This is a genomic window from Rhizobium sp. WSM1274 (assembly GCF_025200775.1).
GTDB lineage: Bacteria > Pseudomonadota > Alphaproteobacteria > Rhizobiales > Rhizobiaceae > Rhizobium > Rhizobium leguminosarum_I.
The window spans coordinates 2,893,392-3,005,614 of record NZ_CP104138.1 but is presented as its reverse complement, the minus strand read 5'-3'; the positions used below and the strand labels follow the sequence as shown (position 1 = coordinate 3,005,614).

General features: G+C 60.8%; 116 protein-coding genes, 1 tRNA gene, 1 other RNA gene and 2 pseudogenes (2 of these 120 cut by a window edge). 81 read left to right on the top strand and 39 right to left on the bottom strand.

Annotated elements, in window-relative coordinates; genetic code table 11:
* The 8 genes from N2600_RS15210 to N2600_RS15175 all read left to right on the top strand — a co-directional run.
* Positions 1-182, top strand: partial view of a DUF930 domain-containing protein gene (locus N2600_RS15210; protein WP_222386516.1) — the 3' end only. Its footprint begins 922 nt before the window's first position; 182 of the gene's 1,104 nt are visible here — the last part of the coding sequence; the start codon falls outside the window, past its left edge; it ends in the stop codon at positions 180-182.
* Positions 183-253: 71 nt separating this feature from the next.
* A complete protein-coding gene (locus N2600_RS15205) occupies positions 254-454 on the top strand; it encodes a hypothetical protein (RefSeq protein ID WP_260298899.1) in 201 nt (66 codons plus the stop codon).
* 106 nt (positions 455-560) lie between these two features.
* Entirely contained in the window at positions 561-1,358 is a 798-nt protein-coding gene (locus N2600_RS15200) for an APH(3') family aminoglycoside O-phosphotransferase (RefSeq protein ID WP_222386515.1), read from the top strand.
* Between the two features lie 78 nt (positions 1,359-1,436).
* Positions 1,437-2,243 (top strand): AraC family transcriptional regulator, encoded by an 807-nt coding sequence (locus tag N2600_RS15195; protein ID WP_260296677.1) that lies wholly within the window; start codon positions 1,437-1,439, stop codon positions 2,241-2,243.
* An 83-nt stretch (positions 2,244-2,326) separates the two neighbouring features.
* On the top strand, positions 2,327-3,223 hold the full coding sequence (locus N2600_RS15190; protein ID WP_260296676.1) for a DMT family transporter: 897 nt from the start codon (positions 2,327-2,329) through the stop codon (positions 3,221-3,223).
* Positions 3,224-3,226: 3 nt separating this feature from the next.
* A complete protein-coding gene (locus N2600_RS15185) occupies positions 3,227-3,919 on the top strand; it encodes a B3/B4 domain-containing protein (protein ID WP_260296675.1) in 693 nt (230 codons plus the stop codon).
* Positions 3,920-4,015: 96 nt separating this feature from the next.
* Entirely contained in the window at positions 4,016-4,414 is a 399-nt protein-coding gene (locus N2600_RS15180) for a DUF427 domain-containing protein (RefSeq protein WP_162119556.1), read from the top strand.
* 79 nt (positions 4,415-4,493) lie between these two features.
* On the top strand, positions 4,494-4,727 hold the full coding sequence (locus N2600_RS15175; protein WP_162119555.1) for a DUF6894 family protein: 234 nt from the start codon (positions 4,494-4,496) through the stop codon (positions 4,725-4,727).
* A 167-nt stretch (positions 4,728-4,894) separates the two neighbouring features.
* Here N2600_RS15175 and N2600_RS15170 read toward each other — a convergent pair whose 3' ends face one another.
* Positions 4,895-5,140, bottom strand: coding sequence for a DUF6894 family protein (locus N2600_RS15170; RefSeq protein WP_162119554.1), 246 nt, complete (start codon positions 5,138-5,140; stop codon positions 4,895-4,897).
* A gap of 132 nt (positions 5,141-5,272) precedes the next feature.
* Between N2600_RS15170 and N2600_RS15165 the strand changes: the two genes are divergently transcribed.
* A complete protein-coding gene (locus N2600_RS15165; protein ID WP_260296674.1) occupies positions 5,273-5,992 on the top strand; it encodes a Crp/Fnr family transcriptional regulator in 720 nt (239 codons plus the stop codon).
* A 78-nt stretch (positions 5,993-6,070) separates the two neighbouring features.
* Positions 6,071-7,003 carry a LysR family transcriptional regulator gene (locus tag N2600_RS15160; protein ID WP_162119552.1) on the top strand — a complete coding sequence of 311 codons (933 nt, stop codon included), beginning with the start codon at positions 6,071-6,073 and terminating at the stop codon, positions 7,001-7,003.
* A gap of 139 nt (positions 7,004-7,142) precedes the next feature.
* Here N2600_RS15160 and N2600_RS15155 read toward each other — a convergent pair whose 3' ends face one another.
* Positions 7,143-8,069, bottom strand: coding sequence for an NADP-dependent oxidoreductase (locus tag N2600_RS15155; RefSeq protein ID WP_260296673.1), 927 nt, complete (start codon positions 8,067-8,069; stop codon positions 7,143-7,145).
* The gene (locus N2600_RS15150) at positions 8,069-8,536 is read right to left on the bottom strand and encodes an ester cyclase (RefSeq protein WP_162119550.1); all 468 of its coding nucleotides are present in this window, start codon (positions 8,534-8,536) and stop codon (positions 8,069-8,071) included. The genes N2600_RS15155 and N2600_RS15150 overlap by 1 nt, the downstream gene beginning before the upstream one ends.
* Before the next feature lie 238 nt (positions 8,537-8,774).
* Here N2600_RS15150 and N2600_RS15145 point away from each other — a divergent pair, with 238 nt between their 5' ends.
* From N2600_RS15145 to N2600_RS15120, 6 genes and pseudogenes are all read left to right on the top strand, one after another.
* Positions 8,775-9,995, top strand: coding sequence for an MFS transporter (locus N2600_RS15145; protein ID WP_260296672.1), 1,221 nt, complete (start codon positions 8,775-8,777; stop codon positions 9,993-9,995).
* A gap of 74 nt (positions 9,996-10,069) precedes the next feature.
* Positions 10,070-10,669, top strand: a complete 600-nt coding sequence (locus N2600_RS15140) for a DUF922 domain-containing Zn-dependent protease (protein ID WP_170254912.1) — start codon at positions 10,070-10,072, stop codon at positions 10,667-10,669.
* Between the two features lie 115 nt (positions 10,670-10,784).
* On the top strand, positions 10,785-11,138 hold the full coding sequence (locus N2600_RS15135; RefSeq protein ID WP_170254915.1) for a DUF1428 domain-containing protein: 354 nt from the start codon (positions 10,785-10,787) through the stop codon (positions 11,136-11,138).
* A gap of 13 nt (positions 11,139-11,151) precedes the next feature.
* A pseudogene (locus N2600_RS15130) lies at positions 11,152-11,352 on the top strand (YjbQ family protein); the annotation flags it as partial.
* Positions 11,353-11,470: 118 nt separating this feature from the next.
* Positions 11,471-11,776, top strand: coding sequence for a hypothetical protein (locus N2600_RS15125; protein WP_162119546.1), 306 nt, complete (start codon positions 11,471-11,473; stop codon positions 11,774-11,776).
* Between the two features lie 177 nt (positions 11,777-11,953).
* Positions 11,954-12,313: a hypothetical protein gene (locus tag N2600_RS15120; protein WP_017965188.1), complete on the top strand. Its 360-nt coding sequence runs from the start codon at positions 11,954-11,956 to the stop codon at positions 12,311-12,313.
* Between the two features lie 488 nt (positions 12,314-12,801).
* On the opposite strand, the gene N2600_RS15115 is transcribed toward N2600_RS15120, so the two are convergent.
* Positions 12,802-13,542: an SIMPL domain-containing protein gene (locus N2600_RS15115; RefSeq protein WP_260296670.1), complete on the bottom strand. Its 741-nt coding sequence runs from the start codon at positions 13,540-13,542 to the stop codon at positions 12,802-12,804.
* A gap of 188 nt (positions 13,543-13,730) precedes the next feature.
* Here N2600_RS15115 and N2600_RS15110 point away from each other — a divergent pair.
* Positions 13,731-14,175, top strand: a pseudogene (locus tag N2600_RS15110) (GNAT family N-acetyltransferase).
* 97 nt (positions 14,176-14,272) lie between these two features.
* On the opposite strand, the gene N2600_RS15105 reads toward N2600_RS15110, so the two are convergent.
* Positions 14,273-14,419, bottom strand: a complete 147-nt coding sequence (locus tag N2600_RS15105; protein ID WP_003541569.1) for a hypothetical protein — start codon at positions 14,417-14,419, stop codon at positions 14,273-14,275.
* 255 nt (positions 14,420-14,674) lie between these two features.
* Between N2600_RS15105 and N2600_RS15100 the strand changes: the two genes are divergently transcribed.
* Positions 14,675-14,866 (top strand): hypothetical protein, encoded by a 192-nt coding sequence (locus tag N2600_RS15100; RefSeq protein WP_017965185.1) that lies wholly within the window; start codon positions 14,675-14,677, stop codon positions 14,864-14,866.
* Between the two features lie 73 nt (positions 14,867-14,939).
* Here the strand turns inward: N2600_RS15100 and N2600_RS15095 are convergent, their stop codons facing one another.
* A complete protein-coding gene (locus tag N2600_RS15095; RefSeq protein WP_260296667.1) occupies positions 14,940-15,134 on the bottom strand; it encodes a hypothetical protein in 195 nt (64 codons plus the stop codon).
* Positions 15,135-15,468: 334 nt separating this feature from the next.
* Between N2600_RS15095 and N2600_RS15090 the strand changes: the two genes are divergently transcribed.
* A complete protein-coding gene (locus N2600_RS15090) occupies positions 15,469-16,173 on the top strand; it encodes an FkbM family methyltransferase (RefSeq protein ID WP_260296666.1) in 705 nt (234 codons plus the stop codon).
* Positions 16,174-16,537: 364 nt separating this feature from the next.
* On the opposite strand, the gene N2600_RS34470 is transcribed toward N2600_RS15090, so the two are convergent.
* Positions 16,538-16,723 carry a hypothetical protein gene (locus N2600_RS34470; protein ID WP_222386332.1) on the bottom strand — a complete coding sequence of 62 codons (186 nt, stop codon included), beginning with the start codon at positions 16,721-16,723 and terminating at the stop codon, positions 16,538-16,540.
* Between the two features lie 523 nt (positions 16,724-17,246).
* Between N2600_RS34470 and N2600_RS15080 the strand changes: the two genes are divergently transcribed.
* Entirely contained in the window at positions 17,247-18,041 is a 795-nt protein-coding gene (locus N2600_RS15080; protein WP_222386331.1) for a hypothetical protein, read from the top strand.
* Positions 18,042-18,179: 138 nt separating this feature from the next.
* Here N2600_RS15080 and N2600_RS15075 read toward each other — a convergent pair.
* Positions 18,180-18,255 (bottom strand) — tRNA-Ile (locus N2600_RS15075).
* Positions 18,256-18,454: 199 nt separating this feature from the next.
* On the opposite strand from N2600_RS15075, the gene N2600_RS15070 reads away from it, so the two are divergent.
* On the top strand, positions 18,455-18,823 hold the full coding sequence (locus tag N2600_RS15070; RefSeq protein WP_222386330.1) for a response regulator: 369 nt from the start codon (positions 18,455-18,457) through the stop codon (positions 18,821-18,823).
* 99 nt (positions 18,824-18,922) lie between these two features.
* On the opposite strand, the gene N2600_RS15065 is transcribed toward N2600_RS15070, so the two are convergent.
* The 3 genes from N2600_RS15065 to N2600_RS15055 all read right to left on the bottom strand — a co-directional run bounded on the left by N2600_RS15065 (position 18,923) and on the right by N2600_RS15055 (position 20,609).
* Complete coding sequence (locus N2600_RS15065; protein WP_017965177.1) at positions 18,923-19,126, bottom strand: hypothetical protein; 204 nt, start codon at positions 19,124-19,126, stop codon at positions 18,923-18,925.
* Positions 19,123-19,788: an acyl-homoserine-lactone synthase gene (locus tag N2600_RS15060; RefSeq protein WP_222291688.1), complete on the bottom strand. Its 666-nt coding sequence runs from the start codon at positions 19,786-19,788 to the stop codon at positions 19,123-19,125. The genes N2600_RS15065 and N2600_RS15060 overlap by 4 nt, the downstream gene beginning before the upstream one ends.
* 95 nt (positions 19,789-19,883) lie before the next feature.
* Positions 19,884-20,609 carry a LuxR family transcriptional regulator gene (locus tag N2600_RS15055; RefSeq protein ID WP_017961376.1) on the bottom strand — a complete coding sequence of 242 codons (726 nt, stop codon included), beginning with the start codon at positions 20,607-20,609 and terminating at the stop codon, positions 19,884-19,886.
* 123 nt (positions 20,610-20,732) lie between these two features.
* On the opposite strand from N2600_RS15055, the gene N2600_RS15050 reads away from it, so the two are divergent.
* On the top strand, positions 20,733-20,927 hold the full coding sequence (locus N2600_RS15050; RefSeq protein WP_017965174.1) for a hypothetical protein: 195 nt from the start codon (positions 20,733-20,735) through the stop codon (positions 20,925-20,927).
* 171 nt (positions 20,928-21,098) lie between these two features.
* Here the strand turns inward: N2600_RS15050 and N2600_RS15045 are convergent, their stop codons facing one another.
* From N2600_RS15045 to N2600_RS15035, 3 genes are all read right to left on the bottom strand, one after another.
* Positions 21,099-21,314, bottom strand: coding sequence for a hypothetical protein (locus N2600_RS15045; protein ID WP_222386329.1), 216 nt, complete (start codon positions 21,312-21,314; stop codon positions 21,099-21,101).
* A 158-nt stretch (positions 21,315-21,472) separates the two neighbouring features.
* Positions 21,473-21,712: a DUF2934 domain-containing protein gene (locus tag N2600_RS15040; RefSeq protein WP_017965172.1), complete on the bottom strand. Its 240-nt coding sequence runs from the start codon at positions 21,710-21,712 to the stop codon at positions 21,473-21,475.
* 25 nt (positions 21,713-21,737) lie between these two features.
* Positions 21,738-21,944 carry a hypothetical protein gene (locus N2600_RS15035; protein WP_017965171.1) on the bottom strand — a complete coding sequence of 69 codons (207 nt, stop codon included), beginning with the start codon at positions 21,942-21,944 and terminating at the stop codon, positions 21,738-21,740.
* 359 nt (positions 21,945-22,303) lie between these two features.
* Between N2600_RS15035 and N2600_RS15030 the strand changes: the two genes are divergently transcribed.
* Together N2600_RS15030 and N2600_RS15025 are read left to right on the top strand one after the other, a co-directional pair.
* Positions 22,304-22,687 (top strand): hypothetical protein, encoded by a 384-nt coding sequence (locus N2600_RS15030; RefSeq protein ID WP_222386328.1) that lies wholly within the window; start codon positions 22,304-22,306, stop codon positions 22,685-22,687.
* A 220-nt stretch (positions 22,688-22,907) separates the two neighbouring features.
* Positions 22,908-23,321, top strand: coding sequence for a DUF4174 domain-containing protein (locus N2600_RS15025; RefSeq protein WP_017965169.1), 414 nt, complete (start codon positions 22,908-22,910; stop codon positions 23,319-23,321).
* A gap of 62 nt (positions 23,322-23,383) precedes the next feature.
* Here the strand turns inward: N2600_RS15025 and N2600_RS15020 are convergent, their stop codons facing one another.
* Positions 23,384-24,094, bottom strand: coding sequence for a GntR family transcriptional regulator (locus N2600_RS15020; protein ID WP_162115916.1), 711 nt, complete (start codon positions 24,092-24,094; stop codon positions 23,384-23,386).
* A 266-nt stretch (positions 24,095-24,360) separates the two neighbouring features.
* Here N2600_RS15020 and N2600_RS15015 point away from each other — a divergent pair, with 266 nt between their 5' ends.
* The 8 genes from N2600_RS15015 to N2600_RS14980 all read left to right on the top strand — a co-directional run bounded on the left by N2600_RS15015 (position 24,361) and on the right by N2600_RS14980 (position 31,547).
* Complete coding sequence (locus N2600_RS15015) at positions 24,361-25,449, top strand: ABC transporter ATP-binding protein (RefSeq protein ID WP_170255222.1); 1,089 nt, start codon at positions 24,361-24,363, stop codon at positions 25,447-25,449.
* Between the two features lie 53 nt (positions 25,450-25,502).
* Positions 25,503-26,801 (top strand): ABC transporter substrate-binding protein, encoded by a 1,299-nt coding sequence (locus tag N2600_RS15010; RefSeq protein ID WP_222386327.1) that lies wholly within the window; start codon positions 25,503-25,505, stop codon positions 26,799-26,801.
* Between the two features lie 262 nt (positions 26,802-27,063).
* Positions 27,064-27,978 (top strand): ABC transporter permease, encoded by a 915-nt coding sequence (locus tag N2600_RS15005; protein ID WP_017965165.1) that lies wholly within the window; start codon positions 27,064-27,066, stop codon positions 27,976-27,978.
* Position 27,979: 1 nt separating this feature from the next.
* Complete coding sequence (locus N2600_RS15000) at positions 27,980-28,801, top strand: ABC transporter permease (protein ID WP_017965164.1); 822 nt, start codon at positions 27,980-27,982, stop codon at positions 28,799-28,801.
* 1 nt (position 28,802) lies between these two features.
* A complete protein-coding gene (locus N2600_RS14995; RefSeq protein WP_260296660.1) occupies positions 28,803-29,546 on the top strand; it encodes an aspartate/glutamate racemase family protein in 744 nt (247 codons plus the stop codon).
* Positions 29,547-29,550: 4 nt separating this feature from the next.
* Positions 29,551-30,162 (top strand): flavin reductase family protein, encoded by a 612-nt coding sequence (locus N2600_RS14990; RefSeq protein ID WP_260296659.1) that lies wholly within the window; start codon positions 29,551-29,553, stop codon positions 30,160-30,162.
* A gap of 130 nt (positions 30,163-30,292) precedes the next feature.
* A complete protein-coding gene (locus tag N2600_RS14985; protein ID WP_017965161.1) occupies positions 30,293-30,790 on the top strand; it encodes a heme-degrading domain-containing protein in 498 nt (165 codons plus the stop codon).
* Positions 30,791-30,923: 133 nt separating this feature from the next.
* Positions 30,924-31,547 carry a DUF2799 domain-containing protein gene (locus N2600_RS14980; RefSeq protein WP_260296658.1) on the top strand — a complete coding sequence of 208 codons (624 nt, stop codon included), beginning with the start codon at positions 30,924-30,926 and terminating at the stop codon, positions 31,545-31,547.
* Between the two features lie 9 nt (positions 31,548-31,556).
* Here the strand turns inward: N2600_RS14980 and N2600_RS14975 are convergent, their stop codons facing one another.
* On the bottom strand, positions 31,557-32,816 hold the full coding sequence (locus N2600_RS14975; protein WP_260296657.1) for an AGE family epimerase/isomerase: 1,260 nt from the start codon (positions 32,814-32,816) through the stop codon (positions 31,557-31,559).
* Positions 32,817-33,089: 273 nt separating this feature from the next.
* Between N2600_RS14975 and metH the strand changes: the two genes are divergently transcribed.
* The 3 genes from metH to N2600_RS14960 all read left to right on the top strand — a co-directional run bounded on the left by metH (position 33,090) and on the right by N2600_RS14960 (position 37,803).
* Positions 33,090-36,863: a methionine synthase gene (gene metH / locus N2600_RS14970; RefSeq protein ID WP_260296655.1), complete on the top strand. Its 3,774-nt coding sequence runs from the start codon at positions 33,090-33,092 to the stop codon at positions 36,861-36,863.
* 308 nt (positions 36,864-37,171) lie between these two features.
* Positions 37,172-37,405, top strand: a complete 234-nt coding sequence (locus N2600_RS14965) for a type II toxin-antitoxin system Phd/YefM family antitoxin (RefSeq protein WP_260296649.1) — start codon at positions 37,172-37,174, stop codon at positions 37,403-37,405.
* Complete coding sequence (locus N2600_RS14960) at positions 37,402-37,803, top strand: type II toxin-antitoxin system VapC family toxin (protein WP_260296648.1); 402 nt, start codon at positions 37,402-37,404, stop codon at positions 37,801-37,803. Before N2600_RS14965 ends, N2600_RS14960 begins: the two co-directional genes overlap by 4 nt.
* Before the next feature lie 3 nt (positions 37,804-37,806).
* Here N2600_RS14960 and N2600_RS14955 read toward each other — a convergent pair whose 3' ends face one another.
* Together N2600_RS14955 and N2600_RS14950 are read right to left on the bottom strand one after the other, a co-directional pair.
* A complete protein-coding gene (locus N2600_RS14955) occupies positions 37,807-38,571 on the bottom strand; it encodes a GntR family transcriptional regulator (RefSeq protein WP_260296647.1) in 765 nt (254 codons plus the stop codon).
* Entirely contained in the window at positions 38,568-39,452 is an 885-nt protein-coding gene (locus N2600_RS14950) for an N-acetylglucosamine kinase (protein WP_222386320.1), read from the bottom strand. The genes N2600_RS14955 and N2600_RS14950 overlap by 4 nt, the downstream gene beginning before the upstream one ends.
* 526 nt (positions 39,453-39,978) lie before the next feature.
* Here N2600_RS14950 and N2600_RS14945 point away from each other — a divergent pair.
* The 5 genes from N2600_RS14945 to N2600_RS14925 all read left to right on the top strand — a co-directional run bounded on the left by N2600_RS14945 (position 39,979) and on the right by N2600_RS14925 (position 45,329).
* A complete protein-coding gene (locus tag N2600_RS14945) occupies positions 39,979-41,238 on the top strand; it encodes an ABC transporter substrate-binding protein (protein ID WP_260296646.1) in 1,260 nt (419 codons plus the stop codon).
* 218 nt (positions 41,239-41,456) lie between these two features.
* On the top strand, positions 41,457-42,404 hold the full coding sequence (locus tag N2600_RS14940) for a carbohydrate ABC transporter permease (RefSeq protein WP_017965152.1): 948 nt from the start codon (positions 41,457-41,459) through the stop codon (positions 42,402-42,404).
* 9 nt (positions 42,405-42,413) lie between these two features.
* A complete protein-coding gene (locus N2600_RS14935) occupies positions 42,414-43,253 on the top strand; it encodes a carbohydrate ABC transporter permease (RefSeq protein ID WP_017965151.1) in 840 nt (279 codons plus the stop codon).
* Between the two features lie 47 nt (positions 43,254-43,300).
* Complete coding sequence (locus tag N2600_RS14930; RefSeq protein ID WP_245268406.1) at positions 43,301-44,317, top strand: Gfo/Idh/MocA family protein; 1,017 nt, start codon at positions 43,301-43,303, stop codon at positions 44,315-44,317.
* Positions 44,318-44,327: 10 nt separating this feature from the next.
* Complete coding sequence (locus N2600_RS14925) at positions 44,328-45,329, top strand: ABC transporter ATP-binding protein (RefSeq protein ID WP_170276384.1); 1,002 nt, start codon at positions 44,328-44,330, stop codon at positions 45,327-45,329.
* 69 nt (positions 45,330-45,398) lie between these two features.
* Here the strand turns inward: N2600_RS14925 and N2600_RS14920 are convergent, their stop codons facing one another.
* The 5 genes from N2600_RS14920 to N2600_RS14900 form a co-directional block, all read right to left on the bottom strand.
* Complete coding sequence (locus N2600_RS14920) at positions 45,399-46,460, bottom strand: ABC transporter ATP-binding protein (RefSeq protein WP_017965148.1); 1,062 nt, start codon at positions 46,458-46,460, stop codon at positions 45,399-45,401.
* Positions 46,461-46,472: 12 nt separating this feature from the next.
* Complete coding sequence (locus N2600_RS14915) at positions 46,473-47,261, bottom strand: ABC transporter permease (protein ID WP_170262233.1); 789 nt, start codon at positions 47,259-47,261, stop codon at positions 46,473-46,475.
* Entirely contained in the window at positions 47,258-48,151 is an 894-nt protein-coding gene (locus N2600_RS14910) for an ABC transporter permease (RefSeq protein ID WP_260109084.1), read from the bottom strand. Before N2600_RS14910 ends, N2600_RS14915 begins: the two co-directional genes overlap by 4 nt.
* A gap of 70 nt (positions 48,152-48,221) precedes the next feature.
* Positions 48,222-49,325, bottom strand: coding sequence for an ABC transporter substrate-binding protein (locus tag N2600_RS14905; protein ID WP_162115931.1), 1,104 nt, complete (start codon positions 49,323-49,325; stop codon positions 48,222-48,224).
* Between the two features lie 190 nt (positions 49,326-49,515).
* Positions 49,516-50,388: a MurR/RpiR family transcriptional regulator gene (locus N2600_RS14900; RefSeq protein WP_017965144.1), complete on the bottom strand. Its 873-nt coding sequence runs from the start codon at positions 50,386-50,388 to the stop codon at positions 49,516-49,518.
* A 179-nt stretch (positions 50,389-50,567) separates the two neighbouring features.
* Between N2600_RS14900 and N2600_RS14895 the strand changes: the two genes are divergently transcribed.
* The 6 genes from N2600_RS14895 (at position 50,568) to N2600_RS14870 (ending at position 58,206) form a co-directional block, all read left to right on the top strand.
* Positions 50,568-51,338: an N-formylglutamate amidohydrolase gene (locus tag N2600_RS14895; protein ID WP_170276632.1), complete on the top strand. Its 771-nt coding sequence runs from the start codon at positions 50,568-50,570 to the stop codon at positions 51,336-51,338.
* Between the two features lie 120 nt (positions 51,339-51,458).
* Positions 51,459-53,009, top strand: coding sequence for an amino acid permease (locus N2600_RS14890; RefSeq protein ID WP_017965142.1), 1,551 nt, complete (start codon positions 51,459-51,461; stop codon positions 53,007-53,009).
* A gap of 153 nt (positions 53,010-53,162) precedes the next feature.
* Complete coding sequence (locus tag N2600_RS14885; protein ID WP_130669022.1) at positions 53,163-54,527, top strand: glutamine synthetase family protein; 1,365 nt, start codon at positions 53,163-53,165, stop codon at positions 54,525-54,527.
* Between the two features lie 203 nt (positions 54,528-54,730).
* A complete protein-coding gene (locus N2600_RS14880; RefSeq protein ID WP_260296644.1) occupies positions 54,731-56,116 on the top strand; it encodes an aldehyde dehydrogenase family protein in 1,386 nt (461 codons plus the stop codon).
* Positions 56,113-57,264, top strand: a complete 1,152-nt coding sequence (locus N2600_RS14875) for an iron-containing alcohol dehydrogenase (protein WP_260296643.1) — start codon at positions 56,113-56,115, stop codon at positions 57,262-57,264. The genes N2600_RS14880 and N2600_RS14875 overlap by 4 nt, the downstream gene beginning before the upstream one ends.
* Before the next feature lie 228 nt (positions 57,265-57,492).
* Positions 57,493-58,206 (top strand): ParA family protein, encoded by a 714-nt coding sequence (locus N2600_RS14870; protein WP_162115935.1) that lies wholly within the window; start codon positions 57,493-57,495, stop codon positions 58,204-58,206.
* Between the two features lie 73 nt (positions 58,207-58,279).
* Here the strand turns inward: N2600_RS14870 and N2600_RS14865 are convergent, their stop codons facing one another.
* Positions 58,280-59,680 carry a L,D-transpeptidase gene (locus N2600_RS14865; protein WP_017965137.1) on the bottom strand — a complete coding sequence of 467 codons (1,401 nt, stop codon included), beginning with the start codon at positions 59,678-59,680 and terminating at the stop codon, positions 58,280-58,282.
* A gap of 355 nt (positions 59,681-60,035) precedes the next feature.
* Between N2600_RS14865 and N2600_RS14860 the strand changes: the two genes are divergently transcribed.
* The 3 genes from N2600_RS14860 (at position 60,036) to N2600_RS14850 (ending at position 61,701) form a co-directional block, all read left to right on the top strand.
* Entirely contained in the window at positions 60,036-60,875 is an 840-nt protein-coding gene (locus N2600_RS14860) for an aldose 1-epimerase family protein (RefSeq protein ID WP_260296642.1), read from the top strand.
* Positions 60,876-60,946: 71 nt separating this feature from the next.
* Positions 60,947-61,285 carry a TIGR01244 family sulfur transferase gene (locus N2600_RS14855; RefSeq protein ID WP_017961334.1) on the top strand — a complete coding sequence of 113 codons (339 nt, stop codon included), beginning with the start codon at positions 60,947-60,949 and terminating at the stop codon, positions 61,283-61,285.
* Positions 61,286-61,356: 71 nt separating this feature from the next.
* Positions 61,357-61,701 (top strand): RidA family protein, encoded by a 345-nt coding sequence (locus N2600_RS14850; RefSeq protein WP_018446572.1) that lies wholly within the window; start codon positions 61,357-61,359, stop codon positions 61,699-61,701.
* Positions 61,702-61,846: 145 nt separating this feature from the next.
* Here N2600_RS14850 and N2600_RS14845 read toward each other — a convergent pair whose 3' ends face one another.
* The 4 genes from N2600_RS14845 to N2600_RS14830 form a co-directional block, all read right to left on the bottom strand.
* Positions 61,847-63,505, bottom strand: coding sequence for a thiamine pyrophosphate-binding protein (locus tag N2600_RS14845; RefSeq protein WP_260296640.1), 1,659 nt, complete (start codon positions 63,503-63,505; stop codon positions 61,847-61,849).
* A 13-nt stretch (positions 63,506-63,518) separates the two neighbouring features.
* A complete protein-coding gene (locus N2600_RS14840) occupies positions 63,519-64,721 on the bottom strand; it encodes a CaiB/BaiF CoA transferase family protein (RefSeq protein WP_260296638.1) in 1,203 nt (400 codons plus the stop codon).
* Positions 64,722-64,795: 74 nt separating this feature from the next.
* Entirely contained in the window at positions 64,796-65,752 is a 957-nt protein-coding gene (locus tag N2600_RS14835) for a DMT family transporter (protein ID WP_017965131.1), read from the bottom strand.
* 33 nt (positions 65,753-65,785) lie between these two features.
* Positions 65,786-66,715, bottom strand: a complete 930-nt coding sequence (locus tag N2600_RS14830; RefSeq protein ID WP_260296637.1) for an alpha/beta fold hydrolase — start codon at positions 66,713-66,715, stop codon at positions 65,786-65,788.
* Between the two features lie 158 nt (positions 66,716-66,873).
* Here N2600_RS14830 and N2600_RS14825 point away from each other — a divergent pair, with 158 nt between their 5' ends.
* The 4 genes from N2600_RS14825 (at position 66,874) to metF (ending at position 71,506) form a co-directional block, all read left to right on the top strand.
* Complete coding sequence (locus N2600_RS14825) at positions 66,874-67,614, top strand: ribonuclease T2 family protein (RefSeq protein ID WP_260296635.1); 741 nt, start codon at positions 66,874-66,876, stop codon at positions 67,612-67,614.
* A gap of 98 nt (positions 67,615-67,712) precedes the next feature.
* Entirely contained in the window at positions 67,713-69,362 is a 1,650-nt protein-coding gene (gene ettA / locus N2600_RS14820; protein WP_162115944.1) for an energy-dependent translational throttle protein EttA, read from the top strand.
* Between the two features lie 211 nt (positions 69,363-69,573).
* Entirely contained in the window at positions 69,574-70,599 is a 1,026-nt protein-coding gene (locus tag N2600_RS14815; protein ID WP_018494816.1) for an ArsR/SmtB family transcription factor, read from the top strand.
* Position 70,600: 1 nt separating this feature from the next.
* Entirely contained in the window at positions 70,601-71,506 is a 906-nt protein-coding gene (gene metF / locus N2600_RS14810) for a methylenetetrahydrofolate reductase [NAD(P)H] (protein WP_017965126.1), read from the top strand.
* 480 nt (positions 71,507-71,986) lie between these two features.
* On the opposite strand, the gene N2600_RS14805 is transcribed toward metF, so the two are convergent.
* From N2600_RS14805 to N2600_RS14785, 5 genes are all read right to left on the bottom strand, one after another.
* Positions 71,987-72,892, bottom strand: a complete 906-nt coding sequence (locus N2600_RS14805) for a DMT family transporter (RefSeq protein WP_162115945.1) — start codon at positions 72,890-72,892, stop codon at positions 71,987-71,989.
* 133 nt (positions 72,893-73,025) lie between these two features.
* Positions 73,026-74,243 (bottom strand): lytic murein transglycosylase, encoded by a 1,218-nt coding sequence (locus N2600_RS14800; protein ID WP_222291620.1) that lies wholly within the window; start codon positions 74,241-74,243, stop codon positions 73,026-73,028.
* Positions 74,244-74,324: 81 nt separating this feature from the next.
* Positions 74,325-75,122 carry a glycoside hydrolase family 25 protein gene (locus N2600_RS14795; protein ID WP_162115947.1) on the bottom strand — a complete coding sequence of 266 codons (798 nt, stop codon included), beginning with the start codon at positions 75,120-75,122 and terminating at the stop codon, positions 74,325-74,327.
* 127 nt (positions 75,123-75,249) lie between these two features.
* Complete coding sequence (locus tag N2600_RS14790) at positions 75,250-75,924, bottom strand: class I SAM-dependent methyltransferase (RefSeq protein WP_260296627.1); 675 nt, start codon at positions 75,922-75,924, stop codon at positions 75,250-75,252.
* Positions 75,921-77,165: a DUF3419 family protein gene (locus N2600_RS14785; RefSeq protein ID WP_017965121.1), complete on the bottom strand. Its 1,245-nt coding sequence runs from the start codon at positions 77,163-77,165 to the stop codon at positions 75,921-75,923. Before N2600_RS14785 ends, N2600_RS14790 begins: the two co-directional genes overlap by 4 nt.
* A gap of 240 nt (positions 77,166-77,405) precedes the next feature.
* Here N2600_RS14785 and N2600_RS14780 point away from each other — a divergent pair, with 240 nt between their 5' ends.
* Positions 77,406-78,836 carry a serine hydrolase domain-containing protein gene (locus N2600_RS14780; RefSeq protein WP_260296626.1) on the top strand — a complete coding sequence of 477 codons (1,431 nt, stop codon included), beginning with the start codon at positions 77,406-77,408 and terminating at the stop codon, positions 78,834-78,836.
* A gap of 29 nt (positions 78,837-78,865) precedes the next feature.
* Here N2600_RS14780 and N2600_RS14775 read toward each other — a convergent pair whose 3' ends face one another.
* The 3 genes from N2600_RS14775 to N2600_RS14765 form a co-directional block, all read right to left on the bottom strand.
* Positions 78,866-79,789, bottom strand: coding sequence for a lytic transglycosylase domain-containing protein (locus tag N2600_RS14775; RefSeq protein WP_170254966.1), 924 nt, complete (start codon positions 79,787-79,789; stop codon positions 78,866-78,868).
* Positions 79,790-79,904: 115 nt separating this feature from the next.
* Complete coding sequence (locus N2600_RS14770) at positions 79,905-80,540, bottom strand: LysE family translocator (protein ID WP_017965118.1); 636 nt, start codon at positions 80,538-80,540, stop codon at positions 79,905-79,907.
* 57 nt (positions 80,541-80,597) lie between these two features.
* Positions 80,598-81,809, bottom strand: coding sequence for a pyrophosphate--fructose-6-phosphate 1-phosphotransferase (locus N2600_RS14765; protein WP_017965117.1), 1,212 nt, complete (start codon positions 81,807-81,809; stop codon positions 80,598-80,600).
* A gap of 410 nt (positions 81,810-82,219) precedes the next feature.
* On the opposite strand from N2600_RS14765, the gene N2600_RS14760 reads away from it, so the two are divergent.
* The 18 genes from N2600_RS14760 (at position 82,220) to murB (ending at position 101,997) form a co-directional block, all read left to right on the top strand.
* Complete coding sequence (locus N2600_RS14760) at positions 82,220-82,927, top strand: J domain-containing protein (protein ID WP_222279949.1); 708 nt, start codon at positions 82,220-82,222, stop codon at positions 82,925-82,927.
* Positions 82,924-83,685 carry an N-acetylmuramoyl-L-alanine amidase gene (locus N2600_RS14755; RefSeq protein WP_260296625.1) on the top strand — a complete coding sequence of 254 codons (762 nt, stop codon included), beginning with the start codon at positions 82,924-82,926 and terminating at the stop codon, positions 83,683-83,685. The genes N2600_RS14760 and N2600_RS14755 overlap by 4 nt, the downstream gene beginning before the upstream one ends.
* A gap of 261 nt (positions 83,686-83,946) precedes the next feature.
* The gene (locus N2600_RS14750; protein WP_222279951.1) at positions 83,947-84,570 is read left to right on the top strand and encodes a lytic transglycosylase domain-containing protein; all 624 of its coding nucleotides are present in this window, start codon (positions 83,947-83,949) and stop codon (positions 84,568-84,570) included.
* 99 nt (positions 84,571-84,669) lie between these two features.
* Positions 84,670-85,911 carry an NAD(P)/FAD-dependent oxidoreductase gene (locus tag N2600_RS14745; protein ID WP_260296624.1) on the top strand — a complete coding sequence of 414 codons (1,242 nt, stop codon included), beginning with the start codon at positions 84,670-84,672 and terminating at the stop codon, positions 85,909-85,911.
* Between the two features lie 11 nt (positions 85,912-85,922).
* On the top strand, positions 85,923-87,098 hold the full coding sequence (locus tag N2600_RS14740; protein WP_260296623.1) for an NAD(P)/FAD-dependent oxidoreductase: 1,176 nt from the start codon (positions 85,923-85,925) through the stop codon (positions 87,096-87,098).
* A gap of 156 nt (positions 87,099-87,254) precedes the next feature.
* Positions 87,255-87,652, top strand: an RNA gene (gene rnpB, locus N2600_RS14735) — RNase P RNA component class A.
* A gap of 411 nt (positions 87,653-88,063) precedes the next feature.
* Entirely contained in the window at positions 88,064-88,501 is a 438-nt protein-coding gene (gene mraZ / locus N2600_RS14730; protein ID WP_024320776.1) for a division/cell wall cluster transcriptional repressor MraZ, read from the top strand.
* A 17-nt stretch (positions 88,502-88,518) separates the two neighbouring features.
* Entirely contained in the window at positions 88,519-89,544 is a 1,026-nt protein-coding gene (rsmH, locus tag N2600_RS14725) for a 16S rRNA (cytosine(1402)-N(4))-methyltransferase RsmH (protein WP_260296621.1), read from the top strand.
* Position 89,545: 1 nt separating this feature from the next.
* The gene (gene ftsL / locus N2600_RS14720; protein WP_026154234.1) at positions 89,546-90,067 is read left to right on the top strand and encodes a cell division protein FtsL; all 522 of its coding nucleotides are present in this window, start codon (positions 89,546-89,548) and stop codon (positions 90,065-90,067) included.
* A complete protein-coding gene (locus N2600_RS14715; protein ID WP_260296619.1) occupies positions 90,067-91,827 on the top strand; it encodes a peptidoglycan D,D-transpeptidase FtsI family protein in 1,761 nt (586 codons plus the stop codon). Before ftsL ends, N2600_RS14715 begins: the two co-directional genes overlap by 1 nt.
* A 6-nt stretch (positions 91,828-91,833) precedes the next feature.
* Positions 91,834-93,354: a UDP-N-acetylmuramoyl-L-alanyl-D-glutamate--2,6-diaminopimelate ligase gene (locus N2600_RS14710; protein ID WP_260296618.1), complete on the top strand. Its 1,521-nt coding sequence runs from the start codon at positions 91,834-91,836 to the stop codon at positions 93,352-93,354.
* A complete protein-coding gene (locus tag N2600_RS14705; RefSeq protein WP_260296617.1) occupies positions 93,351-94,784 on the top strand; it encodes a UDP-N-acetylmuramoylalanyl-D-glutamyl-2,6-diaminopimelate--D-alanyl-D-alanine ligase in 1,434 nt (477 codons plus the stop codon). Before N2600_RS14710 ends, N2600_RS14705 begins: the two co-directional genes overlap by 4 nt.
* A 22-nt stretch (positions 94,785-94,806) precedes the next feature.
* Positions 94,807-95,907 carry a phospho-N-acetylmuramoyl-pentapeptide-transferase gene (gene mraY / locus N2600_RS14700; RefSeq protein WP_017965105.1) on the top strand — a complete coding sequence of 367 codons (1,101 nt, stop codon included), beginning with the start codon at positions 94,807-94,809 and terminating at the stop codon, positions 95,905-95,907.
* Between the two features lie 7 nt (positions 95,908-95,914).
* Entirely contained in the window at positions 95,915-97,327 is a 1,413-nt protein-coding gene (murD, locus tag N2600_RS14695; protein WP_260296615.1) for a UDP-N-acetylmuramoyl-L-alanine--D-glutamate ligase, read from the top strand.
* A 1-nt stretch (position 97,328) separates the two neighbouring features.
* On the top strand, positions 97,329-98,483 hold the full coding sequence (gene ftsW / locus N2600_RS14690) for a putative lipid II flippase FtsW (RefSeq protein WP_017965103.1): 1,155 nt from the start codon (positions 97,329-97,331) through the stop codon (positions 98,481-98,483).
* A gap of 6 nt (positions 98,484-98,489) precedes the next feature.
* A complete protein-coding gene (murG, locus tag N2600_RS14685; RefSeq protein ID WP_260296613.1) occupies positions 98,490-99,614 on the top strand; it encodes an undecaprenyldiphospho-muramoylpentapeptide beta-N-acetylglucosaminyltransferase in 1,125 nt (374 codons plus the stop codon).
* On the top strand, positions 99,611-101,026 hold the full coding sequence (gene murC / locus N2600_RS14680; RefSeq protein WP_017965101.1) for a UDP-N-acetylmuramate--L-alanine ligase: 1,416 nt from the start codon (positions 99,611-99,613) through the stop codon (positions 101,024-101,026). The genes murG and murC overlap by 4 nt, the downstream gene beginning before the upstream one ends.
* On the top strand, positions 101,023-101,997 hold the full coding sequence (murB, locus tag N2600_RS14675; protein ID WP_260296612.1) for a UDP-N-acetylmuramate dehydrogenase: 975 nt from the start codon (positions 101,023-101,025) through the stop codon (positions 101,995-101,997). Before murC ends, murB begins: the two co-directional genes overlap by 4 nt.
* Positions 101,998-102,000: 3 nt before the next feature.
* Here murB and N2600_RS14670 read toward each other — a convergent pair whose 3' ends face one another.
* Both N2600_RS14670 and N2600_RS14665 read right to left on the bottom strand, forming a co-directional pair.
* A complete protein-coding gene (locus N2600_RS14670) occupies positions 102,001-102,930 on the bottom strand; it encodes a UDP-glucose 4-epimerase family protein (protein WP_260296611.1) in 930 nt (309 codons plus the stop codon).
* Positions 102,931-103,116: 186 nt separating this feature from the next.
* On the bottom strand, positions 103,117-103,872 hold the full coding sequence (locus N2600_RS14665; protein WP_260296610.1) for an SDR family NAD(P)-dependent oxidoreductase: 756 nt from the start codon (positions 103,870-103,872) through the stop codon (positions 103,117-103,119).
* Positions 103,873-104,102: 230 nt separating this feature from the next.
* Between N2600_RS14665 and N2600_RS14660 the strand changes: the two genes are divergently transcribed.
* The 6 genes from N2600_RS14660 to N2600_RS14635 all read left to right on the top strand — a co-directional run bounded on the left by N2600_RS14660 (position 104,103) and on the right by N2600_RS14635 (position 108,064).
* Entirely contained in the window at positions 104,103-104,690 is a 588-nt protein-coding gene (locus N2600_RS14660) for a L,D-transpeptidase (RefSeq protein WP_026237152.1), read from the top strand.
* A 165-nt stretch (positions 104,691-104,855) separates the two neighbouring features.
* Positions 104,856-104,975 (top strand): hypothetical protein, encoded by a 120-nt coding sequence (locus N2600_RS14655; RefSeq protein WP_026171022.1) that lies wholly within the window; start codon positions 104,856-104,858, stop codon positions 104,973-104,975.
* A 156-nt stretch (positions 104,976-105,131) separates the two neighbouring features.
* Positions 105,132-105,716 carry a hypothetical protein gene (locus N2600_RS14650; RefSeq protein WP_064246030.1) on the top strand — a complete coding sequence of 195 codons (585 nt, stop codon included), beginning with the start codon at positions 105,132-105,134 and terminating at the stop codon, positions 105,714-105,716.
* Between the two features lie 50 nt (positions 105,717-105,766).
* The gene (locus tag N2600_RS14645; protein ID WP_260296608.1) at positions 105,767-106,360 is read left to right on the top strand and encodes a protein-S-isoprenylcysteine O-methyltransferase; all 594 of its coding nucleotides are present in this window, start codon (positions 105,767-105,769) and stop codon (positions 106,358-106,360) included.
* Positions 106,361-106,370: 10 nt separating this feature from the next.
* Complete coding sequence (locus tag N2600_RS14640) at positions 106,371-107,156, top strand: hypothetical protein (RefSeq protein ID WP_260296607.1); 786 nt, start codon at positions 106,371-106,373, stop codon at positions 107,154-107,156.
* Positions 107,153-108,064, top strand: coding sequence for an SDR family NAD(P)-dependent oxidoreductase (locus tag N2600_RS14635; protein ID WP_260296606.1), 912 nt, complete (start codon positions 107,153-107,155; stop codon positions 108,062-108,064). Before N2600_RS14640 ends, N2600_RS14635 begins: the two co-directional genes overlap by 4 nt.
* Before the next feature lie 131 nt (positions 108,065-108,195).
* On the opposite strand, the gene N2600_RS14630 is transcribed toward N2600_RS14635, so the two are convergent.
* Entirely contained in the window at positions 108,196-109,509 is a 1,314-nt protein-coding gene (locus tag N2600_RS14630) for an MFS transporter (RefSeq protein ID WP_260109073.1), read from the bottom strand.
* 220 nt (positions 109,510-109,729) lie between these two features.
* Here N2600_RS14630 and aqpZ point away from each other — a divergent pair, with 220 nt between their 5' ends.
* The 3 genes from aqpZ to N2600_RS14615 form a co-directional block, all read left to right on the top strand.
* Positions 109,730-110,416, top strand: coding sequence for an aquaporin Z (gene aqpZ, locus N2600_RS14625; RefSeq protein ID WP_260296605.1), 687 nt, complete (start codon positions 109,730-109,732; stop codon positions 110,414-110,416).
* Positions 110,417-110,689: 273 nt separating this feature from the next.
* Positions 110,690-111,616, top strand: coding sequence for a D-alanine--D-alanine ligase (locus tag N2600_RS14620; RefSeq protein WP_260296604.1), 927 nt, complete (start codon positions 110,690-110,692; stop codon positions 111,614-111,616).
* On the top strand, positions 111,604-112,223 hold the 5' portion of the coding sequence (locus N2600_RS14615; protein WP_260296603.1) for a cell division protein FtsQ/DivIB. Its footprint extends 313 nt past the window's final position; 620 of the gene's 933 nt are visible here — the first part of the coding sequence; its start codon is at positions 111,604-111,606; its stop codon lies off the right edge, out of view. Before N2600_RS14620 ends, N2600_RS14615 begins: the two co-directional genes overlap by 13 nt.

Genomic DNA, 112,223 nt, shown 5'->3' with positions numbered 1-112,223 from the left:
GATTGCGAACCGGTACCATCCTTGATGTGAGAGATGCCGCCTTTGGCACGGTCAAGGGCTGGTACCAGGTTCGTTTCCGTTGCGAGGTTGATGAGGAAGCCACGAAGGTCGTGTCGTTTGCCCACGAAGTTGGTGGATTGATCCCCCGCAGTCAGTATGCGAAATATGAAATTCGTGACTAGTCCTAGCGATCCTGGATTGCGTCTCATTCGGGAACAAGCCACGCGCAAGGAACCGCACCTAGCCTTTTCTCATGGCCGTGATGATTCCGGTGAAGAAAAGGACAGATGATATGTCGAACGAGATTGAGCGTTTTTTTGAGCGACAGGACGAAGCCGTCATTGCGCTGTTCCTGGAAAACAAAGGCGACGAGTTGACCGATATTCTGGTGGCTGCTCTGGAAGAGGCTTTCGAAATTCTTCTCGAAGCCGCGCCCGTCGAAACCGTTCATTGAGGTCGGAGAAGGCTCGCTCAGTCTGCCAATGTGTGCTGATCGATCGCGCCGCTTGCGGTGCCCCGCCTTGTCGGGATAATGCGCCAGCATCAATGGCCCAGATATCATGTCGATTTTCCAAGAGGATCAACCACCGTCAGCGGGCGCGCTTGATGCCCGTCTGGCCGGCTACCGGTTCGAACGCGATGCGCTCGGCCGTTCCGCCGCGCGCGTCTTCCGGCTGGAAGCGCTTGGATTGCCGACGCTTTATCTGAAAGTCGAAGAGGCCGGTCCCTTCGGCGAACTCGCTGACGAAGCAGCCAGGCTTCATTGGCTCAAGGCTTCCGGTCTGCCATGTCCCGATATCATCGCGGAGGACAGCGATGGTGTGCACAATCGGCTGCTGATCAGCGCGCTCCCAGGGGGTGATCTCGCGCGCGCATCGGTGCTGACGCCGCTTGCGCGGGTCGAGCTGTTGGCTGCGGCGCTCCTCGAACTGCATCGCCTGCCGATCGCATCCTGCCCGTTCGACCATCGGCGGGAGAGGCGAATCGCGGCCGCAAAGGCGCGGATGCAGGCCGGCATCGTCGACGAGACCGATTTCGATGAGACGCGGCTTGGAAAGAGTGCCGAAGCTCTGTTTGCCGAACTCCAAAGCGGGAGGCCGGACAGCGAGGATCTCGTCGTTACCCATGGTGATGCCTGCCTGCCGAATTTCATCGCTTCGGAAGACGGGTTCTCCGGCTATATCGACTGCAGTCGTCTCGGCGTCGCTGACCGCTATCAGGATATCGCACTCGCCTGCCGCAGCGTCGCCTATAATTTCGGCGAGGCGCTGGTGCAGCCCTTCCTTGATCGCTACGGCATGCCGGCCACGGATCTGGCGAGACTTGATTATTATCAGCTGCTCGACGAATTCTTCTAGGCAAGCATCTTAGCCGCAATGATTGCGTCATCTCACGGCGGCTGGCAGAGTGGCCGGGATCGGACCTGCGGGCAGAGAATGGCGAAAAACCAGTTCAGGATGTTGCGCTCGGCGCTATCAGGCATCGAAGCGGTGGAGGCGGAAACGCATCACAGCTTCTCCCGGCATACGCATGAGCAGTTCGGTATCGGCCTGATTTCCGCCGGGGCGCAGTCGTCGCTTAGCGGCCGCGGCATGGTGGAGGCTGAGGCCGGCGACATCATCACGGTCAATCCGAACGAGGTGCATGATGGCGCCCCGATCGGCGAGGTGCGGTCGTGGCGCATCCTCTATTTCGATCGCGGCATCGTCGGCTGCCTGTCGCAAGAGATCAGCGAAGGCGGGGGGAGGCGATCGGAAATCCCGCATCCGGTCATCCGCAATGCGGCGATCGCCGCCCGTTTCGAGACGCTGTTTGACGCGGTGACCCGCGGCCGAGCGGCGGATCGGCTGTTTCGCGAGGAACTGATTCTGCAACTCGTCGCCGATGTCATGCGGGAGCGCTGTGATGCCGAAGAGCGACCACCGGTGCCGGCGTCGATCCGTGCGGCCCGAGATCTGATCGATGACGATCCGCTTGCCGCCGTCTCGCTTGCCGATCTCTCCAGGGAAAGCGGGCTCAGCCGTTTCCAGGTGCTGCGCGGTTTTGCCAAGGCGACCGGATTGACGCCGCACGCCTATCTCGTCCAGGCCCGCATCCATATCGCTCGCCGGCTGATCGCTCAGGGCATGCCGCTCGCGGAAGCGGCCTTTGCCAGCGGTTTTGCCGATCAGAGCCACATGACGCGGGTCTTCGTGCGCAAATACGGTCTGTCGCCGCGCCTCTATGCCGGCGCCTTTCTCTGAGCGCCTACTTTGCACCTGCAATTTCGTTCAAGACCCTGATCCAATCCTGCTGTTTTCTCGGCGCATCCAACAGGAGACGCTGAATGTCGAGGCAGGTTCAAGGTTATGTCTATCTGGCGCTGGCGATGCTGACTGTCGGAAGCACTGTGATCGCAAGCAAGCTGATCGCGTCGGGTCTGCCGCCGTTCAGCGCCACCGCATTGCGCTTTGCCATCGCCTTTCCGGTCTTACTCCTGCTGATGCGGGCTACTGGCGCGCGGCTGCCGAGGTTTTCTCGACATGACCGGCTCATCGTCATCATCCAGGCCGGGGCCGGCAGCGTCGGTTATACGACACTGCTGATCTCCGGCCTCAGCCTGACCTCGGCGGCCGATGCCGGCGTCATCATCGGCACGCTGCCAGTGGTTTCGGCCGCAATCTCCATCCTGCTGCTTCGCGAACGCCCGCAGCGCGCCCTGCTTCTCGCGGTGTCGCTTGCGACATCAGGCGTGCTGTCGATCGCCTTCACGCCGGATGCGGCAGGCGGATCATTGGCCGGCAATGCGTTGATCTTCTGCGCCGTCGTCTGCGAGGGGTTGTTCATCCTGCTCAACAAAAGATTGAAAACGGAGATTGCGCCGCTTGCGCAGTCGACGCTGATGGCCGGCATCGGTTTTATCGTCGCCGCCATCCCCGCCATGTTCGAAGTGCCTTTCGCACATGGTATTTCCGCAAGCGCTGTCGCCGCCGTCGTATATTATGCGCTGGTGCCGACCGTCGGCGGATTTCTGCTGTGGTATGCGGGGGCAGAAAGGGTGAGCGGCACGGAGGCGGCGCTCTTTACCGCGTTGGCTCCGGTTTCCGCCGTCATGCTTGCGTTCGTCATCCTTGGCGAGCCGGTCGGGCTTAACCAGATCGCCGGCATTGCCTGCGTGCTTGCGGCCGTGCTCGGGCTTGCCTTTGCCGGGAGCCGTACAGTGAAACTTGCCGGGGGGAGATAGATCATGCAGTTCAGCCATTCCGATGCCATATGGCAGGCTTTTCCCGAGCTTCGCGCCGGTGCGCTGCATGCGGGAGGGATCCATGCGGATGCCGATGTCGAGGCGGCGATCGCAGACTTCAACGCAATCGCCGAGGCCCGGCTGGCCAAAGCGCAGGAAGGCGAATTTCCCGAGATCCAGGCTTGGCGGCGCGGCTTTTCCCGCATGGGGCTGAAGCCGACGCAATATCGCTGCGCTTCCGAGGCGCTGCTGCGTCGCTTCCGCCAGGAACATGCACTGCCGCGCCTGCATCCGCTCATCGATCTCTGCAATGCGATTTCGCTCGCCTTTGCCATTCCGATCGCGGTCTTCGACACTGAAAAGATCGCTGGCGATCTCGAAGTCCGGCGCGCCAGAGGTGACGAGACCTATCTGACCTTCGCCGGCGAGAGCGAACATCCGGAGGCGAACGAAGTGATCTTTGCAGACGGTGATGACAGGGCGCATGCGCGGCGCTGGACGAACCGGCAGAGCGGGCTTTCGGCGGTGCGGGAGACCACGCGCTCGGTGCTGATCGTCGCCGAGGCTCTGCACGCCTCCGCCGGCGACGACATCGCCAGGCTGATCGAAACAGTTGCAGATGCGCTTGCACGGCACTGGCCGGCGGCGCCGAAAATGGCGATGCTAAGTCCGGTATCGCCGCGTTTCGAGTTCTAGTGGCGCAGCATTTCAGGGAAAGCTGCATTCGAGCCCTTGGGCCGGCCGCATGCCGCCCTATCTCTATGCGATCGATAGCTTCTGGAGACGAACCCGATGTCAGATAAGTCGATCAAGATTCCGGGGCCGGATCATCCGATCACCGTCGAGCACAATCCCTCCCGTGTCGTCGTCACGCTCGGCGGCAAGACGATTGCCGATACCCGCAATGCGCTGACGCTGCGCGAGGCCTCCTATCCGCCGGTGCAGTATATTCCGCGCAGGGATGTGGACATGTCGCTGCTTCAACGCACCGACCACAGCAGCCATTGCCCCTATAAGGGCGACGCCTCCTATTACAGCATCATTCCGGGCGGCGAGCGCTCGAAGAATGCCGTCTGGACCTATGAGGCGCCGAATGCCGCGGTCAGCAGCATCAAGGACCATCTCGCCTTCTATCCCGACCGTGTCGATGGCATCGAGGAGATGGCCTCTCCGGAAGCCGGCGCCTTCTGACGATACGCATGACACGGAGACCCGTTTCGGCGGAACTTGTGTGCTGCCAGCCCGTTAGGCTCATTTAGCGGGGTGCGTCGTGCCGAAATTCTACTTTCAACTTTTCGATCGTGATGGCGCCGGGACGACCGAGACGGCCTATGATTTTGAATCCATCGAAGCCGCGAAAGCGGAGGCACGGCGCGTGTTGGCTGAGATGGCCGCCGAAGGCCTGCCTGCTGCACCTCTGAACATGATGTCGGTGGAACTCTTCGATGAAAGCCGTACGCCGCTTGCGGAAATACGACTGATTCTCGAAGAAATTCCGAAGTAGCCGTGATCGGTTTGCTGGGCTGTGATCCCCCTCGATCCAGACCAAAGCATTCGGAAACTATGTCAAATTTAATTGCCCGCGGTGAAGGCGGGACTTAGCGTCGCGCTAATCGACCGAGTCGGATTGGTGCGTATGTGTAATCGGCGGCAACCTTTGAACGGCCGCCGCTATCGTAAGACGTCGAGCCATTCATTGCTGAAGACGAGACTGGCAACCGTGACCGGCTCGCCGCTTTCGTCGCGAACGGTGACGGCGATGGTCATGCGATCACCTGCGGGCAGTTCGTCACGGGCCACATCCAGCAGGATGCGGGTCACTTCTTTCGGAATGTCTTCGCGAGATTTGAGCTCGGTGCCGTGCTCGTCGCGCGTGGGACCTTCGCCGTTGTGTAGATCGAAATAGTAGCGAGCCATGTTTCTTCCTGCGCGTCACAGGGAGAAATCACAGAGAAGACAATTGTTCCGAGGTTAGGCATTGATTCTTAAAGAAAATACAGGTCGCATCGAAATGATCGGGAGACTTTTCCTATATCGGCAGACAAGCCCGTGATCGAGCCGCTGCTGCTGAACCTTGGAAGTCGCGATGTGTTGTCGGCCGAGGAGGAAAATCATCTCAGAGCGATCATCGTCAAGGAGAGGCACTTCCTTGCCGGAGAGGATCTCGTCTCCGAAGGAAGCCGTCCGACCTACAGCACGCTGCTGCTCGATGGTTTTGCGGCCCGCTACAGGGTGATGGCCGATGGCAGTCGTCAGATCACCGCGCTGCACGTCGCTGGCGATTTTGTCGATCTGCACGCTTTCCCAATCAAGAAGATGGATCATGGCGTCGTTGCGATGTCGTCCTGTCGCGTCGCTTTCGCCGATCACGCCGACCTCAGGGCGATCACCGAAAGCATGCCGCATCTGACCCGGCTGCTCTGGCTCGACACGCTGGTCGATGGCGCCATCCACCGCGAGTGGATCGTCGCCATGGGCCGGCGCTCCAAGCGCGCCCATATCGCCCATCTCGTCTGCGAGCTCTTCGTGCGGCTGCAGGTGGTGAAGCGGACGCGCGGCCCAAGCTTCCAGTTTCCTTTGACGCAGATCGAGATGGCCGACGTGCTCGGCGTCTCCGTCGTCCACCTGAACAAGACATTGCAGGCCCTAAGGCGCGAGGGCGTGTTCACCTGGGAGTACCGAACGATTACCATCGTCGACTGGGAACGCCTGCAGGAGATCGCCGAATTCGATCCCGGCTATCTCAGCATCTCCAGGGAGCCGCGCTAAACGTCAACGGCTCTTGCACATAAAGAGGGTTTTCAACATGCTGCCAGTCTATAGTAGTTGACGGGCATCATCCACATCATGAATAGTCTTCAAGCGGTCGATCTCAACCTCCTCGTCGCCTTCGACGCGATCATGGCGGAGCGCAGCGTCACCCGGGCTGGCGCCCGCATCGGCCGCACCCAGCCGGCAATGAGTGCAGCACTTGCCAGGTTACGGCAGCTTTTTCAGGATGAGCTCTTCGTGCGCAGCCCGAGCGGATTGGAGCCGACACCGCGGGCGCTCGATCTGGCCGAGCCGATCGGAAAATCTCTGCGGCATGCGCAAGAGGCGCTGGCTTTCAGTGGCGTCTTCGATCCGCGGTCGTCATCGGCTTCGTTCCGGCTCGGTCTTTCCGAACATCCAGCCTTCGTGCTTCTGCCGAAACTGCTGGCGGCGATCAGGCAGGCCGCGCCAAAAATCAGCGTCGACGTCAAGGGTTTCGTTGCCCGGGAAAGGGCGGTGGAGATGCTCGACGCCGGCGAGGTGGATGCGGCGGTCGGCGTGCCGGTCTCCTCGTCGCCACGCATCCTTTCCCGGCTGCTTTTCGAGGAGAGCTTCGTTTCGATCGTCCGCGCCGATCATCCCGCGGCAAGAGGTCTTGATCTCGAAACCTTCGTCGCTCTCGACCACCTGCTCGTATCACCGGAAGGCGATCGTTATGGCCATGTCGACCGGAAGCTTTCGGAATTCGGTCTGCGCCGCAGGCTCGGCCTGACGTTGCCGCAAATGTATGCGGCGCCGGCGATCGTCGCCGAGACCGATCTCGTCGCCACGCTGATGCGCGGCGTCGTCGAGGTCTCGGACAGCCGCGCCCGGCTGTCGATCCACAAGCCGCCGATCGAACTGCTGCCGGTCTCCTTTGCGCTGTCATGGCATCGCCGCAACGATTCCCATGTCGGGCAGCAGTGGTTCCGCGAACTGATCCGCTCCGTCGCGGCCGCGAAGCAGGATCAATCCGAGGAATTGCGCTGATCCCGCTTTTGGCATCAGCCGCCTCGTTTAGAGCATGATGCCGAAAAGTGTGAGCGGTTTTCGGACGACATCATGCTCTAACTCTTTCATTGAGAACAGATTCAGACTTTAGGCCGAACAGGCCTAAAATCATCCTGTTCTAGGGTCTCACCACGGTCTTGCCGCGGGCGCCGCCCTTCGAAAGGGACCGCAAAGCCTCGACCGTGTCCGCAAGGGCGAACTCCTGGCCGATGACGCTTTGGAGACGACGATCTGCGGCGAGTGCTGCCACTGCGGCCAGGCGGCCGGCATCGCTCTCATGAAAGAGAAACTGCGCATCGATGCCGCGCGCCTTCGGCCCTTCGGTGTCGAACGGTGCGGAAAGGCCGATGAGCTTGCCGCCGGGGCGGATGACGCCGAGCGAGCGCTCCAGCGTTTCGCCGCCGACCGTGTCGATCACCAGGTCGACGGCCCCAGCGACGGCAGTAAAATCCTGGTTGCGATAGTCGATCACCCGGTCGGCACCGAGCGAGCGGACGAGATCGAGATTGGCCGCAGAGGCTGTCGCCGTCACATGCGCGCCGGCACGCTTTGCGAGCTGAACGGCGAAGCTGCCGACGCCACCAGCGCCGGCATGGATGAGCACCGATTGGCCGGGCTGGATGGCTCCGGCCTCGAACAGCGCCTGCCAGGCGCTGGCCGCAGCCGTCGGCAGGCCGGCAAAGTTTAAGAACGGCAGATCGCGCGGAATTGGAACAACCAGTCGGGCGGGCACGGCCGCCAGTTCGGCGAAGGCGCCGCCGCTCGTTGGGTCTGTGCGCGCGATCACTCTTACACCTGGCCTGACGGTGGCGACGAGCGGACCTGTTGCCACCACCGTTCCAGCGAGATCGGTTCCGAGCGTATAGGGGAAGGCGAGGGGGAAGAAGTCCTTCAGATATCCGGCAAGCAGCTTGTTATCCATTGGATTGAGGGCGGCTGCCTCGACGCGGATGAGCACCTCGTCGAGGCCGGGTACCGGCTCCGGCACATCCTCGATCCGGATATCGTCGATTACACCGTGGGCATAGATACGGGCGGCCTTCATCACGCGCTCTCCGGATGCAGGGACACCGCCTTCGGCGGCCAAGCGCCGAGTTGGTGCAGCATGCCGAACCAGTCCTCGAGGTGCCAGGTATGGGAGATCCTGTCGCCTTCGAAGCGGTGGAATTCATGGAGCGCGATCTCGATCCGGCGGTTCGTGGCCGGAATGCCGAAGAGCGCGCCGCGCTGGGTGCCGACAATACGGGCGCGAACGCCGGCGCGATCGTTGAAACCGATCACTTCGTCGACAACGATCTCCACATCCGGCAGGGATTCGATGAAGCCGAGGATGATCGGCTTCAGCCCAGCTGGGCCGGGACCCTGGCCGGGGGCGAGCGGAATATCCTGCCAGCCCGATGTGACGGCTTCGTCGAGAAGATCGGGGTTCTTGCGGGTGAATGCGCCGTAGAAGGTTTCAAGCGTTGCATGCTGACCTGCAGTCAGTGCGCTTGCGGTTGTATCAAAGGTCATCGAGAGCCTCTTTGTTTATGACAAGAGGAGATTAGGGCATGCGGCTGTCATATCGGAAATCGATATCCGATATAAGCGATCATTGATAATTGATATGCTGACGAGGTGAGACCAGTACAAACCGGCGGCGGCTGCGCCTTGCGATTGACAAATCGCCCATTCGGGCAGAACACCGCTCCGACCTCTTAAAAACTCCTTATAAAGGCTGGCGCGACCGTAGCCGGCCGGTGACATCGCAATGGATATATCCCAAGGACCGGGGAGCGTTCTTCGCCACCCCGGCTATCTGAATTTCGCTGCCTCCCGCGTTTTTTCCTCGCTCTCCTTCCAGTCCATTGGCATCGCCATGGGATGGATGATCTACGACCAGACGCACAGCGCCTTTGCGCTCGGCCTCGTCGGCCTCTGCCAGTTCCTGCCGATGGTGGTGCTGACCTTCGTCGTCGGCCATGTCGCCGACCGGTTGGACCGGCGGCGCATCGGGCTTGTCTGCCAATTGATCGAGGCGGTGACGGCGCTGGTGCTGGCGATCGCTACCTGGCAGCAATGGCTGACGCCGGCCGGCATCCTCGCCGCCGTCATGGTGCTCGGCGCCGTCGTTGCCTTCGAGCGCCCGACCATGGCGGCGCTGTTGCCGAACATCGTGCCGGCCTCAATGCTGCAGAAGGCGGTTGCAACCTCGACCTCGATGATGCAGACGGCGCTGATCATCGGCCCCTCGCTCGGCGGCCTGCTTTACGGCCTCCATCCCGTCGCGCCCTTTGCAATTGCCGCGCTGCTTTTTGCCGTTGCGAGTTTCAACGTCATCTCCATCCGGATGCAATGGAGCCCTGCTAGGCGCGAGCCGGTGACGCTCGCTTCGGTCTTTGCCGGCGTCTCCTTCATCCGCAGCCGGCCGGTGATGCTCGGCACGATTTCGCTCGATCTCTTCGCGGTGCTGCTGGGCGGCGCGACCGCGCTGCTGCCAATGTTTGCCCGCGATATCCTGCAAGCCGGCCCCTGGGGGCTCGGCCTTTTGCGCGCCGCGCCGGCGATCGGCGCGCTCGTGATGTCGATCGTGCTTGCGCGCCGGCCGCTCGAAAGCAATGTCGGGCGCAAGATGCTTGCCGCCGTCGCCGTGTTCGGCGTCGCCACCATCGTCTTCTCGCTTTCGACCAATATTGCACTTTCCGTCGTAGCGCTGTTCGTCGTCGGCGCGTCCGACACGGTAAGCGTCGTCGTGCGCAGCTCGCTGGTGCAGCTGCTGACGCCGGACGAGATGCGCGGCCGAGTCAGTGCCGTCAACTCGCTGTTCATCGGTACCTCCAACCAGCTCGGCGAATTCGAATCCGGCATGATGGCGGCAGCCCTCGGGCCGGTCGCCACCGGCGTTGTCGGCGGGCTCGGTACGATTGTCGTCGTGCTCCTGTGGATGCGGCTCTTCCCGGATCTCACCAAGGTCAAGACGTTGCAGGGCTAGCGGATGCATGACGCGTTGAAAGCGGCGAGTGCTCCCGTTAGGTTCTCCCCAAACAACATTCGGCGGAGCCGTCCGTGACGACAAATTTTCTATCCTATGTGCTTGCGGCGTTTTTCATCTCCGTGCCGGCCGTGGCGCTGGCCGAGTGGCAGGCGGTCGAAGAGGTGCGGCCCTATTCGATATCAGGCACGTCGGGGGCCGGGCTCTATGCATCGATCGGCGAGCGTGGGCCGGAGGCGGGCGGCTTCGGCCGGGCAATCGCGCATACGACGTTCAAGCTGACCTGGACCAGGAAATACGAAGCGCAGGGAAATGCCTGCGTTATCGTGACCAACCGGCCGAAGCTCATCATCACCTATACGCTGCCGAAACCATCTGCTGCGCTGCCAGCCGCCGTGAAGAGCAGCTGGGAGGCCTTCATATCAGGCGTGCAGGCGCATGAGCGGGTGCATGGCGAGACCATCAAGGAGATGGTCAATGAGATCGAGACGATGAGCGTCGGCCTCACCATTGCCGACGATCCCGATTGCAAGAAGATCAGGATCGAGCTCACCCGACGGCTCGGCGAGATCTCCCAAAGACAACGCCAGCGCGGCCGCGACTTCGACAAGATCGAAATGGGTGATGGCGGCAATATCCAGCAGCTCATCCTCAAACTGGTCAACGGGCCCTGAACCCCAGGAAGCTGATAAGGGCGCGGTTAACCGCTCGGCAGCGGACTGGACCCGCTTGGCAAGTCTCCTATCTCTTCCGTGATAACCGGGCGCAGACACGCGAAGGAGGAGCGAGATGTCCTATGTCGATGGTTTCGTCGTGGCGGTTCCGAAGGGAAATATCGAGGCCTACAAGGAATTCTCGACCTTCGCCGGCTCGATCTGGAAGGAGTATGGCGCGCTTGAATATGTCGAATGTATCGGCGACGACGTGCCCTATGGCGAGCTGACCTCCTTTCCCCGGGCCGTGCAGGCGAAGGAGGATGAGGTGGTGGTGTTTTCCTGGATCGTCTACGGCTCGCGCCGGGAGCGCGACGATATCAATGCCAAGGTGATGGCCGATCCGAGGCTCAAGGGCGACCAGTGGCAGATGCCGTTCGACGGCAAGCGGATGATCTATGGCGGCTTCGAGACGCTGCTCAAGCTCTGATGCCCCAGGCAGCCCTGCCTTGGGCTGGGTCGTGCATAGGGCCGAGGGGCCAGACGACATGCCGGCGCATATCAAGGCGGCGCTGACCCAGGTCTCGACGGGCATTCCCGTTGCGGAAGGGCGGCTGATGCTCGGCACATGGCAGGGCCTTTATCTTTTCGAACATCGCGACCGCCCGCACCGGCGCGAAATTGTCCTGCATCTCAGCCCGTGAGAGAGTTAATCCTTGTGAATGAAAACTGAATGGGTGGTTCGAACACCGTTCAGTTTGCAGCGTTTACTGTCGAGACAATCCCTGAAGGGAGAGCCTATCAAACCGACGGAGACACTCCATGACGCATTTCCTCGCCAAGGCCTCGCTGGCCGCATTGCTCGCCCTCTGCTCCATGCCGGCCACGGTTTCGACAGCGGCGGCCGCCGGGCCCCAGACGAACTTCGTCGTCGAGGCGCAATATCATCGTCCGATCCGCGGCTGCTCGCCGATCCATGCGGTGAACAAGGCGCGTGATTTCGGTCTGCGCAGAGCCCATATCACCCGCATGTCGCCCCGGGTCGTTGTCGTAGCCGGGCGCGACCGGCGCGGCTGGGACAGGATCATCTTCGCGAATGTCCGCGGCTGCCCGCTGATCCGGCGCTGAGGACAACGGCCGGAGGCGCCGCTGCGGCGCTTCCGGTCCGTTTCTGCCTTGACGCTGACACTTTCAGCCGTCTCTTCTCTCATCTGTATGACTGATTCCCAAATGACGCTTCGGCGTAATGCGGACCAATGGGGAGGGCGGCTTGACCGGCCCGACTTTCAAACGAAAGGTTTTTTGATGATGCAGTTTCTGGCAAAGGCGGGTCTTGCCGTTATGCTGACAGCCGGCACCCTGGCCGGCACGGTGGCCCCGGCCGCCGCCCAGTTGAATATCATTATCGGCGAGCCGGACCGTGGTCCGCCGCAGGATTACCGCCGTCCGCCGCCGGGTTTTGATCGTCCACCTCCGGGCTACGGCCGCCCGTCGCGCGGCTGCAATCCGCAGCTCGCCGAAAACCTCGCCCGGGATTACGGCTTCCGCCGCGCACGCGTCGTCGACATCACGCCACGCCGGGTGATCGTCCAAGGCTGGACGCGTCGCGGCCCCGATGAGATGAGCTTCGCCAATGTCCGTGGCTGCCCCGCTCTGCGCCGCTGATATCAAAGTAGAATGCCGCCTCGTCTCCCCGATGCAGCGGCCACAACCGCCTTTGCCAGTCTCCCCGGATCGGCAAGGGCGGTTTTCTTTTTGTGAAAGTCCTTTTTACAGCGCCGCGCGTCTGGAAAGACGCGCGGCGTTCAGTTTTATGACAACCTCGCTCTTTCCCCGGCGTCATCCTCGGCCCTGTCCACGCCCGTCTGGTTCGCGCCAAGGGCTGCCCCTCACCCTAACCCTCTCCCCGTAAAACGGGGAGAGGGGACGTGCCCTGCGAGAGGTTGGTGGGGAACGGAGAGGTCGCGGCATATCCCCTTCTCCCCGCGCGCGGGGAGAAGGTGGCGGCAGCCGGATGGGCTGGTCTCGCCGATTTCCAGAGCCAAGATCTCGCGACACTGAACTCTGTTTGTGTCTCAATCCGCAGGAAGTCGGTAGACACTGTCAGCAGTTCGAGCGCCGCGGATCTGAAAAGACACGCGGCGTTGTAATGCTTATTGCTCGATCGCGAAGGTCACGGTGACGCTGACATTGTAATTGTTCTCGCCGCCCTGGACGGGAACGGCGGCGTCGGAGGCTTCCTTCATCATCGTGGCGCGATAGACCGGCTGCGGCATCGTGCGCGGCGCATTCTCGTTGATCTCGAGAATGCGGCCGAGCTTGACGCCGGCCGCTTCACTCAGCGTCTTCGCCTTCTTGACGGCACTGGCGACAGCATCCTTGCGTGCCTCGTCGATCACGGCGTCCGGCTTGTCGTTGGTAAACTGGATATCGCCGCCCTGATTGATGCCGAGGCTGACGGACTGGTCGATCACTGCGCCGAGCTTGGCGAGGTCGCGCAGGCGGATGGTGATCGAATTGATGGTCTGGTAGCCGATCAGCTGCGGCTGCTGCTGTTGGCCGTCGACCGGCTGCGGATAGTTGTATTGCGGCTGGATGGAAAAGCCCGAGGTCTGCAGGTCGCGCTCGGCGATGCCGCCGCTCTTCAGCGCGGCAAGCACGTCGTTCATCGCCTTGTTGTTCTCATCGAGCGCTTCGCGGGCGGTTTTCGCCTGTTTGACGACGGCGAGATTGACGACGGCCATATCGGGAGCGATGGACGATTCGCCGTCGCCGGTCACCGAAATTACCGGCTCGCGCGCTTTTGCCTCCTCCGCGAATGCGGGCGCTGCGGCGGCGGGCGGCAGCGCCAGAAGGGCGGTCATCAGGACAGTTCTGGTATAGTTCGGCGCCATGTTTTCATTCCTTGGTTGTCATTTCCCTGAACAGCTTTCTGTCGGTTGATTGTGAAGCTATTGCGGCGGAAAAGACAGGCGCAGGCGTAGCGAGAGAAAAATGTGTGAGATGCCCGCGTTGGAGCCTAATCCCCAAGGACGTCCGCCGAGCCGAAACGGCTGGACCGGAACCGTCGGCTCGCTATCATATGGCGACCATCGACGACGAGGAAGCGGTGTTCGAAACGTTCGATCCCGTCCCGGCCGAGGTCGCGACCGCGATTTCCGACGGCATAAGTGCCTTCAACGAGAGCGCTGAGATCAGACGCGGGGCCTTCGCCATCGTCTGGCGGGAGAGTGGAGAGCTTGCCGGCGGGAGAACGCGGCTGTTTCCATCTCGGTTCTTTTCATCGGCAATCTGTGGGTCGCAAAATCGCTGCGCCTGAGCGGCATCGGCAGGAAGCTGATGGCGGCGGCGGAAGAAGAGGGCCGCCGCCGCGCCGCCGTCATGGCTTGCGTCTACACGCTCTCGACCCAGGCCCCGGACTTTATCCGAAGCTCGGATATGTCGAATTCGGCAGGGTCAGCGGGCATGCGGGAGGCCGGCCCGTTGACCGGATTTGGTTTCGGAAGGAATATTCCGCCGCGGACTGATCAGGAGCCGCAGACGGCTTCAACATCTGATGTCATTTGGGGTGACATGTGAGATCGCTATCGCGGGACGCGGGTCAGCTGATCGCCAATCGTCCGACTAGGCGCCGAAATCGTCCATGAAAGATGGATGGATGGCGGGCTTGCGCTCTTCGCGGGCGTTCCGAATACGCTGGGGAACAGCACCGAGACCGGCGACGAAACGGGTGAGGAGATTGCGGTTGAAAAGTTTCTGTATGGCACTCATGGCAGTTTACTCATTCTTTTTTTTGTTAGCCGGCAGCATGTATTTTGCCCAAGCTGCCATAACAATGGGCAATTTTGCATGACAGTTATGTGACGGTGCATGGCTCGGGCGGGGCTGGCCTAAAAGGTGATCACATTGGCGTTAGAAGGGGCAGCCGAGAGCGTCGGGGGCTATAAATCCTCGTCTGTATTCGCCCTGGCGTGGTAGATTGCCTGCTTGGGGTAAAACTATGCCCCTTCCGAAGGAGAAGCCCAGATGAACCGATTTTTCGCATTTATCGCGACCGGAACGCTGATCAGTCTTGCCACGATCATTTCGGCTTGCACTTCGTCCGGAAGCCTCGACCAGACGTCGTCGATCGGCGGCGGTTACTATGAGAGCCAGCCGCTTAATCCGGCCTGTGGGGGTGGGTTCAGGCCGAGCGATGGACGTTCTTGTAGCTATTAGAAATCTGCGCCGATCGGGCATGATGCCGCCGGACGAAGCCGTGTGATTCAATCAGACTTCTAATTTCCCAGCGCTAGTAGCTGCATGGGCGATCATTGCCGAATCCATCGCGGCAGGCGGGCCGAAGGGCAAAGTCAGCGCTATGAGCGGTATAGCCGATCGAGCCCGTTTGCATCGAGTTGTTTGGGCTCGTGCTGCAGGCCGATGCCGACATGGCAATGACGAAGACGGCGGTCATGGCCTCCAATAGTTTGCGAGTTTGAAGCATCTCCTCACCCCTCACTATCCAAAGTGTCCGTATAATCTGGCAAATAGGGCCATGGGACGTCCTGATCACTGTCGTTGTCGATCAAGATTTTGTTATGGCGGAAAACCCCTTCACCAGCGCTCGCTGCCACGATCATGGTTGCATGGCAACGCCTACAGAAGGGATCCACGGCTAAGTCGACTTCACCTAAAGAACTAGGCGTGGCGAAATGGCCGCGCAAGGCATCAACTATCGATGATCTAGCCACTGATTGCCAATTCACCGAAGATGGAAAAATAGGGTCACGCCGCTCGACGAGCGGATAGCGCATGCGTTCGAGTTACCGGGAGCCTACATGCTTCATATCGCTAATATTGCTCCACCTCGGTTCAGGCTATGGACGCGCGCTTCACGAGAATGGCGCCATGGTGAGCCCGAGCTTCGGATCCTCGATAGATTATGCCGTCGGGGCCAGACTGCAATCGATATAGGTGCGAACTACGGTGTCTATTCTTGGTTCCTGTCCAAGTATGCGCGCGATGTCGTCGCCTTCGAACCTCAGCCTAATATGGTCGCTTTTCTGAAGGCTGCGCTTGGTTCATCGGTTCGGGTCGAGCAGGTCGCGCTGTCCGACAGCGCTGGCGTTGCAACGATGCGGATCCCCCGTGATCAGCTCATGGATGGCTGCGCCACGATTGAGGAGCAGAATACGCTTTCGACGCAAAATGTTGAAGAAATTTCCGTTCCAACCCGGCGCCTGGATAGCTATCAGTTCGGCCCTGTAGGCTTCATCAAGATCGACGTTGAAGGGCACGAACTAAAAGTACTCAAAGGCGCGCAGGCTATACTGAACCGGGATCACCCAAACCTGCTCATCGAAGCGGAAGACCGGCATCGACCCAACGCCGTCGCCAGTGTGATCGACTATCTAAAGCCGTTCGGATATTCTGCCTATTGCGTGAGAAATGGAAAATTTCGTTCCCTGTCGATCGACGAGATCCAGAAGGGCTCTTCCGGAACGCCTTATAACTACGTTTTTTCTATCCGCGAGGATCTATAAAGCGCCTTTCATGTACCCCCGTGCCCACCACCCATTCATCAGATGCTGTTATGGCGGCAGCCGATGTTTCGCCCCACATCGCCCCTATGGCTCAATCCATGACTGGCCTTCCATAGACCGAGCGAGCGGAGATTGCAGTTGGCGATTACGGCCGACTGCTCACAGCCAGCTCTCCCTTCTGACAAGCATCGCAGTGCCCGAAAGATGCGGATAAGGCTGCCTCGGCTACGCTTACAGACGTCGTTTGTTTGGACAACGACGATGGGGAGCCGCAGCATGTCGAAGGGGTCGCATTCATCCCGGTCGATTGCCGAGCTGGAGCAGTAGGAGGCTCATGGGTGCGGCTGTGAATCCAGAGCGAAGATCAAGCCCGGTCGGCGACGAATTCGCTGAGGTGGTAGCCTTTCGCAAAGGAGAGAAAGGCGGCCGAATAGTCGAGGACATCCGCCATCAGCGCCAGCAGCTTGCATTGGCAGAAGGCGCATTGAGGCGCGGATTGCCATATCCGGCGCGCACCGGGTGAGGTCGCATTGAACCTCTTGGGTTCCATGGCAAAAGAACAGCAAGCGGCAACGAAAAGGGCTTTGGAAAACAAGGCAGAAGTCCTGTCGCAAGTCCTTCCAACCAGTAGAGAACCTAAGTTTATAGGGAGAACAACCTGCGACAGGGAAATTCTGCAGATATCAGCGGATGCTAAATTACGCCCGTCGAATTGACCTATTACACTTCCAGCGGAGTTGGTACAACGCGAAAGAGTTGATCTTTGAGGGTAATTACGCGTTAGCGGGATATCGGGGTTTTGGCCGTCGCGTTATCAGTATGGAGCAGTGAGGCAGCGGCCGATTGGACCTTACGGACAGGAACTTGCTGGCGGCCTCGCGCAGATCATCGCTCATGCTGACCCCTGCGCTTACGGTATCGACCAGAATGCTTTGGAAAAGTACGTTGACAAATAAACTATTGAATCCGGAGGCACTGCAGTTCATTCGTACTAGTGTGACGTTGATGGCGAAATTGAACGCGCCGCTGTGCACGATCACAAAGGCTGCAGCTAAGTCGCTCGGGTTGCTTCAATGACAAAGGTTACAGCCGCACGGCTCGTCGAAAAGGACGATGAGATAGCACGCCTGCAGGCAGCACTCCTAAAGCACGCAGAACGTTTAGCGCGTGGTGAAGAAAGTGAGCAGCCTCAGCCGCCAATCTGGTCGATTGAAGAGCAAAGGGCTTGGTCTGAAGCACTTCAAGCCAAAGTAAGAAACGCAATGATCGTGGCCTGGGGAGGAGAGGCAGCCTACGATGCAGTCGTCTCTCAAGGCGAAGCGATGAGACAGGCTCGCCGCGAGGCGGACCGCTCGATTGCTATTTTTCACGTAACCGTCGTCGAGGAGTTCTTGCGTTCGGCAATTGAACGCTATTTCCCTGGGCGGCATTCTGATCCAGAGATTATTGATCGTCTATTCGACCCGATGCGGTATGGGCCGCTCAACACTTTCACTGCAAGAGTGGATATCGCTTTTGCGTTGGGGATAGTCGGATCAGGCGCCCGCAAAGCCTTGAAGCTAATAGCTGAGATCCGGAACAAATTTGCCCATAAGCTCGAGATACATTCATTTGACCATCCCGATGTGACGAAGTTGATCGACAAACTTAAATATATTGACTTCGCGATTACCGGACCGGACGCCGAAGGCCTAATGCATCTGTGGAATCGGTCACCGAACTCGGAGGTGACGTCTGGAAGCGGATGGCGTGCATCCGACAATCCTTTCGACCATCGGGGAAAGTTTGAGAAGACCTGTGGGTTTCTGCAGCATTCCTTGCGAACGAGCGTGCCGGGATCGACGCACCCAGATCTTCACGAGAAATGAGTACGCCCGGCGAAGGGCGGTTTGTGCGGCTCAGGACAAGACATTCGAATGCTTTTTTGAAACGGAAAATTCCGAAACCTGGTATCAAAATTCCGGGATTTGCGCCCGGCTACACCGGCTGGATTGATACAAGAGGAATGGTGGGCCCGGAGGGACTCGAACCCCCAACCAAGCGGTTATGAGCCGCCGGCTCTAACCATTGAGCTACAGGCCCTTGGCGCCGTGTCCGGCGCTTGGGTGCCGGGGCAATGGTTCCCGCAGCACGGTTTCCGCTCTAACGCAAATCCGGGGGAGCCACAAGCGGGGAGCGCAAGCATCTGTGGACGATGCATATTTCGTGGGCAGCCACTGGAACCTTCTCGCGTGGGCGACACTTATCCAAGTCACATTCCGCATGAAGAGGGCGATCACAGATGGCGGCTTTGAACAGCGCAGTTGTGCTCATCGTGGAGGACGAGCCGCTGATCCGGTTCAATATCCTCGATGTGCTGGAGGAGGTCGGCCATGTGGCGCTGGAGGCGGCGAATGCCGACGAGGCTCTGGTGGTGCTGAAGGGCAGGCAGGATGTCGATATCCTCTTCACCGACGTCAATATGGCCGGTTCGATGGACGGTCTCCAGCTTGCCAATCGGGTGAGGGCGATGCGTCCGAATATCGGCATTATCATCACCTCGGGCATGGTGCGGCTCGATCCGATGGCGCTGCCCGCGAATACCGCCTTCCTGCCGAAGCCCTACATGCACGACACGCTGATTTCAACGATCGATGCCCTGATGGCGTAAGCACGCCGCGCAGCCGCAAAACGGGGACTGTTTTTGCGGCTGCGCGCGAGGCGCCGGGAGACATGCTCGTCTTCAGGCAGGGCGGAGGGGACCACACCCTCAGCTGAAGCTGCTCCTCAGCGCCTCGTTCTCATGATGGGCCTTCTTCTCGTAGATCGTGAACAGCGCCATGGAGAGGAGATAGGAGAGGAAGGGATCCCCTATCTGCGTGGCGATCTCGCGGGATGCAAGAACATGGCGCTCCAGCGCGCCGATATCCTTCTGCATTGCGGTCTGTGTGGCGGTTTCAGCGAGGCGGTTCATGCTGCCATCTCCAGGAATTGGGTCACGACCGAGCGGGCCGGCACGTGCCTGACATAAAGGGGTAGGGTGAGGCCGAGGGCGGCGCGCATCTTGCGCAGCACCCGGTCCGATACTTCGAAGGCGCCACAGCAGACGGGATATTTGCCGTAGCCGTCTGCACGGCCGAGTTCTTCCACTTCGGCGCCGGCGCGCTTGTAGACGCGCTTGAGGTAGGGTTCGTAGTTGGAAATCATCGTATGGATGCCGTGATCGAGCGCGCATTCGCAAAGCGCAAGCAGCATCATGGAAAAGGCGCGGCCGGCGTCGACATTGGAGAAATCCTTGGCGATCGCCTCCTCGTCGATGCACATGCGCGTGCCTTCCCAGATGCCGGGGGCGATAAGATTGGCGGCATCGGGAAACGTCTCGCGGAAGACGTCGTAGAGAAGGGTCGGGCCTGTCGTCGGCATCAGACGCATGCCGCCATAGAGCCGGGTGCGGCTGTCGTTGCACCAGACGAGATAGGCGGGGGCGAGCGAATCGTAGCTGTCGCGTTCGTAGGGGCCGATGACGGGAACGTCCCAGCCGAGCGTATCGGCGAAGACCTTCTTGCGCAGGCGAAACATCTGGTCGAGTACGGCAGCGTATTTCTGATACTCATGTGCCTGAACGATAACGAACATTTTGCCCTCCAGCGTTTTCAAGTTCGTGGAAAGCAGAATGGTTCAGGCTGGCCGGATCGGAAATTCCCTCAGATGGGCCCCCTCAGATGAGGGGATCAGGGATTGATGATGCGTAGCTGCACGGCCCGCGAGGCGGCGGCCGAGATCGTGGCGCAGCCGAGCTTGAAGCGGGCGGTCTTCAGATAATCGCGGGTGGTGTGCTCGGATATGCCGAGGATGACCGAAATATCCTTGTAATCCTTGCCCAGCGCCGTCCAGTGCAGACATTCGATCTCACGCGGCGACAATGCCGGCACCGGATCGTTTTCGCCATGCAGCTCGTAGACGGCCTTGCGGTGGATCAGGTGGGCGATCTCGATCCATTCATTGCGGCAGCGGCGGACGAGCTCGGCCCATTCCTCGGCCGGTATGCGGGCATTCAGCGACAAGAGCGCACGACGTTGCGCTTTGTCGGCGACGGGAATGGAGTAGCCGTTGCCGCCGATGCCGTGCTTCTGGGCGTCGACCAGCATGGCATAGGCCTCGGGCGTCGGCTCGACCTCACTCCAATCGAAGGGCAGCTGGCGTTCGAAGCCCTGTTTGACGATGGGATCGACCTTCACATAGCTGTTTAGGAGGTAGCGGGAGACCCAGGCATCCGGATAGGTGGTGCGTACGAAGGGCGAATCGATCTTGGCCGCGATCGTCTGGGCGAGATGGTAGGTTACGAAATCGAGGCCATATTCCGCCTGGAGAATGCGGATGGCGGCATCCACATTGGCCGCGGCCTTGATCTGTTCGAAAGCGGACTCGAACTTTTCGCTGTAGGTATTCTCAATCATTTCCACTGCCCCAATTCCCTCAATCCTACCGTGAGGACCGTCATAAATACAAGGCATCCCCACATATGCGGGGAATGACAGTTTGGCCCCCATCTGCTAGCGCCTGTCATGAGGAGACCTCATATGGACAGCAAGAGACCATTCGCGATTGCCGAATGCCAACAGGCCGCCAAGGGCCTGAAATCCAGCTGGCAGGACATGGCAGGCTCCGAAGCGCTGATCCGCGCCCTCGTTGCCGAACGCAACGGCGACACGCCGCTGGCGCTGTTCTGGACCGAGGTCCACCGGGCGCTCTGCCAGGAAAGCAACGCTTTCTGACGATCGCCTTCCCGAGGGCCCAGGCTTTTCTCCGCAATTTAGACAGGGCGATGATGCCAGTCGCCAGGAAAATCCCACCGCCATCTACCAGATTGCCGATGAAGACGTCGTCATTCATGTCGTGATTCGATTTCGCGGCGAAAGGAGGGACGTAGCGTTCTGGATCTACGGTTAAGAAATCCGCATTATTTCATCGATTTGTTCCAAAATGGTTGACGGAGCGTTTGCGGCAGGAGCAATGGTGCTTGTGGAAACGGTTACATTCCGCCGCGCCTTTGTAGCGCTGGCAGAATTTCGGATATCATCACCGATGTGTGGAATGGAATGACTGAAAAGCGTGTGAATCTGGTCTTCAAGACACATCTCGATATCGGCTTTGCCGATCATGCCGAGAAAGTCTGCGGCAATATCACGAGCGCTTCATTCCGTAGGCGATCGAGACGGGCAACCCCAATAAGTGGGGAGCGAGTTTCCCGATGTGGTGGCAGGGAGATTTTCAGGCGCGCCTCCGGCTCAGCCTGGGCTGAGCCGGAGACAGGGAAGGCCTAGCCGACCTTTGTCGAAGGATTGACCCAGTCCTGACGCGGCACTTCTGGCCGCTGCGGTTTCGGACGAAACTTCACCAGCACCTCGCGACCATCGACAGAGGCTTGCGTGCGTTCCAGCGCATCGCGTTCGGAAACGGCCTGGCGCCAATGCTCGTCGTCGCGGCCATCGGGCCGGCCCTGTTCTTCCCAGATCGCGTAAGCTCTCTTGCTGATCCATTCGTGGCGTCTGTCGCTCATCGATCCATTCCATTCATCAAAAGCGTTATTCGGCAATTCTGTCCTGCAGGACCGGTGGCCGGCGCTTGGCTGCCATCAGCAGGTCGAGCTCGATCGAGGAGGGCCCGAAACGGGTGAACAGGCTCTCAGCCTGGTCGTTTCGGAGGCCGTATTTGGAGGCGAATTCATCAAGGCTGTAGGGACGGCCGCGCAGGATTCTGCTCCGGCGCTCCGGTTCACGTATTTGCGTCATTGGTGGTAACCCCAGTCGGTTTGGCGGATGCGGGAACAAAACAGATTACAATGCCAAAAGTTCCGTGATTTCCAGCGATCTCTGCCCTTTGTCCCATTCCGGACCGATCTCAGGCGGGAGGCAAAAATATTTGACGAATGGCGCACGCCAAGAAAATTTCCACTAAAACATGCAAGAATATCATGGCGTTATGGAATTTGCTTCCATGCGCTGGGATAAATGGGCTTTACCCCAGGGCGTTACCCTATAGAATCAATCGTGTTATTCGGTTCGCAGGGGCAGCAAAACGTTCCGTTCCCCGCGTTTGGCGCGACCGATACCGGAGGACTTTGGCTTCAATCCATCAAGAGGAGATAGACATGATCAATGCACTGCCGCCACTTCATGACGGCCATGCGCCGTTCGACCTCCAGCAGCTGTTTCGCGAAGCGCTCTATGCCTTCGAGGAATGGGACAGTGAATTGACCGAACCGATCGTGACCTACGAAGGACGGGTCATGCCCATCAGCTTCGTTTTCGAAGCCATGCGCGAATGCACCGACATCGTGCCGATGAACATCGTCGGCGCCGTCACCGAACGGCTGACCAAGCCGTGGGAAGGCGAAGGCCCGCTCGACCAGATGACATTCTCGACGGCGGCGCGTGTCATGGGCGTTTTGGTGCGCAAGCGCCTTCACGTCACCGGGGCTGCGGATATCGTCGCCGTTTCGGCCCACGCGTCGGAAGACCAGGGCCGCGACTGATAGGGTGAGGACCGCGGCCATGGCTGCGATCCTTTTTCGCTTTTTGGCGGAACCTCGCTTATTCCCAGCCGTTTAATTCGGCAGGCATAGCCCGCCACTACAGCGCCCTTTCCGAGAGTCGCAAAGGGCGCTGTAGCACGTGGAACTGCTGCATAATCCATCCCTAGATCGATGCCGATTTAAGAATTATGCAGTGGTGACGGGCGAGGAATGAAGCACCATGCTAAAATCTATTGTTCATGAAATCATCGGTACACCCAGGCGTGAGCCTGAGCTTCCGCAATCGCTCGAGCAGTTTCGCGACAGGAAACGGGTGCTGATCATCTTTGCCGATGCGCAAGATGACCGCGCGCTTATCCAGGACGAATGGCTGCGCAAGGCGCATATGCGCCTGATCGAGGAAGACGTCGAGGTGTTCAGCATCGCCGGCGGCGGCGCGTTTGCGCTGTTTGACGATGACTGGGAACTCGATGCCGACGATATTCGCGAGCGGCTGCAGGGGCCGCCGTCCGGCGAGTTCGGGCTGATCCTGATCGGACGCGACGGAACCGTTAAGCTGCGCTCGAGCGAGCCGATGAGCGCCGAGGATATCTTCGCTGCCTTTGAGATGTTGCCGAAGAAGACGCCTTGGTAGCGTTTCGAAAGCCATTTGAAGCGGGCGCGGTGAAGCATCCGCGTCCCGCGTCTTTTGCATGTTCAGAGTTCGAAGGCTTCCTTGAGGCCCAGGCTCTTGCGTTCGCGCAGGTCGAGATCGGCCTCGATATGGGCGATGTGATGCAGCATCAGCTGGCAGGCGCGGTCGAGTTCGTCGGCTTCGATCGCCGAGATGATGTCACCGTGTTCGGAATGGCCGCAGCTCGATGCGGTCGACTGCCCGTAGAGCGCAATCACCAGAGACGAGCGGGCGACAAGCTCTTCCATGAAGCGCTGCATGATTGAGTTTCCCGATAAGGCCGCCAGCATCAGATGAAAATCGCCCGATGCCTTGATTTCGGCGCGGCGCGCCGTCTGGCCACGCTCGCTCATCAGGCGGCCTTCTTCCAGCAGAAGCTGTCGCAGATGGGTAATGTCATCAGGCGTGATCCGCGCCGCTGCCTCGCGCAAAATGCCGGGTTCGACCAGCCGGCGGGCGGAAAAGATCTGACGAGCCTCTTCCGGCGAGGGATAGGCGACGAAGGCGCCGCGGTTCTTCTCGACGCTGACAAGACCTTCATAGGACAGCGCCTGCAGGGCGGCGCGGGCAAGCGTGCGGCTAACATTGAAGAGATTGCCGACGTCGCCTTCCGAAAGCTTGGTGCCGGGCGAGAGCCTGCGCTCGACGATCGCTTCGCGAATGGCATCGCGGATCTGTTGCGCGCCTGTTTCGGCGGAGTCTTCGGCCTGCTGAGCCTTGGCGGCGGATTTCATGAAATTTATTTCCCGATGGTCGGCAAAGCATAGCCATGTTCGCAGCAAAAGTTAAACAGATTTTGTCCCGGAATTGGTGGTCAGATTGTATACGATATTTTGCACAAATTGCGCACGATAGCCTAAATCATGTGCAGATAGCGCTGCGCCTATAATTTGCTCTCTCAATGGCGCTTTTGATAAAGTCATTGTGTTGCAATAGCTTACCTCAAGACACGGAGTCTGGCACGGCAGATGCATCGTCTTTTCCGAACAGGGGAACGCAGATGTCGAAAGCGGCAGAGATCGATATAGTATCCGTTTCGAAGGCCTACGGCGCGACGACGGCGGTCCATGCGATCAGCCTGAAGATTCCGGCCGGCTCCTATTGCTGCTTCCTCGGTCCGTCGGGCTGCGGCAAGACCTCGACGCTGCGCATGATCGCCGGCCATGAGAGCATCTCGTCGGGCGACATCAGGCTCGGCAATGTCGTCGTCACCGATTTTCCGCCGGCCAGGCGCGGCACGGCGATGATGTTCCAGTCCTACGCGCTCTTCCCGCATCTCGATTTGATCGACAACGTCGCCTTCAGCCTCAAGATGAAGGGCGTCGACAAGCAAGAGCGCCGGGCCAAGGCGCTCGAGATGCTGAAGCTGATGCAGATGGAGGGTTATGCCAACCGGCGTCCGGCCCAGCTTTCCGGCGGCCAGCAGCAGCGCGTGGCGCTGGCGCGCGCGCTGATCACCGATCCGGAAGCGCTGCTGCTCGACGAGCCACTGTCGGCGCTCGATCCGTTCCTGAAGATCCGCATGCGTGCCGAACTCAAGAAACTGCAGAAGACGCTCGGCATCACCTTCGTGCACGTCACCCACAGCCAGGAAGAGGCGATGGCGCTCGCCGACGTCATCGTCATCATGAATGACGGCCGGATCGAGCAAGCGGCGGCACCGCGCGAGGTCTTCGAGCGGCCGGCGACGGCCTTCGTCGCGCGGTTTATGGGCGATCACAACGTGCTGTCCGGCCGGGTGACCTCGAGCGAGAACGGCGTGCTCGTCATGACCGTACCGGAAGGTCAGAGCTTTTCCGTGCGCGGGACGGGCAGGGAGGTCGGCGAGCCGGTCGATATCGGCATCCGCACCGACCGCGTGCGGCTGCAGGTGGCGAGCGAATGGACACTCGGCTTCGATGGCATCGTCTCCAACATCGAATATCGCGGCTCTTCCGTGAAGATCACCGTTCTCGGCGCCGGCAGCGACGACTTCACCGTCATCGCTGACGACGCTGAATATTTCGCCCGGCCGGTTGCCGTCGGCGACACCGTTTCGCTCAGCTGGGCGCCCGAAGATGCCGTGCTTCTCGGCCGACCTTCTGCATAAACCATCACCATCAAGAACCATGAACCTTCCATATCAAGAAAAGGGGAACTGACATGACGACTGAAACGACATCGACCAAGGCGGAGAAGGGTCTTTCCCGCCGCACGCTGCTGAAGACGGGTGCTGCCGCCGTCGGCGCCATCGCCGGCTCCGGCGCGATTACCGGCTTTCCCACCATCTGGGCGAAGACGAACATCACGCTTCGCCAGTTCGGCACCGGCGTTTCCAACATCAATGCCATCGCCGAGAAGTGCAAGGCCGATCTCGGCATCACGCTGGAAATGACGGCAACCGATTCCGACGCCGCCGCCCAGCGTGCCGTCACCCAGCCCGACAGTTACGATATTGCCGACATCGAATACTGGATCGCCAAGAAAGTGTTCCCGACCGGCGTCATGCAGCCGATGGATGTCAAGAAGCTGAAATATTACGACAAGATCGTACCGCTGTTCATCAATGGCAAGCTGAAGGCAGACAGCGTCATTGCCCAGGGCACGGCGCCGCACACGGTCGGCTTCGTCGAGGCGCAGGGTTCCAAGAAGTTCGCCAAGGAGCCGACACAGTGGATGACGATGGTTCCGACCATCTACAATGCCGACACGCTCGGCATCCGCCCCGACCTCACCGGCCGTCCGATCACCAGCTGGGCCGATATTCTCGATCCGGCCTTCAAGGGCAAGACCGCGATCCTCAACATCCCGTCGATCGGCATCATGGATGCGGCGATGATCATGGAAGCCTCGGGCAAGATCAAATATGCCGACAAGGGCAACATGACGAAGGAAGAGATCGACAAGACGATCGAGTTCCTGATCAAGACCAAGGGCGACGGCCAGTTCCGCGCCTTCTGGAAGTCGTTCGACGAAAGCGTCAACCTGATGGCCTCGGGCGAAGTCGTCATCCAGTCGATGTGGTCGCCGGCTGTCGCCGCCGTCCGCTCCAAGGGCATCGCCTGCACTTTCCAGCCGCTCAAGGAAGGTTACCGCGCCTGGGGCGGCGGTCTCGGCCTTGCCTCGCATCTCAAGGGCGCCGAGCTCGATGCCGCCTATGAATACATCAACTGGTACACATCGGGCTGGGTCGGCGGCTACCTCAACCGCCAGGGCTATTACTCCGCCTGCATGGATACCGCCAAGCAATTCATGTCGGCCGACGAATGGGGCTACTGGATCGAAGGCAAGCCGGCGCAGGGCGATATCCTGTCGCCTGAAGGCAAGGTGATGGAGAAGGCCGGCGCCGTTCGCGACGGCGGCTCCTTCGAGGCTCGCATGGGCGCCGTGGCCTGCTGGAACTCCGTCATGGACGAGGACCGCTACATGGTCCGCCGCTGGAACGAGTTCATCGCGGCCTAAGGCAGGTCGAGAGGGCGGAGAGCTACTGTCTTTCGCGATGCTCAAGACGTCGCTTCGCGCCGCCCCTCGTCCGGCCCTTCGGGCCACCTTCTCCTCGCTGGGGAGAAGAGGGAGTCCGTGGCCACGTCGTGAGACAAAATCAAGGTTCGCGGTGGCCTAGGCGCTGCCGCGAATCTCTTCTCCCCAGCGGGGAGAAGGTGCCGGCAGGCGGATGAGGGGGCGGCACGCACCTTCGTTCCAAATCAGAACGGAGAACCGGATCATGGCGACCATCGCAGCGGAAACGGAGGAGGATGGGCAGGGCGCGCGCGGCGGGCGTGGGCTGAGGCTTTCTCCATCGGCGATATCCTATCTCCAGGCGACGCCGCTGTTCGTCATTCTCGGCTTCTTCTTCCTGCTGCCGATCGCCATGATCGCCGTCGTCAGCTTCTGGGACTACGACTTTGCCGGCCTCTATCCCGATTTCCTGACGATGAACTACACCGAGACGCTCGGTTCGTGGGTGACGTGGAAGACCTATCTCAACACGCTGAAATTCACGGCGATCGTCTGGTCGCTGACGCTCGTCATCGGCTTCTGGGTCGCCTATTTCCTGGCCTTCCACATCCGCAAGACCTCGACGCAGATGATCCTCTTCCTCGTCTGCACCGTGCCGTTCATGACGTCGAATATCATCCGCATGATCTCGTGGATCCCGGTGCTCGGGCGCAACGGCCTCGTCAATTCGACGCTGATCGAGATGGGCATCATCCCCAAGCCGATTGAATGGCTGCTCTATTCCGATTTCGCCGTCGTGCTCGCCATGGTGCATCTCTATACGCTGTTCATGGTGACGCCGATCTTCAACACGCTGATGCGCATCGACCGGTCGCTATTCGAGGCGGCGCGCGATGCCGGCGCCTCCGGCTGGCAGGTGTTATGGAATGTCGTCATCCCGCTCGCCAAGCCCGGCATGGCGATCGGCACGATCTTCGTCGTCACGCTCGTCATGGCTGATTTTTCGACGGTGCAGGTGATGTCCGGCGGCCAAAGCGCCTCGGTAGCGCTGATGATGAAAAACCAGATGTCGCTGCTGCAATATCCGGCCGCTGCCGCCAACGCCGTGGTGCTGCTCGCCGTCGTGCTGTTGATGGTCGCGGCCATCCTGCGTGTTGTCGACATCCGCAAGGAGCTTTGAGATGAGCCACGAAAAACGCGGCCTGGAATTCTACCTGCTGGCGCTCTTCTTCGTCATCTTCGTGCTGTTCCTCTACGGCCCGCTTTCGGCGATCCTGATCCTCTCCTTCCAGGGGCCGGATGGCGGCCTGACCTTCCCGATGAACGGCGTTTCCACCCATTGGTTCTTCAACCTATTCGAGAAGCAGGCGGTCGGCGATTTCGGCGCCTCCTTCCGCCGCTCCTTCACCCTCGGGCTGATGGTGATGGCGGTGACGGTCGTCGTCTCGCTGCTCGCCGGCCTTGCCTTCCGGCGCCGTTTCCCCGGTTCGACGGCGCTGTTTTATGCCACGGTCGCAAGCCTCGTCGTGCCGTCGATCATCATCTCGCTCGGCATCGGCGTCGTCTTCCAGGAGGGTGGCCTCAAGCCTGCCTGGTATTCGTCGGCCTTCGGCGCCCATCTGACCTGGACGCTGCCTTTCGGCGTGCTGATCATGTTTGCCGTCTTCAACCGCTTCTCGCCGGCTTATGAAGAGGCGGCGCGTGACCTTGGCGCCAGCTCCTGGCAGACGTTCTGCCATGTCGTGCTGCCTATGATCGCCCCCAGCCTGATCGGCGTCGGCCTGTTCGGCTTCACGCTCTCCTATGACGAATTCGCCCGCACGCTGATGACATCAGGCACCTACAACACGCTGCCGCTCGAAATCTATGGCATGACGACCAACGTCACGACGCCGGTGCTCTATGCGCTCGGCACGGTGACGACGCTGTTTTCCTTCACAATCATTCTCCTTGCGCTCGGCATCATGACGATGCTCAGCCGGCGGCAGGCAAAGATAAACTGACATGCGCATCCTCATCGTCAATCCGAACACCACGGCCTCCATGACCGACAAGGCAGCGACCGCCGCGCGTGCGGTGGCGGCATCCGGTACGGAGATCATCGCCGCCACCTCGCGCATGGGGCCGGTTTCCATCGAGGGACATTACGACGGAGCCTTAGCGATCCCCGGTCTGCTCTCCGAACTCAAGGAGCGACAGGCGGCGGGTTATGACGCGGCCGTTATCGCTTGCTTCGACGATACCGGGCTCGAAGCGGCGCGAACCTTCGCCGATGTGCCGATCCTCGGGCTCTGCGAATCTGCGGTGGTGACGGCGGGCTTTCTGGCGCAGCGCTTCACCGTGGTGACGACGCTGGAGCGGTCGCGGGTGCTGATCGACAATCTGGTGCGCCGCTACGGCATGGGCGACCGCGCCAAGGTGCGCGCCTCCGACATCCCGGTGCTGGAGCTGGAAGATCCGGCCTCGGGTGCGATCGGCAAACTCAGGGCCGAGATCGAGCGGGCGCTTTTGGAAGACGGCGCCGAGGCGATCGTGCTCGGCTGCGCCGGCATGACCGATCTGGCGCGAGAGCTGCAGGGAATCTACGGCGTGCCTGTCGTCGATGGCGTTGCCGCCGCCGTCAAGCAGGCCGAGGCGCTGGTATCGCTCGGACTTTCCACCAGCAAGCGCGGCTCCTATGCCTCGCCGCTGCCGAAACCTTTTGCCGGGGCGATGAGCGGTTTCTCGCCGGTCCTCAAGGTCGGCTGAACCGATGTCCGTCTCTTTCGATTTCGAGCAGCTCACCGAGCGCCAACGCTACAAGCTGATGATCGGCACGATCATCCCGCGGCCTATCGCGCTGGTGACGACGGTCGACGAGAATGGCCGGATCAACGCCGCACCCTTCAGTTTCTTCAACTGCCTTTCGGCCGATCCGCCGATCCTTGCGATCGGGGTCGAGAACAATGCCGACATGTCGTTCAAGGACACCGGCCATAATATCCGCATGACCGAGGTGTTCACGGTCAATATCGTCTCCTTGGCCATCGCCGAGGCGATGCATGTCTGCGGCGCCAAATATCCGCGCGGCGTCGACGAGCTGAAGGAAGCCGGCCTGACGGCGATGCCGGGCGAGAAGGTCGCCTCGCCCTTCATCGCCGAGGCGCCCGCCGCTTTCGAATGCCGGCGGCATGTGACGCTGGAGCTCGGCCGCTCACGGCAGATCGTCATGGGCGAGATCGTCTATGCGCATTACCGCGACGGGGTCGTCGATCCGGAAAGGCTGCATGTCGATCCGGCTGCGGTCGATGCGATTGCGCGGCTCGGCGGCGATACCTGTGCCACCATCCGCGACCGTTTCGAGATGCTGACGCCGAAGCTTTGAGACAGAGCATTTCCGTTTGCGCAGTTTTGCTGGAATTGCTCCAGGGATAGGTCCAAGTTTTTGCTTTACTTTTTTGCTCCTCGCGAGAATGGTCGGCTACGGATCATCGCGGCAGAGGAGCGCTTTACCCATGATAATCGAGGACGATCTCAGCCGGATCGCGGAGCAGGAAAAAGTGCTGAGCTTCGATGCCTTCGACCTGACGACGGCATGGCAGCTCGGCAAACTCCTGCAGGAACTCGCCACCGAGCGCGGCCTCGGCATCGCGATCGACGTGACCCTGCATTCGATGCCGGTCTTCTATGCGGCACTGCCGGGTGTAACGCCTGATAACGTCAACTGGGTCCGGCGCAAGCGCAACATGGTACTGCGTTATTTCCGCAGCAGCTATGCCTGCGGCCTGAAGCTGCAGAAGGATGGCAAGACGGTCGAGGATAACGGGCTTTCCGGCGCCGACTATGCGCCGCATGGCGGCAGTTTCCCGATTAACGTCAAGGGTACCGGCTGCATCGGCGCGGTCACCGTCTCAGGACTGCCGCAGCGTGACGACCACAATCTCGCGGTCGAGGCGCTGGCGCTGATGCTCGCCAAGGATCTGGATACGCTGCGGCTCGCCCCGACGCTTTGATGCGGCCTGTCCCGCCGTAATTTTGACAGAAAAAAGCCATGAAAACTGCAGATTCGCGTCGCCGCTCCGGTGACTCGGGCTTGTCCTGCGGCTAGGATGCGGCATCGCCCTCCTTCATCCTACCCGGGACGCCGTGATCCGTTTGTTTCTTGCGCTTGCCGCCACCATCGGCCTCGGCCTTTTCCTTGTCTCCTGCAATACGCTGTCCAAGGAGGAATGCGTCGCCGCCGACTGGCGGGTGATCGGCGAGAGCGACGGGGCGGCAGGCTACGAGCCGCAACAGCGCTTCGCCGCACATGCGAAATCCTGCGAGCGGATCAAGATCGTGCCCGATCAGACGATCTGGTTTCAGGGATATCAGACGGGGCTGGTGCGCTACTGCACGCCACTCAGCGGGCTTGCGCGCGGCCAGGCGGGCAGCGGCTACGCCAATGTCTGCCCTAAGGAGACCGCGCCCGGTTTCCTGCGCGGCTTCGGCCTCGGCAGCAAGCAGCACGAGCTGCAATCACGCCTTAGCTCGATGCAGAACGATTATAGTTCGAAGGAGACTGATATCGACGATCTTTCCGACAAGCTGCGGGATGCCAAGGATGGCGACCGCACGGAACTTCGCCGGCGGATCGAGGATCTGGAAGACGACATGCACGACATCCGCCGCGATCAGCGCGACGTGCAGGACGAACTCGACCGTATCAGCAGTGACGTCGGATGGTTCCAGCGGAACCCGAACGCCGAACTGCCGGCGCCGGGTTACTGATCCCCGACCTCAGAGCTTCCCGCCGGCCTCGGCGATGCCCTTTGTCAGGCTGCCGGTTGCCGGGAAAAGCGGAATGAGGCAGGCCTGCAGGGCGTGATAGATATCGCCTTTGCCGGGGAACAGCGAGTGGGAGGGAACGAGATGTTCCGTCAGCTCCTCGTGCCAGCCGCCGTTCTTGTGATCGATGAAGGCGCGTTCGATCACGTTCCAGATCTTGCGGTAGCTCTCCTCATGGAAATCGCTCGGCAGGTGCTCGTTGAGAAAATGTGCGGCAGCCACACCTTCGCAAGCCGGCCACCAGAGCTTGTTGCGCTTGGCGGGCTTGTCGTCCCAATCGAGCGTATAGAAGAAGCCGCCCTTGTCGTTGTCCCAGCCGAGCGCCATGGATTGGGCGAAAAGCGCCTTGGCCGCATCCGGCATCCACTCGATCCGTTTGCCGCCGAGCGCCCAGAGCTGCAGGATGAGGCGGGCCCATTCCAGCCAGTGGCCGGGCGTCGTGCCGGCCGGGCGGAACATTTCGTTCGGATGATAGTAAGTCTTGTCGAGGTTCCATTCGGCGTCGAAATGCTCGGCAACGCGCCAGTCCACCGAGCCGGCGGCGCGGCGGATGACGAGATCGGCGATGCTTTCGGCCTTGGTCAGGTATTCCCTGTCGCCGGTGGCTTCGAAGGCGGCCATCAGTGCTTCGGTCAGGTGCATGTTGGAGTTCTGGCCGCGATAGGCGCCGCCGTCGAGCGGCTGCCAGTCGGCGGTGAATTCCTCGGCGATGGCGCCGTGCTTCGCTTCCCAGAACTTCGTGTTGAGGATCTTGGTGATATCGGCCAGCATGCCGTCGGCAAGCGGATGGCCGATGGTCTTTGCCGCTGAGGCGGCGAGCAGCACGAAAGCATGGCCATAGCCCTGCTTGTCGGAATCGACGGGACCGTCATTGTTGAGCGACCAGAAATAGCCGCCGTTTTTCCGGTCTCGATGATGGTTCCAGATATAGTCCATGCCGTGGTCGACGACGTCGGAGGCTCCGGGGCGGCCGAGCAGCGCGCCGATCGAGAAGCAATGCACCGCGCGCGCCGCGATATGGATGCCGCGAACCTGGCCCTCGGCGTCGAGAGGCCTACCTTCGTCGTCGAGATCGTAAAAGCCGCCCTTGGGATTGACCGAATTGTGCTGGAAGAAATCGAAGAGACCGTTCGCTTGGGTCAGCAGCCAGCTGCGGTGATAGGCGCGGCTCGCCCAGTTTCCAAGGACGGCGTTGCCGATTGCGGGTGCCATGATACTCCTCCGATTTCGTGCACAAAGCGTTGTAAACGCCTATATAGGGGTCGGACGAGTCTGTCATCCGGCTATCGCATTGGCCCGCAAAGCGGGATCGTTCTTCGGAGGCACGATGCGTCGATTCAAAACTATTACAACGTCCTTTGCGCGTCTGAAAAGACGCGCGGCGCTGTAGGCTTACAAAGCACGAAATTGACAGGCATATATTGACATAAAGATATCTTTATGTGATTTGGACTGTCTGGTCTTACGACGTCAAGGAGCCTTCCCGTGTTTGATAATCTCTTTGGTCCGGAAACGGGCAAACGTGACGGCAGTGAAGTTTTCGCAGCTTTGAGACAAGCCGCGAGCGAGCGCATCCTTGTTCTCGACGGCGCCATGGGCACGCAGATCCAGGGTCTCGGCTATGACGAAGACCAGTTTCGCGGGACGCGCTTCATCGGCTGCGCCTGTCACCAGAAGGGCAATAACGACCTTCTGATCCTGACCCAGCCGGACGCGATCGAAGAGATCCATTACAGATACGCCAAGGCCGGCGCCGATATTCTCGAGACCAATACCTTCTCTTCGACCCGCATCGCGCAGGCCGATTACGAGATGGAAGGTGCCGTCTACGACCTCAACAAGGAAGGTGCGGAGATCGTGCGCCGGGCGGCACAGCGCGCCGAGCGCGAGGATGGCCGCCGCCGTTTCGTTGCCGGCGCCATCGGGCCGACCAACCGCACCGCCTCGATCTCGCCCGATGTCAACAACCCCGGTTTCCGCGCCGTCACCTTCGACGATCTGCGTTCCGCCTATGGCGAGCAGATCGACGGTCTGATCGACGGCGGCGCCGACATCATCCTGATCGAGACGATCTTCGACACGCTGAACGCCAAGGCTGCGATCTTCGCCTGTGAGGAGCGCTTCGAGGCCAAGGGCGTGCGCCTGCCGGTGATGATCTCGGGCACGATCACCGATCTTTCCGGCCGCACGCTGTCCGGCCAGACGCCGTCGGCCTTCTGGAACTCGGTGCGTCACGCCAATCCCTTCACGATCGGCCTCAACTGCGCGCTCGGCGCCAATGCGATGCGCCCGCATTTGCAAGAGCTTTCGGGTGTTGCCGACACCTTCATCTGCGCCTATCCGAATGCCGGCCTGCCAAACGAATTCGGCCAGTATGACGAAACGCCGGAGCTGATGGCGGCGCAGATCGACGGCTTCGCCCGCGAGGGCCTCGTCAACATCGTCGGCGGCTGCTGCGGCTCGACGCCGGAGCACATCAAGGCGATCGCCGAGACCGTTGCGAAATACAAGCCGCGGCCGATTCCGGAGCATCGCCCCTTCATGTCGCTGTCGGGCCTCGAACCTTTCGAACTGACCAAAGATATCCCCTTCGTCAATGTCGGCGAGCGCACCAACGTCACCGGCTCGGCCCGCTTCCGCAAGCTGATCACCAACGGCGATTTCACCGCAGCGCTCGACGTCGCCCGCGATCAGGTCGAGAACGGCGCCCAGGTGATCGATATCAATATGGACGAGGGACTGATCGATTCCGAAAAGGCGATGGTCGAGTTCCTCAATCTGATCGCTGCCGAGCCTGACATCGCCCGTGTGCCCGTCATGATCGACTCGTCGAAATTCTCGATCATCGAATCCGGCCTGAAGCGCGTCCAGGGCAAGCCGATCGTCAATTCGATCTCGCTGAAGGAAGGCGAGGAGAATTTCCTCGCCCAGGCGCGGCTGCTGCACAATTACGGCGCTGCCGTTGTCGTCATGGCCTTCGATGAGACGGGGCAGGCGGACAGCTACCAGCGCAAGGTGGATATCTGCACGCGCGCTTACAAGCTGCTGACCGAAAAGATCGGCTACCCGCCCGAGGACATCATATTCGACCCGAACATCTTCGCTGTCGCGACCGGCATCGAGGAGCATAATAACTACGGCGTCGACTTCATCGAGGCGACGCGGACGATCCGCGAGCGCATGCCGCTGGTGCATATTTCGGGCGGTGTTTCGAACCTATCCTTCTCGTTCCGCGGCAATGAGCCGGTGCGCGAGGCGATGCACGCCGTGTTCCTCTACCATGCCATCCAGGCGGGTATGGACATGGGCATCGTCAATGCCGGCCAGCTTGCCGTCTACGACAACATCGATCCCGAGCTGCGCGAGGCCTGCGAGGACGTGGTGCTGAACCGCCGTCCCGACGGAACCGAGCGGCTGCTCGAAGTGGCGGAGAAATTCCGTGGCGGCGCGGCACGCGAAGGCCGCGTCCAGGATCTTTCCTGGCGCGAATGGAGCGTCGAGAAGCGCCTCGAGCATGCGCTGGTCAATGGCATCACCGAATATATCGAGGCCGATACCGAGGAGGCGCGCCAGCAGGCCGCTCGGCCGCTGCACGTCATCGAAGGGCCGCTGATGGCCGGCATGAACGTCGTCGGTGACCTGTTCGGTTCGGGCAAGATGTTCCTGCCGCAGGTGGTCAAGTCGGCGCGCGTGATGAAGCAGGCGGTGGCCGTGCTGCTGCCCTACATGGAAGAGGAAAAGCGTCTCAATGGCGGCGAGGAACGCCGGTCGGCCGGCAAGATCCTGATGGCGACGGTCAAGGGCGACGTGCACGATATCGGCAAGAACATCGTCGGCGTCGTGCTTGCCTGCAACAATTACGAGATCGTCGACCTCGGCGTCATGGTGCCGGCGACGAAGATCCTCGAAACGGCCATTGCAGAGAAGGTCGATGTCATCGGCCTCTCCGGCTTGATCACGCCGTCACTCGACGAAATGGTGCATGTCGCCGCCGAGATGGAGCGCCAGGGCTTCGAGATCCCGCTTTTGATCGGTGGTGCGACGACCAGCCGCGTGCATACGGCCGTGAAGATCCATCCCGGCTACAATAAGGGGCAGACGGTCTACGTCACCGATGCGAGCCGCGCCGTCGGCGTCGTCTCCGCACTGCTGTCGCCGGAAACGCGACAGAGCTATGTCGACGATATCCGCACTGAATATGCCAAGGTGGCGGCCGCCCATGCGCGCAGCGAGGCCGAGAAGGTGCGCCTGCCGTTGCCCCGGGCTCGAGAGAATGCCCACAAGATCGACTGGTCTGCCTACCAGCCGGTGAAGCCGCAATTCTTCGGCACGCGGGTGTTCGAGGATTACGATCTGGCCGAGCTTGCCAAATACATCGACTGGACGCCGTTCTTCCAGACCTGGGAGCTGCGCGGCCGGTACCCCGCCATTCTCGACGACGAGAAGCAGGGCGAGGCGGCGCGTGCGCTCTGGGCCGATGCGCAGGCGATGCTGAAGAAGATCATCGATGAGAAGTGGTTCCGCCCGCGCGCCGTCATCGGCTTCTGGCCGGCCGGCGCGGTCGGCGACGATATCCGGCTGTTCACGGACGAGAGCCGCAAACACGAGCTTGAGACCTTCTATACGCTGCGCCAGCAGCTTTCGAAGCGGGACGGGCGGCCGAACGTGGCGCTCTCCGACTTCGTGGCGCCTGTCACAAGCGGTGTTCAGGATTATGTCGGCGGCTTCGTGGTGACGGCGGGGATCGAGGAAATCGCCATCGCCGAGCGTTTCGAGCGGGCGAACGACGATTATTCGTCGATCCTCGTCAAGGCGCTGGCCGACCGCTTCGCCGAAGCTTTTGCCGAGCGCATGCACGAGCAGGTGCGACGCGAATACTGGGGCTATGCCAAGGACGAGACGCTCAGCAAGGAGGATCTCATCACCGAAGCCTATGCCGGCATTCGCCCGGCGCCCGGTTATCCTGCTCAGCCCGACCACACCGAAAAGGCAACGCTGTTCAAACTGCTAGACGCCGAAAAAGCAGCCGGCGTGAAGCTGACGGAAAGCTATGCGATGTGGCCCGGCTCCTCGGTCTCCGGCCTCTATATCGGCCATCCCGACTCCTATTATTTCGGCGTCGCCAAGGTGGAGCGCGATCAGGTGGAAGACTATGCGGCCCGCAAGGGCATGCAGGTTTCGGAAGTCGAGCGCTGGCTCGGACCGGTGCTGAACTATGTGCCGCGCAAGGCGGACGAGCAGATCGAGGACGCGGCCTGATTGCCGAGTCTTCGCGGTCGCTTAGAGCATGATGCCGAAAAGTGTGAGCGGTTTTCGGACGACATCATGCTCTAACTATATAATGTAGAACAGGATTCAGATTTTAGGCCGACCCGGCCTAAAATCATCCTATTCTATGGCGGCGTCCTCAGAGATTGGTTCAATAAATGAAAAGCCGGAAGGGGGTCGCCTTCCGGCTTTTATGATTTTGATGCGGCTGATAATTACCCGCATTCAGGCTATTTGAATTTGATAGCGCAATTGACGATGCGGTGGCATGCTTAGCCAAGTTAGCTAATGAGGCGACGATGCAAGTTACCATCCATGCCGCAAAGACCAATCTGTCGAAATTGATCGACGCTGCCCTTTCCGGTAAGGAAGTGGTGATCGCCAAGGGACGCAAGCCTGTCGTGAAGATCATTCCGATTGTGCAGTCTTCCTTCAAGATCGGGCTGCTCAAGGGACAAGTTGTTGGAAATGGCCCCGACTTTTTTGAGCGCATGGATCAGGACGAGCTTGCGCCTTGGGAAGGGGGCGAGTGAACTCGCTGCTGCTCGACACCCATGCTTGGGCATGGTCGCTGATCGGCGATGAGCGGCTCTCGGCCAAGGCAATTGCTCTGATCGAAAAAGCGGAGACGATTTTCGTCAGCCCAATATCGCTATTTGAAATCGGGCAGAAGGTTCGTCTCGGCAAATGGCCGGAGATGGAGCCTTTCATTGGCCGGTTGCCGGAACTGCTGCATGAACAGGGTGGCATTGCCGCGGCATTGACACCGGAAATCTGTCTGACCGCAGACATGATGGACTGGACACATCGCGATCCGTTCGACCGGCTTCTTGCCGCGACCGCCATGCAGAATGGGATACCGCTTATCTCCGCCGATGCGATCTTCGATGATCTTGTCGGAAATCAGCTCTGGATCGCCCGCTTCTGGTAAGGCTTACGTCACTGCAATCGTCAGTTCCGCGACAAAATCATAGGCATCGCCGCGATAGAGCGAGCGGGTGAATTCGACGGCGCGGCCGGAACCCAGGTAGGAGATACGCTCGATCGACAGGCCGGCCGCGCCGACGGAGACGCCGAGAAGCTGGGCGTCGGCCTCCTTCATATTGGTTGCCGAGATACGCTGCACGGCGCGCACCGGGCGGACCTGGAGGCGTTCGAGCTCGGCATAGAGCGAATTGGTGACGGCTGCGGGATCGGGAAGGAACTCGCCGGAGACGCTGGCATTCTCGATCGCCAGCGGCTGGTCATCGGCGATGCGCAGACGGGAGAGGCGCGAAACCTTGACGTCGGTACTGAGGCCAAGGATCATCATCTCGTCGGGCGAGGGGGTGTGGATGCCCTTATGCAGCCATTCGGAGCGCGAGGACATGCCGCGGCGCGCCATATCCTCGGTAAAGGAGGTAAGCTGCGACAGGCGCTGCTCGACCTTGGAGACCGGCTTGGCGACGAAGGTGCCCGAACCGTGACGGCGCACCAAGAGGCCGTCGGCGACGAGTTCGTCTATCGCCTTGCGCACAGTGACGCGACTGACGGCGGCGAATTCGGCGATGTCGCGTTCCGGCGGCAGCGCATCGCCGTGACCAAGCGTGCCGGTGCGCACGGCTGCTTCGAGCGTGCGGCGCAGCTTGACGTAGAGCGGCCCCGTGCCGGCTGCCTGCAGGCGCTCCAGAGAAAGGAGGGTGGCGAGGTCATCGGTCATGCCGCACCCCTCTGGCCGTCGTTCATGAGCTTGACCGCAAGCTCCACTGCGCCCTGCAGGGCATCGCCCTTCGGTCTGGCAAGCAAAGGCTTGTAACGTTCAGAAAGCCACGGCTCATAAGCTTCGGCAAGACCGCCGAGCAGGCAGATCGACGGGCATTCGGGCCAGAGCAGTGCTTCGAGACTTTCGCCGATCGCCGTTGCCGCCTCCGTGACGATGGCGACTGCCACGGCATCGCCCTTAGCCGCATGTTCGAAGACGGTGGGGGCGTAACGGGCAAAATCCTTCGGTCTTGCCGAATGGGCGAATTCGGCGATGCGCTCGGGATCGTTGCCGTATTCGGCCAAAGTCGCGTCGGTGATCGGCGATGCCGGGCGCACCCCGTCATGGGCGAGCAGCGATCGTTCCAGGAGATCGCGGCCCAGACGGGCACCGCTTGCCTGGTCGCCGACAACGAAACCCCAGCCGCCGATGCCGTTCAGCCGGCCGTCCCTACGGGCATTATAAACCGAGCCGGTGCCGAAGGCGCCGACGATGCCGTCGGCATCGCCGAGCGCGCCCTGCAGGGCGATCAGCGCATCGGTGACAACGCGGCCTTCGGCAAACGGCAGGGCCTTTTCGATTCGCCTGCCGTAATCGCCGACATTGGCGCCGGCGACGCCGACGACGGCTGCGACGGCGGAAAGGGTTTCATCGGCAAGCCCGGCATCGCCGAGCGCCTGCCGGGCGGATTCGACGATATTGAGAAGGGAGTTTTCCAAATCCGACAGGATGTTGGCAGGGCCGGATCTGCCGCGGCCGATGACATTGCCGTTCCTGTCCGCGACTGCGGCCCGGCAGCTCGTTCCGCCGCCGTCTATGCCGATTGCAAGCTCCGTCATCGGGCCTCCGAATATGCCGTTCCCCACGGTCTTCAATACAATACCAAAAAAATACCATTTACCAAGTGGCAATGATGGAGAAAATTCATCTTTTTATCGTGTTGATTTTGCTTCATAAAATTTTTAGATCGATTTTATCTGGCCAAAAGGTTAAATTCGGCTGGACAATTGGTATTTTTTTGGCCTTAATTCGGTAACAAGGGAACAGCACTTCGAGGCCCACGAAAATCGGCAGTTAAGCCGAGCCGGAACCGCTTCGAGGATGGATCAAGAGAACGACCTGCCGGCCCGTCAAGCTGGTGGCGAAGCTCAGGCATCCATTGGCTTTCCCCATCATTTCGCCGCTCCCGGTGTAGCCGGGAAGGCGCGCAGTTCGGCCGCAGGCGTCCGCCTTCGTGTCCGTCGAGCTTTCGGGACCGGCATTGCTGACGGTCCTCCAAGGGGCGTTGGGTGTTGGCTCAGACACACCAATTGCTTGTTTCAGATCGAAAACAGCGCCTAGCGGCGCTTAAAACAGGAGAGGGAAATGAAAAACACTGCTCTGAAAAGCCTGCTGCTTGCCTCCAGTCTGCTGACTTCAGCGGGTCTCGTCCACGCCGCCGACGTCACGCTGACGGTCGAAAGCTGGCGTAACGACGACCTGCAGATCTGGCAGGAGAAGATAATCCCGGCCTTCGAAGCGAAGAACCCGGGCATCAAGGTCGTCTTCTCGCCGACCGCGCCGACCGAATACAACGCCTCGCTGAACGCCAAGCTCGATGCCGGCTCCGCAGGCGATATCATCACCTGCCGTCCGTTCGATGCCTCGCTCGAACTCTTCAACAAGAAGCAGCTCGTTGACATCACCAGCCTGCCTGGCATGGAGAACTTCTCGCCGGTCGCCAAGGCCGCTTGGAGCACCGACGACGGCAAGTCGACCTTCTGCGTGCCGATGGCTTCGGTCATCCACGGCTTCATCTACAACAAGGATGCCTTCGACAAGCTCGGCATCTCGGTGCCGAAGACCCAGGACGAATTCTACGCAGCGCTTGACAAGATCAAGGCCGACGGCACCTACATCCCGCTCGCCATGGGTACGAAGGATCTCTGGGAAGCCGCCACCATGGGCTACCAGAACATCGGCCCCAACTACTGGAAGGGCGAGGAGGGGCGCAAGGCTCTGATCGAAGGAAAGCAGAAGCTGACGGATCCCGAATGGGTCAAGCCCTTTGAAGAGCTTGCCAAGTGGAAGCCCTATCTCGGCGACGGCTTCGAAGCCCAGACCTACTCCGATAGCCAGAACCTGTTCACGCTCGGCCGGGCCGCGATCTATCCGGCTGGTTCATGGGAAATCGCGCTGTTCAACAGCCAGGCTCAGTTCAAGATGGGTGCTTTCCCGCCACCGGTTCCGAAGGCAGGTGACACGGGCTACATCTCCGACCACCCGGATATCGGTGTCGCCCTGAATGCCAAGAGCACCCATGCCGAAGAAGCCAAGAAGTTCCTCAGCTGGGTCGCTTCGCCGGAGTTCGCCGATATCTACGCCAACTCGCTGCCGGGCTTCTTCAGCCTGAACTCCACCGCGGTCAAGATGTCCGATCCGCTCGCTCAGGAATTCGTTTCCTGGCGCGGCCCGTACAAGTCGACGGTGCGCTCGACCTACCAGATCTTGTCACGCGGCACCCCGAACCTTGAAAATGAGACCTGGGTCGAATCGGCCAACGTGATCAACGGCACGGATACGCCTGCGATTGCTGCCGAAAAGCTCCAGAAGGGCCTCGACAGCTGGTACAAGCCGGCCAAGTGATGTGATCAGGGGCGGCGTTTGCAGCCCCTCATCCGGCCTGCCGGCCACCTTCTCCCCGCTGGCGGGGAGAAAGAGACCTCGCAGCGACCTCCCAGCCCGATATCGTTTCTCAGCAGGGGCGTTTCCTCTCTTTCCAGGTGGCAGAGAGTTAGGGTGAGGCGCAACCGTTTCCACCTGTGCTGCGCCTTGCGGCCAGTCGACAAGAACAGGCAAAAGCCATGAGCGAAACCGACAACGCGGTCGATATCGTCCCGATCAGGCGCCCGGTGCGCTGGCACATCTTCGTCTTCATGTTGCCGGCCTTGATCGTCTATTCCGCCGTCATGGTGCTGCCGCTCATCGAAACGCTCAGGCTTTCGCTCTACAATACGGTCGATGGGCAGCCGGCCTTCGTCGGACTGGCGAATTTCAAGGTGCTGTTCGGCGACGCGCGCTGGGCGCGCGATTTCTGGAATGCGCTGGTCAACAACCTGATCTTCTTTGCCATCCACATGTGCGTGCAGAACCCGATCGGCGTGGCGCTTGCCGCCCTGCTTTCTGTGCCGAAGCTGCGCGGCGTCGCCTTCTACCGCACGGCAATGTTCCTGCCGACGCTCTTGTCGTTCGTCATCGTCGGCTTCATCTGGAAGCTCATCCTTTCGCCGATCTGGGGTGTAGCTCCCTGGCTGATGAGCCTTGTCGGCATGAAGTGGGCCTTCGCACCCTGGCTCGGGCAATCCGGTCCTGCGCTGATTGCCGTGTCGCTGATCTCGAACTGGCAATATATCGGCATTCCGATGATGCTGATCTATGCCGCATTGCTCAGCATCCCCGAAGAGGTGATCGAGGCGGCCGAATGCGACGGCATTACCGGTTGGGCCCAGTTCTGGAAAATCAAGCTGCCGCTCATCCTGCCGGCGATCGGCATCATCTCGATCCTGACCTTCGTCGGCAATTTCAATGCCTTCGACCTGATCTATACCGTGCAGGGGGCGCTTGCCGGGCCTGATATGTCGACCGACATTCTCGGCACGCTGCTTTACCGTACCTTTTTCGGTTTCCAGCTTCAGCTCGGCGACCGCTCGATGGGTGCGACGATCGCCACGGTGATGTTCCTGATCATTCTCGCCGGCGTCTCGCTTTATCTCTTCGTCATCCAGCGGCGCATGCGTCGCTATCAGTTCTGAGGAGCGGGCATGTCCAAGGCACGCACATCTCCCATCCGCACCGGCCTCGTGCATCTGGCGCTCAGCGCCTATACGCTGGTCGCGCTGTTTCCGGTCTTCCTGACCATCGTCAACTCGTTCAAGGATCGTGCCTCGATCTTCCGCGAGCCGCTGATGATCCCGACGCCGTCGACCTTCAGCCTCGTCGGCTATCAGACGGTGCTCGGGCAGGGCGATTTCGCCATCTATTTCCAGAACAGCTTCATCGTCACGATCGTTTCGATCCTGCTGGTGCTGCTGTTCGGCGCCATGGCGGCCTTTGCGCTCTCTGAGTATCGCTTCCGCGGCAACATGCTGCTCGGGCTCTACATGGCGATCGGCATCATGATCCCGATCCGTCTCGGCACGGTGGCGATCCTGCAGGGCATGGTGGCGGCCGGCCTCGTCAATACGCTGACGGCGCTGATCCTCGTCTATACCGCGCAGGGCATACCGCTGGCGATCTTCATCCTGTCGGAATTCATGCGCACGGTTTCGGACGACCTGAAGAATGCCGGGCGTATCGACGGGCTTTCCGAATATGCGATCTTCTTCCGCCTGGTGCTGCCGCTCGTGCGCCCGGCCATGGCGACGGTCGCCGTCTTCACCATGATCCCGATCTGGAACGATCTCTGGTTCCCGCTGATCCTCGCACCCTCCGAGGCTACCAAGACGGTGACGCTAGGCTCGCAGATCTTCATCGGCCAGTTCGTCACCAACTGGAACGCGGTGCTGGCGGCGCTGTCGCTGGCGATCCTGCCGATCCTCGTCCTCTACGTCATCTTCTCGCGGCAACTGATCCGCGGCATCACGTCAGGAGCCGTCAAGTGAGCCAATCCGAAAAGCCGATCCGCGTCCTCGTTGCCGGCCTCGGCAACATGGGCCGCAGCCACGCGCTCGCCTATCACAACAATCCGGGCTTTGAGATCGTCGGTCTCGTCAACCGCTCGACGCCGTCGCAGCTTGCGCCGGAGCTCGAGCAGTACCCGATCCATCCCGATTTCATGACGGCGCTCGCCGAGCTGAAACCGGAGCTCTGCTCGATCAATACCTATTCCGACAGCCATGCTGATTACGCGGTCGCCGCCTTCGAGGCCGGCTGCGACGTCTTCGTGGAAAAGCCGCTGGCAACCACGGTCGCCGATGCCGAGCGCGTCGTGGCGGCTGCCAGGACAGCCAGGCGCAAGTTGGTGGTCGGTTATATCCTTCGCCATCATCCTTCCTGGATGAAGCTGATCGAGGAGGCGCGCAAGCTCGGCCCGCCTTACGTCTTCCGCATGAATCTCAACCAGCAGTCCAACGGCCCGACATGGGAGACGCACAAGTCGCTGATGCGCACGACCTCGCCGATCGTCGATTGCGGTGTGCATTATGTCGACGTCATGAGCCAGATCACCGACGCGAGGGCTGTCGAGGTGCGCGGCATGGGGCTGCGCATGTCGGAAGAGATCGCCGCCAACATGTATAATTACGGTCACTTGCAGGTGCTGTTCGAGGATGGTTCCGTCGGCTGGTACGAGGCCGGCTGGGGCCCGATGATCTCGGAAACCGCCTTCTTCGTGAAAGATGTGATGTCGCCAAAAGGCGCCGTGTCGATCGTCATGGATCCGAACGCCAAGTCCGACGATATCGACACGCACACCAAGACTTCGGTGATCCGTCTGCACACGGCCGAGACCGGCCCGGACGGCAAGTTCATCCGGCCCGACCAGGACATGACGATGGAAGGCGAGCCCGGCCATCAGGAACTCTGTAACCTGGAGCAGGCTTTCATGCTGAGGGCGATCCGCGAGGATATGGACCTCGACCGCCATATGGCCGACGCGGTGGCATCGCTGCGCATCTGCCTTGCCGCCGACGAGAGCGTGCGTACCGGCCAGCCGGTCAGATTGTAAGGGAAAGATAGTGGGATCGCTTCAACTCAAATCCATCCGCAAGACCTATGGCACGCATGAGGTGCTGAAAGGCATCGACCTTGAGGTCGAGGACGGCGAATTCGTCATCTTCGTCGGGCCCTCGGGCTGCGGGAAATCGACGCTGTTGCGCAGCATTGCTGGCCTCGAAGACGTCACGTCGGGCGCCGTCGTCATCAATGGCCGCGACGAGACGCTGACGCCGCCGGCCAAGCGTGGAATCGCCATGGTGTTCCAGTCCTATGCGCTCTATCCGCATCTGACGGTCAAGGACAATATGGGGCTTGGCCTCAAGCAGGCCGGCACCGGCAAGGACGAGATCGACAAGCGTGTCAGCAAGGCGTCCGGCATGCTTTCGCTGGAACCCTATCTGGCGCGCCGGCCGGCCGAGCTCTCCGGCGGCCAGCGCCAGCGTGTGGCGATCGGCCGTGCCATCGTGCGCGAACCGGAACTCTTCCTGTTCGATGAGCCGCTGTCGAACCTCGATGCGGCGTTGCGCGTCCAGACCCGCCTCGAGATCGCCCGACTGCACCGCAGCCTGAAGGCGACGATGATCTATGTCACCCACGACCAGGTCGAGGCGATGACGCTTGCCGACAAGATCGTCGTTTTGAATGCCGGGGCGATCGAGCAGATCGGTTCGCCGATGGAACTCTACAAACGACCGGCCAATGTCTTCGTCGCCGGCTTCATCGGCTCGCCGCAGATGAATTTCATCGCGGCCGAGAAAGTCGGCGATCACAGTGCCAAGACGATCGGCGTTCGTCCCGAACATATGACGCTGTCGCGCGAGCAGGGGACTTGGGCTGCGAAGGTCGTGCATGTCGAGCATCTCGGCGCCGACACGATCATCTATCTGGAATCCGACCAGTGCGGCCTGTTGACGGCACGCCTGTTTGGCGAGCACCAGTACGAGCCGGACGAGATCGTCTATGCGACACCGGACCAGGCGCATGTCCATCGCTTTGACGTCGACGACCAGGCGATCCGCTGAACGATCCAAATTTCCGACAACAAAAGGCGCCGTTTTGCGGCGCCTTTTGCATGAGTGGGATTGGCGAAATCAGTCGCGGATGATGAGCAGGTCGGCTGCCATGAAGCGCAGCGTTACCGTTTCGCCGGCCTGCGGCGGGGTAGTGCCCGGGCTGTTGAACATGTCGAAGGAGATGACGTTGCCGCCGACATTCATGCGGGTGCGGATGACCGACCCCAAGAAGTGGGCCGAAACGACCTGGCCGGTCAGCGCCGTGTCGCTCTTGACGCTGTCGGAGAGCGAGCCCGCTTCCGGGCGTAGCGCCAGCGAGATGGTTTCTCCGGCCTTGTGGGCAGCGACCGATTGCTTCAGCGTTATACCCTGATCGCCGATCTGGATGCGGTTGGTATCGGGATCGACGACCTTGGCCTCGATGAGGTTCAGCGTGCCGACGAAGGAGGCGACGAAACGCGTTGCCGGCGTATTGTAGATCTCGAAAGGCGAACCGATCTGGTCGGCCTTGCCGGCATTCATGACGACGATGCGGTCGGAAATCGACAGGGCTTCTTCCTGATCATGGGTGACGAAGACCGTGGTGATGCCGAGCTGCTGCTGGATCTGGCGGATTTCCTCGCGCAGCGACACGCGGATCTTGGCGTCGAGTGCGGAGAGCGGCTCGTCGAGCAGCAGCACCTGCGGCTTGACGGCAAGCGCACGGGCAAGGGCTACTCGCTGCTGCTGGCCGCCCGACAGTTGATAGGGGAAGCGGTCGGCCAGGTGATCGAGCTTGATCAGGCCGAGCATTTCCTTGACGCGGGCGTCGATTTCAGGTTTTGGGGCGCCGGCGACCTTGAGACCGAAGGCGACATTGTCGTGTACCGTCATGTTGGGGAAGAGCGCGTAGGCCTGGAACACCATGCCGATATTGCGCTGGTTCGGCTTCAGCGCGCTTTGGTCCTTGCCGTTGATGGTCAGCGTGCCGCCGGTTGGCGTTTCGAAGCCGGCGATCATGCGCAGAACGGTCGTCTTGCCGCAGCCCGACGGTCCGAGGAAGGAGACGAACTCACCCTTCTCGATCGTCATGTTGAAGTTCTTGACGACCTGAACCGGGCCGAAGGATTTCTGAATGTTGGTCAGCGTGAGAAAAGACATGAGCCAGATACCTTAAGCCTTTGCCGGGCGGGCTTTGCCGACGCGGGAAACGATGTTGAGCAGGCCCATGCTGAGCCAGGTGATCGAGAAGGCGATGACGGCAAGCGCCGAAGGCTCATAGGCCTTGTTGGCGCCGACGAGCTGCAGGTAGGGACCGAAGGCCGGACGGTTCAGAAGTGCGGCAAAGGTGAATTCGCCCATGACGATCGCGAGCGTGATGAAAGCGCCTGAGAGCACGCCGCTCATGACGTTCGGGAAAATGCATTTGAACATGATGGTCGTCCATCGGGCGCCGAGGCTTTCGGCCGCTTCCGTCAGCGTGCGGACGTCGATGGCGCGCATGGCGGTATCGACGGCGCGGTACATATAAGGCAGAGACAGGGTGATATAGGAGAAGACCAGCAGGACATTGGTGCCGGTCGTCGAACCCGTCAGCGGCAGGTAGGACGACGAATTATACATCCTGAGGTATCCGAAGACAATGACGATCGCTGGAATGACAAGCGGCAGCAGGGTGATGAATTCGACGACCGGACGCATCTGCGGCAGCCGCAGCCGCACCCAATAGGCTGTCGGCACGACGAGCAGCATGCCGAAGACGATGGTGAGCAACGCCATCAGCATGGAATAGCCGAAGGTCTCCCGGAACTGAATGTCGGAGAATACCGACTTGTAGGCATCGAGGCTGTATTCGCCGCGACGCATGCGCAATGAAAACTCGATTGTGCCGATCAACGGAATGACGAAATAGGATGCACCTAGAATGACGGCGATCCAGGCTCCGAAACGCTGAGCTTTCATTTCTGCCACCGTTCTGCGCGCATGCGCAGCATGAGATAAAGGACGTTGGAGACGCCGGTGATGACGATCATGCCGAGCGCGATGGCGTAACCGAGATTGGCATTGTGCAGAACATCGCCGCGGATCTGCGCATAGAGCAGGATCGGCACGATGTTCAGCGAGCTGCCGGTCAGCGCGAAAGCGGTGGCAATGGCGCCGAAAGCGTTGGCGAAGAGCAGCAGCGTCGTGCCCAGCAGGCTCGGCCAGAGGATCGGCAGCGCGACCATCGTCCAGTACTGGCGGTTGGTGGCGCCAAGGATCTGTGAGGCTTCGCGCCATTCCTTCTTCATGCCGTCGAGGGCGGGCGTCAGAATCAGCACCATCAGCGGGATCTGGAAATACATGTAGGTGATGGTGAGGCCGAAGAAGGACAGCAGATTGAAGCCGGTGCCGTAGAGATTGAAGCCGAACCATTCGCGCAGGAAAATCGTCACAAGCCCGGTGCGGCCGAGCGTTGCGAGAAAGGCGAAGGCGAGCGGCACGCCGGCAAAATTCGAGGCGACGCCGGAGAAGGTCAGGAGCGTCGAGCGGACGGAGGCGGGCAGGCCGCCGAGCACGACGGCCCAGGCGAGGAAGAAGCCGATCAGCGCACCGCCCAGAGCCGACGCCACCGACACACGGATGCTGATCGAGTAGGCGCTCATGATGGATGGGGTAAAGAGATCACCGATATTCTTCAGCGTCAAATCGCCCTCGGGCGCCAGGAATGCGCCCGCCACAAGATAAAGCGTGGGGATGATCAGGAACAGCAGCGAGAAAATGATGAAGGGTGCAATGCCGAGCCAGTCGATCACGCGATCTCTGTTGATCAAGGGGGCGCTGCGCACCATAGGCGTTGAAACGGTGCTCATGGAAAAGCTCATCCTGGGGCGTCGGAGTGAGAAACCTCCCCGCCTTGCGGCGGGGAGGCAGGATCAGAGGTTACTTGACGGCGGCGCCGACGACGGAATCCCAATTCTTGGTGATCGCTTCCTTGCCGGCAGACTGTTGTTCGAGCGTCGGGAAGACAGCCTTTTCATAGGATGCAGCCGGCGGCAGCTTGTCGAGCAGTTCCTTCGGGATCTTGTTGTTCTTGGCAAGATCGTTGAAGCGGATCGGGTGGCAATAGCCCTTCAGCCAGCCGAGCTGACCTTCGTCGGAATAGAGGTATTCCATCCAGAGCTTCGCAGCGTTCGGGTGCGGAGCGAAGGCGGAGATAGCCTGGACGTAGACGCCGGCAACGACGCCGGTCTTCGGAACGACGACCTCGAAGGGAGGATTGCCCTTCAGGCTTTCGCCCCAGGAGAGGGCGTTGTAATCCCAGGCAATGATGATCGGCGTCGAGCCCTGGGCGAACGGAGCCGCCTTGCCGACGACCGGCACGAAATTACCGCTCTTGTTCAATTCGGCGAAGAACTTCAGGCCCTCTTCGCCTGCCTTGGCCGCGTCACCGCCGGATGCGGAAAGACCAGCGGCATAAACGCCCTGGACAGCCTGGTTGGCGGCGCGCGGATCGCCTGCGAGGGCGACGCTGTTTGCGTAGTCGCTCTTCTTCAGATCGGCCCAATCGGCCGGCGATTCCTTGACGAGATCCTTGTTCACGAGGAACGAGAGGACGCCATAATAATCGCCGTACCAGTAGCCGTCGGCATCCTTGGCGGTATCCGGGATGGAGTCCCAGGTGGAGACCTTGTAAGGCTGGATCAGGCCGTCTTTCTTGGCGGACGGGCCGAAAGAGAGGCCGACGTCGATGACGTCAGGAGCCTGCGGGCCGGTGTTGCCCTTGTTGGCCTTGATGGCTTCGACTTCGTCGCCCGAACCCGCATCCGGGTTGAGCTCGTTGACCTCGAGGCCATACTTGGCCTTGAAGCCGGCAATGACCTCGCCGTAGCCGCACCAGTCGTGCGGAAGAGCGATCGTCGTCAGGGTGCCTTCCTTCTTGGCGGCGGCGATAAGTTCAGCGCTCGGCTCGGCAGCGGCAATCGCGGTCGAAGCCACGATCATCGCAGTAGAAAGCGACAGTAGTCGAGAAATGTTAGAGATCACTGTTGTTCTCCTTCGGGTTTTCAGTGTCTGGCGATGCTGTTAATGAGATTACATGAAGCTTGTGTGACAGTTGGATGACGTTAATTCTGCTGCGAATAGCGGAGGTTGCAGCAAATGTTTTATTTGCGACAACGCCGTCTGCCTTCGCCAAAATCCGTCATTGTTTTTCTTCTGTTTTAGTCTTGTCCTCCTAACCCGGTTTGCGGAAAAGCCTGGTCTGCTCGAACAGGCCTTCCAGTGTCTTCATGCGTTCCTTCGTCTCGTCCCAGGTCGAATTCTGAACGGCCTCGATCAGCGCTTCGACGATGAAAAGGGTGACGACGGAGGAATCCCAGGCCGACGGCGCCTCGATCCGGACGCGGAAGGCATGCCTGGCGAGCTTGGCGGCCGGCGAGCCCCACTGGTCGGTGAAGACGACGATTTCGGCGCCGCGCTTGCGGGCGGCGGTGGCGAGGCTCACCATCTCCTGCTCGTAGCGGCGGATGTCGAAGATAATCAGGATGTCGCCCGCATTCATGTTGAGGGCATATTGCGGCCAGCTGCTGGAATTCGAAGATAGCAGCGTCGTTGCCGGCCGGATCACCTGCATGTGGGTGAAGAAATACTCTGCAAGCGCGCCGGTGATGCGGCCACCGACGAAATAGAGGCCACGCTTGCGGTCGGAAAGCAGCGCGGCGACGCTGTCGAAAGTCGCGGTGTCGAGATCGGTCAGCGTCTGGCGCAGATTGCCCATGATAGCATCGGCGAAACGGTTGAGAATATGGGTGCCCGGGGCATTCTGCGCCCAGCGGTCGTGCTTGGCGATCGGGTTCGAGATCGTCGCCTCGACTTCCTGATGCAGATGCGCCTGAAAGTCCGGATAGCCCTTGAAGCCGAGTTTCTGCACCATACGCACGACGGTTGGCGTCGAGACGCCGGCGTTCTCGGCGATCGTGGTAATGCTGCCGAGGCCGGAGACCGGATAATTGTCGAGCAGGCTTTCGGCCAGCTGCTTCTCGGCACGCGTCAACACCCCCAAATGCGAGTGTATGACGTCCGAAACCGTCTTCGACGCAACTGTCACGTAACTATGCTCCCCGGGATGGTCTGGCGCCACTTTCCCACTCAAAGTTAACAACGCTGTCACAATCCATGTCAACTACTGTCATGAAAAGAAATTTTCAGCAGATGCTTGACACCGGCCGAAACCTGAAGAATTCTTTTCTTCATCAAGAATTTGTTAAGGGAAAAGGAGTGGCGCCTTTGGTGCTGGCCCGGCCGAAAATCCTCAGTGAAGCGGACGGTGACTGCGTCGGGATCGAACGCATCCACGGCCGGAGCCCGGTGCTTCTGATTTGCGAGCACGCCTCGAATGCCCTTCCAGCCCTTTTCGGCGATCTCGGCCTGCCCAGCGAAGCGCTCTCCAGTCACATCGCCTGGGACCCGGGCGCGCTTGCCGTCGCCCGCAACATATCGCAAGCGCTCGACGTGACGCTCGTTTACCAGCGGTTCTCCCGGCTTATCTACGACTGTAACCGGCCGCCCAGTTCACCCGGCGCCATGCCAGATACCAGCGAGATCTACGCCATTCCCGGCAATAAGAATTTGAACCCCGAAGAACGGCTTGCGCGCACCGACGCGCTCTATGTGCCTTTCCACGACGCCATTCGCGGGCTGATCCGCGATCGTCGGGCGAGGGGGCAAGACAGCATCATCGTGACAATGCACAGCTTCACGCCGGTCTATCACGGCCACGAACGCGCCGTCGAACTCGGCATATTGCACGATGAGGACAGCCGGCTGGCCGACCGCATGCTGGAGGCTGCGGCCGAGGCGCCGCTTTACAGAACGGAACGCAACGAGCCTTACGGGCCTGAGGACGGCGTCACTCACACGCTGATCCTGCACGGGCTTTCGAACGGCTTGCGCAATGTGATGATCGAGGTCCGCAACGACCTCATCGCAGACGATATCGGTCAAGGGGTCATGGCCGACTATCTGACAGGTCTGCTCCAGCAAAGCCTGGAAGCCTGAGATAAAAAGAAGACCCGAGGGAGCAGTTTAACTGCGGACGTCCGGATGGCGCAAATGCCGCGGACAATTGGCACTGAACCGGCCGCAATTCCGCGGCCCGGTCGTGAACAGGGGGAAGTCATGTCGGACTATACCGAACTGGACAAGAAGCAGGATGTACACATCCTGCATTCCATGGGTTATGCCCAGGAACTCGAACGACGCATGAGTTCGTTCTCGAATTTCGCAATCTCGTTTTCGATCATTTGCATCCTTTCCGGCGGCATCAATTCGCTCGGGCAGGCGACTTCGGGCGCCGGTGGTGCTGCGATCGGTATCGGCTGGCCTCTCGGCTGCTTAATATCCTTCATCTTCGCCCTCGGCCTCGCACAGATCGGCTCCGCTTATCCGACGGCCGGCGGGCTTTATCACTGGGGTTCGATCCTCGGGAATCGCTTCACCGGCTGGCTGTCGGCCTGGCTCAACCTGCTCGGTCTCGTCACCGTGCTTGGCGCCATCAATGTCGGCACTTTCTACTTCTTTTTCGGCGCTTTCGGTCCGCAGTTCGGCATCGAGGACACGCTTCTTCACCGAGTCGTCTTCGTGGCGATCATCACGGCTCTGCAGGCCGGCATCAACCATTTTGGCATTGGTCTCACCGCCAAGCTCACCGATTTTTCGGGGTATCTGATCTTCGCGACGGCGCTGCTGCTGACGATCGTCTGCCTGGCGGCTGCTCCTAGCTGGGATATTTCGCGCCTGTTCACCTTCGCTAATTATACCGGCACCGAAGGCGCATCGCTGGTTTGGCCGGGCACCGTCTCGACCGGCATGGCATTCCTGCTCGGCCTGCTGCTGCCGATCTACACCATCACCGGCTACGATGCCTCGGCGCATACCTCGGAAGAGACCGTCAAGGCCGCCGTCTCCGTACCGCGTGGCATGGTTTCGGCGGTACTCTGGTCGGCGCTATTCGGTTACATCATGTTGTGCGCCTTCGTGCTGATGATCCCGAACATGGACGATGCGGCAAAGCAGGGCTGGAACGTGTTCTTCTGGGCGATGGACGCTCAGACGAACCCAACGATCAAGAGCATTCTCTACTTCCTGATCTTCGTCTCGCAGTTCCTCTGCGGGCTTGCGACCGTCACCTCGGTTTCGCGCATGATCTTCGCCTTCTCGCGCGACAAGGGCCTTCCGGCATCGTCGGCCCTCGCCAAGGTCAGCCCAAATTTCCGCACGCCGGTCGCCGCCATCTGGACGGGCTCGATCCTTTCGGTCCTCTTCGTTTGGTTCACCTCGGCAATCACCATTGCCGGCACGCCGGCCTATTCGATCGTCGTGTCGTGCACGGTCATCTTCCTGTTCCTGTCCTTCGCAGTGCCGATCGCGCTCGGCCTTGTTTCGATTGGAACGGCGAAATGGCCGACGATGGGGCCGTGGGATATGGGGATCGGGCTGTATAAGGTGATCGCGGTTCTTGCTATTATTTCGATGATCCTGATCTTTTATATCGGCATCCAGCCGCCGAACGACTGGGCGCTGGAGATTACCGTCGGCTTCCTCGTGCTGACAGGCATCGTCTGGTTCGCATTTGAAAACCGCCGCTTCAAGGGCCCGCCGATCGGCGACGATATCGCGAAGCGTCAGGCTGAAATCGCCGCGGCTGAAGCGGCGGTCGGCGAAGCCTGAGAAACAAGCTTCCCTCTCAAATGGCGGGGCCGCACTCTGCGGCCCCATCACCGGTCCAACGAAAAGGCATCCGGCCGGCCAATTCCGGCGATGGCATGCCGTTTCGTTGCCCCGATTTTCGATTTTCCCATTTCTCTTTCAGGCGGGTCAATAATGAGCAGCTACACGATAGACGATCTCAGGAAAGATGTTGCCGAAGGGCGCATCGACACGGTTCTGGCCTGCCAGGTGGATATGCAGGGCCGGCTGATGGGCAAGCGTTTTCAGGCGGAATATTTCGTCGAGAGCGCCTGGAAAGAAACACACAGCTGCAACTACCTGATCGCCACCGACATGGAGATGGAGACCGTGTCCGGCTACAAGGCGACGAGTTGGGAGAAGGGCTACGGCGACTACACGATGAAGCCAGATCTTGCGACGCTGCGTCGTATTCCCTGGCTCGAAGGCACCGCGTTGGTGCTCTGCGATATGCTTGACCACCATACGCACGAGGAGGTCGCCCACTCGCCGCGCGCGATCCTGAAGAAGCAGGTGAAACGGCTCGAGGATATGGGCATGAAGGCCTACATGGCCTCCGAGCTCGAATTCTTCCTGTTCGACCAGAGCTACGAAGCGGCGCAGGCTTCCGGCTACCGCAACCTCAAGCTCGTCAGCGCCTACAACGAGGACTACCACATCTTCCAGACCACCAAGGAAGAAGAGGTGATGCGGGCGATCCGCACCGGGCTGCAGGGCGCCGGCATTCCGGTTGAGAACTCCAAGGGTGAGGCATCGGCCGGCCAGGAGGAGATCAACGTGCGCTACGCCGATGCGCTCGCCATGGCAGACCGGCACGCGATCATCAAGAACGGCTGCAAGGAGATCGCCTGGTCGAAGGGCAAGGCCATCACATTCCTGGCCAAGTGGAATTACAATGCCGCCGGCAGTTCCTCCCATATCCACCAGTCGCTTTGGAGCCTGGAGGAAAAGCCGCTATTCTTCGACCATACCGGCAAATACGGCATGTCGCCGCTGATGCACAATTACGTTGCCGGCCTTCTCGCCCATGCGAGCGAGATCACCTATTTCCTGGCGCCCTACATCAACTCCTACAAACGCTTCATGGCCGGCACATTTGCGCCGACCAAGGCGATCTGGAGCAAGGACAACCGTACCGCTGGGTACCGGCTCTGCGGCGAGGAGACCAAGGGTATCCGCATCGAGTGCCGCGTCGGCGGCTCCGATCTCAATCCTTATCTCGCCTTCGCCGCGCTGCTTGCCGCCGGCATTGACGGGATCGAAAACAAGCTCGAACTCGAAGCCCCTTTCGTCGGCGACGCCTATGGCGGCAAGGGCGTTCGCGAAATCCCACGCACCCTGCGCGCGGCCACGACTGAAATGACGGAATCGGCTATGCTGCGTAAAGCCTTCGGCGACGACGTGATCGATCATTACACCCGTGCTGCCGAATGGGAGCAGGAAGAATACGACCGCCGCATCACCGACTGGGAAGTGGCGCGCGGTTTCGAAAGAGCTTAATAGGCATTTGCGATTTGCTTGCCCCTCACCCTAACCCTATCCCCGTAAAAACGGGGAGAGGGGACGTGCCAAACGCAGCGTCAATGTTAGGGAATGCCGGTGCGGTATGTCCCCTTCGCCCCGTCTACGGGGAGAAGGTGCCGGCAGGCGGATGAGCGACGGCTTCACGCAAATTTTGAAAGTACGAGGACAGGAAACAGATCATGGCAATGATCCAATGCATTTCACCGGTTGACGGGTCGGTCTATGCCGAGCGCGCAGCCCTTTCTCTCGATGCCGCCAAGGATGTGGTGGCGCGCGCCCGCAAGGCGCAGAAAGCCTGGGCGAAACGGCCGCTCGAAGAGCGTGTGCAACTGGTGCTGAAGGGCGCTGCGCGGTTGAACGAGATGGCCGACGTCGTCGTGCCGGAGCTTGCCTGGCAGATGGGTCGGCCGGTCAAGTATGGCGGCGAATACAAGGGCTTCAACGAACGCTCCAACTATGTCGCTTCGATCGCGGCGGATGCGCTGGCGCCTGTCGTCATCGAGGAGAGCGAGCGTTTCGAGCGTCGCATCGAGCGCGAGGCGCATGGCGTCGTCTTCGTCGTCGCACCGTGGAACTATCCCTACATGACTGCGATCAACACGATTGCGCCGGCGCTGATGGCCGGCAACACCGTGGTGCTGAAACATGCCTCGCAGACGCTGCTGGTCGGTGAGCGACTGGTGCAGGCCTTCATCGAGGCCGGCGTTCCCGAGGATGTGTTCCAGAACGTCTTCCTCGATCACGAAACGACGTCGGCGCTGATTGCCGCCGGCAGCTTCAATTTCGTCAACTTCACCGGATCGGTCGAAGGCGGGCGGTCAATGGAGCGGGCGGCTGCCGGCACCTTCACCGGCCTTGGCCTCGAGCTCGGAGGCAAGGATCCGGGTTATGTCATGGAGGACGCCGATCTCGAGGCGGCCGTCGACACGCTGATGGACGGCGCGACCTACAACTCCGGCCAATGCTGCTGCGGCATCGAGCGTATCTATGTGCATGAATCGCTCTACGATGCCTTCGTCGAAAAATCGGTTGCCTGGGTGTCGAACTACAAACTCGGCAATCCGCTCGATCCCGATACGTCGCTCGGGCCGATGGCGCATAAGCGCTTCGCCAAGGTGGTGCGCGAGCAGATTGCCGATGCGGTTTCCAAGGGCGCCAAAGCGCTTGTCGATCCCAAGCTTTTCCCTCAGGATGACGGCGGCGCTTATCTCGCCCCGCAGATCCTCGTCAATGTCGACCACTCCATGGCCTTCATGCGCGAAGAGACTTTCGGTCCGGCAGTCGGCATCATGAAGGTGAAGAGCGACGAGGAGGCACTCGCTTTGATGAACGATAGCCAATACGGGCTGACGGCTTCGCTCTGGACCCAAGATGTCGAGCGGGCAGGGCGGCTTGGCCGCGAGATCGAAACCGGCACCGTTTTCATGAACCGTGCAGATTATCTCGATCCGGCGCTTTGCTGGACCGGCGTCAAGGAGACCGGCCGCGGCGGCTCGCTGTCGATCATCGGCTTCCACAATCTGACGCGCCCGAAATCCTTCCATCTGAAGAAAGTCACAGGATGAGCAGCAACATCACCGCAAACTGGAGCTATCCGACATCGGTCAAGCTCGGCCGGGGCCGCATCGCGGAACTGGCCGACGCCTGCAAGAGCCTCGGCATCAAGAAGCCGCTGCTCGTCACAGACCGGGGCCTTGCCTCGATGGCGATCACCAAGACTGCGCTCGATATCCTCGAAGATGCCGGTCTCGGCCGGGCGATCTTTGCCGATGTCGATCCGAACCCGAACGAGAAGAACCTTGAAGCCGGCGTCAGGGCTTTCAAGGACGGCGGCCATGACGGCGTTGTTGCCTTCGGCGGCGGCTCCGGCCTCGATCTCGGCAAGTGCGTCGCCTTCATGGCCGGCCAGACGCGGCCAGTATGGGACTTCGAGGATATCGGCGACTGGTGGACGCGTGCGAGCCTTGAGGGCATCGCCCCGATCGTTGCGGTGCCGACAACGGCAGGCACCGGTTCCGAAGTTGGGCGCGCCAGCGTCATTACCAATTCCGAAACCCATGTGAAGAAGATCATCTTCCATCCGAAGTTCCTGCCCGGCGTCGTCATTTCCGATCCGGAACTGACGGTCGGCATGCCGAAGATCATCACGGCCGGCACCGGCATGGATGCCTTCGCCCATTGTCTGGAGGCCTATTCCTCGCCCTTCTATCACCCGATGTCGGCTGGCATCGCGCTCGAAGGCATGCGTCTCGTCAAGGAGTTCCTGCCGCGCGCCTATCGGGAAGGCACCGATCTGGAAGCCCGCGCCAACATGATGGCCGCTGCCGCCATGGGAGCGGTCGCCTTCCAGAAGGGGCTCGGCGCCATCCACGCGCTGTCGCACCCGATCGGCGCCGTCTACAACACCCATCACGGCATGACCAATGCGGTGGTGATGCCGGCAGTGCTGCGCTTCAACCGCAAGGCGATCGAGGAGAAGATCGGCCGCGCCGCCGCCTATCTCGGCATCTCGGGCGGTTTCGACGGGTTCTACGACTATGTGCTGAAGCTCCGCTCGGAACTCGGCGTGCCGGAGACGCTGTCGGCGATGGGAATCGCAGCCGACCGCATCGACGAATTGTCGGCCATGGCGATCGAAGATCCGAGCGCGGGCGGCAACCCGGTTGCAATGACGCTGGAAAATACCAAGGCCCTTTTCAAGGATTGCTTCTGACAAGATAAGAGCGGACCAACAGACTGGCCTGGAAACCTCGGTTTTCCAGGCTTTTTTCGTTACGGTGGCATCCCTATTTTTAGGGATGTGAAAAATACCGGCTGCAATTTCGCCGCGCGTATTTCGAATTTGTTAACCATGATTAGAAAGGATGCATTAACCGCACAATGCTCCGATGGTGCGTAAAAGAGCGATTCCGGCTCGCACCATCCCTTCCGAGGACCGAACATGCCTGTCATCACATTCGCAAATACCAAGGGCGGCGCCGGCAAGACGACCGCTGTTTTGCTGCTCGCGACCGAGCTTGCCCGCAAAGGCTATCGCGTCACCATTCTCGACGCCGACCCGCAGCACTGGATTTCGCGCTGGCACGAAATATCAGGTCATGTGGCCAATCTTTCGGTGATCGATTTCGTCACGACTGCGTCGCTGCCGGTGCATATCAGCGAGAACAAGCACAATACCGACTATTTCATCGTCGATCTGCCCGGTGCGCGCAATCCGTTGCTTGCCACCGCCGTCGGCCTTTCCGATCACGTGCTGATCCCGATCCAGGGCTGTGCGATGGATGCGCGGGGCGGCGCGCAGGTGCTCGAACTGCTGCAGTACCTGGATGAGAAGGCCGGCATCAAGATCGGCCATTCGGTGGTGCTCACCCGCGTCAATTCGATGGTGACGACGCGGGCGCTGCAAGTCGTCAAGTCGCTGCTCAGCGAGCGGCATGTGCCGGTGCTGGATACGGCTATCATCGAACGCTCCGCCTTCCGCGACATCTTCGACTGTGGCGGCACGCTGCACACGATCGATCCGATGCGTGTCAGCAATCTCGACAAGGCACGGGAAAACGCCACCTGTTTTGCCGAGGAAATGATGCGCAAGCTGCCGGTGAGGCTGACGGCATCCGCCCGCGTGACGAGCCCGATGGTCCGCTCCGCCGCCTGAATATCTCCTGAATGAAACGACAAGGCCGCCGGAGCGATCCGGCGGCCTTGTCGTTTCTATCGTCAGAATGATTTCAATCGACGAATTCGACCGTCACTCCCGGCTTGACCATTTTGGCAAGCTCTGTCGCATCCCAGTTGGTCAGACGGATACAACCGTGGCTCTGGGTGCGGCCGATCTTCGAGGGTTCGGGCGTGCCGTGAATGCCGTATGTCGGCTTGGAAAGCGCCATCCAGACGGTGCCGACTGGGCCGTTCGGGCCGGGCGGGATGTTGAGGATCTTGTCGTTGGCGCCCTGCTGGAAATTGATCTTCGGATTATAGGTATAACCGGGATTGAGGGCGACACGCTCGACATTTACCAAGCCCGACGGAGAGGGGGTGTCGGTGGAGCCGATCGACGCCGGATAGGCGGCGAGGAGATTGCCGGCGCCGTCATAGGCGAAGACCTGCTTGCGGCCCTTGTCGGCGATGATGCGGGCAACTTCGCCGCTCTTCGGCTCGCCCGGATTGACGACCTTGATGATGGTGCCTGCAACTGTGAAATCGGCGCCGGGGTTCATCTCTTTGAGAAAGGCCTCATCCATGTGGAAGCGTTCGGCCAGCATTTCGGTGGTCGAGGTGTAGGCGAGCGACGGCAGCAGCGCCTTGTGCGAATAATCTTCCGGGATCTCGGCAACGAAGGGACCGGCGGCATCGGCCGGCGTGATCGTGTAGCTGACGACGGGCAGGCCGCCGTTCATGCGCAGCTCTTCGAGAATGGCATCGGTGTCGTTGGGATCGAGCTTCGAGCCGGTCATCTGGTCATAGGCATAGATGCCCTTGGTGACGTTCGAGCCCATATGGCCGTCGATGACGCCCGGAGAGATGCCGGCGCGATCGAGGAAGACCTGCAATGCGACGATCTCGGGCTTCGACTTGTTCTTCAGCGTGATGACGGGCTCATCGGGTGCGGTCTTCGGCTGGTCGGCGGGCGGGATCTGCTGGTCGGGGTCGATCGAGGCATAGTCGCCGCCAGGCTGCGGATTGCCGATGCTGTTGTCATCGGGATAGGGCTCGTCGCCGAGCGGTTGACGTTCGATCGCCGCATCGCGCGGAATACCGCCGGTGACGGCGCCGCGCTCGGAATAACGTGTATCGCCATCGGGATTGTTGTCGGGATAATAGGGATCGTTGCCGTACTGGTCGTTATAGACTTCCCGCGGGCCGGGCCGCGGCGGATAGTAGCCGCGGGCGCGCATCTCGGTGGCGACGACATTGCCATAGTCGTCGATCAGCACGCGATTGCCGCTACGGTCGCGGGCGTAGATATAGCCAGCTGGAACATAATCGAGGATTTCGCCGCTTGGCGTCACAAGCACGATATCGCTCTGGCGGCGATCGCGGAACTGCTGTGCGCCTGCCTCCGGCGCTGTAGCCGCAAGGGCAGCCAGGACGGCCGCGAAGCAAAAGGCCGACTTCAAAAAGCGATTCACGTCTCATACCTCGAACAGTGACTGGCAGACACACACCTGCGAATTTTGACGCTAGTATGGAATTTATGAAAGCGTACTGAACAAAATATGAAAATCACTAAGATTTCCTTTTACTCATAAACGTTTGCGTCCTTGTGGCAGTTCCGCAAAATCCACGATTGCTGCAAAAGCACAAGATGGAGACGACGCCGATTGACGAATGGCGACGCGAAACCTAACGCTAGCGCATCCTGCTTTCCGAAAATCGGATTGGATTTTCGGAAAGCAGGATGCGTCGATTCAAAGTGTTAGCGTCATTTGTGCGTCCGAAAGGACGCACGGGCTCTAAAAGCGACAATTCCCCGAGGAGACTATGATGATCGAATTTGCCGCCGCAAGCGGGCCGCGCCTGATGCTGGACGAAACATCGGTGCTGGATATCGGCGGATGTATCGTCGACGGCGTCGACATCGCGCCGAAACGCGCCATTCCCGACGACGGTGATACGCGAATCGATCACTCGCTCGAGGGCTTTCTCTTCACCTGCGGGCCGGATCATGTCCGCCACCGCCAGCCGATCCCGGGCCGGGATGATGGCAAGGTCTACCCGCTGCACGGATCGGCCGCCGGCCATGCGGCAAAGGTGCTGTGGACGAAATTCGAGAATGGCAACGCCGAATGCCGCGCCGATATCGACATCACCACCATCGAAGGATTGCCGCAGCGCATCGAGCGGCTGTGGCGGATCGATGGGGCGACCGGCGAGGTGCGGCTCGAGGATCTGGTCGTCAATACGAGCGATCGGACGGTGCCGACGTTCCTGATGTATCACATGAACACTGGCGGTAAATGGCTGGACGAGGGCACACGGCTTGAAGGCCGGATGCTGGAGAATGGCGGTTTCCCCTGGGCATTCGGGGAGGAGCCGGGTGGCATCTTCTGCGTCGCGGCGCCGGCTGCGGAGGAGGGTTTTGCGGAGGTCCGCCTCGGACCGATCGCCGCAATCGGCGGTAGGACGCTGCGCGTGCGCTTCCGCGCCGACACGCTGCCGCATCTGCAGGTCTGGCGGAACCAGAAGGCGCCCGCCCATATCATCGGCATCGAGCCGGTTTCGCATCGCTGGATATCGCGCGACGAGCTTCAGGCAGCCGGCGAGTTCAACATGCTGGCGCCAGGCGAGAGCCGCAGCTATGCGCTAACCTTTGCTTTCCTATGAGCGAAGTGTTGTTGACGCTGGCAGACCTCCGTCGTAGACCTTCAACCCACGATTTTTGAGGAGACAAGACGATGGATATTCGCCAGATCGACGATGAATATTCGGTTTCAGGCCAGATCACGCTGGAGGAGCTCGACGAGATCAAGGCGCTGGGGTTCAAATCGATCGTCTGCCACCGTCCCGACCACGAAAGTCCCGACCAGACGTCGTTCTCCGTCATTGAGGCGCGCGCCAGGGAGCTCGGCCTCGAGATCGCCCATGTGCCGGTTGGACCGATGGGCGTGACCGAGGAAGCCGTACAGGGCATGGTCGATGCGCTCGATGAATTCCCGCGGCCGATGCTCGGCTATTGCCGCTCTGGCGCACGCTCGACGGCGATTTACCAGAAGACCCACCATATCCGTAATTGAGCCGGTTCCGGGGCCGATTTTGCGACGTTGAACCTCAGCGCCGCCACCTGCCATTCACTCAGGAGACTATAATGAGCATCAAGCGTATCGACGTCGGCTCGCGCATGAGCGGCGCCGTCATTCACGGCAACACGGTCTATCTCGCAGGTCAGGTCGGCGAGGGCGAAAGCGTCACCGATCAGTGCAAGTCCTCACTTGCCGAAGTAGACCGCCTGCTGGCTGCATCAGGCAGCAGCAAGTCGAAGATCCTGCAGACGATCATCTACCTGTCCGATATCGCCGATTTCGCCGAGATGAACGCCGTCTGGGAAGGCTGGATCGATCCGGCCAATCCGCCGGCCCGCGCCACCAGCGAAGCCAAGCTCGCTGCGCCGAAATACAAGGTCGAGTTCATCATTACGGCAGCACTCGACTAAAGCAACTCCAGGAAGTGCGAAGCGGTTTTCCGTCCGGAATTGCGCAAAAACAAAAGGTTAGAGCGGCTCTGCGCTTCTATGAAAAGCTGAACCGCTCTAAGTCGCACCATTTCGATTGCCTGAAGCCGGTGAGCGCTGCGCGTGCTCACCGGCTTTTTGTTTGCGCGATTTCGGAAAGCGTGCGTGTCGGCGTGATCGCTTCGGGATCGAGCTTGACCTCGATGATTGCCGGCTTGCCGCTGGCGCGTGCTCGCTCGAAGGCCGGGGCGAAATCCGCCGTGCTTTCCACCGTCTCGCCGTGGCCGCCATAGGCGCGGGCAAGGGCCGCGAAGTCGGGATTGGTCAGATCGGTGCTGCTGACGCGGCCGGGATACTCGCGCTCCTGATGCATGCGGATCGTGCCGTAGATGCCGTTGTTGACGACGATTGCGATGATCGGCAGCTCGTAGCGGATGGCGGTGGCGAATTCCTGGCCGTGCATCAGGAAGCAGCCGTCGCCGGCAAAGCAGATGACCTCACGCTCTGGAAACAGCCGCTTGGCTGCCACAGCCGCCGGCAGGCCGTAACCCATTGACCCGGAGGTGGGGGCGGCCTGAGTGTTGAAGCGGCGAAAACGATGGAAGCGGTGCACCCAGGTGGCGTAGTTGCCCGCACCATTGGTGAAGATCGCCTGCGGCCCGGTATTGGCCTCCAGCCATTCCATGATCGGCCCCATCTGGACAGCGCCTGGACCTGTCGAGGGTGGTTTCGACCAGGCGAGATAGGCCTGGTGCAGGCGCACGGTGCGCTCGGTCCAATGTGGTTTGGCCGGTGCTTCCAGATCGGCGAGCCCGGCGACAAAATCGGCAGGTGCGGCGCAAATGGCAAGATCCGGACGGTAGATGCGGCCGAGCTCGGAAGGGTCGGGATAGATATGCACCAGCGATTGCTGGGGGTAGGGGATATCGATCAGCGTATAGGACGAGGACGGCATTTCCGACATGCGGCTGCCAAGCAGGATCAGCAGGTCGCTCTCCTTGATCTCCTTTGCCAATGCCGGATTGATGCCGATGCCGACATCGCCGGCATAGCAGGGATGGAGATGATCGAACAGCATCTGCCGGCGGAAGGAGCAGCCGACAGGCAGATGGAAACGCTCGGCGAAGCTCTGAAAATCGGCGACCGCATCGGCATCCCAACGTGTGCCGCCAAGGATTACCATCGGACGCTCGGCCTTCAGCAATCTTACGTAGAAATCGTCGATCTGGCGGCGGCCGGGATGGGCCTCAACATTGGCATAATGCCTGGCGCGGGGTGCTTCGACCTCATCGCGCAGCATGTCCTCCGGCAGCGTCAGCACGACAGGGCCGGGCCGGCCGGACGTTGCGACCGCAAAGGCGCGGGTGACGAACTCGGGAATGCGGGCGGCATCGTCGATCTCGCCCACCCATTTGGCGAATTCGGTGAAGGCGCGGCGGAATTCGACCTCCTGGAAGGCCTCGCGCTCGCGTGCTTCCCGCTGCACCTGGCCGATGAACAGGATCATCGGGATCGAGTCCTGCCTTGATATATGCAGGCCGGCGGAGGCGTTGGTGGCGCCGGGGCCGCGGGTCACCATGCAGATGCCGGGTTCGCCGGTCAGCCTGCCCCAGCAATCCGCCATCATCGCCGCTCCGCCCTCCTGGCGGCAGACGAGGACGTCGATATCGCTGTCGCGCAACGCGTCGAGCACGGCGAGGAAGCTCTCGCCGGGCACGCAGGAGAGACGTTTGACACCGTTCGCCTTCAGCGCCTCGACGATCAGTTCCCCGCCCGTCTTCTTCATGACGATGCCTTCCTCATGACGATGCCTTTCTCTCGCGCTCGGCGAGTTCCGCCAGAATTTCTGCCTGGTGTTCGCCGAGACGCGGGCTCGGTCTGATATAATGCAGCGGCGTCTCCGACAGCACCACGGGCGTCCTGACACCGGGGATCAGGGTGCCGGCGGCATCCTCAAGGTCGATGCGCAGGCGGCGGGCCTGCACCTGCGGATGGGCGAACATTTCCTCGATCGTGTTGATTGCGCCTGATGGAACCGCATTCTCCTCGCAGGCCTTCAGCAGATCCGCCTTCTGCCATTTCAGCGTCTCGGTGGAGATGAGGCGGTGCACTTCGCCGCGATTGCCGACGCGGGCCTTGTTGGTGGCGAAACGCTCGTCACCGGCGATGGTCTCCAGGCCGAGGATGGTGCAGAGGCGGCGGAACTGGCCGTCATTTCCAACTGCGAGAATGAGATACCCGTCAGCCGTCGGCACGACCTCATAGGGCGAGATATTGGGATGGGCGTTGCCGAGGCGGGTCGGTGCCTCGCCGGAAACCAGGTAATTCATGTTCTGGTTGGCGAGCACGGCCGATTGCACATCGAGCAGGGCCATGTCGACCAACTGGCCTTCGCCTGACTTCAGGGCGTGGATCAGGGCGGCTTCGATCGCCGAGACGGCATAGATGCCGGTGAAGATATCGGCGATGGCAACACCTGCCTTCATTGGCTGGCCGTCTGGCTCACCGGTGATCGACATGAAGCCGGACATGCCCTGGACGATGTAGTCGTAGCCGGCGAAGCTGGCGTAAGGGCCGTTCTGGCCGAAGCCGGTGATCGAACAATAGACGAGCTTCGGGTTCAGCTTGCGCAGGCTGTCATAATCGAGCCCGTATTTGACGAGGCCGCCGACTTTGAAATTCTCGATCACCACATCGGCGGTGGAGACGAGGCGGCGGACGAGATCCTGGCCTTCGGCGCTCTTCAGGTCGGCGGTGACGGAGCGCTTGCCGCGATTGGCAGCGTGGTAATAGGCGGCCGAGAGGTTGTTGCCGTCGGCGCCCTCGACGAAAGGTGGCCCCCATTGGCGCGTATCGTCGCCGCCGTCTGGATTTTCGACCTTGATGACGTCGGCGCCGAGATCGGCGAGCATCTGTCCCGCCCAGGGGCCGGCGAGCACGCGGGCAAGCTCGATCACCCGAATGCCGGCAAGCGGCGGTTTTTTCGTCACGGTCTCCGTCATGTTCCTCCGGCAGGTTCAGAGCATAGTGCCGAAAAGTGTGAGCGGTTTTCGGAATTGTACTCTCATTCTTAGATTTACGGCGTCCACGTCGCCTCTGATGTATCGGATACCGGTTTCGATGCAAAGCGCCGCTCGCGCCAGAGGATATAGAAGCCTGACGCCATGATGATTATGATGCCGAGCCATTTGAGCGCGTTCGGGAAGTCGCCGAAGACCAGCCAAGCGAAGATCGTTGCCGAAACGATCTCGAAATATTGCAGCGGCGCCAGCGTTGAAGCCGGTGCTGCGCGATAAGCATAGACGCCAAGGATGCCCGATATCGCGGCCATGGCGCCGACGCCGGCGAGATAGAACCAGGCGCGGCCTTCCGGCATGACCGGATCGAAGATGTCGGAGCCGGTTCCCTGGCTGAGATAAAGCAGGATGATGCAGAAGAGCAGGCCCCAGATGCCCATCTGGAACTGCATCGACCAGGGATCTTCCCTATGCGAGAGCACGCGGGTCATCAGCACGAAGATCGCAATACAGAAGGCGCTGACGACAGGCAGAAGAGCGATGTAGCCGACCTCTTCGAAACTCGGCTGGATGATCAGCATCGCTCCGAAGAAGCCGACGCCGCAGGCCGTGTAACGCCGCCAACCGATCATCTCCTTCAGGAAGATACCGCCGAGGATCGTCAACATGATCGGTTCGACGAAGAAGATCGCTATTGCGTCAGCGACCGCCATGTATTTCAGCGTAGTGACAAAGGAGATCATCGAGATCGTGATGATCGCGCCGCGGATCGCGTGGAACAGGCTCTGGCGCCAGGAAAAATCGGCGAAGCTGCGCCGCCACACGACGATTGGCAGCATGCAGAGCGCTTGCACGGCGAAGCGGGCGGCGGTGATTTCGGCGGACGGGACGGTGACGATGGCAAGCTTGGCGAAGATATCGATGATCGGCGAGAACATCACCGAAATAAACATCAGCGCAAGCCCCATCGTCACGTCGGAGGCGGACGAAACAGGGCGGGCGGAGGTGCTGTTCATGATGAAATCTCTGTCACTCAGAATATTGGTCGCTCAGGATCCTGCGACGGCTCTGTCGCACCAGTCCGCGAAGGCTGCGATCGCCGCATCCGCGCCGATCTCATTCAGTGTTTCGTGACGCATGTCCTGATATATCTCAGTGCTGATACGGGAGAAGCCTTGTCCTTTCAAATGGTTTGACAGCCAGAGCAGGGCTTTTCCACGCTCCGTCGCAGGATCCTGCCCGCCTCCGACGAGATAGACGGGCATGTCCCGCGGCAGCCGGTCGAGGTGGGTTTTCTGCGGCGCGCGGAAGGTCAGTTCGAAGAGATCGAGCCAGAGAGAGACTGAGGCGTCGAAGCCGCAGAGCGGATCGGCGACATACTTGTCGACTTCATCGGGAAGACGCGACAGCCAGTCGAACTCGGTGCGGCGGCCGGGAATGGATTTGCCCCAGGTGCCGAAGGTAAGCTTCGGCAGCAGGCCGCTCGGCACGTCGGAGCCCTTCAGCATGCGCTCGGCAAGCAGGATCGCCTGGGCGGCGCGGCCGGCAAGGCCGACGGCGAAATTCGAATTCCAGATCGCGACGGCGTCGAAGTCGGCCGGAGCCGTGACGGTAGCGTTGAGGGTGATGAGGCCGCCCATCGAATGGCCGAAGAGGATCACAGGCAGGCCGGGATGGCGGGAGGCCGCATAACCGCGCATAGCGATGACGTCGCCGGCCACCTTTTCGACCCCACCCCGCCAGGCAAAGCGACCGATCGGCGCATCGGGTGCCGTCGTCTCGCCGTGGCCGCGATGATCGTGGACATAGACGTGATAGCCGCGCGCCGCCATCGCCTCGGCAAAGGAGCGGTATCGTTTCGAATGTTCGGCCAAACCGTGCGATATCAACAAGATGCCGCGTGCTGCAGCTTCGGCCTTGGCATGGTGATATGCCAGCGACGCCCCAGGCACGGCCAACCTTTGCGTTTCAGCAAACATATGGATCCTCCCGGCGGCAACAGACCAGATCGCTGGGTAATTGCAACATCGGCGCTTGATTATCCGACAATAAATTGCGGCCCTGTTGCGATTCAGGGTTGCGGCCTTTCGATCTTCGTGCTTATTTGTTCCTGTATTGTTCTTTTTTGGGGGTTGAAATGAGCAGCATGCAGTTGCGTACCTTGACGTTTGCCGTGTCGATGGTTGTTGCCGGCGCCGCCGTGGCGCAGGAGGCCGGCGGGCGCACCCGCTTCATTCTGGCGGCGAGCTGGCAGCCGGCCTTTTGCCAGACGAACCAGAAGAAGGCCGAATGCGCAAGCCAGACCGGCGAGCGCCCCGACGCGACGAACTTCTCGTTGCACGGGCTCTGGCCGATGCGGGAGGATTATTGCGGGGTGAGCGCCGAGCAGAAGACCGCCGACAAGGATGGCGACTGGAACAAGCTGCCGGAGGTCACGCTTGCGGCAGAGACGCAGGCGGCGCTGGCAAAGGCGATGCCCGGCACGGAATCCGGCCTGGAACGGCATGAATGGGTGAAGCATGGCACCTGCACGAAGATGAGCGCCGACGACTATTTCGGTGTCGGCGTGCATCTGGTGGGCGCACTGAACGCGTCGGCCGTGCGCGATCTCTTCGCTGCCAATATCGGCAAGCCGGTCAAGGCCGAAGCGATCAAGGCGGCTTTCGACAAGAGTTTTGGGCCGGGTGCCGGCGACCGCGTCAAGATGAGCTGCCGGCGGGCCGGCAATATCAGGATGATCAGCGAACTGACGATCGGGCTTTCGGAAGCCGCCGGAGCGGCATCGGCGAAAAGTGCCGGGCTTGCCGATCTGATCCAGGGTGCTGGAAAAACGTCGTTCGGCTGCGACGAGGGCGTCGTCGATGCTGCGGGCTTTTGACCGGAAATCCTGAGTAAACCGGGTTTCGGCGTTGCCCGGAGGCGCTGTTTCGCCTACATAGCGGCACAATCAAAGTTTCCCGCCCGGAGCAGCGCAGCATGGCACGTCAGTTCATCTATCATATGTCCGGCCTTAACAAGGCCTATGGCAACAAGAAGATCCTGGAGAATATCCACCTTTCGTTCTACCCGGATGCCAAGATCGGTATCCTTGGTCCGAACGGCGCGGGTAAATCCACCGTGCTGCGCATCATCGCAGGCCAAGACAAGGAGTATACCGGCGAAGCCTGGCTCGCCGAAGGTGCGACCGTCGGCTATCTGGAGCAGGAGCCGCATCTCGATGCAAACAAGACGGTGTTCGAGAACGTCATGGAAGGCGTTGCCTCGAAGACGGCTGTCCTCGATCGCTACAATGAATTGATGATGAACTATTCCGACGAGACGGCGGAAGAGGGCGCCAAGCTTCAGGACGTCATCGATAGCCAGAACCTCTGGGATCTGGAAAGCCAGGTCGAAATGGCGATGGAAGCGCTGCGCTGCCCGCCGCGCGACGCCGATGTCACCAGCCTTTCGGGTGGTGAGCGACGCCGTGTCGCGCTCTGCCGCCTGCTGCTTTCGCAGCCGGACCTGCTGCTGCTCGACGAACCGACCAATCACCTGGACGCCGAAACCATCGCCTGGCTCGAAAAACATCTACGCGACTATCCGGGCGCCGTGATGATGATTACCCACGATCGCTACTTCCTGGACAACGTCACCGGATGGATCCTCGAACTCGACCGCGGCCGTGGCATTCCTTACGAGGGCAACTATTCGGCCTACCTGCAGGCGAAAGCCAAGCGCATGCTGCAGGAAAGCCGCGAAGACGCATCGCGCCAGAAGGCGATCAGCCGCGAACAGGAATGGATCGCTTCCAGCCCGAAGGCCCGTCAGGCCAAGTCCAAGGCCCGTATCAAGTCCTACGAGCAGTTGGTGGATGCCGCCGAGAAGCAGCGTCCCGGCGACGCGCAGATCATCATCCCGGTCAGCGAGCGCCTCGGCCAGGTGGTCATCGAGATGGAGGGCGTCACCAAGGGCTTCGAGGGCCGCACGCTGATCAACGACCTGTCGATCAAGCTGCCGCCCGGCGGCATCGTCGGTATCATCGGCCCGAATGGCGCCGGCAAGACGACGCTATTCAGGATGATCACCGGCCAGGAAAAGCCGGATGGGGGTTCGATCCGCATCGGCGAAACCGTGCATCTCGGTTATGTCGACCAGAGCCGTGACACCCTTGCGGCCGACAAGACGGTCTGGGAGGAAATTTCCGGCGGCGCCGAAATCATCAAGCTCGGCAAGTTCGACATGAACTCCCGCGCCTATTGCGGCGCCTTCAACTTCAAGGGCGGCGATCAGCAGCAGAAGGTCGGCAATCTCTCCGGTGGTCAGCGCAACCGCGTTCACCTTGCCAAGATGCTGAAGGCCGGCGGCAACGTTCTGCTGCTCGACGAACCGACCAACGACCTCGATACGGAAACGCTGGGTGCCCTTGAAAACGCGCTGGAAAACTTCGCCGGCTGCGCCATCATCATCAGCCATGATCGCATGTTCCTCGACCGGCTGGCGACGCATATTCTGGCTTTCGAAGGCGACGGCCATGTCGAATGGTTCGAAGGCAACTTCGAGGATTATGAACAGGACAAGGTTCGTCGTCTCGGCCCCGACGCCCTCAACCCGGGCAGCCAGGCCCATAAGCGTCTGACACGCTGATTTCACCCATTTTTCGTTTGTGAGAGCCCCGGTTCTGAACTGACCCCGAAAGTTGGACATCCAACCTCGGGGTTCAGTTCATTCGCTGGGGCTTTTTCATGTCGGGCTCTGTCGCAATCTGAGCAGGCAATTTCGTGGAGAGAGCGAATTGCTGCTTGCCACTGCTTTTCAAATCACATAAAGATATCTTTATGTCTTGATTGGATTAGAGATGAGCGAACCGTTGAAGCTTGGACTGGATGCGCTGGTGGACGTCTTGAAGGCGGCCGGCGAGCCCACGCGCCTGCGTCTTCTGGCGCTTCTTGACGGCGGCGACCTGACGGTCACCGATCTTACCGAAATTCTCGGCCAGTCCCAGCCGCGCATCTCCCGCCATCTGAAGCTGCTCGGCGAAGCCGAACTGATCGAACGATATCAGGAGGGCGCTTGGGCCTATTTCCGTCTGAAGCAGGATGGCAAGGCGGCCATGCTGGTGCGGGCCCTGCTCAAGCATGTCTCCGAGAACGATCCGACCATCCTTCGCGATGGCGAGCGGCTGTCGCAAGTCAAGCGTCAGCGCGCCGAGCGGGCGCAGGCCTATTTCAGCCGCAACGCGGCCGAATGGGACGAGCTTCGCCGCCTGCATGCGGCTGATGAGGAGGTCGACGCTGCCGTCATCCGGCTGCTCGGTAACCAGCCGATCGATTCTTTGCTTGATCTCGGCACCGGCACCGGCCGCATCCTCGAGCTTCTGTCCGGCCTCTACCGCCGGGCGATCGGCGTCGATGCCAGCCGTGACATGCTGAGCGTGGCGCGCGCCAATCTCGACAAGTCCCGCATCACCAAGGCCACCGTGCGCCACGCCGATATCCTGAACCTGCCGTTCGAGGGACAGGATTTCGACCTGGTGACGATCCATCAGGTGCTGCATTTCTTCGATCAGCCGGAAATTGCGATCGCGGAAGCGGCGCGCATGCTCCGGCCGGGCGGTCGGCTCGTGGTCATCGACCTGGCGCCGCACACGCTCGAATATCTCCGCGACGAGCATGCGCATGTCCGTCTCGGCTTTTCGCACCAGGCGATGTCCGACTGGCTGCGCAAGGCCGGGCTCGACGTCGAGCAGGCCGTCGATCTTCATCCGGGTCAGCAAAGCGGGCAAGGCTTGACGGTCACCGTCTGGCTCGCGCGCGATCCGAGGCGCTTGATGGCTTCGCAGACGAGCGAGGGCGCTGAACCTACATTTGCCGGGAGGGTATGACATGGCTTTGAAAAACGAAGCACGCGGCCGCAACGACATTAGAGTCTCTTTCGAATTCTTCCCGCCTAAATCGGAGGAGATGGAAGGCCAGCTCTGGCACGCCGTCGGCCAGTTGCAGGACTGGGACCCGGATTTCGTGTCGGTGACCTATGGCGCCGGCGGCACCACCAAAGCGCCGACACTTTCCACCGTCACGCGGTTCCTGTCGCAGACGCCGCTTGCCACTGCTTCGCATCTCACTTGCGTCGGTGCGACGAAGGAAGAGACGCACCAGGTGGTCGACACCTTCCGCAAAGCCGGCGTGACGCATTTCGTGGCGCTGCGCGGCGATGCGCCAGGCGGCGCCGGCGCGCCCTACCAGCCGCATCCAGGCGGTTATGCCAATGCCGCGGAGCTGGTGGCCGGCCTCAAGGAAATTGGCGATTTCGAGATTTCGGTCTCCGCCTATCCGGAAAAACACCCGGAGAGCCGCGATACGGCGGCCGATATCGACATGCTGAAGCGCAAGGCCGACAATGGCGCCGACCGGGCGCTGACGCAATTCTTCTTCGACAACGACAATTTCGAGCGCTACCTGGAACGGGTGCGCGGCGCCGGCATCTCGATCCCCGTTGTGCCCGGCATCATGCCGATCCAGAACCTGACGCAGCTGAAACGCTTCGCCGGGGCCTGCGGCACAATCATCCCCGCCTTCCTCGACGAACGCTTTGCAGGATTCGACGACAAGCCCGAGGAGCGGGCGAAGGTCGCCGCCGAGGTCGCCGCCGAACAGATCGAGGATCTCGTCCGGCGTGGCATCCATGATTTCCATCTCTATACGATGAACCGTGCGCCGCTGGTTTCCGCCGTGCTCGACAATCTCGGCCTCTCCCGCCCGGCGGCAAAAAGTGCGGGCGCAGCCGCCTGATCTTTGCGCGTCTGAAAGACGCGCGGCGCTGTAAAAGTGAAAAGCGCATGTCGGGCGGGACATGCGCTTTTTCGTTGGCGGATTGATCAGCTATTCAGGAGTTCAGGCACTATCAGTCGTCACACCTTCGTCGGCCGGCTCAGATGAAGAGCATGGACAAGACAAAAGCAAACGCAGCACTGACCAACAGAACATTCAAGGATTGCGTGAGTCCCATGTCTGTCTCCTCGCGTTAACCGGCCGATAATATGTCTGAAATATGTCGGTTGGGAAGCAGATCTTATGCTGCGCTGCAGAACGGTTCGGTGGATAAGTCGAATGGTGCTCTTGCAAACCTTTGAAATAAATAGATAATTTTCAACAGTTTTTTGTTCACACAATTTAACATGCCGTTAAATCAGGCGATTGTGGATTTACCTATGCGCCTAAAACATGGCGGATCGGCAACCGGTTGAAAACATACGAAATTCGCAACCGGTATCAAACAGCTTTCGCCAGCAGGCGATAGGCGCGGCCATCGAGAATGATGAGGCCGAAACCGATCAGCGCCATGCCGGCCAATTCGCCAAGTGCGAGCCTTTCGCCGAGGAAAAGCACGCCGAGAAGAATGGCGCTCGGCGGCACCAGCAGCGTGACGAGCGAGGCGTTGGTGGCACCGGCGGTCGCCATGATCCGGAAATAGAGGATGTAGCCGAAGGCCGTCGACAGTAGCGCCAGCGCCAGGATGGCCAGGAGCGCATCCAGCGGCGGTGCGGCAAGCGCCCAGGGACGATCGGTCAGCAGCGACAGCGGCAGCGCAATCAGCGAGGAGGCGGTCAACTGGCCGGCTGCGGTGACAGGGGCAGGAACATCCTTGAAGCGTTTGCCGTAAGTGGCGGCGAAGCCATAGGAGATGGCGGCAAGCACGGGAAGAAGCAGTGCCCAGAGCGGGGCTTCACCGCCGGCCGACATGCCGGGTCCGATCAGCACGATCGTTCCGATCAGGCCAACGAGGCAGCCGGCGATCTTTGCCGGCGACAGCTTCTCGTCTGAGGTGAAGTAGTTGGCGATCAGCACGGTCCAGATCGGTGTCGTCGCATTCAGGATCGCCGCAAGACCGGCGCCGATGCGGGTCTGGCCGAAGAAGATCAGCGCGTGCGGCAGGGCATTGTTGATGAGCCCGAGGATCAGGAATTCGCGCCAGCGGGCCTTGAGGATCGCATAGAAGTCGAAACGGCCGGCGATATAGATATGCAGCGCCAGCGCCGCGAGCAGCAGCCTGAAGAAGACGAGGGTCAGCGGCGGCACATGCTGGACGGCGATGCGGGCAAAGAAGAAGGAGCCGCCCCAGATCAGGCCGAGCAGGACCAGCAGGCCCCAGGTCCAAGCATTCATCCTGCTGTCCACGTCGCTTCCTCCACCGTGAGCCGCTCGTCTTGCCGAAAGCCGGCACCGGATTTCGACTTGATCCTTTAGCGCAAGTAGCGGATCGCGCCACCCGTTTCTTGCGAAGCGGGCGGCGGTAAAAAGTCAGCGGAGATCAGAGAGCGTTGAGAAGGGCAGGCGTCGCCCAGCCATCGGCGGGCATGCCGAGGCGCTGCTGTTCCTTCTGGATCGCGACACGCGTGCCGGAGCCGAGGATGCCGTCGATCTCGCCGACATCATGGCCAAGCGACTGCAGCTTGGTCTGCAGCGCCTTCATCTGGTCGCTGGCGAGCCCCTGTTCCGGCACGCCCTTGAGATAGGGCTCGGCGCCCGAAAGACGCGTCCCGAAATAGGCAGCCGAGGTCGTGTAGATGAACGACTTGTTCCATTCGAGATAGATCTTGAAATTGGGATAGGCGATGAAGGCCGGCCCCATGCGGCCCTGCGGCAGAACGAGGTCGCCTTCGAGGTTGCCGAATGCGGTATTGCCGTCACGCGGCTTGACGCCGAGCGCGAACCACTCTCCCGCTTTCATCGTGCCGCCGAGGCCGGATTTTTCCCAGGGCAGATTATCGGGCAGAGTCACTTCCTGCAGCCAGGGTTGGCCGCGCTCGAAGCCGAGATGCTGGATGAATTTCGCCGCCGTCAGGATGGCGTCCGGGCTGCTTTGCTTCAGGCGGATATGACCGTCACCGTCGCCATCCATGCCATAGGCAACGATGTCGCGCGGCAGCATCTGCACCTGGCCGATCTCGCCGGCCCAAGCGCCGGTATTGGTGGCGGGGTCGAGGTCGCCGTGCTGAACCATCTCGACAAGGGCGATCAGTTGCGGGCGGAAGAGTTCCGGGCGGCGGCAGTCATGCGACAGCGTCACCAGGGCGTTGCGGGTGTTGAAATCGCCCTGGACGGCGCCGAAGTCGGTTTCCATCGCCCAGAAGGCGGTGATGACGCCCGGCGGGACGCCGAACTCCTGCTCGGCGCGAGCAAAGACGTCGGCAAATTGCTTCATCTTCTGGCGGCCGATGTCGAGGCGGGCCTGGCTGACGGTGCGCTGGGAGAATTCGAGGAAGGTCTGCTTGAAGACGCCCTGAGCGCGATCACGGCTCAGGACCTTGGGGTCGATCTCGGCGCCGGCGAAGGCCTCGTCGGCGGCTGCCGCACTTGCGCCGGCTGCGACCGCATCTTTCTTGACGCCGTCGAGGAAGGCTGACAGATCGTCGCCGCAGGGCGCTGCCGGGGCTGCGTCTGGCGCCTGCTGGGCGGCCGCGCCGCCTGCGAGGGCGAGGGCAAACAGAAGAGCGAGTGCAGAGCGGCTTGCGAGCGAGCGGTGCATGGATGCGGTCCTTATATCAAACAGATTGCCGTCGCTTTCACAGACGAATGTGACGGAAGCAAGAAACATCGCAAGACGTTACTAAGAATTTCTATCCTTGGAAACGGCCGCGACCCAATTGTTCCAGTTCTTTGCGCTGCCGGCGAAGACATTGATATCTGTGGGACCATTGATGCCGGGAATAACGCCGGTCGAGGTATATTGCCAGAAGGCCCAGCGGCGGTCGGAGTAGGTCACCTCGGGATGTTTTGCCACTGAACGGACCCAGAAATGATAATCCTGGAAGTAGCCGGCGAGATTGTCGCGATGGAAATCCACCGAGGTATAGATGATCGGGCGCTTGCCGTAATAGGCCTCCAGCCGATCCATGAAACGCTGCATTGCGGCACGCACCGTTTCAGCGTCGGGGCGGTAGCGACAAGTCTTCGATTCGGCGTTCCATTCGACGTCAAGCACCGGCGGCAGGCGCATGGCCTCCTTCGGCACATTGCGGATGAACCAGTCGGCCTGCTCGTCGGCGGAGGAGCAGAAATAATAGAAATGATAGGGAGCGTGCGGGATGCCGGCGGCGCGGGCCTCGCGCCAGTATTCGTCGAAGCGCGGATCGACCCTGTCCTTGCCTTCCGTCGCCTTGATGAAGGCAAAGGCCACTCCGGAATTCTTCACCGTGCCCCAGTCGATATCGCCCTGCCATTTGGAGATGTCGATGCCGTGGATCGCGTTCTCCTGCGGATGCTTCGCCCCGAAATCCTGCGGATCGGTATCCTTGAAGCGTGTCTTCGGTTTGATCGACGCCGTTTCGAGATAGTCATGACCGGAAGAGCTGCAGCCGGCCAGCAGGATGGCCAGGGGCAAAACGCAAAACAAAAACCGGCGCATGGGCGTCCTGTCGTAACTCGAATGATCTCTTTGCCCCACAGCCTGACCTTCGAAGATGACGAGCCCAGCAGAGGAATAATCCTCTTTTCACCATATCAACGTAAAAAATCGGTTAGTTTCAAGCGAATTATAAGCGCTTGCTGATAATGGCAGCCCGCCAGGCATAACCGCCGGCGACGGTATCGAACAACAATATCGCGTTGTTTTCATGGGCTTGCGCTTCCAGAACCTCACGCAGATCGGCGCGCGGGGTGACGTGGAATTTCGCAAGCCAGGACTGCAGCATGCGCTGGAACCAGCCCGGCAAACCTTCTTGCTGGCCGAAATCGACGATGTGCAGCTGGCCGCCGGGATTGAGTGCGGCGATCGATGCATCGACGGCGCGCTCCCAGTCCGGGATCATCGACAGGGCATAGGAAATCAGGATGCGGTCGAAGCCGCTGACGCCGAATTCGCGCGGTGTGAACGCCGTGGCATCGGCGACGCGGAATTCCGGGATGGTCGCCTTGGTGGCGAAGGTCCTGCGCGCCGAAATCAGCATTTCCTGGGAAATGTCGAGGCCGAACAGTTTGGCGGTCGGGAAATGCCTGTGGGCGAAGGCCATGTTGCGCCCGGTGCCGCAGCCGACTTCAAGCAGAGTGCCGCCTTCGGGCACGTCGAGATGGCGGATCGTGCTGTCGCGGCCGAGAAGGTAATATTTGCGGGTCAGGTCGTAGATATGCCGCTGGTAGCGGTACATGCCATCCATCAGGCTGGCATGTTCATTGCTCTTTCCCGCCGCCTCAGTGCCGACCTTGCTCACGCCTTCTTCCCGTAAATGTGGAAGCCGCCGTAGATTGCCGAACGATCGAGCGCGGTCAGTTCACGCGACTTCTCCTCGAAGTAATCCCACTGGTCGCGGATCACAGGCGCCAGGCGGCCTTCGATAATGCTTTTTTCTGCGGCGGTGCGGAAGATCACACGGGCGCCTTCGCGCGCCGTGCGGGTGATTTCAGTCCAGACGTCGTTCAGTTGCTCGTCGGTCATCCAGTCCTGTGCGTCGAGCAGGATGTAGCGGTCGCGCGAGGCGGCCGGCTCGCGAGCGAGAAGCTCGGTAAAGCTTGCGTGGTGGACGTTGACGCGGTCGACGTTGGCACGGATCACCTCATAGTGTTCCGACTTCAGATAGGTCGGCAGCGGGCCTTCCGCTTCGGTGCCGTAGCGGCGGCCGAAGGCCTGCCAGGCGAAATAGTTGTCGCTCATCGGGAAATGACAGGCGAGCTTTTCCAGGCGGTGCTTCAACACCGGCGCGATCGAATGATCGGCCGCAAGGCTTGCGAGCTCGTCATATTGCTGCGGCGGAATGCCGAGGCCGAAGAGCGAGCTCTTGCGACCGGTGATCCAGCGCACGACCGGCTTTTCGAAGAGCGGCGCGATCTGCTCGTCGAAGAACTGGCGCTGCTCGCGGATCGAGCGGGTCTTGGTCATCTCGCGCAGCTTGACGCCATGCAGGCGGGCAAGAAGATGGGCCGCGCCGATGAAGCGGCCGAGCAGACCGGTTTCGTAGATGTTGCGGTCGAAGACGGTGACACGGCGGCGGCCGAATTTGCGGCCGTTCCAGTAGCTGCGGGTCGCCTCATCGAGGCGGGCGGCGAGATGCTGGTCGTAGGCGCGACTGTTCGACTTCTCGTTCGGCATCGCCAGGAAGCGGACGAGATCGGCATGGCCGGGAAGGTGTTTGAAGGCGGCAAGCTTCAGGCGGTTCAGGGCGATGTGATGCGGGTTGAGATCGACGACGTCGATTGAGGCCGGCGCCTTGGAGAGATAGGCGAGCATGTTGCAGCCGCCAGAACCGATGGTGACGATGCGATGGTTGGGCTTCAGCTCCATCGCCTGCATGTCGAGATCCGGATCCTCCCAGATCTGCGGATAGACGAGGCCGGAAAAGAGAAGGCCGAAGAGACGCTCGGAAAAGCCATCCTTCGAAAAAGCCTTGTGGCGGAGAAGGGCGTCCTTGAGTTTCCGGTTCTTGCGGAAGCCGGCATCCGGTGCAAATTCTGACATGAGTCTGTCACCTTTTTAGCGTTCAGGGCGTGTAACGCGCCTCTGCTACAGTTTGATGACGCGGGCTGTGGGGCACCGTTCTTCGGAGACTTCGACCTCCTTGGGAGAGCGATCGTTTGCTCTCGCGAAAAGCGATTGCCCGCACTCCTGGGAAAATGATCGCAATGACGAGCCTTCTTCGTTCCGGCCCCCTTTCCGGCGCGTGCGATTCCTGCTTCTCTCCCGGCAGGGAGGAATGCCATGCGATTTGTCCTGCGTATCCTGAAGGCGCTCGCTCTCCTTCTCGTTCTCGTCGTCATCGCTGCTGCCGCCTGGCTCTTCATCCGGCCGCCGGAATTGCTGCGCGTCGGCGACGGTTATGCCGCCAAGATCGTCTGTTCCAACGTCTTCATTGCTGGCCGAGAGGCTGAGGATGTGCTCCATGACGATGTCCAGGCGCCCGGAAATCCGTTGCTGCGGCTGGTGCGCGTCAGCGTCGACCGCGACAACGACCGTGTGACGGCGCGCTTCATGGGGCTGTTTGCGCCGAGTTATGCGCTCTATCGCGGCGCTTTCGGCTGCACGAGCGTGCCGGACGGCAATTTCGAGGCGGCGGCGAATGCGGTGCCCTTCGATCCGCCGGCCAAGGTGCAGGCGAACGATGCATTATGGCCGGAGGGTGAGGGCACCGGCGATCAGCAGGACGGAAAGATCGCCGCGCTGCTTGCCGATACCGGAGTTGCCGGCCCGGCAATGCGGGCGATCGTGGTGGTGCGCGATGGCCGCATCGTCACTGAGGCCTATGGCCCCGGCTTCTCGGCGAAGACGCCGCTGATCGGCTGGTCGATGACGAAGACGGTGAATGCGACGATCCTCGGCCGGCTGATGCTCGGGGGCAAGATCTCCTTCGACGATGATAAGCTGCTGGCGCAGTGGAAGAACGATGCGCGCGCCAGGATCAAGGTTTCCGACCTGCTTGGCATGGAGAGCGGCCTTGCCTTCAATGAGGACTATGGCGACGTCGCCGATGTGACGCGCATGCTCTACCTCAATCCCGACATGGTATCGCTGCCGGCCAATGCGCCGATGGAGGCCGCACCCGGCCAACGCTTCCGCTATTCGAGTGGCACGGCCGTGCTGCTGTCGCGCATCTGGATGGACAGGGTCGGCAATACTCAGGCGGCCTTTTCTTATCCGCACGATGCGTTGTTTTCGCCGCTCGGCATGACGAGCGCCGTGTTCGAGCTCGATGCGCGCGGCACCTTTGCCGGAAGCTCCTATCTCTATGCGACGGCGCATGACTGGGCGCGCTTCGGGCAGTTCCTGCTCCAGGACGGCGTCTGGAATGGCCAGCGGCTGTTGCCGGAGGGTTTCGTCGGCGCCATGCGCACTCCGACGGCGGCTTCGAACGGGCGGTATACGCAAGGTCAGGCCTGGCTGGCTGGCCCCGGCGACAACTCGAGCGCTGAGGCCGGGCTGCCGGAGGATACGTTCTGGCTGACGGGACATGACGGGCAGAGCATGGCGATCGTCCCCTCCGCCAATCTGGTGGTCGTCAGACTTGGCCTGACGCCGAGCCGGCTCAACTATCAGCCGCAGGTGCTGCTGAAGGCGATCCTGGCGGCCCTGCCGCAATCGGGGGCGCCGCAGCAGCAGGCCGGATCGCAACGACAAGCTCAGCCACTGCCATAGGCAAGGGCTTCAGCCGTTATCTCCAGATTTCAATAATTTCCTTGGGCGATGTCGGTCATGCCCTTGCGCTTGGCGTCGTAATAATAGCCGCGCGCATACAGGCGGACGGCATCGTCTTCCTTATTGTCGGAGACGAGCCAGGCGCCGCGCAGATATTTCGCGGCATATTTGATGTTGGTCTCGGCATCAAAGAGGCCACCCGGGGCACCGTCATAACCCATGGACTTGGCGGTGTTGTACTTGATCTGCATGAGGCCGAAATAGCCGCGCTTGTTGTAGGCCTTTGGATTATAGCGGCTCTCGCGATGGACGATGCGGTGGAGCAGCGTCTCGGGAATTTCGTAGAGCTTCGAATATTTGGCGATGAGCTTGGTGACGAAGCTCTTCTCGACCGTCGGCGCATCGTCTTTGTCGTCATCGCTGAACATCGGTGGCGCCGTCGGCGGATCGATCGGCCCGGATTCGTCGAAACCGTAGTCCATGCTGGCGCGCGGCGTGGTGTCGACTGCGGCCAGTGCTGCAAGCGCGCTGTTCTGCGGTGTGGCGGCAAAGGCAAGCTGCGTCGTCGGCTGTGCCGGCGTTCCCGGACGCGGCGTCGGCACGACGGACTGGATCGCCGTCATCTCGGGCGTCAGCGGGATCTGCGCATAGGCTGCCGGCTGCATTGTAAGATCGCCAGGCTGAGAAGCTGTCACGGCCGGCATCGCCGTTGCGGTCAGGGAGGAGGATGATGCCTGGGGAATGGTGGCGTCGGCCACGGCTGCACCTTCGGCTGTCGGGATCGCGGCGAGTGTTGCATCTTCGCCGGGTTTCGGCATCGGCACGACGGTCTGGACAGCGGTCAGTTCGGCCTGGGACGTGTATTCGACGCTCGCACATCCCGTTATCATGCCGCAGAGTATCGTGGAAACGACAAGACTGCGTTTCAGGCCGCATAATCCGATCGCTACCATTCCGCCACTTTCGTGAAATCGCGCCGCCCCGGCAGCGTATAAAAGTTACTAAAAACCTTAAGCCCTGGTGACCCCATTAACCTATTCGTGACATTCCGGCAACCACGGAATATTTCTAGGCTGCAATACGGCGATACCCGGCCGTTACGGCACCTGCAGCGATCAGCAGAGTGCCTCCGGTGCGGTTTACGGCGCGCTGGATGCTCGCCTTGCGAATCAATCCGCGCGCGGTATGGGCGAGAAAAGCGTAGGTGGAGGCGTTGAGGATCGCCAGTACAAGGAAGGTCGCTTCCATGATCGCCATCTGCCCGACAAAGGGCAGGGCCGGATTGAGGAACTGCGGCACGAAAGCGACGAAGAAGATGATGCTCTTCGGATTGAGGGCGGTGACGACATAGGCGTGGAGGAAGATCTTGAGCGACTTCTCCTCCGGCAGATTGTCGTTGTCGGCAACCGGTTCGCCGATGATGGGAGCCCGCCAGAGCTTGATTCCCAGCCAGATCAGGTAGGCGCCGCCGATCCACTTCAAGACGGTGAAGAGGGTCGCGGAGGCGGCCAGAACGGCGCCGAGACCGAAGAGAGAAGCCGTCATCGCCGTGAAGTCACCAAGCGCCACGCCGCTCACCGTCGCAAACGCCGTCCTGCGTCCATGACCGAGCGCATAGGAAACGACGAGCAGTATCGTCGGTCCCGGTATGGCCAGCATGATGGCGGATGCAGCCGCAAAAGCGAGCCAAGCTTCAAGTGACATGGTGTCTCCTCCTATTCCTCAGGAATAAGCAAAGACATCATATTAACCATCCGTCAATCACGCTTCTTTGTATTTCTGGCCTATATTGTCCATGACTTCGGCAAACCATCCCGTCGAAAGATCAAAAGTCTTGCCGCCCTTGATGCGCGGGAATTCTATAGTGCGCAATTTACCGTTCTGGCCTTCGTCGTGCCCGGTGACGCCGGAGATTTTATTGAGAGCGCTTTCGACGGCGAGATCGACCATGCTCTGGATCAGCCTGAGGTCGTCGCCGTTGGCAGGCGCGGAGCGAGCGAAATAGCCCGATTTCTGCACGAGGGAACGCTCGGCGTTCAAGAGATTGGCGAACTGCTTCTGGAACCAGGCGCCGACATTGATCGTGTCGATCTTCACATGGCCAAAGGCGTCGCGCTTGACGGTCTCGCCGGCGGCTTCGCGCTCGGCGACGATGGCGTCGAGGCAGGCGCCTTCCGAGACGAAGACGGTAGCGTGGCCGTTGCGGTCCATGCTCTCCTTCAGACGGGCGGCCTCAGCGTCGAGGTCGAAGGCCATCTCAGGAAGGTAGACGGCGTCGATGCTCTTCAGATGTGCGTTCATCATCAGGCCATCGACATACTGGTTGCCGCTGGTGCGCTGGAGATAGGCGCGAGCGGTGGCGGCCGTCAGCCAGCCAGAATGGCGGCCCATCACCTCGTGGATGACGAGAGTGCGCGGCGCGGCCGTCTGCTCGTTGCCGACATTGTCGAAGAAATGCGCGCCAACTTCGGCGGCCGTCCAGGCGCCGAGCGACTGGCGGATCGGTACGATGTCATTGTCGACAGTCTTCGGCAGGCCGACGACGGTCAGATCGTAGCCGTTGGCGGCGAGGTAGGCCGCAAGGTCGGCGGCCGTGGTGTTCGTGTCGTCGCCGCCGATCGTGTGGAGAATGGTGATGCCGTCATTGGCAAGGCGTTCGGCGGCGACCCGCAGCGGGTTCTCGCCTTCCTTGACCAGACCGCGCTTGACGCAGTCGGCGGCATTGGTGAGCTTGACTCGGCTATTGCCGATCGGCGAGCCGCCATAGCGGTGCAGCAGCGGCGCCTTTTCGCGCATCTCGCGGGTGATCTCGAGGCTGTCGCCGATGAGCACACCCTGGTAGCCCGACTTGTAGGCGACGATATCGAGATCGGGCGCGACGTCGCTGTAGCGTTCGATGAGGCCGCCGACAGCGGAAGAGAGACAAGGCGCCAGGCCTCCGGCGGTCAGCATTGCGACTTTCTGCTTGGCCATGATCCCTCCTATGGCGTTTTTGGTGCGGCGGCGTTACCTAGCGCATGGATGCGGCAGGGAAAGGGGCCTGTAAAGTAAAGAATTTACGAAAAGCGCGCCTTTCTGCCGCGTTGGACTGCAAAGGCGACTGGAAGTACGATATAATCGTTTCAAGCCCGATCTGCTTGCCGAGAACTGTTGTGGAAATTTCCGTCGCGCGCACCGGAGTCCACGTGCCGGGCGATGCCGGCGACTGCCGGCCAGGCGCCTTATACGAGATGAAGCGGGCGCGATGAAACGTTTGCTGCGGTGCGACAATTACCAAATCGTGAAAACTGTGTTCGGCCCTACGACCAATAGTCGCCTTGCAAAGGCTGCGATTCTTTGGTCAAGCTGTTTGCCTATAAGTTGACAAGTGTGTGAGATTTTCGATGTCCTTCTGGGAAAAACTGTTGAATGCCATTGGCAATACTGCAGGCAATGCGCTGTCTGCGGTGGTCGAGGCTATCCGCACGGTTTTCGAAGGCGATCCCGAGACCCGGCGTAAGGTGGCTTTCTCCGTGGCGATCATCGCGCTGTCGGCCAAGATGGCCAAGGCCGACGGCATCGTCAGCGAGAAGGAGGTCGAAGCCTTTCGCGAAATCTTCGAATTCCCGCAGGATCAGGCAAAGAACGTCGCCAGGCTTTATAACCTCGCGCGCCAAGACGTTGCCGGCTACGAAGCCTATGCCGAACGACTCTCCACGCTGTGCGTCACCTGTGCGGCCAATTGCACGGTGCTGGAAGACGTGCTCGACGGCCTCTTCCACATCGCCAAGGCCGACGGGCTGATCCACGAGAAGGAACTGAATTTTCTGCGCCATATCGGTGAGATCTTCCAGATGAGCGAGACCCGCTTCGAGCAGATTGCCGCCCGCCACGTCTCGTCCGGCGGCGATCCCTACAAGGTGCTCGGCGTCTCGCCTTCGGATGATTTCCCGTCCATCCGCCGCCGTTACTACGGCCTCGTCAGCGAACATCATCCCGATCGGCTGATCTCGCGTGGCGTGCCGAAGGAATTCCATGTGATCGCCAATGAGCGCATGGCGGCGCTGAACGCGGCCTATGAGGCGATCGAGAAGGAACGCCGCGCCGCATGACCTCTTTCGAGGCCGACTGCAGAAGCGCCCGCGTGCAGCCTTCGCCGAACCATGGCGAACGGGCGGATGGGCGCCGTCCCGACATGATCCTGCTGCACTATACCGGCATGCCGACGGCAGATGGTGCGCTCGACTGGCTCTGTCGCGCCGAGAGCCAGGTTTCCAGCCATTATTTCGTGCATGAGAACGGCGAGGTGGTGCAGCTCGTGCCGGAAATGCAACGTGCCTGGCATGCGGGAAAAAGCAGTTGGCACGGCGAGACCGATATCAATTCGCTGTCGATCGGCATCGAGATCGCCAATGCCGGCCATCCCGGCGGGCTCCCTGATTATCCGAAAGAGCAGATCGCCGCGGTGGTCGAATTGTGTCGCGACTGTGTCAAACGTTGGTCGATCGTGCCGGAACGGGTGCTCGGGCATTCCGATGTCGCCCCGATCCGCAAGGTCGATCCGGGTGAGAAATTCCCCTGGGCCGAGCTCCACCGGGCAGGCATCGGCCACTGGGTCGAGCCGGCAACGATCACCGGTGGGCGCTTCTTCCAGCGCGGCGATACCGGCCAACCTGTGGAAGCGCTGCAATCGATGCTGTCTCTTTATGGTTACAGCACTGAAATCACGGGTGAATTCTCCGAAAAAACGGCAGGCGACGTGGAAGCTTTCCAGCGCCATTTCCGGCCCGAACGGGTGGATGGCATTGCCGATTTCTCGACGATCGACACGCTGCACCGGTTGCTGTCGGCGTTGCCGCATTATTCCTGACCGGAAGAGCCGGATATCAGGACGGTTTTTTGGCGACCGGCGAGAAAACCGCCTCGCCACATCATTTCCCTATTATCTCCGCATTACGATGGTCTAAGAACGCCGCTAAGCGGTGCCGGGGGTTGTTTTCAAGTTAAACCACGGGCGCTATATGAAACGATAAGAATTACCGCGAATCCAGATCCATCCTTGATCTGGTATTCATTATGACAGCGAGGCGCGCCGTCCGGAAATTCTTTGGGTCGGAGTGTTCAAGACTACATGAGAAAACTGATTGTTGTTGCTGCAACATGCGTTGGCATGGTGCTGGCGGGAAATAGCTTTGCCTTTGCGAATGGTTGGGGTGTGCGAGCCGATGCGCCGGTGAAGAAAGTCGAGCGTCCTTCGAAGAAGACAGAGCGTCCGTTGAAAAAAGCGGAGCGTTCGGTCAAGCCCGCGAAGCGTCCGCTCAAGACGGCGGAACGCCCGCTGAAGACGGTCGAGCGCCAGAGCGGCTATCCCGTCGCCGATGTTTCCGGCAATTTCTATTCCGCACTGATCAGCAAATATGCGAACCAATATAATGTACCGGTTGCGCTTGCGACCGCGGTCATCCGCATCGAAAGCAATTTCAATCCGAATGCGCGCGGCAGCCACGGTGAGATCGGCCTCATGCAGATAAAGCCTGCCACTGCCCGCATGATGGGCTATTCTGGCAGCGCCAAGGGCTTGTTCGACCCGGAAACCAACATCAAGTATGGCATGAAATATCTGGCTGCCGCCCATGATCTCGGTGGTGGCGAGACCTGCAACACCATCCTAAAATACAATGCCGGTCATGCCGCCACGCGCATGAACCCGGTGTCGAAGACCTATTGCGGCAAGGTCCTAGCGATGCTCGACTGAGCATAGCCAGTCGCGTCGGGACGAAATTCCCTTGCGGCATTTTTACGGATATGAATCAGCACGCTTGCCGTGATATCCCGCCTTGAAACGAGGTGGGATATGGCAGTCGATTTCAGGTTCATCATCATCGGATGCGGCATGATGGGTGCCGCCGCCGCACGGCATCTCTCCTCGATGGCCGACGGCATCGCGCTGATCGGCCCGCGTGAGCCGGACCAGCGCAAGGCCCATCACGGCGTCTTCGCCAGCCACTACGACGAAGCGCGCATCACCCGCACTTTCGACGGCAATCTTGCCTGGGGAACCTTCGCCGCCCGCGCGCTCGACCGCTACGGCGAGATCGAGGCAAGGAGCGGCATTTCCTTCCATTCGGAGGTCGGTTGCCTCTTTGCCGGTCCGACCCCGACGGACGAGCAGGACTATATCAACCGGGCACTGGCCGTCAGCCGGTCGCTCGGCAGCGATATCGAGACCATCACACCGCCGGAGCTTCCCCAACGTTTTCCCTATCTTGCCTTTGACCCTGATTTCAGCGGATATTTCGAGCGTAAGCGCGCCGGCCACATCAATCCGCGGGCGCTGGTGCGGGCGCAGATCAAGCTTGCCGAACAGGGTGGTGTCTCGCTTATCGAGGCAACCGCGACATCCGTGCACGACGCCGGTTCCCATGTCGAGGTGACGGCCGGCGGCAGAAGTGACAGCGCCGAACGTGTGCTGGTCGCCGCCGGCGGTTTCGGCAATTTCCATGCCCTGCTGCCGCGTCCCGTCGATACCAGGGTTATGGCGCGCACCGTCGCTTTCTACGAAATCGGCGAGCGCGAGATGGCGGTTTTCGGCGATATGACGTCGACGATCGTGCTCGGTGACCGGGAAGAGGACCACATCTATATCCTGCCGCCAGTGCGTTATCCCGACGGCAAGGCCTATCTGAAACTCGGTGGCGACACCGAGGCGCTTTGCTTCGAGAGGTTGGAGGATGCCGGCGCGTGGTTCCGTTCCGACGGCAGTGCTGCCGAGCGCGATCATCTCTCGCGTGTCGCCTTGCAGCTGATGCCGGAGCTTGCCGGCTGCCGCGTGACTTCGGCGCCCTGCGTGGCCAATTTCACGCCGACCGGTTATTCCTATGCCGGATTTACGCAGTCGCCACGCGTCGCTGTGCTGACTGGGGGCAATTTCGTCGCGGCCAAGTCCTCCGACGAACTCGGGCGGCTGGGAGCGGTACTTCTGGCGGAAGGACGGCTCGGCGATCAGGATTTCGGCGGCGAACTGACGCCGGTCTTCGCAGCAATTCAAGATGATGCAGCGTCCTTTGCGGGTCTGAAAAGACAGGCGGCGTCGTAGAGACGAAAAGCATGGCAGTCGATTTCAAATATATCGTCGTCGGCCGCGGGCTCATGGGGGCAGCGGCGGCGCGGCATCTGGCGCGGCAAGTGGACGGTGTCGCAGTGATCGGTCCGGACGAGCCTGATGACCGCAAGGCGCATCAGGGCGTCTTCGCCAGCCATTACGACGAGGGGCGCATCACCCGTACCATCGATCCCGACCGCAATTGGGCGCTGCTCGCCAACCGTTCGATCGGCCGTTATGGCGAGATCGCTCGCGACAGCGGCATCGACTTCTATCGCGAGGTCGGCTGTGCCGTCGTCGCGCCGACGCAGAGCGATTATCTCGAGAGAACCCGACAGGCCGCCATCTCGCTCGGTGTCGAGACTCGCCTTCTCGATGGGGCCGGCCTGAAGGCCGCTTTTCCCTTTTTCGCCTTTCCTGATGGTGGCGCCGGCGTCTTCGAGGCGAAGGGGGCGGGCCACATCAGTCCGCGCAGCCTGGTCAACGCGCAGTCGCTGCTCGCCGAAAAGGCAGGCGCCACCGTCATTCGTGACTATGTCGTTTCGATCCGCAGCGAGGGCGGCGTCGCTGTCGTCGAAACATCAGGCGGCCGGACCTGCCGCGGTGAAAAAGTGCTGCTGGCAGCGGGCGGATTTTCCATTGCGGAGAATCTGTTGCCGCGGCCCCTTGCCATGACGGTTTATGCCCGGACCGTGACGCTTTTCGAGGTAAGCGAGGCCGATGCTGCGCGCCTGGCCGCGATGCCGTCGCTCATTCTCCGGGCGCCCGGCATCGAAATCTACCTGCTGCCGCCCATCCGGTATCCCGACGGCAAATTCTACTTGAAGATCGGCGGCGATCCTGACGATATGGCACTCAGCGACGACGCCGATATGCGCGCCTGGTTCAAGACCGAGGGCCGCGATACGGTGCGCGCGCATCTCAAACGCATCGTTGAAGGTCTCGTGCCCGATATCGTGCCGCTCTCGATTTCGACGGCGGCCTGCGTCGTGTCGCATACGGAAAGCGGCTACCCGATGATTGGCTACACCTCATCGCTAGAAATCGCGGTGCTCACGGGCTGTGCCGGAACGTCGGCCAAGAGCTCGGACGAAATCGGCCGGCTTGGGGCCGAGCTGCTTTTGTCAGGCGGAATCGGCGGACAGGGCTATTCCACGGATTTCACACCGCAATTTCGCTAGAGCATTTCCGTTTTTCTCCGAACCACGGGGGTGCTCTCTTTTTTGTTGTTCCGCAATTCCGGACGCAAAACCGATGCGCAGTGTTGCTGGAATTGCTCTGAGCGATATCGTTTATTTCGATAGCAATTGCGATCCCTCTCGTTTATGGGAGCCGTGCCAGTTGGCTGGGCAGCCGCGCTTTACCAATGCCGAAAGGCGGTAGGGTGAGGAAAGTCCGGGCTCCACGGAAACACGGTGCCGGATAACGTCCGGCGAGGGCGACCTCAGGGAAAGTGCCACAGAAAGCAAACCGCCTGTCATGACAGGTAAGGGTGAAAGGGTGGGGTAAGAGCCCACCGCATCTCCGGCAACGGAAATGGCACGGTAAACCCCACCGGGAGCAAGACCGAATAGGGATGACGCGGCAGGCCGAAAGGCCTTCCGGCCGGTTTCCAGGCCAGTCATCCGGGTAGGTTGCGTGAGGCAGCGTGCGAACGCTGTCCCAGAGGAATGGCTGCCACGTTCCGGTTCACGCCGGAGCCATACAGAACCCGGCTTACAGGCCAACTGGCGATTACCATCTTAACGGCGCGGCAGCCGGATTTTCCGCGTAAGTCGCTGAAACCGGCTGTTTTCAATCCGATGTTCATGCATCCATAGGATGAATTTTCCATGTAGCGGTACCAATGCGTGTGATTTGTAAGGCGAGCTGCTAACCCTTTGTTAAACTTAACGGCTTATAAATTTTTGATCATGCGTCCATTGCAAAATGGGCGTATCCCATTGACGCCCATATGGTCCCATGCTATCCCAAATGCGCACTGCACCAGGGCAATCATCTGCCCATTCATCGCAAAGCAAAGGCGTCTTCCTCTCCGGAAGCGTCGGAAGGGTTTTTGCTCATCCGGCTTGCGAAGCTGTGCCTGATATCGGGAGTTTCGGGCGTTTTTTGGTCCGGATCCCTGCGGGAACGGATGTTTCGAGTGATGAGCCGCTTCCTTTCGAACGCGACCAACAGGATCGACGCCAAGGGCAGGGTCTCCGTGCCTTCGGCTTTCCGTTCCGTGCTGGCGCAGCGCAACGTCCAGGAGCTCTACTGCTTTCAGGACTTTGTGTTTCCGGCGATCAGCGTCGGCGGTCCGGATCTTCTCGAAAGATTCGAACGGCAGATTGCTGCGGAGGATCCGTTTTCGCCGGATGCGAACGAGATGTCGCTTCTCATTCATGGAGGCGGGGTCTTCATGAAGCTCGACGCCGAGGGGCGGCTGATGGTCACGGATTTCATTCGGGGCTTCACTGGCATCTCGGACGAAGTGACCTTCGTCGGTCGGGCGGATCATTTTCAGCTCTGGCAGCCGCAGGCTTTTGTGGCCGCACAGGCGCAAGCACGAGGGGAGCGCAAGCTGGCGGGCAAGCGCTCCTGAAAGAACGAGGAAACGGAATGGTGGCGAATCCTGGCGGAGGTTCAACTGATGCCGGTGGCGGACCGGTTCGTCACATTCCGGTTCTTCTCGACGAAGTCGTTGCGGCGCTGGCGCCCGCGCCCGGCAAGATCATCCTCGATGGTACATTCGGTGCGGGCGGCTACAGCTCGGCCATCCTTGCCGCCGGCGCCGACGTGATCGCGCTCGACCGCGATCCGACGGCAATTGCGGCGGGCCAAGCGATGGTCGCTGCCCATGGCGGCCATCTCAAGCTCGTTCATTCGCAATTCTCGCATCTTGGCGATTACGCGCCGCCGGGCGGGCTCGACGGCGTCGTGCTCGATATCGGCGTCTCTTCCATGCAGATCGACGAGGCCGAGCGCGGCTTCTCCTTCCAGAAAAAAGGTCCGCTCGACATGCGCATGTCGGCCGAAGGCGTTTCGGCCGCCGATGTCGTCAACCGCGCCAAGGTCGCCGATCTCATCCGCATCTTCCATTTTCTCGGTGAGGAAAGCCAGGCGCCGCGCATCGCCCATGCGATCGAGAAGCGCCGCGCCGAAAAGCCGTTCGAAACGACGCGCGATCTCGCCGGTCTCATCGAGCTCGTCACGCCGCGCAAGATGAAGGACAAGATTCATCCGGCAACGCGCGTCTTCCAGGCATTGCGTATCTTCGTGAATGACGAGCTTGGCGAATTGGCGCAGGCGCTGTTTGCGGCGGAAACGGCGCTGAAACCCGGCGGGCGGCTTGTCGTCGTCACCTTCCATTCGCTCGAAGACCGCATCGTCAAGAAATTCTTCTCCGACCGCGCCGGCAAGGCGTCGGGTTCGCGGCACCTGCCGGTCGCACATGAGCGAGCCGCAACCTTTGCGGTCATCGGCAAGCCGATGGTTTCGGCAAGCGAGGCGGAGGCGGAGATCAATCCGCGTGCCCGCTCCGCCAAGCTTCGCGCTGGCCTGAGGACCGGCGCTGCCGCCGAAGCCGCGGATATGTCGCTCTTCGGGTTTCCCAATCTTGCCAGCCTCGGAAAGCTTGGTGGTTGATATGCTGAAAACGTTTGATCTCGTGCTCATCGGCGTCATGACGGCCACTGCCGCCGTAACCTACACGATCAAGCACCGCGCCGAATTGAAGCTCGAGGAGGTTCACCGCCTCGAAGCCGAGATCAAGCTCGAGAAGGACACGATCGACCTTCTCAAGGCCGACTGGGCGCTGCAATCGCAGCCGAACCGGCTGGAGCGACTGGTCAGAGCCTATAATGACGAATTGAAGCTGCAGCCGACGGAATCGACGGCGCTGGTGCATGCCAAGGAATTGCCGATGCTGAAATCCGAGGTTCCCGTGCCTGATGTGACGGAGGCCAAGGTCAGCGCCAAAAGCGCGACCGAGGCCAGCGCCAAGACCGAGGCCAGCGCCAAAGGCGCGACCGTGGCCAGTGCCAAGGGCGCGCCAGACACCGCCAAGGGCGCGCAAGCCATCGCCAAGGCACAACCCATTCCAACGCCTTCGCCGCGCGGTGAGGCAGAGGATGCAGATCAGATCGAAACCGGATCGGTGGAGGAATAATGTCGTTTCTTTCCCGCATCATGGTTTTGAAGAGCCAGGCGCATTTCTCCGCCGGCGTCTATAACCGCTTCGGTGGTCCTTCCCCCGCCGGCTTGGCGATCGAGGGATCGCGCAAGAAGAAATCAGGGCAGGCAAAAAGCCGCGTCGGCCTGCTGATCCTTGGCTTCATGGGTGTCTACGCGGTCATCGGCGGCCGTCTCGTCGAATATGCGATGAAGGACCAGGAGGTCGTCTCCAGCATCCTGCCGCCCGACCGGCTGATGGCCTCGCGCCCCGACATTCTCGACCGCAACGGCGAGGTGCTGGCGACGGACATCCGTACCGTCTCGCTGTTTGCCGAACCGAACAAGATCGTCGACGCCGACGAGGCGGTCGAGAAGCTCGCGACGGTGCTGCCCGAGCTCGACGTCAAGGACACCTACAAGAAACTCTCGGTCAAGACCTCGCATTTCGCCTGGCTGCGCCGGCAGCTGACGCCGAAGCAGCAGAGCCAGATCCTGGCGCTCGGCATTCCCGGGATCGGCTTCCGGCCGGAGAAGCGCCGCTTCTATCCGGGCGGCTCGACCGCCGCGCATATCCTCGGTTACGTCAACATCGACAACCGCGGTGTCGCCGGCATGGAGAAATTTATCGACGACCAGGGGTTGGCCGATCTCGCCTCCGTCGGCATGACCAGCGACCAGCCGCTCGAGCCGGTGCGGCTATCGATCGACCTGCGCGTGCAGAACATCGTGCGGGACGCGGTCGTCAACGCCGTCAACAACTTTCAGTCCGAGGGCGCGGGTGCTGCGGTCATCGACGTGCATACGGGAGAAGTGCTGGCGATGGCATCGGCGCCGGATTTCGATCCGAACGATCCGCAGGAAGGCGCCAAGGAGGGTTGGCTCAACCGGATGACCAACGGCACCTTCGAAATGGGCTCGACCTTCAAGACCTTTTCGCTGGCCATGGCGCTCGATAGCGGCAAGGTGAAGATGACCGACAGTTTCGATGCCAGCAAATCGATCTATATCGGCGGTTTCACTATCCACGATTTTCACGGGCAGCGCCGCTGGCTGACTGTTCCCGAGATTTTCCAATATTCGTCGAATATCGGCACTGCGCGCGTCATCGACATCGTCGGCATCGACGCGCAGAAGGACTATCTGACCAAGTTCGGCCTCTTGACGAAGATGCAGACCGAGCTGCCCGAAGTGAAGATGCCGAGCCAGCCGCGCGTCTGGAAGAAAATCAATTCGATCACAATTTCCTTTGGCCATGGCGTCTCGACGACGGCGCTGCAGACAGGGGTGGCGGCCGCCGCTCTCGTCAATGGCGGCAAGCTGATAGAGCCGACATTCCTGCCGCGCACGCGCGAGCAGGCTGATGAGATCGCCACGCAGGTGATCAAGAAGTCGACCAGCGACGAGATTCGCTATCTCCTTGACTTCAACGGCTACAAGGGATCCGGGCGCGTCGCCCGCGTGCCGGGCTTTTCCGTCGGCAGCAAGACCGGCACGGCTGACAAGGTGGTGAACGGGCGTTATTCGGCGACCCTGAATTTCAATTCCTTCATCGCCGCATTCCCGATCAACGACCCCAAATATGCGGTGATCACCTTCTGCGACGAGCCGAAGACCGGTGAGAAGGCCTATGGCGGAACGATCTCGGCCGGTACCGCCGGTCCGATCGCCCGCGAGATCATCAGCCGCGCGGCCCCCATTCTCGGCATCGAGCCGAAATTCGGGGAGGGCGGATCGGCCTTGCTGGTGTCTTATTGAGTGTGAATGAATATCGACGCCGATTCGCGAGGGGTGAACCGGATTCAAGAGAGAAAAGTGCGTGCGATGAAATTGCGAGACCTGGCCGGAGATCAGTTTCCGGAACTTGAAGCACAGCTCGAAGGCCCGGCAGGCTTGCTTGATATTTCAGGCCTGTCTTCGGACAGCCGCAAGGTGGCGCCGGGCAATGCTTTCGTCGCGGTCGCCGGTACCAAGGCGGACGGTGCGGGCTTCATCGCGGATGCCGCCGGCCGCGGCGCTGCCGTCGCGATCGCCTCCCAAGCCGTCGCTGCTTCGATCCCGGTGCTTGCGGTCAAGGAGCCGCGGCGTTTCCTTTCCATCGCCGCCGCGCGTTTCCATGGCAGTCAGCCCGATACCATGGTCGCCGTCACCGGCACCGCGGGCAAAACCTCCGTCGCTTCTTTCACCCGGCAGATCTGGGCGCATGCCGGCCACGCGGCCGCAATGATCGGCACGACGGGCGTTGTCTCGCCGACGCGCAACGAATATGGCGCGCTGACGACGCCCGATCCTGTGTCGCTCCACGAACTGTTGGCGGAACTTGCCGGAGAGGGCGTGACGCATGCCGCGATGGAGGCCTCCAGCCACGGCCTCGACCAGTGCCGGCTCGACGGCGTGAAGCTTGCGGCAGCCGCCTTCACCAATCTCGGCCGAGACCACATGGATTATCATCCCACGATCGAGTCCTATATGGCCGCCAAGATGCGGCTTTTCGATACGCTGTTGCCGAAGGGGTCGCCAGCGGTGATCTTCGCTGACGACCCGTGGTCGGCGCAGGCGATCAAGGCCGCCACCGATGCCGGTCACGATGTTCGTACCGTCGGGCGAAAGGGTGATTACCTCTCGTTGAAGCGGGTCGAGCACTTCCGCCACAAGCAGACGGCCGAGATCCATATCGGCGGCGAGATCTTCGAGGTGGACATTCCGCTGGCCGGCGACTTCCAGGTCGCCAACGCACTGGTCGCGGCGGGGCTTGCCATGTCGACCGGCGTTGAGGCGAAGGTTGCGATGGCCGCGCTCGAGAAGCTCGTCGGCGCGTCCGGCCGTCTCGAACTTGTCGGCCATACAAAAGACGGGGCGCTCGCCTATGTCGATTACGCCCACAAGCCGGACGCGCTGGGAAACGTGCTGGGCTCGGTCAGACCCTTCACCACCGGCCGCGTCATCGTCGTCTTCGGCTGCGGCGGCGACCGTGACCGCGGCAAGCGGCCGATCATGGGCGAAATCGCCTGCCGACTTGCCGACGTCGTCATCGTCACCGACGATAATCCGCGTTCGGAGGAGCCGGCCTCGATCCGGGCGGAGATCATGGCGGCAGCAAGCTGCGCCTCGGAAATTGCCGATCGCGCCGCGGCGATCCGCGAGGCGGTTGGCATGCTGAGATCCGGCGATACGCTGATCGTCGCCGGCAAGGGGCATGAGGAAGGGCAGACGATCGGCGACGTCACCCTGCCGTTTTCCGATCATGCGGAGGTGCGCAAGGCCTTGGAGGACCTGAAATCTTGAGCTGGCTCTGGACGACCGAAGACATGATCGCAGCGATGGCGGGGCGCCCGTTCGGCACTCCGCCCGAAGGCATCACCGGCATCTCCATCGACAGCCGCTCGATTGCCCCAGGCGAAGCCTTTTTCGCGATCAAGGGCGACCGTGTCGACGGTCACGACTACGCATCGATGGCGATGGCGAACGGTGCCTCCCTTCTCGTCGTCAGCGAGGCGAGGCTTCCCGCCATGGGTCGGCTGACGGTGCCGATGATCGTCGTGGAAGACGTGCTCGCGGCACTCGGCCGGCTTGGCCTTGCCTCGCGCGAGCGCTCAAAGGCCCAGATCATCGCGGTGACGGGATCTGTGGGAAAGACGACCACCAAGGAAATGCTGCGGCATGTGCTGTCGCCCTCCGGCAAGGTGCACGCCTCCGTCGCCTCCTTCAACAATCATTGGGGTGTGCCGCTGACGCTGGCACGCATGCCTGAGGATACGGATTACGGCGTCTTCGAAGTCGGAATGAACCATCCCGGCGAGATCCGGCCGCTGGTGGCGATGATCCGTCCCGATGTCGCCATCATCACGACGATCGCGCCGGCGCATCTCGGCAATTTCAAGAATATCAAGGAAATCGCCGCCGCCAAGGCTGAGATCTTCGAGGGGCTCGAACCCGGTGGACATGTCGTGCTCAACCGCGACAACGACCAGTTCAATTTCCTCGACCGCACGGCGCAATCACACGGCATCGAGCATATCCATTCCTTCGGCCAGCATGCCAAGGCCGAATTCCGGCTCGCAGAATTCAATGGCTCCGACGAGAATTCGACGCTGTGGCTGACGATTGGCGGCGAGACGCTGGAAGTTGCGCTCGGCGCGCCGGGCCGCCATATCGCCGAGAATGCGCTCGCAGCGCTCGGCGTCGTCAGGATCGTCGGCGCCGATATGCAGAAGGCGATCGAAGCGCTCGCGACGCTGAAGCCGGAAAAGGGCAGGGGCAAGCGCCACCGACTTTCGATCGGCAGCGGCAGCTTCACGCTGATCGACGAGAGCTACAATGCCAATCCGGCCTCGATGCGCGCGGCGATCGCGCTGCTGGCGGCCTCCGAGCCGACCGGCCGCGGACGCCGTATCGCCGTGCTCGGCGATATGCTTGAGATGGGCGACTATGCGCAGAAGGTCCATACCGACCTTGCGGTGCCGCTGCTGGCCGCCGGTATCGAACATGTCTGGCTGGCCGGAGCCGAGATGGCAACGCTCAAGGAATCGTTGCCGGAAAGCGTCCATGTCGAATATCGCGAGAACACGAGCGAATTGACGGACTATGTATTGAACTCGGTCGCGCCGGGCGACGTGTTGATGGTGAAATCGTCTCTGGGCATCGGTTTCGGCAAGATCGTCGCCGCGCTCCTTGACAAGTTCCCGCCATTTGCCGACACGCAACGCGAATTTTGATCGGGTAAACAAGGGGCCCTGAATGCTGATCTGGCTTGTCGAACTGTCGGAATATTTCAAATTTCTGAATTTGTTCAGATATATTACCTTCCGCACGGGGGCCGCTCTCTTCACCTCAGCGCTGATCGTCTTCCTGTTCGGGCCGACGATCATCAATTCGCTGCGCATCCGCCAAGGCAAGGGCCAGCCGATCCGCGCCGACGGGCCGCAGACGCATTTCAAGAAGGCCGGCACGCCGACCATGGGCGGGCTGATGATCCTCGCCGGCATCATCGGCGCATCGCTGCTCTGGGCCGATCTTTCCAACGTCTATGTCGTCGCCACGCTGCTGGTGACGCTGGGCTTCGGCGCGATCGGCTTCTACGACGATTACCTTAAGGTCACGAAGCAGAGCCATATGGGCTTTTCGGGCAAGGCGCGTCTCGGCATCGAATTCGTCATCGCCGGCATCGCCGTCTATTTCATGATGCGCACCGCTCTTGCCTCGGGGATTGCCGGCTCGACCTTCGGCTCCTCGATCGCCTTTCCTTTCTTCAAGGACTTCATGATCAATATCGGCATCATGTTCGTCGTCTTCGGCGGCTTCGTCATTGTCGGCGCCGGCAATGCCGTCAATCTGACCGACGGTCTCGACGGGCTTGCCATCGTGCCTGTGATGATCGCCGCCGCCTCCTTCGGCGTCATCGCCTATCTCGCCGGCAACGTGGTGTTTGCGAACTACCTGCAGATCAATTTCGTGCCCGGCACCGGCGAGCTCGCCGTCGTGCTCGGCGCCGTCATCGGCGCCGGCCTCGGCTTCCTCTGGTTCAACGCGCCGCCGGCCGCCATTTTCATGGGCGACACTGGGTCGCTGGCACTCGGCGGCACGATCGGCACCGTCGCCGTCGCCACCAAGCACGAGATCGTCATGGCGATCATCGGCGGCCTCTTCGTCATCGAGACGCTGTCGGTCATCATCCAGGTCGGTTTCTTCAAGATGACCGGCCGGCGCGTCTTCCTGATGGCGCCGATCCATCATCACTTCGAGAAGAAGGGCTGGACCGAGAGCCAGGTGGTGATCCGCTTCTGGATCGTCGCCGTCGGTCTTGCGATGCTTGGCCTCTCGACGCTGAAGCTCCGGTGAGGCAGCGATGATCCCGGTCACGACGCTCAAGGATAGGAAGGTCGCGCTCTTCGGGCTCGGCGGCTCCGGCTTTGCCACCGCCCGGGCGCTGATATCAGGCGGTGCCGAGGTGACCGCCTGGGACGACAATCCAGACAGCGTCGCCAAGGCCGTGGCTGAAGGCATCAGGACGGAGGACCTGCACAGCATCGACTGGAGCCAGCAGGCGCTGTTCGTGCTGTCGCCCGGCGTGCCGCTCACCCATCCGAAGCCGCACTGGACTGTCGATCTTGCCCGCGCGGCTGGCGTCGATATCGTCGGCGACGTCGAGCTCTTCGTGCGCGAGCGCCGCGCCCATGCGCCGGATTGCCCTTTCATCGCCATAACAGGCACCAACGGCAAGTCGACGACGACGGCGCTGATCGCCCATATCTTGAAATCTTCAGGCTACGACACGCAGCTCGGCGGCAATATCGGCACGGCGGTGCTGACGCTCGATCCGCCGAAGACCGAGCGCTATTACGTCGTCGAATGCTCCTCCTATCAGATCGATCTGGCGCCGACGCTGGACCCGTCGGCCGGCATCCTGCTCAACCTGACGCCCGATCATCTCGACCGTCACGGTACCATGCAGCATTATGCCGATATCAAGGAGCGGCTGGTCGCCGGCAGCGATGTCGCAATCGTCGGCATCGACGACAGCCATTCGGCGCTGATTGCCGACCGCGTCGAGCGGGCGGGCGTCAAGGTGGTCCGCATCTCGCGCCGCAACGTCGTGGCCGACGGCATTTATGCCGAGGGCACCAAGCTGATCCAGGCTGCCGGCGGCGCGATGCTGCCTTTCGTCGATCTCGACGGCATCCAGACGCTACGCGGCAGCCACAATGCGCAGAACGCCGCTGCAGCCGTCGCTGCCTGCCTCGCCGTCGGGGTTTCCGCCGAAGACATCCGCGCCGGCCTTGCCTCGTTCCCCGGCCTCAAGCACCGCATGCAGCCGGTCGGGCAGCGTGGCCGCGTCGTTTTCGTCAATGATTCCAAGGCGACCAATGCCGATGCTGCGGCGCCGGCCCTTTCGAGCTATGATCGCATCTACTGGATTGCCGGCGGCCTGCCGAAGGCTGGCGGCATCACGACGCTCGCCCCCTATTTTCCGCGCATTGCCAAGGCCTATCTGATCGGCGAGGCGGCGGCGGAATTCGCCGCGACGCTCGGCGAGGCTGTTCCTTACGAAATATCGGACACGCTGGAGCGCGCCGTCGCGCATGCGGCCGCCGATGCCGAACGCGACGAGAGCGCCGCTTCGGCCGTGATGTTATCCCCGGCTTGCGCAAGCTTCGACCAGTATAAGAATTTCGAAGTCAGGGGTGAAGCCTTCGTCGGCCACGTGGCGGCGCTTGACGGGATTGCGATGCTGATCGGTCCGGCAACAGGAGAGAAATGACATGGTAAGCCGCGCGGAACGTGGGCCTCTGGCCGATTGGTTCTGGACCATCGACCGCTTCTTCCTGGCAATGTTCATCTTCCTGATGGGCATCGGATTCATGCTGTCGTTTGCGGCATCTCCTGCGGTCGCCGAACGCATCGGGCTCGAGCCTTTTCACTTCGTCAAGCGCCATGCGGCCTTCATGATCCCCTCGATCGGCGTCATGCTCGGGCTGTCGTTTCTCACGCCGCGCCAGGTGCGGCGAACCGCGATCCTGATCCTGATCGTCTCGGTCGCGATGATGGTGCTGGTGCTGTTCGTCGGGCAGGAGGTCAAGGGTGGCAGGCGCTGGATCTGGATCGCCGGCCTTTCCATCCAGCCATCGGAATTCATGAAGCCCGCCTTCGTCGTGGTCTGCGCCTGGCTGTTTGCCGAACATGCGCGCCAGCCGGAGATCCCCGGCAATCTCTTTGCCATCATTCTGTTCGGCATCGTCGCAGCCCTTCTCATCGCGCAGCCGGACCTCGGCCAGACCATCCTGACCACGGCCGTCTGGGGCGGGATGTTCTTCATGGCCGGCATGCCATGGATCTGGATCATGCTGCTCGGTATCGGCGGCGCCGGCGGCCTGCTCAGCGCCTACTACGTCTTCCCGCACGTTGCGTTGCGCATAGACAAATTCATGACCGGCGAAGGCGACACGTTCCAGATCGACACCGCGCGCGAGGCGATCATCCGCGGCAGCTGGTTCGGCCAAGGACCGGGCGAGGGGATCGTCAAGCGCATCATCCCGGATGCGCATACCGACTTCATCTTCTCGGTCGCGGCCGAGGAATTCGGCATCGTCTTCTGCATGGCGCTCGTTGCGCTGTTTACCGTGCTGGTGCTCCGCGGCCTGTCGCATGCCTATCGCGAGCGCAACGACTTCAACCGTTTCGCCGTCGCCGGCCTGGTGCTGCAGATGGGCATTCAGTCGATCATCAATATCGGCGTCAATCTCGAATTGCTGCCGGCGAAGGGCATGACGCTGCCGCTGATTTCCTACGGCGGCTCGTCTATGGTCGCGATCTGCGTCACCGCCGGCTTCATTCTGGCGCTGACGCGCCATCGACCGGAAAAACGGGCGCAGGACCGGAGCCTCTTCCGCGTCCCGCACGGCATGCCGGCGGAGTAGAAGACTATGAGCAAAGGCATCGTGCTGCTTGCCGCCGGGGGAACCGGCGGCCATGTGTTCCCGGCGGAGGCGCTGGCCTTCAAGCTGAAGGAGCGCGGCTATTCGGTGCATCTCGTCACGGACAGCCGGGCTGAGCGCTATGCCGGCAAGTTCCCGGCCGAGGAAATCCATGTCGTACCGTCGGCGACGATCGGCTCGAAGAACCCGGTTGCTGTCGCCCGCTCGCTATGGACGCTCTGGAGCGGCATGCGGGCGGCGAAGAAACTGATCCAGCGGTTGCGGCCGATCATCGTCGTTGGTTTCGGTGGTTATCCCACCGTGCCGCCGCTGCTTGCCGCCACCCGGCTCGGCGTGCCCTCGATGATCCACGAGCAGAATGCGGTGATGGGGCGCGCCAACAAGGCCCTGGCAACTCGCGTGCAGGCCATCGCCGGCGGGTTCCTGCCGGAGGGAGGCGCTGCCTTTCCAGACAAGACGGTGACGACGGGAAATCCGGTCCGCCCGGCGATCATCGCTGCGGCCGAGGTGCCGTACACGCCGTCGCATCCCGGCGAGGCCTTCAACCTCGTCGTCTTCGGCGGCAGCCAGGGCGCGCAATATTTCTCCAAGGCGCTGCCGACGGCGATCAGCCTGCTCGACGAGGCGCTTCGCGTGCGCCTGCGCATCACCCAGCAGGTGCGTCCCGAGGATATGGAAATGGTCAGCGGCTGCGTCACCAAGCTGGAGATGGGAGCCGATATCGCCCCCTTCTTTACCGACATGGCCGAGAGGCTGGCGAGGGCGCATCTCGTCATCTGCCGTTCGGGCGCCTCGACGGTTTCGGAAATCTCCGTCATCGGCCGGCCTGCCGTGCTCGTGCCTTACCCGCACGCTCTCGATCACGATCAGGCGGTGAATGCGGCGGCACTTGCTGCGACCGGCGGGGCAAAGGTGATCGCCCAGTCGGAGCTTTCGCCGGAGAAGATCGCAGCGATCCTGACGGCTGTCATGAACGATCCGGAAAAGCTTTTGCACATGGCGGCGGCGGCGAAACGCGCCGGGAAACCCGATGCAGCGAACTTGCTTGCCGACATGGTTGAGGCTATTGCCGCCAGACGGACAATTGCAGAATTCAAGAGGACACGCGCATGAAACTGCCGAAGACGATCGGCCTCGTCCATTTCATCGGCATAGGTGGCATCGGCATGAGCGGCATTGCCGAGGTGCTGCACAATCTCGGCCATAAGGTGCAGGGATCGGATCAGGCTGACAGCGCCAATGTCCAGCGCCTGCGCGACAAGGGCATCGAAGTGTTTGTCGGTCACCGAGCCGAAAACCTGGGTGAGGCCGAAGTCGTCGTCGTCTCGACGGCGATCAAGAAGAGCAATCCGGAACTCATCGCCGCGCGCGAAAAGCTGCTGCCGGTGGTGCGCCGCGCCGAGATGCTGGCCGAGTTGATGCGCTTCCGCAATGCGATCGCCATCGGCGGCACGCATGGCAAGACGACGACCACGTCGCTGGTCGCCGCGCTGCTCGAAGCCGGCGGACTTGACCCGACCGTCATCAATGGCGGCATCATCAATGCCTACGGCACCAATGCCCGCATGGGCGAGGGCGAGTGGATGGTGGTCGAGGCCGATGAATCGGACGGCACCTTCCTGAAGCTTCCGGCCGATGTCGCCGTCATCACCAATATCGACCCGGAACATCTCGACCATTACGGCAATTTCGACGCCGTGCGCGCCGCCTTCCGGCAGTTCGTCGAGAATGTGCCGTTCTACGGGTTCGGCGTCATGTGCCTCGACCATCCCGAGGTGCAGTCGTTGGTCGGCCGCATCGAGGACCGCAAGATCATCACCTATGGCGAAAACCCGCAGGCCGACGTGCGTTTCATGAATGTGCGCATCGACGGCACGCGCTCGATCTTTGACGTCCAAATCCGTCGCCGCCGCACCGGCCAGGTTATCGAGCTCAAGGGGCTGGTCATGCCGATGCCGGGGCGCCATAATATCTCCAACGCAACGGCGGCGATCGCCGTTGCCAACCGGCTCGGCATATCGAGCGCCGATATCGCCAAGGGGCTTGCCTCCTTCGGTGGCGTCAAGCGCCGTTTCACGCTGACCGGTGAGTGGAACGGCGTGCAGATATTCGATGATTACGGCCACCATCCCGTCGAGATCAAGGCGGTGCTGCGCGCCGCCCGAGAATCCTGCAAGGGGCGTGTCATCGCCGTCCACCAGCCGCATCGCTTTAGCCGTCTTGCGAGCCTGTTCGAGGAATTCGCCGCCTGCTTCAACGATGCCGACAGTATCTTCCTGGCACCCGTCTATGCGGCGGGTGAAGATCCGATCGAGGGTATCGATTCCGTGTCGCTGGTGTCGCGCATCAAATCCGGCGGCCATCGCGACGCCCGCTTTCTAAGCTCGGCGGAGCTTTTGCCGCAGATGGTCGCGGAGGTTGCAAAGCCTGGCGATTTCGTGGTTCTGTTGGGGGCTGGGAGCATTACATCCTGGGCGGCGGCGCTGCCCAAGCAACTGGAAGGCCTATCGGGAAAGTCCGTATGAAACAGGTGAATGGGGAAAAGCTTCTCGCGTCTCTCGGAGACGGTGTAAAGGATATCCGCGGCCGTATCACGCCGGATGCCCCGATGGATCGTGTCACCTGGTTCAGGGCCGGCGGTCTGGCCGAACTGATGTTCCAGCCGCATGACATCGACGATCTCATCGCCTTCCTGAAGATATTGCCGGAAGAGGTGCCGCTGACGGTGGTCGGCGTCGGCTCCAACATCCTGGTTCGCGACGGCGGCATCCCCGGCGTCGTGCTGCGCCTGTCGGCCAAGGGGTTCGGCTTCGTCGAGCTTGCCGGCGAAAACCGGATTCTCGCCGGCGCCATCTGCCCGGATAAACATGTGGCGGCGATGGCGATGGACAACGGCATCGGCGGTTTTCATTTCCTCTACGGCATTCCCGGCGGCGTCGGCGGCGCGGCGCGCATGAATGCCGGGGCTAACGGCGTCGAGACGCGCGAGCGGCTGATCGAAGTCCATGCGGTCGACCGCAAGGGCGATAAGCATGTGCTTTCCAATGCCGAGATGGGCTACTCCTACCGGCATTCGACCGCATCGACAGATCTGATCTTCACCTCCGTGCTGTTCGAGGGCTATCCGGAAGAGCGCGCGCAGATCCGCGCCGAGATGGACGCCGTGCGCAATCACCGCGAGACGGTGCAGCCGGTGCGCGAAAAGACCGGCGGCTCGACCTTCAAGAACCCGACCGGCCATTCGGCCTGGAAACTGATCGACGAGGCAGGCTGCCGCGGCCTCGTCATCGGCGGAGCGCAGATGTCGTCGCTTCACTGCAACTTCATGATCAACATGGGGCAGGCAACCGGCTACGACCTCGAATATCTCGGCGAACAGGTGCGTCGCGAGGTCTTCGAAAAAGACGGCATCAAGCTCGAATGGGAAATCAAACGCCTCGGCGTCTTCATGCCCGGCCGCGAAGTGCGTCCGTTCCACGGCGTGACGAGCGAGTAACGGTTACGTCACCGCAAGCTTCAGACCCTCGCACGGCGTGACGACGGGCGACCAGCCAAGCACGTCGCGGGCATGGGATATATCGACCTGCAGGGAACCGCAAAGACGCTGGTAGACGGCGGCCTTTCCGGTGATCCTCGCGCCCATCTGCAACAAGGCGGGGGGGAAGGGGAGCAGCATCGGTTTGACGCCCAATCCTGCGGCAATCCCTTCGATAAGCCCGGGAGTCGAAAGATCTACTCCATCACCCGCGAGAAAGGTCTGGCCGACTGCGCCGGGATGCTTCATCCCGGTGATGATCAGATCGACGAGATTTGGAAGCGCGACCAATGTCCGGCGGTTCTTCAGCGACGCGAAGGGGAGCGGTATCTTCTTCCTGACAAGTCCGACGAGCAGGGCGAAATTGCCCCTCGCACCGCGTCCATAGACGAGCGGCGGGCGAATGATCACGACTTCCATGCCTGTTCGGGCGGCAATTTTATGCAGCCCGATTTCAGTTTCCAACTTTGAAATGCTATAGGGATCGATCGGCATTGGCGTATCGTCGTGCCGGAAGGGTCGAACGTTTTCCTCGCCATTGACCTTGATGCTGCTGATGAAGACGAACCTTTTTACGCCCGCGCGGGCGGCCTGCTCGGCGAGGTTCAACGTAGCGGTGGTGTTGATCCGACGAAATTCCGCAAGCGGATCGGCTGCGCGGTCGTTCATGATGTGAACACGAGCGGCGAGATGGACGATGACATCGATACCCTCGAGAACCGCTGTCCAATCGGTTTCGCTTGTTATCTCGATGGGGAAATGCCGCACAGATGTCGGGAAGCTGGCGGCTGCAGATCGCGTCGTTACCGCAAGCTCGCATATCCGCTCTCCATCCAGTCTTTCGACGAGAGGCCCACCGACAAAGCCGGCCGCGCCGGTAATGAGGCATCGCATGATCTGTTCCCCGTTTTGCCGTGAGTGTTCCGGTTAACCGGAAGTGCCCACGGCATCAATAAAAAGCCGCCACGTTGGAGCGCCGTGCGTCCTTTCGGACGCACCAAGGACGCTCTAACACTTTGAATCTACGCATCGTGCTTTCTGGGGCAGAACACCGGTCCCTCACTCAGCAGCACAGCCCCTTCAGTGAGCGGTATAGGCCCCGTCCACCAAATAGTGCACCCCAGTGATGAAGCTGGCCTGCTCGGACAGGAGGAAACACACAAGCGTCGCGACCTCTTCCGGTTTTCCACGCCTGCCCATCGGTTGCAGTGCTGCCATGCGTCGCGTGCTCGCCGCCTCAAGATGCGCTGACAAAAGTGGCGTTTCGATCCAGCCGGGACCGACGGCATTTATGCGGATACCCAATCTGGCATACTCCATCGCAGCGACTTTCGTCAGTCCAACGACCCCGTGCTTGGCTGCGGTGTATGCCGCCGCGGTGGGTAATCCAACGGTCCCGAGAGTGGAAGACATATTCACGATTGCGCCGCCGCCCAGCTTGAGCATCGCGCCAATTTCGGATTTCATGCAATAGAAAACGCTGTTCAGATTGACGTTCATCACCTTGTGCCAATTGTCGAGCGGATAGTCTGCGACCGCTGCGCGCACCCCATCGATTCCCGCATTATTGACCGCCAGATCCAAGCCGCCACATGTCTCGACGGTAAAATCGACAAGTCTCTGCACACCGCCACTGTCACTGACATCGACGACAAATTCATGGGCGCGGCCTCCCTCTGATCTGATCGCGGCGGCAATCGTGTGTGCTGCGTCAGCATTGATATCGGCGACAACAACCTCCGCACCCTCGTCAGCGAGTTGACGGGAAACCGCGGCACCAATACCGGAACCCCCACCCGTAACGATCGCGATTTTTCCTTCCAGGCAAAGCTTCATCGTCTCCGTCCTTGTTGATATGTTAATATTCGATCGGCGCGATTGTTGATGCAAGGGGTTTCACGGATAAATAGAGGGGCATGGTATTGCGCAGCTTCAGATGTTGCCAGTGTTGCGAACTCATCCTCCACAGAGTTGAGTGTCTTTATCAAAAGATGTCGCAATCTAATTTGGAATGAACGGGCTAATTTGGAATGAACGGGATCGACGGAGTTACTTGGCAGGTGGAAATGGACAAACAGCATATTACACGCCGTGGGCTCGTGCTGGGGAGCCTGGCTCTAATGCTTTTTGGATGTACTTCGGGCGATGGGCCGCCACTGGGCTACCGATTCGCGAGGGATCCGGATTCCGATCCCCGCTATCGACGACAGGAGGTCGCCTATACGGGGAGTGAACCGCCCGGAACTATCGTCGTCGATACGGCGAGCCGCTACCTTTACTTCGTGGAGGCAGACGGACTGGCGACTCGCTATGGCGTTGCCGTCGGAGAGGAAGGACTGAGTTTCAAGGGCGAGGCCACCATCGGCTATAAGGCAGAGTGGCCTTCGTGGAAGCCCACCAATGACATGATTCAGCGCAAGCCCCGCCTGGCCAAATATGCCGATGGGGTACCGGGAGGACCGCTCAATCCTCTCGGTGCAGCGGCCCTCTACCTCTATCAAGGCGGACAAGATACCCTGTTCCGGTTGCACGGAACGAATGCCCCCTGGTCGATAGGCCGTGCTGTTTCGAATGGGTGTATTCGCTTGACGAACGCAAACATCGTCGACCTCTACTCCCGTGCACGCGTAGGCACGCGCGTAGTTGTCATCTGATGGTGTTTACCATTTGAAATCGTGGGGTTGGCCATAGCATTATGTATCTGCTAATGTAGATTCGTTGCATGTTGCATCATGTCTGCCCTATCCAGGGTACTGAGTGTCGCTAAACTTTAAGGTGTAGCTTAGAAGGCTATGCCATGATGAGGAGAGGACTTCTTGATGAGCAGAATTCTAATCGTAATCCTTGCGATGTTTGCGGTGGCCAATCTGAGTGCTTGCGGGTCGATTGGCAAAGGCAAGGGGAAAGCCCCACCGCCGGCAGAAGCAGTCTACAAGTAGCATATCGCGTCTGATTCTTAGGAAGGGTCACATAGACCCTTCCTCTTCTTACATAAACCGCCAAGCTGCGCTCCTTCGTAACTCACAGCGCAAGAGTGGCATTTTATTGCTGACTTCGGGCTCGCATTCGTCAGGGCCTGCATATGGAGCTTAGTGATGGCGCTTGGAAGAGGCGGTGTGTCGCTAGTTGTTATGTTGGCGTTCGTGGCATCGTCATGCCAGACAGAAGACAAAAGGCCTTTACCGCATTATACATCCAACGGCAGAGGCGTAGCTCCAACCAATACGGCTGAAAACAAATCAAATCGACATTTCATCGAATTCCGCTCACGCTATGCGCTGACCTACGGCCACACCTACGTCGTTTTTGGGCAGGCGGATAAAAACGGAAATATGATCAATCCCGAAGTTGCAGGGCTTGCCCCAGCGTCTCCCGATGCCGCGCAATATGTAATAGGCCACTTCATACCGGTTCCTGCCACGACCGGAGCGACGGACGGTGACCTGGAAGAGCAGTACAGATCAGCAAGCTGGCGTGTGATGCTGAGTGATAATGAATATAACGACACAGTTGCGTATATACGCAAACTGCAGGCAACCTCTCGTCTCTGGGAGGCATCGGTATACAACTGCAATGCCTTTGTGGCGGATATCGCACGGCACATGGGTTATAAGGCGCCCAGCATTTGGCTAAGGCCGCAACAGTTCATTACAAACCTTCGGGAGATGAATACAGGTTGACTACCGGGTCTCCACGAAGGCAGATCATGGAAAGGTTCTGGTGACTTGATTTGAACTTATCAGCAGCCGTCGTCGGCGAGGTCGTCTGGGTTCTCGGAATTGTTGCATGGTGCATCATTCGATACCCATTTGAGCGTCGCGCAAAGCGAGTGCCGGTCGTCAGTAATCGCCGTACCGGTTCAGAGGCGGTCGGGCTTGCGGCAGCCCTCGCCGGGCTTGCGATCGTGCCGGGATTTTACGTCGCGACGGGCATGCCTGAGGCAGCAGACCATACCGCCCATTTGTGGGCCGTCGTGATCGGGACAATACTGTTCTGCGCCGCGATGTGGGTCTTTCGAAGAACCCACAAGCAATTAGGACGAAACTGGTCGATTACGCTGGAGATTCGCCAGCAGCACGAATTGATATGCGCTGGCCCGTACTCCCTTGTCCGCCACCCGATGTACACGTCGTTCCTTTTGATGGGGCTTTCACAAGCGTTTCTGCTGCCGAACTGGGTGGCAGGCATGGCGGGCCTGATCGGCTTCGCCGTTCTATTCTTCCTAAGGGTGGACAAGGAAGAACGTATGATGCTGGAAGTTTTCGGCCCGCAATACCACGCGTACATGGCGAAGACCAAGCGCATCATCCCTTATCTTTATTAGAGGTGGCAAGATGAGAGGCCGAACGATCAAGCTCTCGGCATCGCGACGCCTTGTCGGAGATCTGATGAGATTCTCGATCGGGGTGCCGCGTGTGACGGTCCAGCGGCAAATGAACCTTCGGCCCCTCGTGGATGCAAGAGACGGAGCGGATGCCCGGCCGTCCTGGACGGTGCTTTTCTTGAAGGGATACGCTCTGCTCTCTCAAGAAATTCCTGAATTGCGGCGTGCTTATATCAAGTTTCCGTGGCCACAGCTGTATGAATATCCGGCCAGCGTCGCCTCCATTGCCCATGAGCGCGAGCACGACGGAGAGCGGGTCGTTCTGCTGAGCACCATCAAAGGTCCCGAGCAACGCTCAATCACCGAGCTGGAGACGCTGATCCGTTCAGCGAGGTCACTTCCGGTTCTGGAGATCAAGGAGTTTCGGCGCTCCCTGAAGCTTGCTCGCGCACCTGCCCCTGTGAGGTGGCTGCTGATGTGGCTCGGACTCAATATAGGACGGAAGCGAGCGCGCTATTTCGGCACCTTCCAACTGTCTGTCTATTCGGGTCTCGGAGCGGAGTCTCTCAACCCTCTCAGTCCGTTGACCACACTTTTCAACTACGGCCCGATCGGCGAGCATGGATCGGTTGCTGTCCGCATCCACTACGACCACAGGGTCATGGATGGAGCGAATGTCGCACGAGCATTGGAACGGTTCGAAAGGATCTTGAACGGCGAGGTCGCCGACGAAGTAAAAAGCCTCGCCCAGAGCGGAGCCCCTACCATCGTGACGACGGTAGGAACATCGAAGTGACACCGCACAGTGAGCCCCGGTTGGCTGTCGTCGTGGTTGGCGGTTCCCGCGGCATTGGACGAGCAATCGCAAAGGTTGCGGCACGCGAACACAATGTCGTCGTGCTCGTCGCGCGTTCGCCGGAAGGCCTCGCCGCTGCAGCGGCCGACGTACGGCAGGCAGGTGGTGAGCCCTTCACGTTGGAGCTGGATCTCTTCGCAGCCGATGCGTCGGGGCGTCTTGAGGCTTTTCTAGTTGCCAACGATTTGGTCTGCGGCGTCCTGGTCAACAGTGCCGGGTATGGTCTGCGAGGCGCAGCAACGTTACTCCCTGTCAAAGATCAGATGGGGATTATCGATGTCAATATACGCGCCCTGACCGACATGACCCTTCGCTTCCTGCCTGGAATGCTGGCGCGCGGACGTGGCGGCGTGATCAATCTCGGCTCCGTAGCGGGTCTCGTTCCCGGGCCGTACATGGCATTGTATTACGCAAGCAAAGGTTTTGTGCGCTCTTTTTCGGACGCGCTCCATCAGGAAGTGCGCCGTTTTGGCGTTACCGTGACATGTGTGGCGCCAGGACCGGTATCCACCGAATTCCTTGAAAAGGCCGGCGCGAACCGGGCGGCTCTCTTCAAGATATTGCCCAAGCTGGACGCTGAATATGTCGCTGAGCGGGCCTGGAGCGGTTTCAACTCCGGCCATCGCCGCGTCGTTCCCGGCATTTCAGCCAAGTTGTTTACTCTTGTCGCCGCATTCTTGCCGACCGCAGTTATTCTCCCCCTGATCGGTCGCCTGCAGCGCAGGAGCAAAGATCCATGTCCTTGCGGTTCAGGGAAAAGCCTCAAGGAATGTTGCGGTAGCCGCTCCCCGGCACGGAGCAACATGCAGAAAATAATGCCTGTCGACGAGGGTGAAGCCGACCGATGATGCCAGCCACGCAGAGATCCGCCGTATGATCTTCCTCGCGATTGCCAGGCTATAAACGCACAAAGCACGCTGGATAGCCGTCTGAAGCCGCGACGAGTGCCGCGGCTTTTTTTGCTTGCACGGCAGATGGCTCAGACTTCCTCGCGGCCCGACAGCCGGATGCAGACCAGCGAGATCACCGCCGAGGCGGCGAGGTAGTAGCCGACATAGTCCAGGCTGTAATGGGTGGCGAGCCAGGTGGCGATATAAGGGGCGAGCGAAGCGCCGAAGATGCCGCCGAGGTTGAAGGTCATCGAGGCGCCGGTATAGCGCACCATGGTCGGGAAGGGAGCGGCAAGGGCAGCGCCGATCGGACCATAGGTGAAGCCCATCAAGGCGAGGCCGATGATCGAGCACAGGAAAGCGCCGGTCAGACCGCTGGTCAATAGCGTCGCGTAGAAGAAGCCGAAGATCACGATGGCAATCGTCGTCAGCGTCAGGATGAGGCGGCGCGAGTAGAGGTCGGAGAGCCAGCCGGAGAGTGGGATCGTCAGGCCGAAGAAGACGACACCGACAAGCTGGACGACCAGGAACTGCTCTCTCGTATAACCGAGCCCGCCCTTTTCCAAGGGTGTCGTGCCCCAGGAGAGCGTGAAGACTGTCATCAGGTAGAACAGTACGAAGGTCGCGACTGCAATGAAGGTGCCGAGGATCAGGCTGCGCAGATGACCGCGGAAGACCACCTCGATCGGCACGGCGACGCGCTCGTGCTTTTCGACGGCTTTGCGGAATTCCGGCGTCTCGGCGATCTTGAGGCGGACATAGAGGCCGACGGCGACGAGGGCGAGGCTAGCGATGAAGGGAATGCGCCATCCGTAGTCGAGGAAATCCTCGTTGCTCATCGTTTCCGCCAGGATGAGGAAGAAGCCGGAGGAGAGGATGAAGCCGATCGGCGCGCCGAGCTGCGGGAACATGGCGTACCAGCTGCGCTTGCCGGGAGGAGCGTTTTCGGTGGCAAGCAGAACGGCGCCGCCCCATTCGCCGCCGAGGCCGAGGCCCTGACCGAACCGGCAAAGCGCCAGCAACAAGGGTGCTGCGATGCCGATCGCATCATAGCCCGGTAGCATGCCGATCAGGACCGTCGAAAGCCCCATCGTCATCAGCGCGGCGACGAGCGTCGCCTTGCGGCCGATGCGGTCGCCGAAATGACCGAAAATGACGGCGCCGATGGGGCGGGCGAAGAAGGCGATCGAGAAGGTGACGAGCGACTGCAGCGTTGCGGCGTTCGAATCGCTTGCCGGGAAGAAGAGATGCGGGAAGACGAGGACGGCTGCCGTCGCGTAGACGTAGAAGTCGAAGAATTCGATGGTAGTGCCGACAAGGCTGGCGATGAGGACGCGAGCCGGAGAATTGACTTGCGCGCTGTTCGAGGCGGGAGTCGGCGATGCGGAGATCGCGTCTGTCATTTTCATTCCAATCAATATTTCTATGGAGCGCCCTGGGAGGCTGGCGGGTCTTAGCGCAATTTCAGATCTGAGAAAACGTCTCCTGACGCCGTAGGTATCGCATGTCGAACACGTTTCTCGATCCTTGCGTGAAGCTTGCCACAGCAATGTCCGCGAGCTTGACCGGAATCAAATTGTAACGGATTCATCTAAACTCTTGGTTGGAGTTAAGGAGGCGCGCATGCAAAAGAGTCTATTTGCCGAATTTCTCGGCACGTTCTGGCTGGTCTTCGGCGGATGCGGCAGCGCCGTGCTGGCGGCCGCCTATCCCGAGCTTGGAATCGGTTTTGTCGGCGTGGCCTTTGCGTTCGGTCTGACCGTGCTCACCATGGCCTATGCCGTGGGCGGCATTTCGGGCGGTCATTTCAATCCTGCCGTCTCGCTTGGCCTTACGGTTGCCGGACGGTTTCCGGCGGCGCGTCTCGTTCCCTATGTCGTCGTGCAGATTGTCGGCGCCATCGCTGCGGCGGCGCTGCTTTATCTCGTCGCCAGCGGCAAGGCGGGGTTCGAGCTCGGCGGCTTTGCCGCCAACGGATATGGCGATCATTCTCCGGGTGGTTATTCACTGCTTTCGGCGCTGCTGATCGAAGTGTTGCTCACCATGTTCTTCCTGATCATCATCCTGGGGTCGACCAGCAGCCGGGTGCCTGCGGGCTTCGCGCCGCTTGCGATCGGCCTCGGGCTGACGCTGATCCATCTCGTTTCTATCCCCGTGACGAATACCTCGGTCAATCCGGCGCGTTCCACCGGCCAGGCGCTTTTCGTCGGTGGCTGGGCGCTGCAGCAGCTCTGGCTGTTCTGGATTGCGCCGCTTGCGGGTGGGGCGCTCGGCGGACTCGTGTGGAAAATCCTCGACGATGCCGACTGACTGCAAGACATGATCTATCCCATTGAGCCCGCGCGGTTTTTCTGCGCGGGCTTTTCTGTTTTCGCGGGTCGGCGGGCATCTTCGCTCCGACACTCCCGAAGAAGCGAAGGTTAAAAAATCAAGGGCGCGGCAAGACGGAGTTAACGAAAGTAAACACTTCATTAACCATAATGATGCTCTAATGCACCCAGGTCGGACAAAGGCCTGAAACGGCGCAGACAGCTTCGCGCAAGCGTCGATTTCGAGAATGGAAGTTATTTTTTGGGGGTGTTGATGAGTTGCAAGCATGTCGCTGTCCTGATGGGCGGATTTTCCTCGGAAAGGCCTGTCAGCCTTTCCTCGGGAAAGGCTTGCGCAGAAGCTCTCGAAGCTGAGGGCTTCGACGTGACGCGCATCGACGTGGCGCGCGACGTTTCCGAGAAACTCGCCGCATTGAAGCCCGATGTTGTCTTCAATGCGCTCCACGGCCCGTTCGGCGAGGACGGCACCATTCAGGGCATCCTCGAATATCTCGAAATCCCCTATACGCATTCGGGCGTGCTTGCCTCGGCGCTGGCGATGGACAAAGACAAGGCGAAGCTCGTTGCCGGCGCCGCCGGCATTCCGATCGCCGAATCGCAGGTGGTCAACCGTTTCGCCTTTCCCTCGACGCATCCGATGAAGCCGCCCTATGTGGTGAAACCCGTCCGCGAGGGGTCGAGCTTCGGCGTCGTCATCGTCACCGAAGATCAGGCGCATCCGCCACAGATCGTCAGCTCGCCCGAATGGCGTTACGGCGAGGAAGTGATCGTCGAGCGCTATGTTTACGGTCGCGAACTCACCTGCGGTGTCATGGGTGAAACTCCCCTCGGTGTCACGGAAGTGGTGCCGCAGGGACACAATTTCTATGATTACGACTCCAAGTATGCGGCGGGTGGTTCAAAACACGTCATCCCCGCGAAAATTTCACCGAATATTTACCAAAAAATACAAACATTGTCCCTAAGGGCGCATCAGGCAATCGGTTGTCGCGGCGTCAGTCGGTCCGACTTTCGTTACGACGATCGTTTCTCCGAAGACGGCGAAATCATCTGGCTGGAGGTCAATACCCAGCCAGGGATGACTCCAACCTCGCTCGTGCCCGAAATGGCCGGTCATGCCGGCTATTCCTTTGGTCAGTTTCTCCGGTGGATGGTGGAGGACGCGTCTTGTTTGCGTTGACAGTCAAGAGGATTGGGCGCCCCAGCCATCATGCCGTGCTTCCGATCATGGAAGCCGAAGAGCGGTTTGTGCTGCCGCGCCCGCTGCGCCGGGTCACGCGCTTCCTGATCAGCCTCTGCAGCGGCCGCATCCATATTCCCGTTCATACGGGCACGGTCTCCGCACTCGCCTTCCTGGCTGCGACGGGGTTTTACGGCATGTCGCTCGGCGGCCACACCGAGGCCGTCGCGCAGGCGACAACGACGGCCGCGGGTTTTGCGATCGAGGACGTCAAGGTCTCTGGCAACTCGGAGACCTCCGAAATCGAGATCCTGCAACTGATCGGCCTTGACGGCACGACCTCGCTGGTCGCCCTCGACGTCGATGCCGCCCGCCGGAAGATCGCCCATCTTCCCTGGGTCGAAAATGTCGAGGTCCGCAAGATTTATCCGAAAACGATCGAAGTGAAGCTCAAGGAGCGCCAGGCCTATGCGATCTGGCAGCACGGACAGGAGCTTTCCCTGATCGAGAAGAACGGCAGCGTCATTGCGCCGCTGCGCGACAACAAGTTTTCGGCGCTGCCGCTCGTCGTCGGCCGCGATGCCGAAACGGCGGCGGCTTCGCTCGA

Excerpts from the sequence above, each read along its gene's own strand:
- N2600_RS15205 (WP_260298899.1), top strand. The coding sequence starts at position 254 with ATGGCCGTGATGATTCCGGTGAAGAAAAGGACAGATGATATGTCGAAC.
- N2600_RS15200 (WP_222386515.1), top strand. The coding sequence starts at position 561 with ATGTCGATTTTCCAAGAGGATCAACCACCGTCAGCGGGCGCGCTTGAT.
- N2600_RS15195 (WP_260296677.1), top strand. The coding sequence starts at position 1,437 with ATGGCGAAAAACCAGTTCAGGATGTTGCGCTCGGCGCTATCAGGCATC.
- N2600_RS15190 (WP_260296676.1), top strand. The coding sequence starts at position 2,327 with ATGTCGAGGCAGGTTCAAGGTTATGTCTATCTGGCGCTGGCGATGCTG.
- N2600_RS15185 (WP_260296675.1), top strand. The coding sequence starts at position 3,227 with ATGCAGTTCAGCCATTCCGATGCCATATGGCAGGCTTTTCCCGAGCTT.
- N2600_RS15180 (WP_162119556.1), top strand. The coding sequence starts at position 4,016 with ATGTCAGATAAGTCGATCAAGATTCCGGGGCCGGATCATCCGATCACC.
- N2600_RS15170 (WP_162119554.1), bottom strand. The coding sequence starts at position 5,140 with ATGGCTCGCTACTATTTCGATCTACACAACGGCGAAGGTCCCACGCGC.
- N2600_RS15160 (WP_162119552.1), top strand. The coding sequence starts at position 6,071 with ATGAATAGTCTTCAAGCGGTCGATCTCAACCTCCTCGTCGCCTTCGAC.
- N2600_RS15155 (WP_260296673.1), bottom strand. The coding sequence starts at position 8,069 with ATGAAGGCCGCCCGTATCTATGCCCACGGTGTAATCGACGATATCCGG.
- N2600_RS15150 (WP_162119550.1), bottom strand. The coding sequence starts at position 8,536 with ATGACCTTTGATACAACCGCAAGCGCACTGACTGCAGGTCAGCATGCA.
- N2600_RS15145 (WP_260296672.1), top strand. The coding sequence starts at position 8,775 with ATGGATATATCCCAAGGACCGGGGAGCGTTCTTCGCCACCCCGGCTAT.
- N2600_RS15135 (WP_170254915.1), top strand. The coding sequence starts at position 10,785 with ATGTCCTATGTCGATGGTTTCGTCGTGGCGGTTCCGAAGGGAAATATC.
- N2600_RS15125 (WP_162119546.1), top strand. The coding sequence starts at position 11,471 with ATGACGCATTTCCTCGCCAAGGCCTCGCTGGCCGCATTGCTCGCCCTC.
- N2600_RS15120 (WP_017965188.1), top strand. The coding sequence starts at position 11,954 with ATGATGCAGTTTCTGGCAAAGGCGGGTCTTGCCGTTATGCTGACAGCC.
- N2600_RS15115 (WP_260296670.1), bottom strand. The coding sequence starts at position 13,542 with ATGGCGCCGAACTATACCAGAACTGTCCTGATGACCGCCCTTCTGGCG.
- N2600_RS15105 (WP_003541569.1), bottom strand. The coding sequence starts at position 14,419 with ATGAGTGCCATACAGAAACTTTTCAACCGCAATCTCCTCACCCGTTTC.
- N2600_RS15100 (WP_017965185.1), top strand. The coding sequence starts at position 14,675 with ATGAACCGATTTTTCGCATTTATCGCGACCGGAACGCTGATCAGTCTT.
- N2600_RS15095 (WP_260296667.1), bottom strand. The coding sequence starts at position 15,134 with ATGCTTCAAACTCGCAAACTATTGGAGGCCATGACCGCCGTCTTCGTC.
- N2600_RS15090 (WP_260296666.1), top strand. The coding sequence starts at position 15,469 with ATGCTTCATATCGCTAATATTGCTCCACCTCGGTTCAGGCTATGGACG.
- N2600_RS34470 (WP_222386332.1), bottom strand. The coding sequence starts at position 16,723 with ATGGAACCCAAGAGGTTCAATGCGACCTCACCCGGTGCGCGCCGGATA.
- N2600_RS15080 (WP_222386331.1), top strand. The coding sequence starts at position 17,247 with ATGACAAAGGTTACAGCCGCACGGCTCGTCGAAAAGGACGATGAGATA.
- N2600_RS15070 (WP_222386330.1), top strand. The coding sequence starts at position 18,455 with ATGGCGGCTTTGAACAGCGCAGTTGTGCTCATCGTGGAGGACGAGCCG.
- N2600_RS15065 (WP_017965177.1), bottom strand. The coding sequence starts at position 19,126 with ATGAACCGCCTCGCTGAAACCGCCACACAGACCGCAATGCAGAAGGAT.
- N2600_RS15060 (WP_222291688.1), bottom strand. The coding sequence starts at position 19,788 with ATGTTCGTTATCGTTCAGGCACATGAGTATCAGAAATACGCTGCCGTA.
- N2600_RS15055 (WP_017961376.1), bottom strand. The coding sequence starts at position 20,609 with ATGATTGAGAATACCTACAGCGAAAAGTTCGAGTCCGCTTTCGAACAG.
- N2600_RS15050 (WP_017965174.1), top strand. The coding sequence starts at position 20,733 with ATGGACAGCAAGAGACCATTCGCGATTGCCGAATGCCAACAGGCCGCC.
- N2600_RS15045 (WP_222386329.1), bottom strand. The coding sequence starts at position 21,314 with ATGATCGGCAAAGCCGATATCGAGATGTGTCTTGAAGACCAGATTCAC.
- N2600_RS15040 (WP_017965172.1), bottom strand. The coding sequence starts at position 21,712 with ATGAGCGACAGACGCCACGAATGGATCAGCAAGAGAGCTTACGCGATC.
- N2600_RS15035 (WP_017965171.1), bottom strand. The coding sequence starts at position 21,944 with ATGACGCAAATACGTGAACCGGAGCGCCGGAGCAGAATCCTGCGCGGC.
- N2600_RS15030 (WP_222386328.1), top strand. The coding sequence starts at position 22,304 with ATGATCAATGCACTGCCGCCACTTCATGACGGCCATGCGCCGTTCGAC.
- N2600_RS15025 (WP_017965169.1), top strand. The coding sequence starts at position 22,908 with ATGCTAAAATCTATTGTTCATGAAATCATCGGTACACCCAGGCGTGAG.
- N2600_RS15020 (WP_162115916.1), bottom strand. The coding sequence starts at position 24,094 with ATGAAATCCGCCGCCAAGGCTCAGCAGGCCGAAGACTCCGCCGAAACA.
- N2600_RS15015 (WP_170255222.1), top strand. The coding sequence starts at position 24,361 with ATGTCGAAAGCGGCAGAGATCGATATAGTATCCGTTTCGAAGGCCTAC.
- N2600_RS15010 (WP_222386327.1), top strand. The coding sequence starts at position 25,503 with ATGACGACTGAAACGACATCGACCAAGGCGGAGAAGGGTCTTTCCCGC.
- N2600_RS15005 (WP_017965165.1), top strand. The coding sequence starts at position 27,064 with ATGGCGACCATCGCAGCGGAAACGGAGGAGGATGGGCAGGGCGCGCGC.
- N2600_RS15000 (WP_017965164.1), top strand. The coding sequence starts at position 27,980 with ATGAGCCACGAAAAACGCGGCCTGGAATTCTACCTGCTGGCGCTCTTC.
- N2600_RS14995 (WP_260296660.1), top strand. The coding sequence starts at position 28,803 with ATGCGCATCCTCATCGTCAATCCGAACACCACGGCCTCCATGACCGAC.
- N2600_RS14990 (WP_260296659.1), top strand. The coding sequence starts at position 29,551 with ATGTCCGTCTCTTTCGATTTCGAGCAGCTCACCGAGCGCCAACGCTAC.
- N2600_RS14985 (WP_017965161.1), top strand. The coding sequence starts at position 30,293 with ATGATAATCGAGGACGATCTCAGCCGGATCGCGGAGCAGGAAAAAGTG.
- N2600_RS14975 (WP_260296657.1), bottom strand. The coding sequence starts at position 32,816 with ATGGCACCCGCAATCGGCAACGCCGTCCTTGGAAACTGGGCGAGCCGC.
- N2600_RS14965 (WP_260296649.1), top strand. The coding sequence starts at position 37,172 with ATGCAAGTTACCATCCATGCCGCAAAGACCAATCTGTCGAAATTGATC.
- N2600_RS14955 (WP_260296647.1), bottom strand. The coding sequence starts at position 38,571 with ATGACCGATGACCTCGCCACCCTCCTTTCTCTGGAGCGCCTGCAGGCA.
- N2600_RS14950 (WP_222386320.1), bottom strand. The coding sequence starts at position 39,452 with ATGACGGAGCTTGCAATCGGCATAGACGGCGGCGGAACGAGCTGCCGG.
- N2600_RS14945 (WP_260296646.1), top strand. The coding sequence starts at position 39,979 with ATGAAAAACACTGCTCTGAAAAGCCTGCTGCTTGCCTCCAGTCTGCTG.
- N2600_RS14940 (WP_017965152.1), top strand. The coding sequence starts at position 41,457 with ATGAGCGAAACCGACAACGCGGTCGATATCGTCCCGATCAGGCGCCCG.
- N2600_RS14935 (WP_017965151.1), top strand. The coding sequence starts at position 42,414 with ATGTCCAAGGCACGCACATCTCCCATCCGCACCGGCCTCGTGCATCTG.
- N2600_RS14930 (WP_245268406.1), top strand. The coding sequence starts at position 43,301 with ATGGGCCGCAGCCACGCGCTCGCCTATCACAACAATCCGGGCTTTGAG.
- N2600_RS14920 (WP_017965148.1), bottom strand. The coding sequence starts at position 46,460 with ATGTCTTTTCTCACGCTGACCAACATTCAGAAATCCTTCGGCCCGGTT.
- N2600_RS14915 (WP_170262233.1), bottom strand. The coding sequence starts at position 47,261 with ATGAAAGCTCAGCGTTTCGGAGCCTGGATCGCCGTCATTCTAGGTGCA.
- N2600_RS14910 (WP_260109084.1), bottom strand. The coding sequence starts at position 48,151 with ATGAGCACCGTTTCAACGCCTATGGTGCGCAGCGCCCCCTTGATCAAC.
- N2600_RS14890 (WP_017965142.1), top strand. The coding sequence starts at position 51,459 with ATGTCGGACTATACCGAACTGGACAAGAAGCAGGATGTACACATCCTG.
- N2600_RS14885 (WP_130669022.1), top strand. The coding sequence starts at position 53,163 with ATGAGCAGCTACACGATAGACGATCTCAGGAAAGATGTTGCCGAAGGG.
- N2600_RS14880 (WP_260296644.1), top strand. The coding sequence starts at position 54,731 with ATGGCAATGATCCAATGCATTTCACCGGTTGACGGGTCGGTCTATGCC.
- N2600_RS14875 (WP_260296643.1), top strand. The coding sequence starts at position 56,113 with ATGAGCAGCAACATCACCGCAAACTGGAGCTATCCGACATCGGTCAAG.
- N2600_RS14870 (WP_162115935.1), top strand. The coding sequence starts at position 57,493 with ATGCCTGTCATCACATTCGCAAATACCAAGGGCGGCGCCGGCAAGACG.
- N2600_RS14860 (WP_260296642.1), top strand. The coding sequence starts at position 60,036 with ATGATCGAATTTGCCGCCGCAAGCGGGCCGCGCCTGATGCTGGACGAA.
- N2600_RS14855 (WP_017961334.1), top strand. The coding sequence starts at position 60,947 with ATGGATATTCGCCAGATCGACGATGAATATTCGGTTTCAGGCCAGATC.
- N2600_RS14850 (WP_018446572.1), top strand. The coding sequence starts at position 61,357 with ATGAGCATCAAGCGTATCGACGTCGGCTCGCGCATGAGCGGCGCCGTC.
- N2600_RS14845 (WP_260296640.1), bottom strand. The coding sequence starts at position 63,505 with ATGAAGAAGACGGGCGGGGAACTGATCGTCGAGGCGCTGAAGGCGAAC.
- N2600_RS14840 (WP_260296638.1), bottom strand. The coding sequence starts at position 64,721 with ATGACGGAGACCGTGACGAAAAAACCGCCGCTTGCCGGCATTCGGGTG.
- N2600_RS14835 (WP_017965131.1), bottom strand. The coding sequence starts at position 65,752 with ATGAACAGCACCTCCGCCCGCCCTGTTTCGTCCGCCTCCGACGTGACG.
- N2600_RS14830 (WP_260296637.1), bottom strand. The coding sequence starts at position 66,715 with ATGTTTGCTGAAACGCAAAGGTTGGCCGTGCCTGGGGCGTCGCTGGCA.
- N2600_RS14825 (WP_260296635.1), top strand. The coding sequence starts at position 66,874 with ATGAGCAGCATGCAGTTGCGTACCTTGACGTTTGCCGTGTCGATGGTT.
- ettA (WP_162115944.1), top strand. The coding sequence starts at position 67,713 with ATGGCACGTCAGTTCATCTATCATATGTCCGGCCTTAACAAGGCCTAT.
- N2600_RS14815 (WP_018494816.1), top strand. The coding sequence starts at position 69,574 with ATGAGCGAACCGTTGAAGCTTGGACTGGATGCGCTGGTGGACGTCTTG.
- metF (WP_017965126.1), top strand. The coding sequence starts at position 70,601 with ATGGCTTTGAAAAACGAAGCACGCGGCCGCAACGACATTAGAGTCTCT.
- N2600_RS14800 (WP_222291620.1), bottom strand. The coding sequence starts at position 74,243 with ATGCACCGCTCGCTCGCAAGCCGCTCTGCACTCGCTCTTCTGTTTGCC.
- N2600_RS14795 (WP_162115947.1), bottom strand. The coding sequence starts at position 75,122 with ATGCGCCGGTTTTTGTTTTGCGTTTTGCCCCTGGCCATCCTGCTGGCC.
- N2600_RS14785 (WP_017965121.1), bottom strand. The coding sequence starts at position 77,165 with ATGTCAGAATTTGCACCGGATGCCGGCTTCCGCAAGAACCGGAAACTC.
- N2600_RS14780 (WP_260296626.1), top strand. The coding sequence starts at position 77,406 with ATGCGATTTGTCCTGCGTATCCTGAAGGCGCTCGCTCTCCTTCTCGTT.
- N2600_RS14775 (WP_170254966.1), bottom strand. The coding sequence starts at position 79,789 with ATGGTAGCGATCGGATTATGCGGCCTGAAACGCAGTCTTGTCGTTTCC.
- N2600_RS14770 (WP_017965118.1), bottom strand. The coding sequence starts at position 80,540 with ATGTCACTTGAAGCTTGGCTCGCTTTTGCGGCTGCATCCGCCATCATG.
- N2600_RS14765 (WP_017965117.1), bottom strand. The coding sequence starts at position 81,809 with ATGGCCAAGCAGAAAGTCGCAATGCTGACCGCCGGAGGCCTGGCGCCT.
- N2600_RS14760 (WP_222279949.1), top strand. The coding sequence starts at position 82,220 with ATGTCCTTCTGGGAAAAACTGTTGAATGCCATTGGCAATACTGCAGGC.
- N2600_RS14755 (WP_260296625.1), top strand. The coding sequence starts at position 82,924 with ATGACCTCTTTCGAGGCCGACTGCAGAAGCGCCCGCGTGCAGCCTTCG.
- N2600_RS14750 (WP_222279951.1), top strand. The coding sequence starts at position 83,947 with ATGAGAAAACTGATTGTTGTTGCTGCAACATGCGTTGGCATGGTGCTG.
- N2600_RS14745 (WP_260296624.1), top strand. The coding sequence starts at position 84,670 with ATGGCAGTCGATTTCAGGTTCATCATCATCGGATGCGGCATGATGGGT.
- N2600_RS14740 (WP_260296623.1), top strand. The coding sequence starts at position 85,923 with ATGGCAGTCGATTTCAAATATATCGTCGTCGGCCGCGGGCTCATGGGG.
- mraZ (WP_024320776.1), top strand. The coding sequence starts at position 88,064 with ATGAGCCGCTTCCTTTCGAACGCGACCAACAGGATCGACGCCAAGGGC.
- rsmH (WP_260296621.1), top strand. The coding sequence starts at position 88,519 with ATGGTGGCGAATCCTGGCGGAGGTTCAACTGATGCCGGTGGCGGACCG.
- ftsL (WP_026154234.1), top strand. The coding sequence starts at position 89,546 with ATGCTGAAAACGTTTGATCTCGTGCTCATCGGCGTCATGACGGCCACT.
- N2600_RS14715 (WP_260296619.1), top strand. The coding sequence starts at position 90,067 with ATGTCGTTTCTTTCCCGCATCATGGTTTTGAAGAGCCAGGCGCATTTC.
- N2600_RS14710 (WP_260296618.1), top strand. The coding sequence starts at position 91,834 with ATGAATATCGACGCCGATTCGCGAGGGGTGAACCGGATTCAAGAGAGA.
- mraY (WP_017965105.1), top strand. The coding sequence starts at position 94,807 with ATGCTGATCTGGCTTGTCGAACTGTCGGAATATTTCAAATTTCTGAAT.
- murD (WP_260296615.1), top strand. The coding sequence starts at position 95,915 with ATGATCCCGGTCACGACGCTCAAGGATAGGAAGGTCGCGCTCTTCGGG.
- ftsW (WP_017965103.1), top strand. The coding sequence starts at position 97,329 with ATGGTAAGCCGCGCGGAACGTGGGCCTCTGGCCGATTGGTTCTGGACC.
- murG (WP_260296613.1), top strand. The coding sequence starts at position 98,490 with ATGAGCAAAGGCATCGTGCTGCTTGCCGCCGGGGGAACCGGCGGCCAT.
- murC (WP_017965101.1), top strand. The coding sequence starts at position 99,611 with ATGAAACTGCCGAAGACGATCGGCCTCGTCCATTTCATCGGCATAGGT.
- murB (WP_260296612.1), top strand. The coding sequence starts at position 101,023 with ATGAAACAGGTGAATGGGGAAAAGCTTCTCGCGTCTCTCGGAGACGGT.
- N2600_RS14670 (WP_260296611.1), bottom strand. The coding sequence starts at position 102,930 with ATGCGATGCCTCATTACCGGCGCGGCCGGCTTTGTCGGTGGGCCTCTC.
- N2600_RS14665 (WP_260296610.1), bottom strand. The coding sequence starts at position 103,872 with ATGAAGCTTTGCCTGGAAGGAAAAATCGCGATCGTTACGGGTGGGGGT.
- N2600_RS14660 (WP_026237152.1), top strand. The coding sequence starts at position 104,103 with ATGGACAAACAGCATATTACACGCCGTGGGCTCGTGCTGGGGAGCCTG.
- N2600_RS14655 (WP_026171022.1), top strand. The coding sequence starts at position 104,856 with ATGAGCAGAATTCTAATCGTAATCCTTGCGATGTTTGCGGTGGCCAAT.
- N2600_RS14650 (WP_064246030.1), top strand. The coding sequence starts at position 105,132 with ATGGCGCTTGGAAGAGGCGGTGTGTCGCTAGTTGTTATGTTGGCGTTC.
- N2600_RS14640 (WP_260296607.1), top strand. The coding sequence starts at position 106,371 with ATGAGAGGCCGAACGATCAAGCTCTCGGCATCGCGACGCCTTGTCGGA.
- N2600_RS14630 (WP_260109073.1), bottom strand. The coding sequence starts at position 109,509 with ATGACAGACGCGATCTCCGCATCGCCGACTCCCGCCTCGAACAGCGCG.
- aqpZ (WP_260296605.1), top strand. The coding sequence starts at position 109,730 with ATGCAAAAGAGTCTATTTGCCGAATTTCTCGGCACGTTCTGGCTGGTC.
- N2600_RS14620 (WP_260296604.1), top strand. The coding sequence starts at position 110,690 with ATGAGTTGCAAGCATGTCGCTGTCCTGATGGGCGGATTTTCCTCGGAA.